Origin of the sequence: Solemya velum gill symbiont (assembly GCF_002020255.1) — a bacterium.
GTDB lineage: Bacteria > Pseudomonadota > Gammaproteobacteria > Chromatiales > Chromatiaceae.
On record NZ_MPQG01000012.1, the window covers coordinates 1 to 83,685 of the forward strand.

Sequence of the window (83,685 nt, forward strand, 5' to 3'; positions counted from 1 at the left end):
GGCTATCGCCCTCCAGCTCCTGAATCCATCATTCCACTGGAGCTGAAACCGGCGATGAACTAACATTCAAACTGGACCACTTGTTGGGGGCAGGTCAGGCCATGAACATCATCGCCATGTTCAACAGGAAACAGGACAATGAAGCATCTCCTTCTGACTGCACATGCAGATATTAACGAATCACTGCGTTCACGCTGGTTCCTGATCTATTCATTGATCTTTGGCGGCATCGTCGTGGCACTCTTTGTCACCGGGCTGACAGAGTCCAGGGTGATGGGGTTTACCGGTCTTTCGCGTTTGCTGGTGACTTACCTGCAGATCACCATGGCTGTACTTCCACTCTTTGTATTGATTACAACGGTGCGTTCAGTCGCAGGTGACAGGGAAGCGGGGATTTTCGAATACCTGTTGTCGCTGCCAGTCGGGCTTGCTGCCTGGTTCTGGGGCAAAATGATCGGACGATTCGTGGTTGTATTCCTGCCGGTTGTTCTGGCTATGCTGCTTGCAGTCGTGTGGGCTGTTGGAAAGGGTGCAGAAGTCCCCTGGGTGCAACTGCTGGTCTATACAGGTCTGCTTGTATCATTGGCATGGTGTTTTCTGGGGCTTGGTATGCTGCTCTCGACTCTCGCGCGTTCAGCAGATGTTGCGCAGGGTTCGGCGTTCATGATCTGGCTGCTGCTGTTGCTTTTTCTGGACCTGATCCTGCTGGGTATCATGACGCGCACAAATCTCCCGGTGGACAATATCGTTGCTATTGCTTTGGCGAATCCACTGCAGGTGTTTCGTACTGCCTCGATGATGCTGTTTGATCCTCAACTGGTCTTGTTGGGACCTTCGGCATACGTCATTCTGGATAATTTTGGAGAGACAGGATTTATTTCCTGGGCACTGATTTATCCCGTTCTGCTGGGTACGGCTTGTGCAGGAATCGGGTATCTGCTCTTCAGACGTGGTGACCTGCCTTAGGAGCAATATATGATGAAGGCTTCGAAATATATTCCACTTACCTTGCTACTTGCCGGCTATGGCACAACAGTCATAGCTGAAGACCAGCGTTATCCCTCCATGCAGGCATTGGGTGAGGTCAACGGGATTGCACTTCATTGCCAATACCTGGGTGAGATACAGCGCATCAAACGGGCGATTGTCGCTACTGTTCCAAAGGAGCGCGTCTATGGGTTGGCTTTTGAAACCTCTACCAACGACGGATTCCTTGCCTTCATCAAGAGCGGGGAGGCTTGTCCGGGGCCGGAGGGTTTCAAACAGGAAATCGATCAACGCATTCAGGATATGCAGAAAGCATTTGCTGCAAAAGCAGGTGAACAACAGTGAGAAAACAGCTGTTGAATATTAATGTGCAACTACTCTTTCTGCTGCTGGTCCTTTTTACAAACAGCAGCCTGGCAGCGAGTCCGCCGCACGTTATCGCAAGTATCAAACCGATCCATTCAATCCTTGCCGGTATCATGCAAGGCGTCGGCAAGCCTGATTTACTCGTCGATGGAGCAACACTTCCGTGGCAATATGAGCCCGGCATGATGCTGCAGTTCGAGATCGACAAGGCCGATCTCGTTGTCTGGACTGGTGAGGAGCTGGAGCCAAAGCTCAACGAGCTGCTTTCACATAAGGAGAACGGGCAGGTTGTGGAAGTGCTTGCACTGCAAGCGCTCAAGGTTTTGCCGTCAAGGGGTGAGCCGGAGAAGCGGGATGCATTTTTTTGGCTCGACACGCGTAACATGCTGATATTACTTGATATCCATGACCAGGGAGTTGATCGCTCTTGATCCTTCGAACTCAAGTAGCTATCAACGTAACCGTGAAAAAATGCTCAAGAGACTGATCCAGGTGGACAGGGAATTGGAGTTCGGTTATCGCGAAGTGAGTGATGTCCCGGTCTTTCTGTACCAGGATACCCAGCAATATTTCGAGCAGGCCTATGCCATGAAGAGTGATGGCAGCGTGGCTAGCCCGCCAGCAGCACCGGGGAATCTTGCTGCTAATATTCTGAAACTCAACAGTTGGCTCTCCAGCAGGAAATCAGATTACTGTCTCTTCAGTGAGGCAGGTATGGAGAAGGCGCATCTTGGTATGTTGACGACTGTCAGTGATGTTGAACCCATCGAGATCGACTCTCTTGGCATGAAAATTCGGCCTGGATCGGATTTGTATATCCAGCTGATCCAGAGCAATTTTGAAACAATCGCATCCTGCGTGCGCAAACTCAAACCTGAAAGCCAGCAAAAGAGTGCTGATCTGCTTCCGGATATTCCCGATGCAAGACGCTTTCCGGAGAAGATATCACCACGTTACTTGCTGATGAATCACTATGGAGAAATGGTTTCAAATCAGGATTTCCTGGGGAAATACCAGCTGGTCTATTTTGGTTACACTTTCTGTCCCGACATCTGTCCGACCAGTATGAATGTCATCAGTGCCGTGCTAAAGCATCTCGGAGAGGAAGGTGCAGCGCATGTACAGCCCATATTTATCAGTGTCGATCCGAAGCGGGATTCAATCGAAAAGCTGAAGGAGTATGTCGCCTACTTTTCGCCACAGATTATTGCGTTGACTGGCAATGCTGAAGCGATCAGGCGTATTGCCGAGAACTTCAAGGCTTTCTACGAGAAAGTTCCATCTCTAAGCGGTGATCCTGCCTATTACACGATGGACCATACATCGAGTATTTACCTGCTTGGGCCCGGGGGGAATTTCATCACCAAGTTCCCATTCGGTATGTCTGCAATAACAATCGCTGAGAAGCTGCAGAACATTATGGGTGAGTGATAGAACGGCACGATGCCGTTTCAGAGAATCAGTTCAATCACGGCCTTGGAGCCGAAATAGGCAAGCAGCAGGACAGCAAATCCTGCCAGCGTCCACTTGAGTGCCTTGCGGCCGCGCCAGCCCCATTTGAAGCGCCCGTAGAGCAGGGTTGCAAAGACACACCAGGCAATCAGTGACAGCAGTGTCTTGTGTACCAGGTGCTGGGCAAACATGTCCTCGAGGAAAATAAAACCGCTCACCAGTGAGAGTGTCAGCAGTACCATTCCTGTGCCGATCATCTCGAAGAGCAGGGACTCCATGGTCTGCAGCGGTGGCAGTGTACGGACAAAGCCACCGGGCTGGCGGTTGTGCAGATGCCTGTCCTGAATTGTCAGCAATATCGCCTGCATACTGGCGATTGCGAGCAGGCTCCATGCAAGTAGTGAGGCGATGACATGAATTCCCAGTGCCCAGCCGCTTGTGCCATCAAGCAGGTGTGCAGAGCCGGAAGCGGCCGAAAAGAGAACGGCAAATGCGATGCCGGGAAACAGGAAAATAGCCAGGTTTTCGACCGGCTTGGTGAGCGCTGAAACCATCAGGACCAGCGCGATAACCATGCCACTGAGACTCAGCGCCTGGAAAAAGGCGAGATTGACGCCATCGCTGACGATAATCGTAGAGTAGAGCAGGATTGCATGCAGGATCACTGCAGCATAGCCCGTGGCAAGTACCAGGCCACGAGGAATGCTCTTGAATTTCTCACTGCCGAAGAGGCGCAGCGCCGTGATGATGGCTGCGGCAATATAGAGAAAATTGACTGTAATTGGCAATATATTTTGCATGTGCGAATCATCGCATATTCGACCATTCTGTGTCATTGCGAAAAATCCGATTTTTTAATCCTGTCCTGATAGATTCGAGGGGCTGGGGTATAATCTCCGGAATAGTTTAATTCGGAAAAAATTATGTTTGAAAACCTGAGTCAACGCCTTGGTAGCACGCTGGATCGTTTACGTGGCCAGGGGCGTCTGAGCGAAGAGAATATCAAGGATACGCTACGCGAGATTCGCATGGCGCTTCTGGAGGCTGACGTTGCCTTGCCTGTTGTGCGCGAGTTTATTGATGCGATTCGTGACAAGGCGACCGGTGAGGCGGTCATCAAGAGCCTGACACCGGGTCAGGTACTGATCAAAATCGTCAACGATGAACTGGTCCGTATCATGGGCGAGGCCAATGAGCGTCTCGACCTTGCGGCACAACCGCCTGCCGTGATCCTGATGGCTGGTCTGCAGGGTTCAGGTAAAACCACTACCACCGGCAAGTTGTCGCGTTACCTGAAGGAGCGTGAGAACAAGAAGGTCATGGTGGTTAGCTGTGACGTCTACCGTCCGGCTGCGATCGAGCAGTTGAAAACAGTTGCCGCTGAAGTCGGGGCAGAATTTTTTCCAAGCTCGACGGCTCAGAAACCGATTGCGATTGCACGTTCAGCGCTCTCAGCCGCACGCAAGGGTTTCTATGATGTTCTGATCGTCGATACCGCGGGTCGCCTGCATGTCGATGACGAGATGATGGGTGAAATCAAGGAGCTGTACGCAGAAATCACCCCTGTTGAAACTCTCTTTGTCGTTGACTCGATGACAGGTCAGGATGCGGCCAACACGGCAAAGGCATTTCATGATGCCCTGCCTCTGACAGGTGTCATTCTTACCAAGACGGATGGTGACTCACGCGGCGGTGCTGCCCTCTCGATTCGTCATATTACCGGTAAGCCGATCAAGTTCCTTGGTGTCGGCGAGAAGAGCGACGCACTAGAGCCGTTCCACCCCGACCGTCTCGCTTCACGCATCCTTGGCATGGGCGATGTTCTTTCGCTGGTTGAGGAGGTCACACGCAAGGTTGACCATCAGAAAGCAGAGAAACTGGCAAAAAAGGTTGCCAAGGGCAAGGGCTTTACTCTTGATGATTTCAAGGAACAGATGGAGCAGATGAGCCAGATGGGTGGCTTGAGCGGTATGCTCGACAAGCTTCCCGGCATGGGAAAGATTCCGGATGCCGTGAAGAACCAGGTGGGTGACAAGGAGGTTGGTCGCACGATTGCCATAATCAACTCGATGACCAAGAAAGAGCGTGAATTTCCCGCCATTATCAAGGGCTCACGCAAAAAGCGTATTGCTGCCGGTTCAGGCACCCAGGTGCAGGAGATCAACCGCCTTCTCAAGCAGTTTGCACAGATGCAAAAGATGATGAAAAAAATGAAGGGCGGTGGTATGGCAAAGATGATGCGTGGCCTTGGTGGCGGTGGTGGATTTCCTCCGGGTGGCGGCGCCGGTGGTGGCATGCCACCAGGAATTGGCGGCGGTGGTGGCGGTTTTCCGTTCAAGTAGGCTGCTGATCATTGGCGTTTGAAATCGAAAGGAAGTTCCTTCTGCGCAACGACAACTGGCGTAGTGAAGTGATACGGACTATCGAAATGCGCCAGGGCTATCTCTCCCGCGGTATAGGGCGCTCGATACGGGTACGCCTCGAAGACCACCAGGCTTTCATCAATATCAAGTCTTCGCGTAACGGAATTCATCGTTACGAATTTGAATATGAAATTCCCTATAGTGATGCCGAGGAGATATTTGAAGAGGTCGCCTTGCGGCCCTTTATCGAGAAAAGGCGCCATATCATCGAACATGGCGACCTCCATTTCGAGGTGGATGAGTTTTTCGGCGACAATGCAGGTCTGATTGTTGCGGAGATCGAGTTGCCTGATATTGAGCACGATTTCGATCACCCCGAGTGGCTTGGCAAGGAGGTCTCAAGTGATCAGCGATACTACAATACCTCGCTTGTCGAAAGCCCCTATAATCAATGGAAAGAATAATTAATAAGTTACTCTATTTATTAATAATATTATCCATTTTCTCCTGCTCTGATCAGACGGGTGACCCTCTTCGTTTCGGTGTCACCGGCTTAACACAGAACTTCGATCCGCGTTTTGCCACTGATGCCGCTTCCGAGCGTACCAACCATCTGCTTCACTGTTCACTGGTCCGCTTCGATCAACAGCGAAAGCCAACTCCCGGTATTGCCAGATGGGAACAGCTGACGCCAACAAGCTACCTTTTTCACATCGATTCGAATGTCACTTTCTGGAATGGTGATGCAGTGACGGCAGCAGATGTCGTCGCAACCTATGCTTCAATCCTTGATGAAAAGAATGCATCGCCTCACAGGTCGACCCTGTCGTTGATTGAAAGTGTCACCGCTCTCGATCAACAGACAGTCGAATTCATTCTCAATCGCAGCGACGCCCTGTTTCCATCCTATCTTGTAATCGGAATCCTGCCTGCACATCTCATTGACTCGCAGCATCCTTTTCACTCACAGCCAGTGGGATGTGGCAATTTCAGCCTTGTGGAATCCGATCAGTCACGCACGATCATCGAACAGCGTTACAGCTCCAGGGAGCTGGAATTAATTCGTGTGCAGGATCCCAGTACACGTGTGCTGAAACTGCTCAAGGGTGAGATCGACATGCTGCAAGGGGATCTCTCTCCGCAACTGGTTGACCATCTCGCAAAACAGGATGGCATCGAGGTGATCCGTGAAAAGGGCAGCAACTTCACCTACCTCGGTTTTAACCTGCAGGACCCCCTGACAGGAGAATTGAATATACGCAGGGCGATTGCACATGCAATCGATCGTAATGCCATCATCAAATACATCTTCCGCCAGCGTGCGCGTCCGGCAAATGGCCTGTTTCCATCTGAGCACTGGATCACTGATGCGTCACTGCCGCAAATTAATTACTCCCCGGAGACAGCCCGGAAGTTTCTCAGGCAGGCGGGTTACGACAACGACAAGCGACTTGCTTTAACTTATAAAACGTCCAGTGATCCGTTTCGTATCCGGGTTGCGACAATTATTCAACAGCAGCTTTCCGAAGTCGGCATAGACCTGACAATCAAGAGCTACGACTGGGGTACCTTCTATGGAGATATCAAGGCAGGCAATTTTCAGCTCTACAGCCTGACCTGGGTTGGTTTGAAAACGCCTGACAGCTACCGTTACCTGTTTCACAGCGGCTCATTGCCTCCAACTGGCGCCAACCGTGGACGCTTTCAATCAGCAGAAGCGAACCGCCTGATTGAGGCGGCTGAGAACGAAATGGAAGCATCCTTGCGTCTTCAGAGCTATCATCAACTTCAGCATCACCTGTTAGAGCAACTACCGTATGTGCCATTATGGTACGAGGACCAGGTTGCAGCTGTGCGTGGCAAGGCAAGCGGTTACCAGGTAGCGGGTGACGGAAACTATGACGGACTGGAAACACATCCATGGCTGATTCAGGCGAAGTGACAGTGGAGAGAGGCATCCACATCGATATCGGCAGGCAGGAACTTGTGCTGATCGTGATGGATGAGATTGTTGAGACATATTCCGTCTCAACGGCACTCAATGGCCCGGGTGAACAGCAAGGCAGTGAATGCACCCCGCGAGGTATGCACAGCGTGCGTCTCAAGATTGGTGATGGTTGTTCGCTGAATAGCGTGTTTGTCGGACGTCGCCACACTGGGGAAATCTACACACCTGTGCTTGGTGAAGACGATCCGCAACGCGACTGGATTCTGACACGCATCATCTGGCTGACTGGAACGGAAAAGGGATTCAACCGCGGTGGTCAATGTGACTCCCTGCGGCGTTTTATTTATATACACGGCACGCCTGATTCCGAACCCATGGGCCAGCCCTGTTCCCACGGCTGCATTCGTATGCGTAACAGTGATCTCGTCAAGCTGTTTGAACAGGTTGAGAACGGTATGCCTGTCCTGATCACGGAGTAGCGTCCGACATGCTTCAGCGCCTTTTCTCACTGTTGCTGACCTTGATTGGCGTTGTCACACTCGTATTTTTCCTTATCCACCTGATTCCGGGCGACCCTGTCGAGGCGATGCTGGGTGATTCAGCAAGAGTCGCCGACAGGGAGGCGCTGCGCCACAAGCTCGGGCTCGATCAGCCTCTTGCAGTTCAGTACAGTGACTACATCAAGTCGATTTTACAACTTGACCTTGGTACATCACTGCGTAACCAGCAGTCTGTCTCCAGCCTGTTGCTGGAACGCTTGCCGGCAACTGCATGGCTCGCATTTGCAGCCCTGCTAATTGCAGTCACTATTGCTGTACCGCTTGGTGTGATTGCAGCAAGAAGGCAGGGGAGTGCATGGGATACAGGCGCGATGATGGTTTCCCTGTTTGGCGTTTCAATGCCCAACTTCTGGCTGGGTCCGATGCTAATCCTGTTGTTTTCACTATGGCTGGGGTGGACGCCGGTCAGTGGCATGGAGAGCTTCTGGTCCATCATACTTCCTGCAGTGACGCTCGGTGCATCACTTGCAGCGGTGCTCGCACGCATGGTGCGCAGTTCGCTGCTTGAAACACTGGGTGAGGATTACGTTCGGACCGCACTGGCCAAGGGGCTTGATGAGTCTACCGTCGTTTGGCGTCATGCATTGCGTAATGCGATGCTGCCGGTGATCACCCTGCTTGGGCTGCAACTCGGCGCACTGCTTGGCGGTGCCGTGATAACTGAGACGGTTTTTTCATGGCCCGGTATCGGCTCCCTGATGGTCGAGGCGATCCAGCAACGTGATTACCCGGTCGTGCAAGGGTGTGTTCTCCTGATTGCACTCATCTATGTGCTGGTCAACGCAGGAACCGACCTGGTTTATCGCATGGTTGATCCCAGGATCGCACTGACAGGAGAAGAGTAATGCGGCTTCTGATCGCAGTCTCGTTTCTGTTGTGCTGGCTGCTTGCAGCGCTATTCGGCAGCAGTTTCTTCGGTGATGCTAATCATATCAATCTTGAACTGATATTAAAGGCACCGTCACTTGATGCGCCGCTCGGTTATGACGAACTTGGCAGGTCGGTTGCCGCACGCCTGATCGATGGTGCAAGAGTCGCGCTGCTGGTTTCCGTTATTACCGTTTTTGTTTCAGCCCTCTTCGGTAGTGTCGTGGGATTGGTCAGTGGCTATTACGGTGGCTGGGTCGACAGGATTGTCTCGCGCATTATCGATATCGTATTGGCCTTTCCTGGTATCTTGCTTGCGATTGCACTGGCAGCTGTTCTAGGTCCCGGAATTGAAAATCTTGTTATTGCTATCTCGGCAGTCGGCTGGGTTGGTTATGCACGCCTTGCGCGTGCCCAGGCAATGAGTCTGCGCAGCCGTGATCATGTCACTGCGGCGATTGCCCTTGGCAGTGGTGAAGGTGTCATCCTGTTTCGACATGTCTTGCCGCTGATGTGGATTCCACTGATGGTTGAGGCGAGCTTCGGACTCGCCTCGGTGATTGTTGCAGAGGCCGGCCTGTCATTTTTGGGACTTGGAGTTCAGCCACCGGATGCCTCGTGGGGCAGTATGATCCGTGAGGGTTCGCGTTTTCTACTGGTTTCACCGCACCTGGCGATATTTCCCGGGCTTGCCATCATGGCGGTCGTCCTTGCGGCCAATTTGCTTGGTGACTGGCTCAGGGACAGGCTCGACGTTAAACGCTTTTAACAGGTGCCTGGCATGTCAATCGTCTTGCTTACTCATGTCCGACTATTGTTGATGGTGGTATTTCCCGGCAACAACACGCAATGTCACGATATGCGTACGCACCAATGCGGCAATCACAAGAAGAACCGGCAAGGCTTCATACATTTCCCTTTTTTCCAGTTCCCAAAATAACGTTCCTTTCCACATTTCTTTCAAATATGCCGATGGCCATGCATGGTTGTCGATAAAGACTTCATATGCCAACCATGCGCCTAGAGAGTCGAACAGAATGATTTGTATAACTGATGATATGGAATAAAGAGAATATTTCCATTTTTTATCAGGCCATACCGGTTTGCGCCTGATGACGAGATAGGAGACGATCAGTAACAGTGATACAGGCAGTAGCAGGACGCCAAAGAACGTGGCAGTAAGGGGAGCACCAATGTGAAACCCGGTTGCATGCGCAGTTGCGGGGAGTAGCAAGAGGGCAGCCATGGCTCTGCTGCACGAGAGATGAGATCCTTTCATTTTAATTCCTTGTGCTGTATCTATTTTTCCATGAGTGCGCAGTTTTCAACTGTAAATACTGATTCACTCATACACACACTAAAGAATCCTGCTCCAGACTACAATACTTCTCTATTCTGATTCGTTATCGGGGACGGGGATTCATCGCGCGGTATCTTTGTGTCACGTGTCGGATCGACATGCCATGCCAAAGCAAGATAATGATGGACACGGCAACGATTGGCAGTACAAGAGTATCGAAACTGGAAGTCGCCAGATATCTGGGATAGGTGGTTACCAGAAAATGGAGACTGAATAGTGCCAGCTTATCGTCCAATCCATTTGAGTGACTGATTCAATCCGGAAGCAGGGTTTCACTCATTCATGTATGTCTGTAAATCAAATAAGTCAGTTCAGGCGAAAGCGATCCTATCTGTAGTCAATCGTGGAAAGAAAGAAGGATTAAAAGGTATTGGTGAAAGTTGAGGGGTTTCGTCGAAAGCAAGAGAATGGATTGCTCTTTATGCAGTTGAACACACGAATCTGCAAGTTAAGGATTCATCAGGCAGTATCTGCGGTATCTCGTGATGACATGATGCATTGAACTGCAATGCAATAAAAACACAACCGCCGTTGTAGAAACAATGAATAACATCAGGGCACACTCAGCTGAGTATGTCGACGTGGGACATACACCGTTATAGAAGAGGAGCATGGCGTAAATTGTTATCAGTACAATCTGAAACATGGTTCCAACGCAGAAGAGCGTGACCTGCCACTGTTTTCGTGGCCAGGAACGTCTACGTATTTTTATCCGGTAAATGAGATGCAGGACGAGTGAGATGGGTATCAGGAATGGGGCAAAGATGATGGCCATGTCGAGTGTGTCGATATGCGCGGTAGCCTGAGCCGAAACTGGAAACAACAAACCGGACAGCAGTAGAGAAAATTGTGACAGTTGAAATCCTTTCATTGCTATTCCTTGCGATTTTTTCATCCCTGGATAAGTGATATGCCATAAAACAAAAGACGGATAAAACTCAAGCGTACATAGAGTAACCTAGACCAAGTAGTACCTTCCTGTAAAGAAAAATTAGTCAGTAGTATACTCAAGGAATAATCATCTTAATTATTGAATAATAAAGGCTTTATAAAAAACTCCATTGCCAGTTAGAGCTGCATATTTATAAAGATTTAAAGTTCATTTTATTTTCAAACTGCAGTGAAATACCCGGGATGATTAAACCGAGGAATAATCTTCATTCCGTATGAGAAGATTGGATATCTGTTACGGCTTCAACATCTGTATAATTTCTTCATCTTCTGAATAAAGTGAGTTGCCCTTCATGACAATTGGCCCCGTGATGCTTGACCTGGTTGGAACCACGCTGCTCGATGAAGATATCGAGCGCCTTGTGCACCCAGCCAGCGGCGGCATCATTCTGTTTTCACGCAATTACGAGTCTCCGGAGCAACTGCACAGGTTGATTTCCCGTGTTCGCAAGGTGGCGGGCAGGGAATATATTATCGCGGTTGACCACGAGGGAGGGCGGGTACAGCGATTTCGTAACGGATTTACAAGAATCCCGCCAATGGCATGGCTGGGTGATCTTTATCAGAAAGAGAAAAGTAAAGCCCTGGAGTATGCGCATGAGCTGGGTTGGCTGATGGCAGCCGAATTGCGCGACTATGATATTGATATCAGTTTTGCTCCAGTCCTTGACCTGGATTTTGGCATTTGTGACGTGATTGGTGATCGTGCTTTTCAGAGTGACCCACTCATAGTGACAAATCTTGCAGGTGCCTTCATTGCAGGAATGCACGAGGTCGGTATGCCGGCAACCGGCAAGCACTTCCCGGGTCACGGTGCAGTCAGCGGGGATTCGCATCTTGAGCTACCAGTCGACTCACGCCTGTTTGTCGAAATCGGTATGGCGGACCTGATACCTTTCGAGCGCCTGGTGCAGAAAGGTCTTGATGCCATCATGCCGGCGCACGTCATCTACGAGAGCTGTGATCCGAACCCGGCCGGTTTCTCACCATACTGGTTACAGCAGGTATTAAGAAAACAGCTTGGTTTCGATGGTGTAATCTTCAGTGATGATCTGACCATGGAGGGCGCAGCTTTTGCAGGCACCTATCCCGAGCGTGCCAATGCCGCATTTACAGCAGGCTGCGATATGGTGTTGGTGTGCAACAACCAGCAGGCAGCTGAACAGGTACTGGAATCAATCAAGCTGCCGCTTGATGAGCAGGTGTCTGCGAGACTGGAGAAAATGCTCGGCGCACATGTCGAAATCGACCTGACGGGACATCGCTGGATGAAAGCGGTCGAAATAGCTGCCGAAGGCGTTAACTGGGCACAGGAGCGCGAGTGTGACGAATCCTGATAGCAGGGCTGAAAAACAACTTACCGAAGAAGCTGCTGTCATCATGGCAGGAGCTGAATGCCTTTTTGCTTCATCCGAGGTTGATGCTGCGATCGACTCACTTGCCGATCAGCTCAACGAGCGCCTTGCCGGAGTCAACCCGGTGGCGTTGTGCGTGATGAATGGCGGTCTTGTGATTTCCGGCCAATTGCTGCCTCGTCTCTCTTTTCAGCTACAGTTCGATTATCTGCATGCCACACGTTACCGCGACAGAACGTCGGGTGGTGAACTGCAGTGGAAACGTCAGCACGAGATCTCGTTGAAGGACAGGGTGGTTCTGGTCATGGATGATATTCTCGATGAAGGTGAAACTCTGAAAAGTGTTCACGATGCCTGCCTCGCAGAGGGTGCGAAAGAGGTGCTGCGCGTGGTGCTGGTAGAGAAAATTCATGACAGGAATATTGGTGTCAGCGCCGAGTATATCGGACTACAGGTGCCGGACAGATATGTATTCGGCTATGGTATGGATTACAAGGGCTACTGGCGCAATGCAAATGGCATTTACGCAGTTGCGGAAAACAAAAGCGGAGAGTGACCAGATGAAACTTGGCGTAATCGGAGGCTCGGGCCTGTCTCACTTTGAGGAACTCGAGGTGATGTCACGTGAGATTGTCCGTACACCTTATGGCGAACCTTCAGCGCCAGTTGTGCATGGCAAAATCAACGGCACCGAATTCTGCTTTATACCAAGACATGGTGCCGGACACCGTTTGCCGCCGCACAGGATCAACTACCGTGCAAATATCTGGGCAATGAAGGAGATTGGTGTCGAGGCTGTCATTGCACTGGCAACCGTGGGAGGCATTACCAAGGGCCCGGAAACACTTATCACTCCAGACCAGGTCATAGACTATACATGGGGCCGGGAACACACCTTTTTTGACGGTCTCAATGGCAATGTCACGCATGCCGACTTTACTTCTCCTTTCTGTGATGAACTGCGCCAGCGCTTGATTGACGCTGCGCGTGGTGCGGGGCTTGATATCGTGGAAACCGGAACATATGCCGCCACACAGGGCCCCAGGCTGGAATCTGCCGCTGAGATTCGCCGCCTGGAGCAGGATGGCAACGATATCGTCGGTATGACGGTGATGCCGGAGGCAGGCCTGGCACGTGAATTGGGGCTCTGTTACGCGGCGATTGCGACTGTGGTTAACTGGGCAGCCGGCAAGAGTGACGAGGAGATCACGCAATCAGTGATCGACAGGCACCTGGGAAAGGGTCTGGCCGATTACATGGCGGTGCTTTCAGCACTCAACGCGTGACTGTTTTGCAGCGCGATGTTCTGGTATAAATAACATATTGAAATGATGATTTTTTCAGAGGACGTATAGAATGAGTGAAGCCACAGAAACAGAGCAGACTGAAGAGCCGGAAAAAAAGAAAAAGAGACGCATTCCACTGTTTGTTTGGGTGATTCTGGCTGTTCTGATATGGGTGGTTGTTTTTGTCTGGTTGACGGACAGGAAGGCAGAACAACAGCAGGAGGCCGCCCAGGCACCTGCAGTTGAAGAGCAACAGGCTGAAACGGCTGCGCCAGTCGAGGCGCCAGCAGCTGAAGCAGTAGCTGAACCTGTCGTAGAGCCAGAAACCAAGGCGCCGGCCGAAGCTGTTGCTGAACAGCCTGCGGCTGCAGAAGAGACAGCAGCAAAAGAGGAAGCAGCGGCACAGGCAGAGACTGCTGAACAGGCGGTTGAGGAAAAAGCTGCTGAAGAGAAGCCGACTCCTGCCGAATCAGCTAAAGAGATGGCGACAGAAGCCGCTGAAGTCCCTGCAGCGGTAATGCAGCAGATGATGGATATCTTTTCACCGAAGTGAGTTTCACGCTTTCAGCTATCAGTTGTCACCCCGGGCTTGACCCGGGGTTTATTTTTTGAAACTACACGCTGATCTGGATGAGTTTCAGAAACCCTAGCCGGTATTGCGCATACCTGCAGCGATTGCGTTAATGCTTCTCAACAGCGGCTGCAGCCACGCATTCTCACTATCAGTTTCCTGGCGATAGCGCCCGATCAGGTTGGCCTGGATCGCATTAAGTGGATCAAGGTAGGGATTTCTGCGTGACAGTCCCAGCCTCAGAACCGGGTTGTCACCAATGAGTTGTTGCTGTTGCGTAACCGCGAGAATCATTTTCAATGTCAGCTCAAATTCTTCGCAGATCATCTCGAAGATGGTATCCGAGGTGCCGCTTTCCTGGCACAGCTCCTCCTTGTACATGCGTGCTATCTGCATATCTGCCTTGAACATGGCCATCTGGATATTCGACAGCATGGCACGAAAAAAAGGCCATTCGCGATACATTGTCTGCAACTGCTGAATTCCGTCCGGCTTTGCAGCTTGCGCCTGTAATGCCTTGCCAAGTCCATACCATGCGGGAAGTGTGTGACGTGACTGTGCCCAGCCAAATACCCACGGTATTGCACGAATCGATCCTTTTGAGCGATCTCCCTGGGTGCGTCTTGCCGGTCTCGATCCGATATTCAGCAGTGCGATTTCAGATACCGGGGTGGCCTCGTAGAAGTAATCGAGGAAGCCATCCGTGTTTTCGGTCAGGTGACGAAATGCCTGTTCACCTGTTTGTGCAAGGGAACGCATCACCTGCGGCCACTCAGGATTTGTTTCTGGCACATCCCTGACGAGGTGAAGGTTTGCCTGTAACAGTCCGGTGACCCCCATCGACAACTCGAAAACTGCCGTATCAGTGTGGCTGTACTTGTAGTAGAGTCAGTAAACTTGATCTCGCCACGCAGTGTGCCGGCAGGCTGTGAAGTGATCGCCTCGCGTGTCGGACCACCACCTCGACCGATGGTGCCTCCACGGCCGTGAAAAAGACGGCACTGAACACCGTGGCTATCGGCAAGCTCGACAATATTCTGCTGTACCTGGTACAGATTCCAGGAGGAGGAGAGTATTCCACCATCCTTGGCCGAATCAGAGTAACCGAGCATGACCTCCTGGCGATGACCACCACTTTTCAGAAGCTCTGCATAAACCCTGTCCTTGAACAGCAGGTCAAGTATTTTTGTGCTGCGTTCGAGGTCATCAATGGTTTCAAACAGGGGCGAGACTTCAAGATGGCAGAAGAGTCCGTTTTCATCGTTGCCTGCAAGCCCGTAAAGGCTTCCCAGCAGAACCACCTCCATGATGTGGCTCGCTTCATGTGTCATCGAGATGACGTATTGCCCGATCGATTGCGGGCTGACAGTGTCGCGTAGTTCCGCAATGACTTCGAAGACCTCGATAACTCCGCGGCTTGCCTCACTGAGTTGCTTGGGGTTAATCGTGATTCCGCTTTCGAGTGCTTTGCCGAGAATTTCCAGGCGCTCTGTTTCCGATGCGGTTTCATAGCTGTCAGTCACTTTTGCCAGTGTGAGTATTTCACTGACAGCAGCTGAATGGATTGCCGACTCCTGACGGATATCCAGGTGAGCGAGATAGAAGCCAAAGCTCTTTACCAGCATGATGAGCTTACGCAGTCCGGCATTAGATGCGGCGACATCTCCATGCTCGATGAGTGACTGGCGCATGATCATCAGGTCATCAAGAAAGAGCTTCTCGTTTGTATAAGGAACTGCACTGGCTGTTCCAATATCGCAGGTGCCATTCAGTCGCCCATTGACCTGGTGCAGTGTGGCCCTGAGGCGAAAATTCATAAGGTAAAGTTTGCGTCGGTAGGGTTCTACCGGAAAGCGCTTCGTCTCTTCGAGCAGTTCACCTGCACAGATTTTTTCATCGCGTTCCAGAGAAACCTCGAATGCATCTGAAGGAAGACAGAAGATACGCGAGTGCGTCAGTTCACCAATCAGTTCGTCGATGTGCTGCATGTACTCGCATAAAACAGTCCGCTGCTGCAATGCCATCGCCTTGCGCGTCACATCGGGTGTGACAAAAGGATTGCCGTCACGATCACCACCGATCCATGAGCCGAAACGGATTAAAGGTGAGGAGTTCATAAAGAGTTCATTTACCTCATCACCATACTGGCGTACGAATGCCTTGCGCATACGATGCAGCATTTCAGGTACGGCATGAAATAGCGTGTGCTCGAAATAGTAGAGGCCGTTAGCAATCTCCATACGCACCTCGGGACGTTCGGCGCGCATCTCCTCAGTTTTCCAAAGCGTCTGAATCAGGCGGCTGAGAGTCTTTTCCACCTGTTCCTGCTGCTCAAGATACTCTGTCGGGCGATCTAGATTCCGTGTGGAAAGATACAGCTTTTCCAGTAATCCCATAATGACGCGCCGCTTGGCTTCTGTCGGGTGTGCTGTGAATACCGGAATGTAGGATGTCCTCGAGATGATATTGGCGAGTTCATCCAGGCTGACATCACGTGATTTGTAGAGTTTGGCGAGATGATCGAAAGAGCCCGTCCACAATTCGCTACCTTCTGCAGCGATCAGGCGGCGCTGTCGATGGTGATAAACCTCTTCGGCGATATTGACGAGTTGGAAGTAGAGAGTAAAGGCGCGAATTGTATGGGTGAGTTCAGCTTCACTCAGCTGGCTGATCAGCTGTAATAGGCGCTGACGTTTATCTCTGTTTTCCTCGTCACGCAGCTGGATGTAGCCCTTGCGCAGACGTTCGACAATGCGATAAACATTCTCACCGGCCTGGGTGCGTACAACGTCCCCGAGCAGATTGCCAAGCAGTCGTACACGACCCCTGAGCTCCTCGTCATTCGCCAGTGAGTAGGACTGAAAAGTATCTTCCATCTTGCCTCCGTTCCTCGGTCAGAAATCTCTTTATAGCATGCATCGCGAAAAAATGTGCGGTTGCACAAAAATACCATTTTCCAGTCACTGCAAAAATAGTCTGTATCAGATAGACTAGTCGATCCTGAATCGCTCACGAACAGCGGAGATCGACCTGGTTTGCCGCAAGTCAAGGAGCAGAGAAAGCCATGAAAAGAAGCCGAATCTGGGTATTTGATGAGAATCGCCTCAACGAGGCACTTGATGGATATGAGCAGGAATCGATCGATGCATACCCACAACATGAAGAGAAAATACGCATAACAATCAAAGCAATGCGAAATTATCTTTATTCAGATTATGCGGATAGATTAACCATGAGAGAAGAGGACGAAAAGTGAGGATAGTCTCATTTAACATCAATGGCGTACGTGCACGTCCACACCAGTTGCAGGCCCTGAAAGATACCATTGACCCGGATATTATCGGCCTGCAGGAGACCAAGGTACAGGATCCGGACTTTCCCCTGGAAATGATGCAGGATCTCGGATATCACACCGAGTTTTTCGGTCAAAAGGCACACTATGGTGTTGCATTGTTATCGAAAAAAGCGCCCTTGCGTGTTACCAGGGGCTATGCCAGTGACGATGACGAGGCACAAAAACGCCTGATTACCGCGACATATGAATCAGCAAGCGGCAATGAGATTACTGTCATCAACGGCTATTTTCCCCAGGGAGAGAGTCGAGACCACGAGACCAAGTTTCCCAACAAGCGCAAGTTTTATGCAGACCTGATGACGCACCTCGAGCAGTTTACTCCGGATGACAATCTTGCTGTCATCGGCGATGTAAATATCGCACGCATCGATGCTGATATCGGAATCGGTGCTGATAATGCCAAGCGTTGGCTGCGTACCGGCAAGTGCAGTTTCCTGCCTGAAGAACGTGAGTGGATGGAACGCCTCATGGCCTGGGGGCTTGATGACACATTCCGCATCAAATATCCGGATGTCGATGATCGTTTCAGCTGGTTCGATTACCGCAGCAAGGGATTCGACCGTGAACCAAGGCGTGGCTTGCGTATTGATCTGATCCTGGCAACACCTGCACTTAACAGTAAACTAACTGATGCCGGTATCTCTTATGACCTTCGTGCCATGGAGAAGCCATCAGACCACTGCCCGATCTGGGCGGATTTTGATATCTGATTAATATCGATAGTCTGTAGGAGGCCCGCCCCCGGGCCGATTTTTGCTCCTGCAAAAACGGCATTTCCGCCATACATGGCGGTTACGTGTACGCCCCTCCTACAAATATTTACAGACTTTTTAGTGTGGGTGCCATAGACTTAACTCGCCTCACGCCACTCAAGGCCCTCATCCACATCATGATGTACAGGTGTGGCTGATTTCATGGTCACCAACTCCTCAGAACTGGTTGGATGAATCGCCATGGTGCTGTCAAAATCAGCCTTGGTAGCGCCCATTTTGACGGCTACCGCAAAGCCCTGATGCATTTCGTCTGCGTTGTCACCGATAATATGAACACCGACAACTTTCTCATCTTTGCCTGCACACACGAGTTTCATCGCAGTGGTTACGCCGTGTGGTGACAGCGCGTGCCGCATGGGTGTGAAGTCTGCCTGGTAAACAGTGACATCATATCCGTGTTCGTCGCGTGCCTCGGCCTCCGTGATGCCGACAGTGCCGATTGGCGGATGTGAAAACACCACGCTGGGGATGTTTGCATAATCTGTCTTGCTCCCCGGCTTCTCTTTGAAAAGGCGCTCGGCGAGCTTGCGGCCGGCATCGATTGCCACAGGGGTCAGTGCTGCTTTTCCGGTAATGTCACCAATTGCATAGATGCCGCCGACATTCGTGTTTTCAAACTCATCGACCGGAATAATGCCCCTCCTTTCGACATGCACGCCTGCTGTATCGAGATTGAGCTGGCGTGTATTGGGTGATCGACCAACAGCCCATATGACCGTGTCAAAACCCTGCAGGCGCTGCCCATCCACAGAGCTGATGGTGATCCCATCACTCCTCTGTGCGAGTTCACTTGCCTGGAAATTGCAGTGGACATGGATACCCTGTTTCTCCATTTCGGTTTGCAACACATCACTGATCATAGGATCGAAACGCTCCATGATGCGATCTTCGAGGGCGATGACTGACACTTGCGAGCCAAGCGCACGTAACACGCCGGCCAGTTCAACGGCGATATAGCCGCCACCGATAACAGCGACATTCTCCGGCTGCTCATCAAGTTCACAGAAACCATCCGAAGTAATGCCGAGTTCAGCACCAGGCAGTGGCGGAACAATCGGTTGTCCACCGGTGGAGATCACAATGTGTTCGGCCGTGTACTCGATACCGTTAACATCAATACGTTTTGCATCGACAAAGCGAGCATAACCATTGATGTGGTCAATACCGCTGTCGGCAACATAACCATCCCAGTAGTTATTAATATTACTGATGTAGTTCTGTCGACCAGTGACAAGCTTATGCCAGTCGGTTTTTCCGCGCGTTGCAGGAATACCGAAGTCATTTGCATCATCGACAGCATGCGCCAGGTTGGCTGCATACCACATCACCTTCTTGGGAACGCAGCCATTGTTGACGCATGTTCCACCCATCTTGCTACCTTCAATGATGGCGACTTTTTTTCCGAAGGATGCTGCCTTTTCTGCGACTGCGAGTCCGCCACTGCCTCCGCCGATGGCGATCAAATCATAATGTTGCGTATTCATAACTGTTTCCTTTGTCAGGGGGTGGCCCGCAGTACGGGCCACCATGATTGTTTCCCTGGGTTCGTATCAGGCTGCTTTCTCTCCAGCGAGATACTCTTCAAGTGCTTCAGATCCGCCGACGCGATATCCGTCGATGAAGACCTGGGGTACAGTTGACTCACCCGAGATAGCGCGAATGGTCGCCTCGGTGAAATCCCTGTTGAGAACCAGTTCCTCGTAGTCCATGCTGGCATCATTCAGCATGCCCTTGGCACGAACACAGAATTCACAGCCTTCGCGAGTGAAGATGGTGACACTCTTCGGCTTGACTGCATTTGGAGCGATGTACTCGAGCATTGTGTCTGCATCTGAAACCTCGAAGGGGTCGCCCGGCTTGTTAGGCTCGATAAACATCTTTTCCACGACACCGTCTTTTACCAGCATCGAGTAGCGCCATGAGCGTTTGCCAAAGCCCAGGTCTTCCTTGTCGACCAGCAGCCCCATACCATCGGTGAAATCACCGTTGCCATCTGGAATGAATGTGACTTTGTCTGCACTTTGCTCTGATTTCCATTCGTTCATAACGAATGCATCATTGACTGACATGCAGATCACCTCGTCTACTCCTGCTTCTTTCAGTGCTGGTGTCAGCTGGTTGTAACGCGGTACGTGCGTTGATGAACAGGTTGGTGTGAATGCGCCTGGCAGTGAGAACACAACCACAGTTTTTCCCTTGAAAACTTCATCAGTAGTGACATCTACCCACTCGTGATTACGACGTGTGCGGAATGTGACCTGTGGTACTTGTTGTCCTTCGCGATTGTTAAACATATTCATATCTCCGTTAATTATCTGAATCGACGTTGAGTTCGATTTGTTGGTACGGGAGTTAGTATGGGGTAGGGAAAGAAATAGGGAAAATCGTTTAATACGATATGAATAAGAGGAATTGACGATAATAGGTGTTATGTCTCTTAAGTCAGCACATAGGCCTGTACAATGACTTTGAGTGTTTTAGTTGTTTGGAATCTTTATGCAATCTGATAATGGTGGGGACGATTTCTCTAAAGTGGTACTGACGGCAGAGGATGGTGCACAAGCTGAAATCTATTTATATGGCGCCCATGTTACCGACTGGTGTCCAGCGGGAGATGACGAACGACTGTTCCTTAGTGAACGAGCGGAGTTTAGTGAAGGCACGGCTATTCGCGGTGGTGTACCTGTCTGTTTCCCACAGTTTGCCGATGAAGGGCCTTTTCTCAAGCATGGTTTTGCACGTCTTGGCCTATGGGAACTAGTGAGCACCAAATAGGAGGGGGATTCGGCGCAAGCCGTTTTCCAACTGGAAGATTCCATTGCTTCGCGTGCCATGTGGCCACATGCATTTCGGGCCACCTTGACTGTCACAGTGGGTGGACCACATTTGAAAGTTGAGTTCAGTATCCAGAATACTGGAACGACTTCATTTCATTTTACCGGTGCCTTGCACACATATTTAGGTGTGCGTGATATCGCAGCGACAGTGGTGGAGAACCTGGGTGGCTGTCATTATCGTGAGTCAGCAAAGGGTATACAGGACGTTATACAGGTCGATCCGGAACTCTCTTTCACAGACGAAGTCGACCGCATCTACATGCGGGCTCCAGGGCAAGTGGCCATGCGCGAACCCGGGCGACGAATGGTCGTGAAATCGTCCGGTTTTCCTGATGTAGTGGTGTGGAACCCTGGTCCGGAGAAGTGTGCAGCGCTTGGAGATATGGATCCTGAAGGTTATCGTCGCATGCTATGTATTGAAGCACCTGTGATCAGTGAGCCGCCGGAGGTTTTGGCAGGTGAATCCTGGTATGGCTCACAAGAGCTAACTGCACAATAATCGATTGGGCATCCGTTCAGTTGCCTGGCAGGCTACCTTTTGATCAACTTCACTGTATTTGGCAGTCTGCTTCGTATGATTTCGGCAAAGGCGCTCAGAGCCGCACGCCGTGGAAAGCTGCTGCGAAACACCAGCGAAATTCGTCGTGACGCATTTTTGATATTGAGCGGGTGGGTGACAATACCGCTTCCGCTCGCCCATGAGCCACCGAGTGCGAGTGCCGGAATCAGCGTGATGCCATAACCTGCCTTGACCAACTGGATCAGGGTTTCCAGGCTGGCAGCACGCAAATCAGCCATTTCTCCTTCACTCTGGCGTTCACTGATATGGCAGACATCCATTGCCTGTTTCGCAAGGCAGTGTCCCTCGGACAGAAGCAGCAAGGTCTCCTTGTCGATATCGGTACGCGTGATTTTCTCCTTGTTATAGAAACCGTGCTTGCGCGGAAAGGCGACCCAAAATGGCTCATCAAAGAGCGGAATTGATTCCAGAGAAGGCTCTTTGGTAGGTGTTGCAAGCAGGGCGACATCGATCTCGTGATTGTGCAACCGGGTTAACAGTGTCTCCGTCATTTCTTCAGAGAGTATCAACTGCATCTGCGGATGCTCTTTTTTGAGTGGTGCGAGGATCAATGGCATCAGGTAGGGGCTGATGGTTGGTATCGCGCCAACACGCAAGGGCCCTGCGAGCGGGTCCTGGTGCGCGCGTGCAACTTGTGCGATAACATCGGCTTGTTCCAGTATCTGTCTCGCATGTGACAGGATTTCGCTTCCGATTGCTGTAATCTCAACAGAGCGGTTGGTGCGTTCGAATAGTGTGACTCCGAGCTCTTCTTCGAGTTTTTTAATCTGTCCGCTCAGGGTTGGCTGGCTTACAAAACAGCGTTCTGCAGCCTTGCTGAAGTTGTTGGTTTCTGCGACTGCAACAAGGTAATTGAGATCCCGGAGATTCATGGTTTAACTATTGGTAGAAACGATAATTAAAGTATATATTAAAGAAATTGCTTATCAAATAAAGATGTGATGAGAGTGAATTTTAAAACAAGCCTGCTTGAAGAGAGCGTCGAGGAACTCAAGCAGTCTCTCAAACGGGAGATAGAGCAGATGGATCATGCTGCATTACCGTTGCAGCAGGGGATGTCTCAAAGCAGCTATGTGAGTGATTCGCCTTTTTCCGTTGTGGTGCTGGAGTTGCACAGATCTGACGAGGAGATCCGCCTTAAAGCGGGTATCTTCTTTGCAGGGATCATTTCCGGCAGCTGTTGCGCGGATGATCCAACACCCTGCGATGAACTGACTGAATATTGTGAGCTCGAGTTTTTGATCAATCCCGACGATGGTGAGGCAGAGATCAGGCTGCTGGAGTGATTTCACCATGCAGCAGGTTGCTGCCACTGTCACTGCCGGTAATCTTGATCATGGTGACAGTCGTTTCGAGGCTGTCACGACTCGCAGTGATTCGTACGCGGTGATAATTTGGCGTGTAGCCCCAGTACCAGTCGCCGTTCTCATCCTGTGAACGTGTCTCAATCAGTACCTCCTGTTGTGTACCAATCATGGTATCGAGACAGCGCTGTTTCATTTCGTCTGCAAGAGCGTGCAGCTGCTGGCTGCGTGAGCGTCTTGTTTCATCATTGACGGCATTCGGAAGACGTGCCGCCTTGGTACCCGGGCGTGGTGAATAGGAAAAGATGTGGATGTGACCGAAATCGAGCCTCTCAAGGTAATCCATTCCCTCTTGCCATTCACTGTCAGTTTCACCGGGAAAGCCGACGATAATGTCAGTGGTAATGTTCAGCCCGGGTATCATTTTCCTGGCCTCGGAGAGCAGGCTGCTGAACTCTGCCGTTTTACAGCGACGTGCCATGCGTCGCAGCACCGTGTCGCAACCACTCTGTAGTGGCAGATGCAGGTGCGGCATCAGGCGCGGATTATCGAACAGCGACCAGAAGTTATCAGGGATATCCCACGGTTCGAGTGAGCCAAGACGTAAACGCGGAATCGATGTCTCCTTCAACAGGCGCTCAACCAGCTGGCCGAGATTGCTGTCACAATCACTGCCATAACCACCAAGATGAACGCCAGTGATAACGGCTTCCTGTACACCTTGTTGATGTAATGCATTAATCTCGTCAATTATCTCCTGTGGCGGGCGGCTGCGTTCTTCGCCACGTGCCTCCGTGACGATGCAGAAGGTGCACTTATAACGGCAGCCGTCCTGCACCTTGATAAAAGCACGTTGCCTGCCACGTGCGAACAGCAGGTTTTCACCCGGCTCTGTCGCTGTGTCCGGCATTGAGAGGGTATCGAGTTTTTCCGCGACAATTTCCGGTAAGCGGTCCTTGTCACGATTTTCGATCAACAGGTCGACTCCGGGAATGCTTTTGATCTCAGCCGGATTCAGCGAGGCGTAACAGCCGGAAACGACCAGTTTTGCCTGTGGATTCGAGCGCTGTACACGACGGATCAGTTTGCGTGATTTGCGTACAGCTTCCTCCGTAACAGCACAGCTGTTGACCACAACCAGGTCCGCCTCGTCAGGTTGAGCAGTAACTGCATGCCCCTGGTGGCGAAATTTACGTGCCCATGTTTCCAGTTCGGCTTCGTTAAGGCGACAGCCTAGGGTTTTTAGATGTACTTGCATGCTGATTTCAGGATGTGGTGATTTGTGTTGATTCAGAGTGTTGATCGAGTGACAGTTCGAGCTGATCACCTGCATTGAGTGAGCCGACGCCTGATGGTGTACCGGTTAGTACCAGGTCGCCCGGTTCAAGCGTGAAATAGCGGCTGATGTAACTGATCAGGGAGATGGCACCACGAATCATCATCCTGGTATTCGCCTGCTGGCGTACTTCACCATTGATGACGAGTTGCAGCTCTGCATTGGCCGGATCGATTGTATCAGCAGGAAGAACTCTGCCCAACGGGCAACTGCCGTCCCAGGATTTTGCCATTTCCCATGGCAGCCCCTTGTTCTTGACCTCTTCCTGTACATCTCGCAGGGTAAGGTCGAGAGCGAGTGCATAACCTCTAATCGCATCTGCAACCGCATCTTCATCGACACAGCTGATCTCTTCTGCAATTAACACGGCGAGTTCGATTTCAAAGTGCACGGCGCCCCGGTCAGTCGGGATGACCACGGGTTCGTGCAATGGCCTGAGTGCCGTGGAGGGCTTCATGAAGATGACCGGCTTGTCAGGAACCGGATTGTTCAGCTCTTCTATATGCGCATGGTAATTGCGTCCAATGGCAACGATCTTTCCCGCATTCAGGTCAATGCGACTGCCATCCTGATCAAGGAATTTGAAACTGTTTGTCATATCTAACTCTTAGATAACCAATGCGGCTGCCAGCAGCGCGGGCGTGACGAGATTGACGACAACGTTCAGCCCCATCGCCTGCGCCAGTTGCGGAATGTCGTCAGCATGACGAAAGCTGTCACGTACTGAAATGAGAGCAGGGACAAGCGGAATGAGCGCCAGCAGTGAGAGTAGCGGGAAATGGCCTGTCGCTATGCCCAGCGGGATTATTGCGAAGGCCAGCAGTGTGAAAGCTGCATAGATCAGGCTGCTTTTACTGCGGCCAATCATAATCGGGTAATTCTTGCGTCCAACCTGTATGTCAGCCTCAACATCCGGATACTGGTTCAACAGTAGCAGGTTGTTGACCAGGAAAAAGGGAATTAACGAAGCGATGATGGCAGTTGTTGAGATGCTTCCACTCAATACATACACGCTGCCGATAATCATCAGCGGGCCAAATGCAATGCCTGGTGCGAGCAGCGAAGAAAAAGGAGAGCGTGTAATCAGGTGTGTGTAAGTGATGATGAGCAACACACCGACAGCACCGATGACCAGAGGAACCATGCCATGGATGGCGGTGAAATAGAGTCCGATTCCGATGCAGGCGGCAAGAGAGACTATCGCCATCAGGAGGACATTATTATCCAGGTCCGGGTGTGTTGGTAGCAGGCCGCTACCGCCACTGAACGGTGTTCTTTCTGTCAACTCATCAAGACCGCTCCTGAAATCGAAATATTCATTGAATGCATTCACACTGATATGCGAGGCGATACCTGCTAAGAGGATCAGAAACACATCGACAAGGTGGACATCAACACCTGGTGTGGAGAGTGCAATAGCGACTCCGAGCGAGATGCAGGAGAGTGTCAGAATCAGGAATGGCGGCCTGGCCGAGCGTGTTGTGAGCAGCAGTGCTTCAGTATTCATTGATTTCCAATATGTTTATAGAGCAGGGGGACAAGTATAAGGCTTATCAGGGTTGAGAACAGTAGTCCTGTTACCAGTACAACAGCCAGAGGCTTGAGCATTTCCGAACCGCTGCCGTATGCAAGAGCAAGCGGCATCATTCCAACCACGGTGGTCAGTGTTGCCATCAGGATCGGTTTCAGGCGTAGGCCTGCCGCTTCAATGATGGCGTCGTCGCGCTGCATGCCTTTGTTGCGCCTGTTTTCTATGGTCGTGACAAGTACGATGGCGTTGTTAACGACGATGCCGGCGAGCATGATCATGCCGATCCATACCGGCATGGTGATGTCGATGCCCCATAGCCACAGGCCAATGACAACACCGATACCTGAGAATGGCACGCCAAACATGATGACAAGCGGGTTACGCAGGGATTCGAACTGGACTGCCATGACAACGAGAACCAGGAACAGGGCCAGGGCTAGAAGAATCGTGCCCAGTGCCTGCCCCTCTTGCAAAGCCTGCAGGCTACCTGCCTCGGCGATTGAGTAGCCTTCCGGCGTTTCGACTTTTTCACTAATGGTTAGTGCCTGGCGTATCGCCTGTTCCAGTGACAGCTCTTCCGAGAGGGAGGCGTTCACTTCAACCGCACGTTGCTGGCGATCACGGCGGATAGAGCCGGGAGCTGCCTCAATGCGAATTGTTGCCACGTCGCCGAGACGAATAATGTTATCTCCTGCGAGTAGCTGGATATTTGCAACATCTGACGGGCTGCGCCATTGCTCTCTGTCCATGCGTACCACGACATCAATTCCACGGTCCCTGTCGTACAGGGTGGTGACGGTTTTTCCGTCCATTGCGATGCGCACGGCATCACCAATCGTGGTGCTGTCGAGCCCGGCTCTTGCTGCCTTGTCACGATCGATGCCAATTAACATCTCACGGGTGGTCTCTTCACCTGAGTGACGGACATTGGTCAGTCCATCGACCTCTTTGAGTTCATCAACAAGGCGATTGCCGATATCGTTGAGTGTGTCGATGTCCGGACCACGTATTTTCAGAGACAGATCATCTTCACCCTGACTGATGCGCAAGCCGCGAATTGCACGTACGAAGGCACGCATCTGTAGTCCGGGGATCTGCTCGCTAGCGAATTTCTTCTTGAACTGTTTAACCCATTCACCGGCTGACAGGTCACGCTGTCCCTTGGGCACCAGTTGTACCTGGATTGACGTTCGGTTGGCATTTTCATAACTGGAGCGTCCGAAAACAAAACCGCCGACGGTGGTGAATATCGACTGTACGCCCGGCATGCTTGCGACAATCTCTTCACTCTGTGATGTCATACGTTCCATTTCGGTAATCGAGGTGCCGCTGTCAGATGTCAGGGAGATGCGTACCAGGCCTTCATCCATGCGCGGCAGCAGGTTGCTTGGCAGTTGACAGAATGGCTGCATCAAGTAGACCAGCAGAACGACCATACCTCCCAGCAACACCAGTTTGAGTGTTGTTGGCAGATGCAGAAGCTTCTTCAGTCCACTACGGTAGAGACCTGTTAGTGCATTGAGAGGGCGCTGTAGCAGGCTGTGATTCTCTTCGGCCTTGGTGAATCGTCCTGCCAGTGCAGGTACAAGGGTCAGTGCAACAACCATTGAGGCAATGACAGCGGCTGTAATAGTGAAGATAAGCTCGCGAAAAATCAGGCCGATGAGCCCGCTGAGGAAAAAGAAAGGCACCACGGCAGCCAGGTTTGTCGATGTTGAAGCGATAATCGCACTGGTTACCTCGGTGGCAGCTTCCGATGCGGTCGACTTCATCATCTGGTGACGATGAATGTTCTCGAGCATGACGATGGTGCTGTCGACCAGCATACCGATGCCAAGGGCCAGCCCACCCAGTGTCATTATGTTCATGTTGAGACCGGCGGCGGACATCAGTGCAAATGTAATCAGGGTAGCAACAGGAATTGCCGTGCCAACGATCAGGGTGCGAAGCAGGCTGCCGAGAAACAGGTAGACCACGAGCATGGCGAGTGTTGCGCCACCAAGTGCTGCTGCTGTTGCATTGTTGATGGCATTCCGGATCGGTCCGGCCTGGTCTGTTACAGGTTCGACACTGATATCATCGGGAAAGAGTGACTGCTGCCTCATCTCCTGAAGCCGTGCTTCAACTGCATCAACCACCTCGATGGTATTCGCGCCCGGCTGCTTCTGTATTGAGAGTTTGACACCTGGGCGGCCGTTACTGCGCACGATCAGGCGTTGCTCCTCGGCGGTATCGAGCACTTTTGCGACATCGGCAAGATGAATTGTCTTGCCGTCACTGGTTGACCCGATCTCCAGTTCGCGGATCTCATCAACTGTCTGGTAACTGCCGACAGTTCTGCCTGCAATCTCCTCGACCCGGGATTGAAGGCGGCCTGCAGGTGTATCCTGGTTGTTCCTGGCAATCTCGTCAGTAAGCTTGATGACATCAAATTTCATCGATTCAAGCTTGTGCGGATCAATAATGATCTGGATTTCCCGTTTCAGTCCGCCGCCGATTTCAGCTGCGGCGATACCGGGAAGATTCAGCAGGGACGGGCCGAGGCTGTAATCGGTCCATTCACGCACCTCGACCGGCGACCGCAACGAGGATGACACAAGGATTTCCATCACCGGCAACTGGAATGGATCACGTTTATAAATTGTTGGCGGGTCGATAGTGTCCGGCAGAAAGCGTTTGGCGCGGTCAAGGCGGGTGCTTGCATCACGCAACGCAATATCGATATCCTTGCTGTAGGCAAAACTCAGATCGACTGATGACCGGCCCTCGGTGGTGGTCGACTGGACATAGATGGCGTCTTCGGTAATTGCCAACTGCTCTTCAAGCTGGCGCGTGACCTGGTCTTCCATGATACTTGCCGGCACGCCCGGATCCATCACGCGTACACGCACTTCCGGATAGATGATGTGCGGTAGCAGGTCAATGCGCAGCTGCAGAAAGGCGACGATGCCGAGAACCACGACGGCAAGCGTCAGCATGATCACCCCGATAGGATGACGGATGGACCATGTGCTTGGAGATGTGTGGTGATCGCTCACTGTTGTGAGTCGTCCTGCGCTTCGACAATTGTCACTTTAGCGCCATTTTTCAGTCCAAGGAAGCCGCGTGTGATGACCTCGTCGCCATCCTCGATTCCATCGATGATGGCAATGCCGTCAGGCCAGTATTCGCCCGGGACTATATCCTGTTCTACAGATTTACCATCTTTAATAAGATAAACCCAGTTGCGCTCCCTGTTCTGTTGCAAGGCAGAGTAGGGGATCAATAATATTTCATCTGAAGTAATCGCCAGACGCAGCGTTGCTCGCTGGCCTGACTTGATGCCGCTCGGCAATTCGTCGAAACCTACCTCGACAGTGCCCTGTCCCGTGAGTGGGTCGATAGTCGGATGGATACGAATGATTTTGGCCGGGTGCCACTGCTGGCCAAGTGCATCGATCTGTACTTCGACGGCATCGCCTTTATTCACTGAAGGAAGCAGGAGTTGTGACAGGGTGACCTCGATAACGAGTGACAGTGGATCAATAACTGTCAGCAGGTGCCGGTTTTTCTCCGCAAAATCCCCGGGTTCAACCAGGCGCTCTGTGATCAGGCCATCAAAGTCTGCATGGATTCGGGTGCGTTGCAGGCGCACCGCGAGTTCATCAATATCTGCCTTGGTGACTGCAACCTCGGTACGTGCTGCAATCAGGGCATCTTCGGAGATGGCATTGGTTTTGATCAGGCGTTCGAGACGCAACAGGTTTTTCTCTGCCTCGTCGAGTTGTGCTGCTGCCTTGCGCTGTGCAGTGAGCAACAGTTCGTCATCGAGCCTGACAAGCATTTCGCCCTGGCTGACTGCATCACCTTCATACCAGGGTATCTCCTTGACCTGGCCTTCTTCGAGGTTATGTACGTGGATAATGCGTCGGACGCGCAGGTTGCCACTGCGTTCGATCTGCTGCTGCTGGGCGCCCCTGACAACTTGCGTGGTTGTCACCAGTTGCTGCTTCTTATTGCGCTGCTGCTGTTTTCCCTGTTCGGCTTTTTCACACGCGCCAAGAACTCCGGTAAGCAGAAGCAGGATAAGTAGTTGCAGGAGCACTCTCAGTGTCATGATTTCAATTCTCAATAGATTTCGTAGTGCTTGATGTCGCGCTTGATGTTCCGTTGCACGATGATTCCCTCAACTTTCCAGTTGAGTCCCTCCAGCGGGATATCCGGATACTCGCTGTTGACCGCGACTAGGCGCTCACCCTTGTCATCATTCATATACTGGCGGAACCACCTTGAGCCCTCGATGTCCGCCATGACATAGGCCTCGTTGCTGCACTTGTCATTGGGTTCGATGATGATGATGCACTTGTCCGGGAACTCGGGCTCCATGCTGTCTCCAAGTACCTGCAGTGCAAAGGGCTCGGAGCTGGAGCAGCTGCTGAGGCTGCTGTCGTCTTGTTGCTCCTGGCCGGGTATTTCAATTTTTACTTCAGGGAATTCACTCATAACGATTTAACAGATTTCAACGTCTCGTAATTGTATAATCGGATATTGTCCGCTCTTTTTCCATTTGTACAACCCCTGAGGGAGTGATCCTATGGGGTTAATCACTGAATAACAGGCTGTCTAAAGACCTCAAATGCACGGCATGAACAGAAACAGCATCGACGACGCTGCTGACCACTTCAGTTGGCGTAGTCTCAATAGCGTAACTCCTTTTCTATGGGAGTACCGCGGGCGAGTACTGATTGCGCTGCTGTCGCTGGTTCTCTCAAAGCTTGCCTTTGTTGGTGTGCCACTGCTGATCAAGGAGATTATTGATCACCTTGAGAAGGTGCAAGCCGATACGCTGCTTGTCGCACCGGTTGCCCTGGTACTGCTTTATGGACTTCTGCGGCTGCTCGCATCACTCTTCAACGAATTGCGTGATGCTGTGTTTGCGCGTGTGCGCTACCACGCCATGCGGCGTCTCTCGACACAGGTTTTGCAGCACCTTCACAAACTCTCCCTCGGCTTTCATCTTGAACGCCAGACCGGCGGTATCAGCCGTGACCTGGATCGTGGTGCACGCTCGGCAAGTACGATTCTCAATTACCTGGTTTTCAATATCATCCCGACCGGGATCGAATTTTTACTGATTGCGGCTATTTTTCTGACACTCTACGACGTCACTTTCTTTCTCGTCGTCGCCGGTGCAATCCTTGTTTACTTCATTTTTACCTTTGCCGTTACCGAGTGGCGCATGGATTTCCGCCACCGCATGAACAGGCTCGATTCTGAAGCGAATAACATGGCTTTTGACAGTCTCATCAATTACGAGACGGTCAAGTATTTCGGCAATGAAGACCTTGAAACCAACCGTTACGACGATACGCTGAAAAAGTGGGAACAGTGGGGAGTCAAGACCCAGACATCCATGTCGCTGCTCAATTTTGGTCAATCAGCGATAATCGGTCTCGCAGTGACCCTGGTGATGTGGTACGCGGTGCAGGGTTTTGTTGAGCAGCGTATGCAGATCAGTGACCTGGTGCTGGTGACAACCCTGATGATCCAGGTATTCATACCTCTCGGGTTTCTCGGTATAGTCTATCGACAGGTGAAATACACACTTGCCGATATGCAGCGCCTGTTTGACCTGTTACAGCAGATTCCAGATGTGCAGGATGTCGCCGATGACAGGGATATCCAACTCGACGGTGGTGAGATTCGTTTTGAAAATGTCGATTTCAGCTATCAGCCGGAGCGTCGCATACTGCAGCAAGTCTCATTTACTGTTGGCGCCGGTGAGAAGGTCGCAATTGTTGGTCACTCGGGTGCGGGTAAATCGACACTGTCACGCCTGCTGTATCGCTTTTATGATGTAACTGCTGGTGACATCCTGATTGATAACCAGTCGATCAGCAAAGTGACCCAGGAGAGCTTGCGCAGGGCAATCGGCATTGTTCCGCAAGACACTGTGCTGTTCAATGACACGATCTATTACAACATCTCATATGGTCGTCCTGACGCGAGCAGGGAAGAGGTGGTCAGGGCGGCTGATATGGCACATATCCGTGGTTTCATTGAATCACTACCCAAGGATTGGGATACGGTTGTCGGCGAGCGGGGCCTGAAACTTTCGGGTGGTGAAAAGCAGCGAGTTGCCATTGCCCGTGCGATTCTCAAGCAGCCCGTTATTCTTATTTTTGACGAGGCGACATCGTCACTGGACAGCAAGACCGAACAGGCAATACAGGAGACATTACGAGAGGTTGCCCAGCATCACACCACCCTGATTATCGCGCACCGACTCTCGACAGTTGTTGATGCAGATCGGATACTGGTTATGGAGCAGGGACGTATCGTCGAGCAGGGAAGACACCAGCAATTGCTTCGTGAAAACGGCATCTATGCTGACATGTGGGAGTTGCAGCAGCGTGAGGAAGAAGAGCAGGAGGCTGAGTCATGAAGGTTTATCTCGTTGGTGGTGCGGTCAGGGATCAACTCCTCGGTTTGCCTGTCAGGGAGCGTGACTGGCTCGTGCTCGGCGCCACCCCTGAAGAGATGCTGGAGCAGGGTTACACACCTGTCGGAAAAGACTTTCCAGTCTTTCTGCATCCGCAAACCAAAGATGAGTATGCTCTCGCACGTACCGAGCGCAAGAGTGGACATGGTTACCAGGGCTTTGCTTTTCATGCTGCACCTGACGTAACCATTGAAGAGGATCTGCTACGTCGTGACCTGACAGTCAATGCGATGGCCATGGATGACGACGGTAACCTGATCGATCCATATGGTGGACAACAGGATCTGCAGCAGCGTCTGCTCAGGCATGTTTCGCAAGCATTCACGGAAGATCCTGTACGTGTACTGCGAATTGCCCGCTTTGCTGCAAGATTTGCCGCACAGGAGTTTTGTGTTGCAGATGAGACAAAGGCATTAATGCGCAGTATGGTCGATTCCGGTGAACTCGACTACCTGGTGTCTGAGCGTACCTGGGCGGAGACCTGTAAGGCCCTGGCAACCGATTCGTCATCGCGCTATTTTGAAACCTTGCGAGAATGCGGTGCATTGCAGTTGCTGTTTCCTGAAATCGAGCGTCTCTACGGAGTGCCACAACCTGCAAGACATCATCCGGAGATAGATACGGGTGTACACACCATGATGGTGCTGGAACAGGCAGCAAGACTTTCAAGCGAGCCGCGTGTACGATTTGCAGCATTGCTGCATGATCTTGGTAAGGGGATGACCGACAGCAGTCAGTGGCCGCGACACCATGGTCACGAAAAGAGCGGCGTCAGGCTGGTCAAGCGGTTGTGTGAACGTTTGCGTGTGTCCAATGACTTTCGTGAACTGGCGGTGATTGTCGCCGAGTATCATGGGCACTACCGGCGCGTAACAGATGAACTGCGTGCCGACACCATCAGCAGAACACTGGGTGCGCTGGATGCATTCCGACGCCCCGAGCGTTTCGAGGAGTTTTTACTCGCCTGTGAGGCCGATCTGCGTGGACGCGCAGGATTTGAAAACCAGGCAACACCGCATGCCGATACTTTCAGACGCTTGTACAAGGTCGCAAGCAAGGTCGATATAGGGGCGATTGTCGATAGTGGGGCAAAGGGAAAAGAGATCGGCGAAGCGATCGAAAAACTTCGTATCAGGGAGATCGAGACAGAACTTGGCAAGATAAGGACAAAAGAGAGCTGATGCAGAGCGAAGGCAAAAAAATCAGGGAGATATTAAAGAGAGCGCGTTTGATCTATCCGTTCGCTTTCAGCCTGCTTGGCCTGGTACTGGTCTACATAGCCGCTTTCGTGCACATCCGTTCAATGGGCATGATGAGCACTGACCTTGGTCTTTTGATACTGGCTGTGAGCATGACTCTGGTCGGTGTTATTACATCCGCAGTGTTGTTAAAAAACCAGTTGTTACGCCCGCTTGCACGACTGCAGGAGTCGGTTTCACAGGTGTGCCAGGGTGAGCCGGGTGCCCAGGTTCTGCATGAAGACCTCGGTGTTCTTGAACATCTTTCTCACGATATAGATTCAGTCTACGGGGAGCTTAGCGAGCTCTACGAGGATATGGATAATCGTGTTGAGCGCCAGACACGCCGGCTGGCACAAAAAACGGCATCACTGAAAATTCTTTATGATGTCGCTGCCAGTATCAATCAGAGTGAAACCCTTGATGCGTTACTGTTGCGTTTTCTACGTATCTTCAAGGAGATGGTTAACGGAAAAACAGCGACAGTTCGCCTTGTCAGTCGTGACGGGCGTATGCGGCTTGTCGGTGCTATCGGACTTGATAACAAGGTTGCCAAGGAACAGGATTTGCTGCCGGTTCAGTTGTGTCAGTGCGGCAAGGCACTTACCAGTGCCGACCTGTTATGCGAACATGACGCCGAGGCCTGTTCCAGGATGAATAACCGGGTGATGTTCAGTGCCGAGCAGGTTGAGGTTATCAGTGTACCGCTTGAGTATCATGATGACACGCTTGGCATCTATACTATCTATGTTGAACAGCCCGGGGTCTCGGGGCGTGAAGATATCATGGAGCTTCTGACTACAATCGGTAGTCACCTGGGTATCGCTATCGCCAAGCAGCGTTCAGACGAGGAGGCACACCGTCTATCGATCGTCGAGGAGCGAACTGCACTGGCGCATGAACTGCACGATTCGCTCGCACAGACACTTGCGGGATTGCGTTTCCAGGTTCGTATGCTTGCTGATACCCTGACACAGAATCAGGATTATGCCGCTGCAAGCCGTGATCTCGAACGTATAAAAAACGGGCTTGATGAGGCCAATCGTGAGCTGCGAGCCCTGCTCGGCAACTTTCGCGCACCGATTGATCAGCGCGGCCTGTTACCTGCATTACGACGCATGACTAACCGCTTCTCAGAGGAGACCGGAATCCAGGTTTTTCTGCAGCTCAACTGCCGCAGTCTGCGTTTGCATCCGAGCGAGGAAATGCAGATGGTGCGTATTGTGCAGGAGTCACTCGCCAATATCCGCAAGCACGCGCAGGCACACATGGTACGCGTGATGTTAAGCTGCCGTGATGAAGAGCTGCAACTGTTGATAGAAGATGATGGTGTCGGCTTTGTACAGGCGCCGATTGGCAGTCCCGGAGAACATATCGGGCTGTCTATCATGGAAGAGCGTGCACGACGCATGGGTGGAGAGTTACGTATTGAGAGTGAGCCCGGCGAAGGTACGCGTGTTGAAATGTTTTACCGTCCGACTCCTGCGATAGCCCAGGCTGAATAAATAAACGATTGAGTAGAATTATGCGAGTCTTGTTGATTGATGATCATGCACTGTTCCGTATTGGCTTGCGAGAGCTGCTGGAACGCCGTGGTATAGAGGTGGTTGCCGCAGTCGGGGATTGTGATGATGGTATGGAGCTGGTTGATACATTAACACCCGATGTTGTGCTGCTCGATATGCGTATGCCACAGATGAGTGGTATCGATGTGCTGCAGAAGATGCGTCAGAGCCATCCTCAGATGCGCATCGCGATGCTGACAACCAGCCAGGACGAGAGTGATGTACTGGCTTCATTTCAGCACGGTGCCGACGGTTATCTTCTCAAGGATATGGAGCCGGATGAATTGATCGACTCACTGGGTCAGATTCTCGATGGTGTAACCGTGGTGTCGCGTGAACTTACCGGAATACTTGCGCGTGCAGCGGTACAGAAAGAGGATGAGCCGGAGCAGGAGAGCGAAACCGGGGGTGATCTGTTTGGTGAACTGACGCCGCGCGAACGCGAGATTCTCTGTCACCTGGCAGAGGGGCAGAGCAACAAGGTGATTGCACGCCATCTCGGTATTTCAGACGGTACCGTCAAACTTCACGTCAAGGCGATCTTGCGTAAACTGGATGTCCATTCGCGCGTCGAAGCTGCTGTTATGGCGGTTGAGGCAGGCTTCTGTCACCGTAACAGCTGACAGATCTCACATCTTATTCCGTAGGCCGCCCGGTTTTTGGCTGAGTTAACCGGCTTCTTCCATCGCTTGAGGGAGCCAGGGTTTCTCGTCAACCTGCTCATCCCAGCGATTAACGATCCGGCAGAAGAGTTCGGCGGTCTGATCAGCGTCATAGATAGCCGAATGCGCCTCACTGTTGCTCCACTCCATACCACTCAATTGTGCTGACACGGCCAATACTGTGTGTCCGACTGCAAGTGCCGCCAGTGAAACAGTATCGAGCGTTGAGAAAGGGTGGAAAGGATTGCGTTTGTAGCTACAGCGATCAACGGCAGCATTGATAAAGCCCAGATCAAAAGGGGCATTGTGACCGACCAGGATGGCGCGATTACAGCCATTTTTCTTGACGGCATGCCTGACAGGCTGAAAACAGAGCTGCAGAGCTTCTCTTTCAGGGAGTGCACCGCGTAGCGGGTTTTCAGGATCGATACCATTGAAAGCGAGAGCCTTGGGATCGAGATTGGCTCCTTCAAATGGCTCAACATGGCACGCAACTCTTTCATCTGCATGGAGTTTTCCATTGTCATCCATGTTGATGGTGACCATCGCCATTTCCAGCAGGGCATCAGTTGCCGCATTGAAACCGGCTGTTTCAACATCAACAATAACGGGCAAAAAACCGCGGAAACGGCTCGCAATAGTGGGCTTGGCTTGTGACATGGGGGCAGAATAACAGAGTTGGACCGGATTTATGCGAAAAACAGGGTGAAAGTCGATTGCTGTTTTCAAAACCTGAGTCTACAATCAGAGTCCTTATTAAAACAAAAAACAGGATTCTTAAAGTGATGAGGAAGCACTACCTCAACATGTTTTTCTCCATGGTGCTCGTTCTGGGGGCTTTTTCTCTCCCGGCAGCTGCACAGGAAGTCACATCACCGCCAGCAGTTACTCAAGAAGTTGTAGTTGATGAAGTCGAGATCAAAGATCCGTGGATGGGATTCAACCGTTCCATGTACAAGTTCAACGATGGGCTGGATAAGGCGATTATCGCACCTGCCGCAAGAGGCTACCGGGCTGTTGTACCCAAGCCAATCAGGCAAGGCGTGAGCAATTTTTTCGAGAATCTTGCTGACATAATCACTGCGATTAACAATCTTCTGCAGGGCAAGCCGAAAGAGGCGCTCTCGGATACTGCCAGGGTGCTTGTCAATACAACACTTGGTGTTGGTGGTCTGTTTGACATCGCTTCGCGAATGAACCTGGAAAAGCATCACGAGGACTTCGGGCAAACCCTGGCTGTGTGGGGAGTCAAGAACGGCCCTTATATCGTACTGCCAATATTTGGCCCTTCAACACTGAGGGATACCACTGGAACAATCGTGGATGTCACTCTTCACCCTTTAAGCGGTGTTGAAGAAACCGAGATTGTTTATAGTACTGTTGGACTTTATGTCGTTGATGAGCGTGCCGAGTTGCTCGAGGCTTCGGATATCATAGAGCAGGCAGCGCTTGATCCATATGTTTTTCAAAGAGACGCGTATTACCAGTCGCGTCAACATGCTATCAAGGATGGTGATTCAAAGCATTTCTCAGACTTTTAGGCATAAAGCACTCCTTAGCTTATGGATGAAATCAGGGAAAGTAATTTGAGTATTTAAGAAAATACTAGCGTTTCTGCCTTAACTGGGGTGTTAGCGTAGTAATGAATACTTCGGATGCCAGTAGGAATTATTTACAACAATAGAGTTTGGAGAGATATTTATGAAAAAAATCATAACCGCCGCTGCGATAGCAGCAATCATGGGCGCTTCATCTGCTGCAGTAGCAGAATGGGATATGCCATTCTTCGATGATAACGACAGCAACTATTACAACGATAACCGTTGGAACAACGACGGTTATGGTTACGGACGTGGTGATGGCCGTGGTTCAGGTCGTGGTCGCGGCAAAGGTCGTGGTAGCTTCAACATGAATTTTGATGCTGATGCTGATACCGATTGGGAAGGCGATGGCTTGAGCGATTATTACGGTCGTGGCTACAACAACTGGGATAACCGTTGGGATAACCGCTATCGCAGTGGCAATCGTTACTACCGTGGTGGACCATATGGTTACGGTCGCGCTCCTTACGGTTATGGCTATGGCCCTGGTCCTGCACCAGCAGCTCCGCGGGTCGCGCCATCTGCACCAGGTAACTGCGCACAGTAATTCCTGCGCTTTCCTGAGAAAAAACCGGGCGGATTATCCGCCCGGTTTTTTTATTGTCTGCCCGAATGTCGCTGCTCATCCATTGAATAAATTTAAACATAAACAAAATTAATTCATCTCATTAGTAATAAAATATTGCAATTTAAGAAAATACTTATATACTAATTCACACTGATATGGATGTCCCGGATCGACAGATTCATCTTCTTTTAAATTTTTTATGGAATTTACAATGAAAAAGATTATTACAGCAGCTGCAATTGCAGCAATCATGGGTGCTTCTTCAGCTGCAGTAGCAGAATGGGACATGCCTTTCTTTGGTGATGACAACGACAGCAGCTACTACAACGACAACCGTTGGAACAACGACGGTTACGGTTACGGACGTGGTGACGGCCGTGGACGTGGCAAGGGTCGTGGTAGCTTCAACTTCAACATGGATGCTGACGCTGATACCGAATTCGACGGTGAGACTGATAACTCTTACTACGGTCGTGGTTACAACAACATGGACAACCGTTGGGACAACCGTTACAACAGCTACAACGGTCGCTACGGCGCTCCTTACGGCTACGGTCCAGCTCCTTACGGACCAGCTCCTGTTGCTCCAGCTGCCCCTCAGGCACCTGCAGCTACTGGTAACTGCCCACAGTAAGTCATACTGGCAGTTAGCTGATAAAAACACCGGGCGGGGTAACCTGTCCGGTGTTTTTTTATGCAATCGATTTACGGCATTATTTCCAGGTGATTAAGGCATATTCAATCAATCAAATCGTTTACATAAGAAAAAATAATTAAAATAAATATTGCAAAATAAGAAAATACTAATAAACTTATCAGTAACGAAAGCGGCACAGCCGTTTAAACAGTTTTTAACAGATTGAGTCTTCTACGGAGATTGAAATGAAAAAGATCATTACTGCAGCTGCTATTGCCGCAATCATGAGTTCTTCTGCTGCCATTGCTGACTGGGACATCCCTTTCTTCAGCGATAACGATGATTGGGATATTCCTTTCTTCAGTGACGATGATGATTACTACAACGATAACCGTTGGTACAACGATGGCTACGGTTATGGACGTGGCGACGGCAATGGTCGTGGACGTGGCCGCGGACGTGGCAGCTTCAACTTCAGCATGGATTTCGACTTTGACGTTGATGCCGATTTCGATGGCGATACAGACAGCTACTACTACGGTAATGGTTATAACAACTGGGATAACCGTTACTACGCAAACAATGGCTACTACGGCGCTCCTTACGGCTATTACGCCCCAGTAGCAGCTCCAGCTCCCCAGGCCGCACCTGTTGCAACTGCAGCAGCTGCCGAGTAATCAAACAATTCATTATGCCGTCACCTTCGGGTGATGGCTTTTTATCAGAAAATACGAAGATATCCGTCTGTTTGTATCAACAGTTGCAGCAGACAGTCATTTTAGGAGAATAGTTATGTTTTCAGTAAAAAAACTCACCGCTGCAATCCTGTTGGCATCAATGGCTGGCACAGCTTCTGCTGACCAGACTGTAGAAGCCACAGCGGCTGATGTGGCTGCCAAGCCTGTTGTTGAAATGCCTGATTTCGAAGCAATTCGCAAGCAGTCAGAAGCTCGCCGTGCAGCTCTGAAGGCTGAAATGGAATCTCGCGTTGCTGCGCACAAGGCCGAGATGGACAAGCTCACCGCCGAGCATGAAACCGTTGTAGCAGTTGATTCTTCAATTGAAGAGTTTCGCAAGCAGATGGATGCTGAACGTGCAGAGATTGAAGCCGAGATGGAAGCACGCCGTGCAGCCCACAAGGCGGAAATGGACCAGCATCGTGAAGAGATCCGCAAGGAAATCGACGCCCGCCGTGCCGAAATGGATAAGCATTTCGAATCACTGCGCGCAGAAGCTGTTACCGGTAAGTAATAACAACAGCTGATCGATTCGCTTTAAGCGATTCTGGAAAAAGCCCCGTAAGGGGCTTTTTTTATGCGTACAGTTTCCAGCCAGGTGACTAATATGGGAGATATTCTCACGCATTTTACACCACTATCGGCTAATTACGCAGTATCAACAGTTTATTCATCGATACCCATGCAAAAACATGGATTAACTGCAACTTCCTGATTGCATTTGTGCAGTGCGTTTTGTTTAAATTTCCCCCCTGTATATAACAGTCTGTGATCAACCGATGCAATAACCTGTTTGCACAGATTCCGGTATTACCGGAGACTGTTGCCGGTTTGCAGGACGGTGACCCCGTCTCCAGATCGTTATTTAAGCGCAGCGTGGAAACTTCACGTATGCATTGGCTAAACACTGTCGAAGGATGAACCCACATGACAGACAATACGAAAGATGTAGACCCACAGGAAACGCAGGAGTGGATTGAGGCGCTTGACGCCGTCATCGAGCACGAAGGAACAGATCGTGCGCATTACCTTCTCGAGAAACTGATCGACAAGGCGCGTCGCCGCGGTGCCTACTTACCTTATTCGGCAAATACTGCCTACCTCAACACCATTCCTGAACATCTGCAGGAACGCTATCCGGGTGACCGGGCAGTTGAACGCCGCATTCGCTCGCTGACACGCTGGAATGCAATGGCGATGGTGGTGCAGGCGAACAGAATTTCTACAGAGCTCGGCGGCCATATCGCCAGTTTTGCTTCCAGTGCCACACTCTATGATGTCGGCATGAACCATTTTTTCCATGCCCGTGATGAGAATCATGGCGGTGACCTGGTTTTTTTCCAGGGACACTCAGCTCCCGGAATCTATTCGCGTGCTTATCTTGAAGGACGCCTGAGCAAAGACCAGATGCACAATTTTCGCCAGGAGGTTGACGGAGAGGGTCTTTCATCCTATCCGCACCCGTGGCTGATGCCAGATTTCTGGCAGTTCCCGACCGTCTCCATGGGACTTGGTCCGATCATGGCGATTTACCAGGCGCGCTTCATGAATTACCTGCATGACCGTGAAATGATCGATGCTGGTAAGCGTAAAGTCTGGGCTTTCCTTGGTGATGGCGAAACAGACGAGCCGGAATCTCTCGGTGCTATCACACTTGCCGGACGTGAAAAACTCGACAACCTGGTGTTCGTGGTCAACTGTAACCTGCAGCGTCTCGACGGGCCTGTGCGTGGTAACGGCAAGATCATCCAGGAGCTCGAAGCGATATTCCGTGGTGCCGGCTGGAATGTTATCAAGGTTGTATGGGGTAGCTTCTGGGATCCACTGCTGGCGCGTGATAAAAGCGGACTGCTGCGCAAGCGCATGGAAGAGTGTGTCGACGGCGACTACCAGGCCTACAAGGCACGCGGTGGTAAGTATACGCGTGAGCATTTCTTTGGTGAGTATCCTGAATTGAAGGAACTCGTCGCCAACATGAGCGATGAAGATATTTTCCGTCTTAATCGTGGCGGACACGATCCGGCGAAAGTTTTCTCTGCCTATTCAGCCGCAATGAACCACAAGGGACAGCCGACTGTCATTCTCGCCAAGACCGTCAAGGGTTACGGCATGGGTGAAGCGGGTGAAGGTCAGAACACCACGCACTCCCAGAAAAAGATGGGTGACAAGTCACTGCGTGCATTCCGCGACCGCTTCAATATTCCGATCCCGGATGATGAACTCAGTTCGACGCCTTTTTACAAGCCGGCTGAAGACAGCACCGAGGCCATCTACCTGAAAGAGCGCCGTGAGGCACTTGGTGGTTCATTCCCTTCACGTCTGGATGATGTCGAGACGCTTGAGATCCCACCTCTGGAGACATTCAAGTCACTGCTCGAAAGCAGTGGTGATCGAGAACTCTCGACCACCATGGTATTCGTGCGTTTCCTGACAACCCTGATTCGTGACAAGCAGGTTGGTAAGCGCGTTGTGCCGATTGTTCCTGACGAGGCACGTACCTTCGGTATGGAAGGCATGTTCCGTCAACTCGGTATCTACTCCTCTTCAGGTCAGCTCTATGAGCCCGAGGATTCAGATCAGCTGATGTGGTACCGCGAGGACTCCAAGGGACAGATTCTGCAGGAAGGTATCAACGAGGCCGGCGCCATGTCAGAGTGGACTGCTGCGGCAACCGCCTACAGCAACCACGGCGTGTCGATGATTCCGTTCTACATCTATTACTCGATGTTCGGTTTTCAGCGTATCGGCGACCTAGCATGGGCTGCTGGCGACATGCAGGCACGCGGCTTCCTGATCGGCGGTACTGCCGGTCGAACCACGCTGGCAGGTGAGGGATTGCAGCACCAGGATGGTCATGGACACCTGGTTGCAAGCACAATTCCGAACTGTGTCTCCTATGATCCCTGTTTTGCATACGAACTGGTCACTATCCTTCACGACGGCATGCGTCGCATGTACGTCGACAAGGACAGGGTGTTCTACTATGTCGCGGTGATGAACGAGAATTATGCCCAGCCCGCAATGCCGGAAGGCAGTGAAGAGGGTATTCTCAAGGGCATGTACCGTTTCAGTGAGGGCGGTAAGGCCAAGCAGCGTGTGCAGTTACTCGGTTCGGGCACCATCCTGCGCGAAGTGATTGCTGCAGCAGAACTGTTACAGAATGACTTTGGCATTGCTGCAGATGTGTGGAGTGTCACCAGTTTCAACGAACTGCGTCGTGACGGTATCGATACGGAACGCTGGAACATGCTACACCCTGATGAGGCCCCCAAGCGCAGCTATGTTGAAGAACAGCTGTCGGGAACAGAAGGGCCTGTCATTGCAGCAACGGATTACATCCGCACCTATGCAGATCAAATCCGTCCTTATATCGATCGCAGTTACTTCACACTGGGCACCGATGGTTTCGGCCGCTCGGATATGCGTGAAGCGTTGCGTCGTTTCTTCGAAGTCAATCGTTACTACATTGTTGTTGCTGCCCTCAAGGCGCTTGCCGATGATGGTGAAATTGCAGCCAGTGCAGTGAAAAAGGCGATTGAGAAATATGACATCAATCCGGAAAAACCTAATCCGGTAACGGTCTGATTGCGGAGAAACTGACAATGACGACAGAAATATTAGTACCCGACATTGGTGACTTCGCGGATGTCGAGATTATCGAGGTGCTGGTTTCACCGGGTGATACGGTCGATGCCGAAGATTCACTTATTACGGTTGAAAGTGACAAGGCATCGATGGAGATTCCCACGCCAAGCGCAGGCGAGATTGTATCGGTTGCCGTCTCTGTTGGAGACAGGGTAAGCGAGGGCAGCCTTCTGGTTACGCTGGAGGAGAGTGGTGACACATCTGCCAGCGTCGAAGAGGAGATAGTCGAAGCAAGGGAGTCTGATGAGGCATTTGCCGTTGCTGATGCAGTAGAAAACGCCCCGGCAGTTACCGAATCACCGCAGGCAGTTGAACTGAACGTACCTGATATCGGAGATTTCAATGATGTTGAAGTGATCGAGGTGCTGGTCTCGACTGGTGATACGGTAGAGAAAGAGCAGTCGCTGATCACGCTTGAAAGCGACAAGGCATCGATGGAGATACCATCGACTCACGCAGGAACAATTGAATCTGTTGCAGTGTCGGTTGGTGATCGTGTCAGTGAAGGTGATGTGTTCGCCATGATGACTGCCACCGGCGCTGCTGCTGCTCCGGCTGCTTCAAAGCCTGCCAGCGTACCTGCTCCACAGGCTGCTGCCAGCGAGCCATTGGCACCTGGTGACACACAGATGAAGCCTTCACCGGTTGAGCCGGCACCACCTGAACGCATAACCGGTGGTAAGGCACATGCCAGTCCTGCGATAAGGCAGTTTGCGCGTGAACTCGGTGTTGATGTCAGCAAGGTAGTCGGTACCGGACTCAAGGGACGCATCACTAAAGAGGATGTTCAGAATCACATCAAGCGTGTGATTGCTGAACATGACAGCGACAAGGCCAAGGGTGGATTTGGCCTGCCTGAAGCGCCCGATATCGATTTTTCCAAGTGGGGTGAAATCGAGGAGGTCGAACTCGGCCGTATCAAGAAGCTCTCTGGTGCGCACTTGCATCGTGCATGGCTGACGATTCCGCATGTCACCCAGTTTGATGATGCAGATATCACCGAGCTGGAGGCGTTCCGCAAAGAGTCGAAGGCGCGTGCAGAGCAGGCGGGTATCAAGCTGACTTTTATGCCATTTCTGCTCAAGGCGTGTGCCACGGCTCTCAAGACAATGCCTGAGTTCAATGCATCGTTGACACCCGATGGCGAACGTCTGATTCTGAAAAAATACGTCAATATCGGCATTGCGGTGGATACGCCAAATGGTCTGGTTGTACCCGTCGTCAAGAATGTCGATAAAAAGGGTATCTTTGAAATTGGTGCTGAGCTGATGGAGATCTCTGCCAACGCACGTGAAGGCAAGCTCAAGCCGAGTGACATGCAGGGCGGCTGTTTCTCCATTTCAAGCCTCGGAGGCATTGGTGGAACCCAGTTTGCACCAATCGTCAATTCACCCGAAGTGGCCATTCTTGGCGTCTCAAAAGCAGAGATGAAGCCGGTTTGGGATGGCAGTGAATTCCAGCCCAGGCTGATCATGCCTTTCTCACTCTCCTATGATCACCGTGTGATTGACGGTGCCCAGGGTGTGCGATTTACAACCTATCTTGGCGATTTGCTGGATGATATTCGTCATTTGCTCTTGTAATCATGCCTGCTTTTCTGCAAAATGCTGCAGCACAGCATAATAAGAAAAGATTATAGTAGACATAAAAACTGGATGGGGTTTTCCTTTAGGGAGATCCCGCCATCTAGAGGAGATGCAGATGCACGCAGAAGTTCTTGTCCTTGGCGCAGGACCCGGAGGCTACACAGCCGCCTTTCGCGCCGCAGACCTTGGAAAGAAAACCGTCCTGGTTGAACGTTATGCCTCGCTTGGCGGCGTCTGCCTGAATGTTGGATGTATTCCATCCAAGGCCCTGCTGCATACCGCAGCGATTATTAATGAAGCAGCAGAACTCACCGAGATGGGTGTTGATTTCGGCGGCACACCAAAAGTGGATCTCGACAAACTGCGTGCTGGAAAGGATAAAGTTGTCGGCCGCCTGACTGGCGGGCTTGCCGGTATGGCCAAGCAGCGCAAGGTCACCACGGTGCAGGGACTTGGCAAATTTACGGGTCCAAATGCTGTTTCTGTCGAAGGTGATGAGGGTACGCAGGAGATCACATTTGATGCCTGTATCATCGCTGTCGGTTCACAGGCTGTACAAATCCCGGTTTTCCCGAATGATGATCCACGCATGATGGATTCCACCGATGCACTTGAGCTGGAAGATGTCCCCGGCAAAATGCTCGTTATTGGCGGCGGCATCATTGGTCTCGAGATGGCAACGGTATACAGCACGCTGGGTTCATCAATTGATATTGTTGAACTGCAGAATCAGTTGATGCCGGGTGCTGATAAAGACCTCGTAAGACCGCTTCAGAAACGTCTTTCAGGCAGTGTCAACAGCATCATGCTCGAAACCAAGGTAACCGAGATCAAGGCGCAGAAAAATGGCCTGAAAGTCAGCTTCGAAGGCAAGAAAGCGCCTGAAAAAGCGCAGATATACGATCGTGTTTTGGTTGCCGTTGGACGTAGTCCGAACGGTGCAAAGATCAATGCCGAGGCTGCAGGCATCAATGTGGATGAGCGCGGTTTCATCGCTGTTGATTCACAAATGCGTACAAACGTGCCAAACATCTATGCGATTGGTGACGTTGTCGGCAACCCGATGCTCGCACACAAGGCGACGCACGAGGCCAAGGTGGCAGCAGAAGTGATCTGTGGCGAGAAGAGCGAATTTGATCCACTGACAATTCCCTCGGTTGCCTACACTGATCCTGAAGTTGCATGGATGGGTCTCACCGAGACCGAGGCAAAGGAACAGGGCATCAAGATCGAAAAAGGTGTTTTCCCATGGGCTGCCAGTGGCCGTGCACTCGGTATCGGACGCGACGAGGGCTTGACCAAGCTTATCTTCGACCCTGAAACAGATCGTATCCTTGGCGCTGGTATTGTCGGTGTCAATGCAGGTGAGCTGATTGGTGAAACCGTGCTGGCTCTCGAGATGGGTGCAGACATGGCTGATATCGGCCTGACCATTCATCCGCACCCAACCCTGATCGAAACCGTCGGTATGGCAGCTGAAATGGCTGAAGGTACCATCACTGACCTAATACCGCCGAAGAAGCGCAAATAACCGGACGGTGACTCTTTTTTACAGGGAATACGGGGAGCCATCTTCTGGCTCCCCGCTTGTTTTTCTACACGGCCTGTTTGGTTCATCGGCCAACTGGGGCGGCATCGTCAAGGCTTTCGCCGAGACACATTACTGTATCGTTCCCGATCTGCGCAATCACGGTCGTTCATTCCATGATGATGGCGTTGGATATGGTGCGCAAAGTGGTGACGTTATTGATCTGCTGGAAGAGCTTGAGATTGAAAAAGCGACCCTGGTAGGACACAGCATGGGCGGTAAAGTTGCGATGATGGTTGCCTTGCACCTACCAGAAATGGTCGACCGACTGGTGGTCGTCGACATGGCACCGAGACGCTATCAACACAGTTTTGCAGCTATTCTTACGGCGTTAAGAAAGATTGAGCTCGAGAGTCTGGAAAACCGCAATGAGGCCGATAACTACCTGGCCAATTTCATCGATGAATCAGGTGTGCGTGCTTACCTGTTGCAGAATCTTGTGCGTACAAGTGATGCCTGGAAGTGGCGTATTAATCTCGAAGCGCTCGCTAATGGCATTGCACAAATTACCGGTTTTCCTGTCAAGGAGAGCAGGCGTTTCAATGGTCCGTCGCTGTTTATTCATGGAAATAACTCGGATTATGTCGATACGGAGGGCAGGGCGGCAATCAGTCACTTTTTCCCCAATGCCGAGGTCAAGGGTATCGACAATGCCGGTCACTGGGTCTATGCAGACCAGCCGCAGGCTTTTATTGACTCCCTGTCGAGATTTCTGAAGTCACACTAGTCAAAGTTCGTTATAATTCAACGCTTCATTTTATTAATTAACTCAGGGTGCAAACGCCATGTCCGACGGCATCAACAAAGTCGTTCTCGCCTATTCAGGTGGTCTAGATACTTCTGTCATTCTCAAGTGGCTGGAAGATACCTACAACTGTGAGGTTGTTACTTTCACTGCAGATATCGGGCAAGGTGAAGAAGTTGAGCCGGCGCGTGCCAAGGCAGAGGCGATGGGGATCAAGGAGATCTACATCGAGGATCTGCGTGAAGAGTTTGCACGCGATTATGTCTTCCCGATGTTCCGTGCCAATGCCATCTATGAAGGCGAGTACCTGCTGGGTACATCGATTGCACGCCCGTTGATTGCCAAGCGCCTGATCGAGATCGCAAGAGAGACAGGTGCAGATGCCATTTCTCATGGTGCAACCGGCAAGGGTAACGACCAGGTGCGTTTCGAACTCGGTGCCTATGCACTGATGCCTGATGTGAAAGTGATTGCACCATGGCGCGAGTGGGACCTGCTGTCACGCGAGAAGCTGATGAACTACGCTGCCGAGCACGGCATCGAAGTCGATTTTGCCAAGCAGAGTGGTAAATCACCTTACTCGATGGATGCTAACCTGCTGCATATCTCCTACGAGGGCGATCTTCTCGAAGATCCATGGAATGAGCCTGAAGAGGAGATGTGGCGTTGGAGTGTCTCACCTGAAGCTGCACCGGATGAGCCAACTTACCTCGAACTGACGTATGAGAAGGGCGACATTGTTGCTATAAACGGCGAAGCGATGTCAGCTGCAACTGTCATGGAGACCCTCAACAGGATTGGCGGTGAGAATGGTGTCGGTCGTGATGACATCGTCGAGAACCGCTATGTCGGCATGAAGTCACGTGGTTGTTATGAAACACCTGCAGGCACCATCATGCTCAAGGCACACCGTGCGATGGAGTCTTTGACACTCGATCGTGAAGCAGCGCATCTGAAAGACGAGATGATGCCTCGCTATGCCAAGATGGTTTACAACGGCTACTGGTGGAGTCCCGAGAGGGAGATGCTGCAGGCTGCAATCGACCAGACTCAGCAAGTGGTGAATGGTGTTGTACGCGTCAAGCTCTACAAGGGCAATGTCATTGTTGCCGGGCGCAAGTCGGAATCAGACAGTCTCTTTGATGAAAGTATTGCGACCTTTGAAGATGATGCAGGTGCTTATGACCAGAAAGATGCGGCAGGCTTCATCAAGTTGAATGCATTGCGTCTGCGAGTGGCTGCCAAGCGCAGGAAGTAACATATTTCGTGGCCCCATCGAGGTGTTGTAGGAGCCTGGTTCCGGGGCTACGCCCCATAACCAGGCTCGCCACATCTTCGCCTGATCACTCCAAACCAGTGCGCGAAAGGAACTCGCTTACTGCGTTCGCTCAGACAGCCTTTCGCTTGCCCACTGATTTTACGCTGGCTTCGTTAACGGCGAGCTTGGCCATGGAGCGTAATGCCAGAACTATATCTTCTACATTTGATTTCGAAGCAGTTCCAGAAGCGCCTTGCGCCTGAACAACAGCTGAAAACGGCTTCCGCCCAGTTGATCCCATAAAATCGCACTGCGAATCCCGGCGAGCAACATCGCCCTGACACGGCTCTGGTTGTCAGGATTCTCCAGGTGTAGCGGATCGCCCTTGACCATGATTCTTGGAGAGAGATCACTGACCTTCTGCTTGTAGATCTCGGCAATTGCTGAAATCGTGTTGACGTGTGTCAGTTCGTACATCTCAAGCTTCTCTTCGATGCGTACGAGTTCATCACGCATTTGTTGCAGTCGGGTTTCTGCCTTGCCGAGTTTTTTTGCCAACTGCATCATCGCCATCACCATGTGAGGTATTTCGATTTGCTCTTTGTCGGCATGTGATAGTTGTTGTTCCAGCTCTTTGAAACCCGGGCTGAGCGGATCAAGTCCGCCATAGACAGCTTCAGTCGATTCTGCCTCAAACTGAAACAGGGAGGAGAGCAGAGGAGTTGCTGTCTCCATGTCGAAACGGCCATTGTGTGCGATCTCGGCAACCAGTCGTGCTGACTGGAACATGGCGGCAAGCGGAATGATCAGTTGAGAATTCATTTAAGTCTGACTGGCCTTTGTGATAATGGCGCCGCCAAGGCAGACGCGCTCATGATAAAAAACGATTGATTGTCCCGGCGTGACAGCACGCTGTGGTTGATCAAAACTGACCTGCAAACCATCTTCATTATTTACGACACGACAGACTTGCAGGGGTTGGCGGTGTCGGCATCTTGCCATGCATGTCAGCGGGTAGTCGGGCAGGGTGCCACTGATCCAGTGAGCATCCTGTGCGATCAATGAACGTGACATCAGAAGTGGATGATCATGTCCCTGTACAGCGACAAGCTGATTGCTCTCGAGGCGCTTTTCGGCAACGAACCAGGGTGATTCATCGCTGCCCCTGACGCCACCGATGCCAAGTCCCTGTCGTTGTCCGATGGTGTAGTAGAAAACACCCTGGTGCTGTCCGATGACTTCACCATCTTCGTTGATAATATCCCCCGGCTTTGCCGGCAGGTAATTAGACAGGAAGTCCCGGAATCGGCGTTCACCAATAAAGCAGATGCCGGTACTGTCCTTCTTGTCATGTGTTTGCAGGTTATGCCGTTTGGCTATCTCGCGTACTTCGCTCTTGTCGATATCGCCAAGAGGAAAGAGTGCGTGTGACAGCTGGTGCTGGTTGAGCAGATGGAGGAAATAGGTTTGATCCTTGTTGCTGTCGCGTGCCTGTAGCAACTGCCAGCTGCCATCCTCAAGCTGATGCGAATCAGCATAGTGGCCGGTTGCAATGCGATTTGCACCAAGTGTCAACGCATGGTCGAGAAACGCCTTGAACTTGATCTCCCGGTTGCACAGTACGTCCGGATTGGGAGTGCGACCTGCTTTGTATTCTTCAAGAAAATGGGCGAAAACACTATCCCAGTAGGTATCGGAAAAGTTGACCGTATGCAGTTTGATACCAAGCTTGTCGGCAACAGCTTCTGCATCGGCAAGGTCGACAGTGGCACTGCAGTACTCCTGGGTGTCATCCTCCTCCCAGTTTTTCATGAAGAGTGCTTCGACCTCGTAGCCTGCCTCCAGCAGGCGCAGGGCGGCAATCGACGAGTCAACGCCACCGGAGAGACCGACAATCACCTTTTCCATGGTCACAAAATTCTTTCCGCTCCGTTGAACCAGGTTTCCAGCGGAATCACTCGTGCTGACGTGCCATTGTCTTCATACCAGCTGTCAACAGCGTAGAGATCACTGTTTTCTTTCTCCTTGATGACCGCTGTCCAGTGTGTGCCGAATATCATGCGATGCCTGACAACCCGATCATCGACGCTGTGCCACTTGAGTAGGCCGAGACGCTCTATCTGCTTCAGATAGGTTGTGGTATTGAGTGATTCCGCAATGCAGTCGAGCTGACCCTCGGGATCGACTCTTCCCGGATTTCGTCCCTTGTCACGCCAGGTTCCGTTCTGGTTACCGACCCGGTACTCGAACCAGCCAATTGCCTGTGCAATTTTCTCGCGTTCAGTTTCCGCATTGACCGTACCGGCAAAAAGTGACTTCAGGGATTCGATTTCATTTTGGGGCATGTAGACTTTTTTCTTGTCACTGCAGCCAAAGTTGATGCAGGTATTCAGGGTCAACAGGCCCGTGGCTCCCGTAGTCGTACAGCCTAGTAAGAGAGTGGCAAGAAGCAGAATTTGAATATTTCTCATGACTGCGTACTGATCAGTTGTTCTCTGGACGCCAACCTGCTTTCCACTTTTTCATTGTGACGATGTCAGGTTTGGTGCCGTTATCGTGGAACCATGAGTCGACTGCCCATCTTTTTCCACTTCCTGTTTCCTGAATTGCTGCGGTTGAATGTGGCCAACCCCCAATGATCAGGAAGCCGCGTTGCCTCTTCTTGTCTACCCGGTGAAATTGGAATAATCCATCTTTCTCCATCATGCGCATATAAGAGGTGCTGTTGGTCGATTCATCTACACAGTCGAGTTGGTTACTGCTGGAGCCAAATCCCTTGAGATTGCCGCCACGGTCGCCCAGGGAGTTAATCTGCTTGCCGACTTCCACTTCCAGGTAGGCTATGGCGTTTGCTATCTGGCTGCGCTCCTGCTCAGGTGTTTCTGCAAGAGGTAGGAAAAACTCCCTGACAGCTTCCCATTGTTGCGGGCTGAGAGAGACATGCTCGACTGTATGGCAGGTATTACCGTAACAGACCGAAAACCGTGAAGGATCCGGGTCGTCGATTTGTGGTTTGCCGCTGCTCTCCGGATTGAGCAGATTAACTGCTGCCGCATTCGACACCAGTACAGAAAACAGCAGTATGCCAAACAGAAGTTTTTGGTAGTTCATACTCTTGGTTTATCGCTGGTTAGATATAGGTCGCAGTGTATCAAAGTTGGCGAAAGTCTGAACTCCCTAGCTCTTTTTTCGTGAATCAACGCTGAACTTGCCTGGCTGCAAGTCGCCCAGTTTCCACTCGCCAATTTGTACTCGAATCAGTCGCAGGGTAGGGAAGCCAACAGCCGCTGTCATGCGCCTGATCTGGCGGTTTTTGCCTTCACGAATGGAAATTTCTACCCAGCTGGTGGGGATGTTTTTTCGCACCCTGATTGGAGGGTCTCGTGGCCAGAGTGATTCTGGTTCAGCAACTTTTTCGACCTTTGCGGGCCTGGTTTTCCCGTCTTTAAGAGTGACACCTGAACGCAACCGGGCCACTGCATCATCCGAAATTTCACCATCGACCTGCACCAGGTAGCGTTTCCAGGTTTTCTTTCCGGGAGCCGTAATCCTGTTTTGCAGTTTGCCATCGTCAGTCAGAAGCAGAAGTCCCTCACTGTCGCGATCGAGACGGCCTGCGGCGTAAACCCCTGGAATATCTATAAAATCAGCCAGTGTCGGACGTCCATCAGAATCCCTGAATTGGCACAGAACACCATAGGGTTTGTTGAAGAGAACCAGTTTTACCATGCAAATTCCATCACTATTTGATTAACAGTTGCAACACTCGGGCTGAGCCTATGATAAGATTTTTCGCCTGAGAATTCTTATCAAATAAAGAGGAGTCAAAATGGCATACGACAAAATCCAGGTGCCTGCCGACGGAGAAAAAATTACAGTCAACAGTGATCATTCACTCAATGTTCCTGACAAGCCGATTGTTCCCTATATCGAGGGTGACGGTATCGGTGTGGATGTGACTCCGCCGATGATGAAAGTTGTTAACACGGCTGTCGAGAAGGCCTATGGTGGCACGCGTCAGATTCAATGGATGGAAGTCTATGCCGGTGAGAAATCAACCAAGGTCTACGGTGACGATGTGTGGTTGCCTGAAGAGACGCTTGAGGCGGTTCAGGAGTTTGTCGTTTCCATCAAGGGTCCGCTGACAACACCTGTCGGTGGTGGTATTCGTTCACTCAACGTCGCCCTGCGCCAGGAACTTGATCTCTACGTCTGCCTGCGTCCTGTGCGCTATTTCCCCGGTTCTCCAAGTCCTGTTCGTGAGCCTGAAAAGACCGATATGGTCATTTTTCGCGAGAACTCCGAGGATATCTATGCAGGTGTCGAGTGGCAGTCGGGCACACCGGAAGCGAAGAAAGTCATCGATTTCCTTATTAAGGAGATGGGTGTCACCAAGATCCGTTTCCCCGAGACCTCGGGTATTGGCGTTAAGCCGGTATCTAAAGAAGGTACAGAACGCCTGGTACGCAAGGCAATGCAGTATGCGATCGATAACGACCGTAAGAGCCTGACACTGGTTCACAAGGGCAACATCATGAAGTTTACCGAGGGTAGCTTCAAAGAGTGGGGCTACGAACTCACCAAGCGTGAATTCGGCGCGACCGAACTCGACGGCGGCCCATGGTGCACCCTGAAAAACCCGAAGACCGGGACAGAAATCACTATCAAGGACGTGATTGCAGATAACTTCCTGCAGCAGATTCTGCTGCGTCCGGAAGAGTATGACGTGATCGCAACCCTGAACCTGAACGGTGACTATGTTTCTGATGCGCTTGCAGCACAGGTTGGTGGAATCGGTCTTGCACCAGGTGCCAACCTTGCCGATGCTGTCGGTATGTTCGAGGCAACCCACGGTACAGCACCAAAATATGCAGGTCTTGATAAGGTCAATCCGAGCTCACTGATTCTCTCTGCAGAGATGATGCTGAGACACATGGGTTGGACCGAGGCGGCAGATCTTGTGATGAAGGGTGTTGAGGGTTCAATAGCAGCTAACACCGTAACCTACGACCTCGCGCGCCTGATTGATGATGCAACTGAACTGAGTTGTAGCGAGTTCGGTGATGCCGTCATTGCGAACATGGACTGATCGCAGTACAGGCAGTAATCAAAAAGGCCCGCATTTGCGGGCCTTTTCTATTACAGAGTTCCTGTCAGGAACCTTTGTGATTAGCCTGCCATCTGGATTGATGTTGCATGCAAGCCTTTGGGGCCCTCGGTTACTTCGTATTCGACTTTTTGCCCCTCTTTGAGGGTTTTGAAGCCCTCCATCTGAATTGATGAGAAGTGGACAAAAATATCCGCATCCCCATCATCAGGTGTAACAAAGCCGTATCCCTTGGTGTTATTGAACCATTTGACGATACCCGTCGACATGAAAATACCTCCTTAGTTGCTACTTTTCTTATGTCGTCCTGTTCACTCAAAAAGTAGAGCGATTACCAGGTTGACCGGCGCCTTGTTTATTTTGATTATCCAGAGCGTCCAGGTCGTATTATTGTTATTCTGGTTTAACCCTCAGATTTACCGGTGCTTACCGGCAGAAGAGTGGGTTAGACTCTGAGTATAGCGATGACGGCAAAAAGTTCAATGCAAAAATAGCACTGCACAAAATGCGAATCGACTTGATTTTTATATGATTAACTACTATCTGAAGTTGTATGCCTGACAAAGAATATGAAGATGACCATGGACTGGCGACGGCCGAGGCTGTGCCAAAGCTCAAACGTCCGCCAATGTACAAGGTTCTATTGCTGAATGATGACTATACTCCTATGGAGTTTGTCGTTGATGTACTGTCACGTTTCTTTCATATGGACCAGGAGCAGGCTACCCGGGTGATGTTGCATGTTCATACCCGGGGGCAGGGGGTTTGCGGTGTTTTTACACGTGAAATCGCCGAAACCAAGGTCTACCAGGTCAACGACTATTCAAGAGAGCACCAGCACCCGCTGTTGTGCACCATGGAGACGGAAAATTAGGTGGCTATGTTAAACGCAGAACTTGAATTTACACTCAACCAGTCGTTCAAATGGGCTGCTGAACAGCGCCACGAGTATATGACGGTTGAACACTTGCTGTTGGCGCTTGCCGACAATCCATCTGCAGCCGGTGTCTTGCGTGCCTGTGGTGCTCAACTTGACGGTCTGCGAGACCAGGTGAGGACCTTTATCAACGAAACCATTCCGTTGATTCCGGAAGACGAAGAGCGCGAGACGCAACCGACGCTGGGCTTTCAGCGAGTACTACAGCGTGCTGTTTACCAGGTGCAGTCATCTGAACAGAAAGAGGTTTCAGGCATCAACGTCCTGGTTGCCCTGTTCGCAGAGCAGGAGTCACAGGCAATCTATATTCTCGCCTCGCAGGGAATCACGCGTCTCGACGTGGTCAACTATATTTCTCACGGAATATCGCGCATAGGTGAACCGGAAGAGGAGCAGCACGACGATTTTTCCGACGAGCCTCTTGACGAGGATCAGTTCGAAGAGAAAAAGAGTTCGGCACTGGAAAAATATGCCGTAAATCTGAACGAAGAAGCGATTCAGGGACGCATTGATCCGCTCATCGGACGTGCCGCCGAGGTTGAACGCTCGGTTCAGATTCTGTGTCGCCGCAGCAAGAACAATCCCCTGCTGGTTGGTGAAGCTGGTGTTGGTAAAACAGCGATTGCCGAGGGTATGGCGAAAATGATCGTTGACGGTGAGGTTCCTGAAATACTCTCGGATGCCCTGATTTATTCTCTCGATCTCGGCGCCCTGGTTGCAGGAACCAAGTACCGTGGTGATTTCGAGAAGCGCCTCAAAGCAGTTCTGTCAGAGCTGAAACAGCAACAGCATGTGATTCTCTTTATCGACGAGATTCACACTATCATAGGTGCAGGTTCTGCATCCGGTGGTGCCATGGACGCATCCAACCTGATCAAGCCGGCACTTGCCTCGGGCGCACTGCGTTGTATCGGTTCCACTACTTACCAGGAGTATCGTGGCATTTTCGAGAAGGACAGGGCGCTGGCGCGTCGTTTCCAGAAGATCGATGTCAATGAACCGAGTGTGAGTGAAACCATTGATATTCTCAAGGGGCTGAAAAGTCGCTACGAGGAGCATCACGGTGTAACTTATACCAGCAAGGCATTGACTGCAGCAGCAGAACTCTCTGACCGTTACATTAATGACCGTCACCTGCCTGACAAGGCGATTGATGTCATCGACGAAGCAGGTTCATTTACCCGTCTGAAACCTGAAGGCAAGCGCAAGAAGCGTATCGGTGTGCATGATATCGAGGCACTGGTAGCGAAAATGGCTCGTATACCGGCACGCAAGGTTTCTGCCAGTGACCATGACACCCTGAAGAACCTCAGAAAGAGCCTTGGTGCAGTGATTTATGGACAGGATAGTGCCATCGAGGGGCTTTCATCAGCAATTATCATGAACCGTTCCGGACTCAGCGCTGAAGAGAAGCCGGTCGGTTCATTCCTGTTTACTGGCCCCACAGGTGTTGGTAAGACCGAGGTGACGCGACAACTGGCTCGCATCATGGGTATCGAGTTGATTCGTTTTGACATGTCCGAGTACATGGAAGCACACACGGTGTCGCGTCTTATCGGCGCACCACCCGGCTATGTTGGTTACGATCAGGGCGGTCTGTTGACCGAGGAGATCAACAAGCATCCGCACTGTGTATTGCTACTCGATGAGATTGAGAAGGCGCACCCTGATGTTTTCAACCTGCTGTTGCAGGTGATGGATCACGGCACCCTGACTGATAATAATGGCCGCAAGGCTGATTTCAGGAACGTTGTGCTGGTCATGACATCCAATGCCGGTGCCAGTGACATGAGTCGTGCTTCAATCGGATTTACCAAGCAGGATCACAGTAGTGACGGCATGGAGGCGATTAAGAAGCAGTTCACCCCGGAATTCCGTAACCGTCTCGATGCTATCGTGCAGTTTAATCCTCTAAACGGGGATGCTGTCGCGCGCGTTGTCGACAAGTTTCTTTTCGAGGTTGAGCAACAGTTATCCGAGAAGGGTGTCGAACTGCTTATCGAGCAACCAGTACGCGAGTGGCTCGCAGAAGAAGGCTATGATCCGAAAATGGGTGCGCGCCCAATGGCCCGCCTGATTCAGGATCAGATCAAGAAGCCGCTCGCTGAAGAGCTGCTATTTGGCAAGCTTGCTGCGTCTGGAGGAGATGTAAAAATCAGCCGCCGGGATGGCGAGCTGAAGATAGATATCAGCGGGCGCGATAAGTAATACGGCCCTTGGTCAGGTCGTATGGGGTCAGCTGTACTGTGACCTTGTCGCCGGTGAGAATGCGAATGTAGTTTTTGCGCATCTTGCCAGAGATGTGTGCGGTAACAACGTGACCATTCTCCAGCTCAACGCGGAAAGTGGTGTTGGGAAGGGTGTCGGTGACCGTGCCTTCCATTTCGATAAAATCTTCTTTTGCCATGCCTTGTATCTGTAAAGTTAACAACAGTTTGTCAGCCCGAGATTATAGCATGATTAAAACGCTTGATTACAAAAATGATCAGGAGCCCCTGGAATGAAACAGAAAATAGAGAAGCCGGACGACGAGTGGCGTGAGCAGCTCAGTAGCGAACAGTTCAAAATCTGTCGCCAGAAGGGGACCGAGGCGCCATTCACGGGTGAATACTACGCAACCAAAACCGATGGTATCTATCGTTGTGCCTGTTGTGGTGAAGCCTTGTTCGATTCTGTTTCCAAGTATGATTCCGGTTCCGGTTGGCCAAGTTTTTTCAAAGCGTTGAATGATGATGCTGTTGAGGAGGATCGGGATACCAGTCATGGCATGGTGCGCACAGAGGTTCATTGTGCAAAGTGCGATTCACATCTCGGCCACCTGTTCCCGGATGGTCCGCAACCAACCGGGCTGCGCTACTGTATCAATTCAGCCTCGCTGGCACTAGATTCCGATGACAAAAAAGAGTCCTGATCGGTTATCATTGCCGATTGCACGAAAGGAAGCATCGATACATGCCCGCGCTACAAATCACAAATCTCAGTAAAACCTACCGGAACGGTCCGCAAGCCCTGAAGGGTATTGACCTGACCGTTGAGAGCGGAGACTTTTTTGCGCTGCTTGGTCCCAATGGCGCCGGGAAATCAACCGCGATCGGGATCATCTGTTCACTGGTTAACAAGAGTGACGGCAAGGTCGAGGTCTTCGGTAATGATCTCGACAATGATCTGCTGGGTGTTAAGCGACACATCGGCCTGGTTCCGCAGGAGTTCAATTTCAACCAGTTTGAACCCGTGATCGAAATTCTGATCAACCAGGCGGGCTACTATGGCATTGAGCGAAGCGATGCTGCTCAACGGGCTGAAAAACGCCTCAAGCAGCTCAACCTGTGGGAAAAACGCAATACCATAGCGCGCAACCTCTCCGGCGGAATGAAACGCCGACTGATGATTGCACGCGCACTGGTTCACGATCCCAGGCTACTGATCCTCGACGAACCGACAGCGGGGGTTGATATCGAGATTCGTATGTCTATGTGGGAGTTCCTGCGCAAAATTAATGAAGAAGGGACAACAATTATCCTTACGACTCACTATCTCGAAGAGGCGGAAAACCTGTGCCGCAATATCGCTATTATCGATAACGGTATGATTATCGAGAATAGTTCGATCAATGTACTGCTTGAACGTCTTCAGCAGGAGATTTTTGTTCTCGATATTGATACGGCCGTCAGCGAGGCACCAGCGATAGAGGGTTACAGTGTCACATTACGCAATGCGCAATCCCTGCAGGTTACTGTCGACAAGGCGAGCGGCCTGACACGCCTTTTCTGCGCTCTTGCCGAGCAAAATATCGAGGTGCTCAGCCTGCGTAACAAGCAGAATCGTCTTGAACAGCTGTTCCTCGAGATGACCAGGGAGAGCCGAAGCCCGGTAGAGGAGTCCGCAGAATGAACTACAGAAGTAATGTCTGGACACCGTTCACAACCCTCGTTATCAAGGAGTTCAACCGTTTTATCCGTATCTGGGTTCAGACTGTCCTTCCGCCCGGTATTATGATGGCGCTCTACTTTGCAATTTTCGGCAAACTGATTGGTGAGCGCATCGGTGAGATGGACGGCTATGCCTACATCGATTTTATCGTTCCTGGTCTGATCTTGATGGCGGTCATTACCAACTCCTATGCCAACGTGGTTTCAAGTTTTTACCAGGCCAAGTTCGGACGCTATATAGAAGAGATACTCGTCTCACCTGTGCCGAACTGGGTCATACTTGCCGGCTACGTCGGTGGAGGAGTAGCGCGTGGAATGGTGGTCGGCGTACTTGTGACCATTGTCGCGATGTTCTTTACCGATCTGCAGGTGCATAACTACTTGGTCACACTGCTGGTCTTTTTTCTGACCTCGGTACTCTTTTCGCTTGGTGGTTTCATTAATGCCGTCTACGCGAAGAATTTTGACGATATCGCTATCGTGCCGACCTTTGTATTGACACCACTGACCTACCTTGGCGGTATTTTCTACTCGATCCAGTTGCTACCCGATTTCTGGCAGACGGCATCACTGGCAAACCCGACTCTCTACATGGTCAATGCTTTCCGCTACGGACTGATTGGTATATCGGATATCAATATCATGTGGGCCTTTGTCATCATCCTGTTTTTTATCACTGTGCTTGCCTCATTTAGCATGCGATTGCTGAACAAGGGTGTCGGACTGCGTTCATAGACAATAGTTGAACATGCGAGCTGCGATACGGGTCATGCTTTTACTTTTGCTCCCTCTAACGGGAGCAGAAGCCTTCTCGGTAGATCAGCTGAGCATCGAAATCATCAAACAATATCCTCATCCGGACACACCATTCACCCAGGGATTTTTCTTCGATGAGGGGCTGGTTGAAAGTTCAGGTGGTTACGGAGAAAGTTACCTGCAACGCTATCAACCCGGTGCATTTGCTCCTCAACAGCGCGAGGCTGTCAGTGCTGACTATTTTGCCGAAGGCATGGCAAAACATGGTGCTTCCTATTACCTGTTGACCTGGAAGTCGCGTGTCATGTTGCAACTTGATCCCGAGACTCTGCAGGAAACGGGGCGCATCGCCTATAGCGGCGAAGGGTGGGGGCTGGCAAGCGACGGTCGTCAGTTGTTGATGAGTAACGGTAGCAACAGAATCCGCTTTTTTGATCCATCCGGCTTGATTCCTGAGCGCCGTATTGTCGTCACCCAGGAAGGAACACCGGTTAACCGCCTGAATGAACTTGAGTGGATTGAAGGTAAGATTTTCGCCAACATCTGGTTAACGGATCGTGCCGTTATCATCGACCCGCAATCCGGCGAGGTGACTGCAACAATCGATTTGTCACCACTTCGCAGAGTGCTGGACAAGAGAGAGAAGGTCAATGTGATCAACGGCTTTGCCTGGGATGCTGATTCAGAAAGACTCTTTGTTACCGGGAAAAACTGGCCGCTGGTTTTTGAGGTCAGGCTGATTAAAATTTCTGACTGATAAATCAGTTACAACACCCTGATCACACTGTCGACCAGACGGGCAGTCACACCCCACAGCAGTTCATTATCGTAACGGCGGTAGTAAAGAACATCTGTCTGTTGCTGCATACCATGAAGCAGGCGAGGGCGTCTTTCAAGGTTGTCTGGATTGGCCAGCCACTCTAGCGGGATGGTGAAGACGCGGTCAACTTCTCTTGGATCCGGGGAAGCCGTGAAAGCAGATGTAACCTGAGCGACGACTCCGGTCACCTCAAAGTTGCTGATGGTTCGATAACTGTTGAGTGAGCCGAGGACATCGACTGCATTCGATTGCAGACCAATCTCTTCATGCGCTTCACGCAGTGCCGTTGCGTGTGAATCCCTGTCGCCGGGATCAACCTGGCCACCCGGAAAGGCAACCTGGCCACTGTGCTTGTCTTTGTCATGCAGGCTGCGACGGATAAAGAGAAAGTGCCAGCCATCATCCTTGCGGACCAGTGGCATTAATACTGCGGCAGCTTTTGGTGGTGAATTGAAAAAATCGCCAGGAAAGTTCTCCTGCAAGGGTGTCACATCGGCCTGGGTCAGCCGATGCGATAACCGTTGCGGAAGATCATCCCTGTCAAACATGGCTCAGGGTAGCTCCACCTTTTGTGGTGCTACCCAGTTTTCATCCCTGTGTTCAGCGGTGACCACCGTATAGATACCACCACGCACCTTGAAATCAGCCGTCAGGCGCATAAAACGTGGATTGGTGGCAGCAACAAGATCCGCCAGCATTTCGTTGGTGACTGCTTCGTGAAAAGCACCCTGTTCACGGAATGCCCAGATATAGAGCTTGAGTGACTTGAGTTCGACGCAGAGTTGATCTGGTACATATTCAAGCAGCAGTTCGGCAAAATCGGGCTGGCCTGTCTTTGGGCACAGGCAGGTAAATTCCGGCATGCGGATGCGGATTGTATAGTCACGTTCCGGATTTGGATTGTCAAAAGTTTCAAGCTCTTTGCTTGGCTTGGTGGACATCGGTTTGTTCCCTGTCAAAAAAATTGCCCTCTATTATATCTATATTCAAAGAACTTATCGAATATCATTTTCAATCAATAGCTTATGGTGCTTTTTTAATATTATACAGATATAGACGACAGGCGCCACTTTCAGTATGCTACCGCTCCATGCGTTTGGAAAAAATAAAACTTGCCGGGTTCAAGTCTTTCGTTGACCCAACCACTGCTGATTTCCCCACAAACCTGGTTGGTGTTGTCGGTCCCAATGGCTGCGGTAAATCGAATATTATCGATGCCGTACGCTGGGTCATGGGCGAAAGTTCGGCCAAAATGTTGCGTGGCGAATCAATGGCTGACGTCATCTTTAACGGTTCGAGTTCACGTAAACCGGTAGGTACAGCGTCAATAGAACTGATATTCGATAACAGTGACGGCGGTGCCGGTGGTCAATACGCCAGCTATTCACAAATCTCGGTTAAACGCCAGGTCTCACGTGATGGCCAGTCAAACTATTATCTGAATAATACCCGTTGTCGTCGCCGTGATATTACGGACCTCTTTCTCGGCACAGGTCTTGGTCCGCGCAGCTATTCAATTATCGAGCAGGGTATGATCTCGCGCGTTATCGAGGCACGCCCTGAAGAGCTGCGCGTCTATCTCGAAGAGGCGGCCGGCATTTCCAAGTACAAGGAACGCCGCCGTGAGACCGAAAACCGCATTCGCCACACGAGGGAAAACCTCGAACGCCTCGATGACCTGATCGAGGAAGTTGGAAAACAGCTCAAGCATCTAGAGCGCCAGGCAGCAACTGCAGAAAAGTACAAGACCTTCAAGGCTGAAGAGCGCCAGTTACGCGGTGAATGTCTCGCCCTGCGCTGGAAATCGATGCACGATGAACTCGGCATTCATGAGCGTGAGATCGCTGCCCAGGAGAACAAGCTTGAAGCGGAGATTTCTACTCAACGCCAGATCGAGTCTGAGATTGAACAGATGCGCAGTGATCATACGGATGCCAATGACAACTTTAACCAGGTGCAGGGCGAGTTTTATGCGCTTGGTGCCGAAATCGCAAGACTTGAGCAGACGATTCAGTATGCGCTCGAATCTCGAGCAAGACAGCAGGCTGACCTGAGCCAGCTGGAGTCATCCCTGCAAGAGCTCAACCGTGAACGCCAGCAGGACAAGGAGCGCCTCGCATCAATCGCCGCGACACTGCTGGCGCAGCAACCGTTACTGGATACAGCCGAGACAGAGGAGCGTACAGCATCTGAGCAGATGGCGGCCTCGGAAACAGCCATGCAACACTGGCAGAGCGAATGGGACAGTTTTAACCAGCAGGCAAACGAGCCGGCACAGCTTGCGCAGGTTGAAAGAACAAAAATCAACCACATCGAATCAGAAGCGCAAAAACTGCAGCAGCGACTTCAACGTAATAGTGAAGAGCGTGAGCGTCTGCAGGCGCCTGATCTTGTCAATGAGATCGACACACTGGAAAACAGGCAACGCGAGGCGCAGGCCAGGCTTGAAGAGAAGCAGTCTGCTCTTGATTCGGCCATCGGGCGTATTGGTAACATGCGCCAGCAGCAGGAGTCGGTTAACAGCAAGTTGAATGATGCACGTGCTGAACTGCAGAGCAGTAAAGGACGTCTTGCATCACTGGAAGCCCTGCAACAGGCGGCGGCAACAGAGGGTAGTGAAGGTGCCAATTGGCTGAAGCAACAGGATCTTGCCGAGGGTAAGCGCCTGGCACAGTCGATTGATGTCAGCAGTGATTGGCGCAAGGCGGTTGAGACCGTGCTTGCTCAGCATTTGCAGGCGATCTGTGTAGATGATTTCAGTCGTTACAGCAGCGCCGTTGTCGATCTCGAAGAAGGACTTGTTGAACTGATAGAGAGCGCAGGTGGTACACAGCAGGTTGCTGATGATTCCCTGTTGAAAAAGGTCAATTCAAAACTGGATCTGTCAGGACTGCTTGGCAGTGTGCGCATGGCTGATAGTCTGCACGATGCGCTGTCACGTCGTAACCAGTTAAACGGCAGCGAATCCTTCATCACCGCAGACGGAATACAGATTGGCAAGAACTGGATGCGATTCGGCCGCGAAGCCGGTGCGCAGAAAGGTATTCTCGAGCGCGAGCAGCAGATTCGTGAGCTGCAGCAGACCCAGTCTGAACTTGAAAAACGGGTCGAGAGCCTGGCCAAAGAGCTTGAACAGCATGGCGAGGAGATTACATCCGCTGAAGCGCAACGTGAACAGCAGCAGCAAGAGTACAACCAGGTCAACCGTGAGCTCGCCGACATCCGTTCACAGCTGAGTGCCAAAAAGGCGCGTGCAGATCACCTCAGGCAACGCCTTGAGACGGTTGAGCAGGAACACCAGGAACTCAATGCCATGATTGCTGAAGGGCATGAGACTATCGAGACTTCAAAAGAGCGTCTCTACGAAGCGCTGGAAGTGATTGAAACCATGAGTTCGAAGCGCGATGCACTGGTTCAGCAGCGTGATCGAATCAGGGAAGAGCTGGAGCAAGCGCGTCAGCAGGTGACAGTGAAAAGAGCAGAGGTTCACAAGCTTTCGGTTGAACTCTCCACAATGCGTTCACAACACAGCAGCCTCGAAGAGAGCAGTCAGCGCAGTAGCAACCAGATAGAACAGATGAGCGGGCGCCGTGAGGCACTGGCCGAGTCGCTCAGCGGTGATGATTCACCGATTGAAGAGCAGAAGCAGAAACTTGAAGAACAGTTGCAGTCACGCCTTAAAGTCGAGGAGCAGTTGGGCGAGGCACGCAAACTGCTCGAAACGCTTGAGGCCGGTTTGCGTCAGAAAGAGCAGGATCGTCACAAGGCTGAAGAGAGTGTACAGAATCAGCGTGAGAAGCTTGAGAAGGCACGTATGAGCCGCCAGGAGACAATGGTTCGTACCAGCACACTTGAGGATCAGTTGCGCGAAGGTAAATATGACCAGAAGGCGCTGCTTGATGGCCTGGACGAAGAGACCGACCTGCAAGAGTGGCAGCAGAAGCACGAACTGGTCAGCAATCGTATCCAGAGACTTGGCCCGATCAATCTTGCTGCAATCGATGAATTCAAGGAACAGTCCGAGCGTATGGAGTATCTGGATACCCAGCGTGCAGACGTTAACAAGTCGCTCGATACACTCGAAGAGGCGATTCGTAAAATCGACCGTGAAACACGTACGCGATTCAAAGAGACCTTCGAGAAGGTTAACACCGGTATCAAGGAGCTGTTTCCCAAGCTATTTGGTGGTGGCCACGCCTATCTTGAGATGACAGGTGAAGACCTGCTCGATACCGGCGTGACTGTCATGGCAAGGCCGCCAGGCAAACGTAACAGTAGTATCCACCTGCTCTCCGGTGGAGAAAAGGCATTGACAGCCGTGGCCCTGGTATTTTCAATATTCAGGCTAAATCCGGCGCCTTTCTGTATGCTTGATGAGGTTGATGCTCCACTTGATGATGCCAACGTCGGACGTTTCTGCCAGATGGTGAAAGAGATGTCTGACCAGGTGCAGTTCATCTTTATTACGCATAATAAGATTACAATGGAGTTGAGTAATCAGCTGCAGGGTGTCACCATGCATGAACCAGGTGTCTCTCGGCTGGTATCTGTTGATATTGAAGAGGCAGCACAAATGGCTGCCATGTAAAGGAACCTCTGATCAAGTCATGAATTTTGACCTTGCCGCCATAATGCGACATTTCTGCGTTGCGAACCTTCGTAAGAGCGCTGCTATTAAGTGCGATTCACGCCTTGAACTGACGCATTCTGATCGGCAATCTCTGCGTACAGACTTAATCAGAGGTTCCTAAGGTTTCGACTTTATGGATCCAGACAAGCTTCGAATAATATTACTTATACTCGGCATACTCTTGATTGCCGGGATCTTCCTGTGGGAGCGCCACAAGGGCAGCTCCGAACGCAAAAGCAGACGTGCTGCGTTAATTGCTGAGCATGATGAAGACAGTTCCATGCCAAGTCACCATGAAGATATCCAGCACGATGATGCACTCTCACGCCACCTGGATGAACTCGCCGGAATCGTTCGCGAGGGAAATGAAGGTGATCAGCCGGATGAGAATGTCGGTGATGAATCAACGCATCCTCACGAGCCGGAAGAGATTCTGATGATGAGCGTCATCTCGCGACGCAAGTATTTCACAGGCGATGCCATCATCAGTGCGATGCGCAGCGTGGGCCTGACTGCAGGTGAAGATAATATATTCTATCGCTGCTCTCATGATGAACAGGAGAGGTTGTACGCTGTAGCCAGCATGGTAGAACCCGGCTTTTTTCCGCTCGAAGACATGCGCCGTTTCACCACCTCCGGCATCACCCTTTTTGGCACCCTGCCTGGTCCCCGGCCAGGTGTCAGGATATTCGAGGATATGTGCGAGACAGCTGACAAGCTGGCGGCTTTTCTTGATGGCACACTGCATGATGCCAATCGCGATCTACTTGATGACGAAGCGCTTGAGAAGATGCGTCTGATAGCTGAAAGGTACCCTGCATAACCTTCATGAAAAAGCAGATCGAGAGGGCAGGAGAGCTGCGCGATAGCCTTCAGTATCACAACTATCGCTATTATGTTCTGGATGATCCAGAGATTCCGGACGCCGAGTATGATCGTCTCTTTAACGAACTCAAGGCGCTTGAAGAGGAATTTCCCCAACTGGTTACACCTGATTCACCAACTCAACGTGTTGGTGGGCGGGCACTTGAGCATTTCAATGAGGTCGAACATCGTGTTCCCATGTTGTCACTCGACAACATCTTCAACGAGGATGGTCTGGCTGATTTTGAACGCCGTTTGAAAGAACGCCTGAATTCTGCTGGCACAATCAGCTTCACAGCTGAACCCAAGCTTGATGGGCTCGCCCTGAGCCTGCGCTACGAAAAGGGCGTATTGGCACAGGCTGCGACTCGTGGTGATGGCCGTGTGGGAGAGGACGTGACAGTCAATGTCCGTACCATCCGTTCGGTTCCCTTGCGATTGAGCGGAAACTTCCCGGAAGTTCTCGAGGTTCGTGGTGAGGTCATTATGACGCGTGACGGATTTGCTGAACTGAACCGCAAGGCAGTGGAAGAGGGCACAAAGAGTTTTGCCAATCCGCGCAACGCAGCTGCCGGCAGTCTGCGCCAGCTTGATTCTAAAGTGACAGCGACAAGACCGCTCTCCTTTTATGCCTATGGATTTGGCGAGGTCAGCGGAGAACTCCCGCAAACGCACTTTGAAATGATGCAGACCTTGCGTGATTACGGTATCCCGGTTTCACCTGAGCTGCGACTTGTTGAAGGAGCGAATGGCTGTTTAAGCGTCTACCAGGATATCGCAGAGAAACGCGACCAGCTCAATTACGATATTGACGGTGTTGTTTACAAGGTTAACTCACTTGCCCTGCAGAAACAGCTCGGATTTGTTAGTCGTGCACCCAGGTGGGCTATTGCACACAAGTTTCCGGCCCAGGAGGAGCTGACCCGGGTCGAGGCGATCGAGTTCCAGGTTGGCAGAACGGGAGCAGTCACACCAGTTGCACGCCTGCAGCCTGTCGAGGTTGCCGGTGTGACTGTCAGTAACGCAACACTTCACAATATGGATGAAATTGAACGCAAGGATGTGCGGGTTGGTGACACAGTTGTCATTCGTCGTGCCGGTGATGTCATTCCCGAAGTCGTTAATGTTGTAACTGCCCTGCGCCCTGTAGACACGAATCCTGTGAATCTGCCGCAACATTGTCCGGTGTGTGGTGCTGATGTGCTGCGCGTCGAAGGTGAAGCTGTGGCTCGCTGCAGCGGCGGGCTTTATTGCGAAGCGCAACGCAAGGAAGCGATCAAGCATTATGCCTCGCGCCGTGCGATGGACATAGAAGGCCTTGGTGACAAGCTTGTTGAGCAGCTGGTAGATGCTGAATTGATTCATGATGTCGCTGATCTCTACAGCCTTGAGGCTGACCAGGTTGCCGGACTTGAACGTATGGGCGAAAAGTCTGCCGCCAACCTGCTTGCAGCAATTGACGCATCTAAACAGACTGAACTACCCAGGTTCCTGTTTGCACTTGGCATTCGCGAGGTTGGTGAAGCAACTGCGCGTAACCTGGCGCTCCATTTTGGCGGTGATCTGCAGGCAATAGAAAAAGCCCCTGAGGATGCATTGCAGGAGGTGCAGGATGTCGGTCCAATTGTGGCTTCACATGTCGTCAGTTTTTTTCAGCAATCACATAACATCGAGGTTATAGACAAGCTTCTCTGTGCCGGAATCGAGTGGCCATCGATTGAGAAACCCGCTGCAGAAGAGCAGAAATTAAGCGGGACGAGTTTCGTCCTGACTGGTACGCTGAGCAAACCAAGGGACGAATTCAAGACACGCCTTCAGCAACTTGGTGCAAAAGTGAGTGGAAGTGTGTCAAAAAAGACTGACTATCTTGTTGCAGGTGACGCAGCAGGATCAAAATTGACCAAGGCTGAGGCGCTCGGAATCCGGGTGCTTAATGAACAACAACTTGAAGAGCTGATAGAAAATGCGATTGAGTGAAGAAGAGCTGATCAACCTGGGCCGCCAGACTGTTCGTAATCAGGCGCAGGCAGTTTCCCAGCTTGAGATGCAGATCGGAGACGCTTTTGCTGAAGCGGTCGCCTGTATCACGAATGCGAGTGGACATACGATCCTCTGCGGTATGGGTAAATCGGGACACATTGCCAGCAAGATCGCGGCAACCTTCGCATCTACCGGCACTCCCTCGTTTTTTGTACATCCTGCAGAAGCGTTTCATGGTGACCTTGGCATGATCACTCGTGATGATGTCATCATTCTCATCAGCTATTCAGGTGAAACAGACGAGGTCAACAAGCTACTCCCGAGTCTCAACGAATTTGGCATCAAAACCATCGCCATCGTCGGAGAAGCGGAATCGACTCTCGGAAGGCACGCAGGCATCACCCTGACCATGAAGGTGGATCGTGAGGTTTGTCCCAACAATCTCGCGCCTACCAATTCCACGCTAACCACGCTGGCACTGGGTGATGCACTAGCCGTAGCCTTGATGGAAGAACGCCAGTTCGAACCTGGTGACTTTGCCCGTTTTCATCCGGGCGGCAGTCTCGGCAGAAGATTACTGACCCGCGTTCGTGATGTCATGCACATTAATAAACTGCCTTTAGTCAAGCCGGGGACACCGGTTCCCGAGACGATTGCGGTTATGAATGAGGGCAGGCTGGGCGTGGCCATTATTGTTGAAGATGGTGATATTCGTGGATTGATAACAGACGGTGACCTGCGACGCGCCCTGATTGAAGGTGCTGATTCCCTGCAAAAAAATTGTGATGAAATCATGACCTCCACGCCAATCACAATCGATGCTGATGAACGTTTTGCCGATGCCGAGAGCATCATGCTGGATCGTAAAATCAACTCCCTGCTGGTCACTGACAGGGATGGCAAGCTTGCAGGTGTGCTCCAGATCTACGATCTCTGATTAAAAACAGTCCCACACAGGAGGCAGTGATGAACCTGGAATTGACCGATCTGATCGGCTGGATAGGCGCTGCCGGTCTCCTCTCTGCCTACCTGTTCCTGTCGATCGGCAAATTGACTGCCGCCATGCGCCGTTATCACTTGCTCAACCTGATTGGCGGCATTGGTCTCGGTATCAATACCTTCGCGAATCACTCTTACCCTGCAACCCTGGTTAACCTGCTTTGGACAGCTGTTGCCATCTATAGCCTGGTGATGATTTACCGAAAAAGCGCCGGAAAAAAATCGACATGAGTGATTTCCTGATCGCAATACCTCTGCTGATGCTCACTGCATTTGCACATGGTGCCTTCGGTTTCGGTTTTCCACTCTTCAGTACACCTCTGCTCACCCTGGGAATCGATATCCGCACTGCCATCCTGATGACGCTGGTACCAACGGTAGTGATCAATACTGTCAGCGTACTCTCGGAAAAAGAGTGGAAGGAGGCGATCAGGCAATTCTGGCTGATTCCACTATTCACCATTATCGGCAGTTATTGCGGCACCCAGATATTGTTTGCTTTTGATCCCGACCTCTCCAGGATTTTGCTGGCATTGATGGTCATTGGTTACCTGTTGAGTGATCACATCAGGGGTGTTGAAAAAGAACGTATTGTTCCACTCTGGGGACTGGCCCTGTTTGGTTTCATCATTGGAGTCTCAGCCGGCGTCGTCAATGTCTTCGCACCGCTGATTATCATTTTTGCCCTTGAGACAAAGATGAAACCGGAACTGATGGTGACGACATTCAACATCAGTTTTCTGACCAGTAAATCAGGACAAATCGCAGGATTTGTTTCACAGGGTGCATTCCACGGACCAGCCCTGTTTTTCTCCTTGTGGATGCTTCCGCTGATCATCATCAGCCTGTGGATCGGAATCCGGTTGCGCAAACGTCTCGACATGGATGCCTATAAAAAGCTGCTGCGTATTGTGCTGTGGGTCGTTGCGATTATGCTGATAGGGCAGAGCAGTCTGGCCATGTTGCTGTAAAGCTTGTAGATACGACCTCTGTTCAGCAGTACATCACTGATTCACCTTCTTCGGAGATGCAATCCAGTCGGAACAATAATAAATAGAAGTCAGCATGTTACGCCGATCTTTTCATTAGTTATCGGTTATATATCAATGAAGATTGAGCCTGAATGAGATAAGCTTATACATAGGTAATGACAAGTCTGTATCAGTTAGATTAAGTGCCGGTGAAATATATGCTCCGGGAAATCATAATCAAACGAAATCAGTGCTGTAATAATGACGATTCTGTCTGTCGGATTTCGTTTATTGACAGTTGAATATCGATGACAAGTAACGATGAAAGCGGCGTCAACCAGGGAGTGGAACTGGCGATCAACGAGGTGCTGGAATCCGAGACCAAGGCACAGCAGAGAGTTGCTGAATGCGAAATGGAAGCAGAGGTAAGGATTGTCAAGGCACACCAGGCTGCACAACGGATTGCACGTCGTACAGACAAGCGAATCACAAGAATACACCTGCGTTTTCAAACTGTAACCAAAGACTTGGAAAGATGGTTAAAGACAGCGGATAAATATCCGGCTGAGTTTCACATGCAACAGGCAATGCAGGATGAAGTTGTCAGCAGGGTTGTCACAGGGCTGGCTGACCAGTTGACTCACCTGGAACAACAGGATGAGTAGCGGGAGTACCTTGTCATGTTGACTTCATCCAGGTTCGCCTACACGCAGGCACGACTGCAAGTACGCCACGGCCTCAGGCTGAATGAACAGCAGTGGCGGCACCTGGAATCACAACAGGGACTGGCCAATTTCCTTCACGTCGCATCTGAATCAGGTATGAGCGATTGGCTTGCCGGATTGCATGCCGATGACTCGATTCATATTCTTGAAAAATCCTTTTCCAAACATTTCAGAGACTATGTAGAACAGGTTTCCCACTGGCAGCCTGCGCAATGGCGCAAGGCAACGCTGTGGATTTCAGTGCTGCCCGACCTTCCACTGCTTGAGAACATACGGAACAGGGGAGAGGTCCCGCAATGGCTTTCAGATGACGAGGAACTCGGCCCTTTGCTTGAAGTTTCCGACGATGCCCTTGTACAGAGGCTTGCCCTGACTCGCTATGCTCCGTTAACTGCAACATGGCATTCAACCACAAGCATGCTGGAAAGCTGGAGGACGCATTGGAAGGAGTGCTGGCCCGATACATCTGCAAAGGCTCTCGCAGGTGTTGAGAGTGTCGAGGCGCTGATATTGCGCCATCGTGGCTCTTTCATGGAATTGAAAACCCATGCAACAGCTGCGGCACGGTCAGAGTTATCAAAACAGCTGGGGCTTCAGTTCAGGCGTCTAAGCCAACAGCCAGCAGCAGTATTCGCTCATCTCGGCCTGGTAGCGCTTGATGTGGAGCGCTTACGTGGCAACGTTTCCTCACGCGCACTTCTGCTCAACTCAGTGGCGGCTAAGCAATGAGCCTTCGTCCAAAACCGGCACGTTGGTTTGAGGTTCTCGTTGATCGAAACGAGATTTCAAATGCAGCAGAGGCGCTTGCACATACGGGCTTAGTAGAGATCGTTGCCAGGCAAGATAGCAAGGAACAAGTTGGCGCACCGGAACTGCAGGAGAAGCTGCAGGAGTTCACACGCCTGTCACAAAGGTACAGCCACTACTGGCCACAACATGATCTGCATGTTTCGGGCACTGCTGGCACAGCTGATGCGCGGCTGGGCCAAGCGATCCAGCGCATCAACTCCTGGCGGTTTGATGCCGATCCACTGATTACTCGTATCGAAAGCCTCCAGAGTGAGTTCAAGGAACTCGAACTGATTACCGAGTGGCTGCAGGAGCTGCAACAGTCACAAATCGATTTTTCCCTGGTTGGCAAGCAGCGGGGAATTATCGCTGAACGACTGTTCATGGTACCTGAAAAGATACCAATGACACACTATCCCCACAGCCTGTTGGTCAAAGAGGTTATGCATGGGGAGAAGCTCTACCTGTACGCATTAGGCCCTCAACGGCAACTCGACCAGTTGAAGAGTAACCTGCAGCCCTTCAAGAGCAAAACGGTTTCACTGCCCACCTGGATGCAGGGAAATTCAAACGATACCTTGTCAGCAGTTCGCAACCGAAGTGACAAAATCACCACGGAGCTTGAGAAGCATACGGCTTCCCTGCACGCACTGTGCGATAGCTGGAACATGTGCGAGGCACTCGGTGACCTGATGCAGTTGCAGTGGTTTATCGGCAATGTCGGCGACCAGGCAGTCAGCCAGAATTTTGCCTGGCTGAGTGGCTGGACATCCGATATTGATGGTCGCAAGTTGGAAGACGCCATGCAGTCGGCCGGAATTAAAGGGCTCGTCAGCTATCCACCTCCTCCTGTGGAGAGGGAGCGTCCGCTGGTAATGGACAATCCTGTCTGGGCGAAACCCTTTGAAGTATTTGCATCACTGCTCGGTACACCAGGTGCAAACGAGGCTGATCCGGCCAAACTGCTGGCCCTAATCGTGCCATTGATTTTCGGTTACATGTTCGGTGATGTCGGACATGGCCTGTTGCTGGCCGCTGCGGGCTGGTATTTTCACAAGCGCTGGCCGGCACTCGGGGTGCTTTTTGCATGCGGCATCTCCGCGATGATTTTCGGTTTCGTGTTTGGCAGTGTGTTCGGTAATGAGCACTTGCTGACTCCATTGTGGACTAACCCTGTTGAACAACCCCTGCCAGTTCTCATGGTGCCTTTGGCAGGCGGAGCCGTGTTGTTATTGCTGGGTATGCTGATGAATAGCATCGAAGCCTGGTGGGCAGGACAATTTAGAAACTGGTTGCTGTGCGAGGCACCGATAGTGTTGATGTACCTTTCCATTATCGCGCTGTTCTTTAACAGTTCAGCCCTGCTGGTCCTAGTACTTGCCTTGGGCTGGTACCTGTTGGGAAACTTCTTTGTTTCGCAAGAGGAGCGCTTGAAGAACATGCTGTTATCGCTCGGAGCATTACTTGAAGTGATGTTCCAGCTGGTGGTTAACACGGTCTCATTTATCAGGGTGGGTGCCTTTGCATTGGCTCATGCAGGGCTTTCTCTTGCATTCGTCACCATGGCAGACAGTATCGATAGCGTCTTCTTCAAGGTGTTTGTCCTGATTTTGGGTAATGCAATCGTTATTCTTTTAGAAGGGCTTGTGGTATCGATTCAGACCACTCGCCTGGTGTTGTTTGAATTTTTCATCCGTTTTCTGAGAGCTGAGGGGCGCACACTACGTCCTCTCAAGGCTCCAGATCATGAATTTCTTAAAAGGAGAAAAGAGTGAAAAGACACAATATATCTCTGCTGACCCTGTCCGGATTCAGCGCAGTCGTCGCCATAGTTGCAACCCTGTTGCTGGTGTTCGGTAATGTGAATGCTGAAGAGTCAGTTCCTGCGGTTGTTGAAGCGTTGCCGCCCGGGGTTGTGCAGTGGGGTTTCCTTGCTGCTGCATTGGCAACTGGTTTGTCTGCACTTGGTGCTGGTATTGCAGTTGCATCTGTTGGTAGTGCTGCAATCGGTGCACTTGCCGAGAAACCTGAACTGCTGGGCCGCTCACTGATTATCATCGGCCTGGCAGAAGGTATTGCCATCTATGGCCTTATCATCTCAATACTGATTCTAAACAAGGTATTGTAAATGCAGTCTGAGGTTCTGTTTATCGGTGATGAAGTGACAGCGGCAGGTTTCAGACTTGCTGGTGTGACTGTGATGACGCCCGAGAAAGAGAAATTGAACGAGGTATTGGCACAAGTGTGTGAGCATGCCTCGCTGATACTTGTCACGGCAGAATTTATAGAGTCACTCGATAGTCAACTGCAACAGGAGTACATGATGAAAGTTTCTCCAATGATCGTGGTCATTGCAGATATAAATAACGGTGTTCCGGTGACAGACCTGGCAGTTCAGGTTCGCCGTACACTGGGGATACTTGAATGAAGCAGGATGAATCAAGAGTTTCACAGCAAGCTGAAGAGTTGCTGGGCCTGACCAGTTCATGGGCTGAAAAACGCTGTGCCGAGATATCGGCAGAGTGCGACAGCAAGGTGCAAGAGCTTCTTGAAACCGCTCACCATGACGCACGTGTGCGTTTACGCAGCCACTTCGAGTCTGACCGTACTGCCAGCAGGCAGCGTCTTGCAGCGCTTGAAGCGGCCCAGGAAAGACATAAACGTGAAGAGTTGCAGCGGCACGAGGTCATGCTTGTTAAAAAGGTGATTGAAGGCTTGAAGGATGAACTGACTACACGCTGGAAGAATGACGAGCAGCGATCGGGCTGGGTTGAAACCATATGGCAGCTGGCTCACCAGAGGCTGATCAAGGCCTGCTGGACAATCAGTCATCCTCAGGATTGGTCAAGTGATGAAGTTGCAGGGTTTGAACAGAAGGTACATGAATATACCGGTATCGCTCCGGTCTTCGTTGTTTCTGATGATATCGAAGCTGGTCTATTGATAGAGGCTGATGGCGCAAAGCTTGATTGCACCCTGAAAGGACTTCTCAGTAGTCGCTATCGTCTCGAGAGCGAGATTATCGCTGCTCTGGAACAAGATGAGAACAACCAGGATGACAGCTAATGAGTGAAGCAAGAATCAACTGGATTAGCGGCCCCGTACTGCGCGCAACGAGTGAACAGCAGTTTCATATACATGAGTCTATCCGGGTAGGGGAAGTCGGGTTGCTGGGTGAAGTGATTCGTATCAATGGTGACGAAATCGTTGCCCAGGTTTACGAAGATACCAGTGGCCTGCGTCCCGGAGAGGCGGTTTTTGGCAGCGGAAGTCCCCTGTCAGTACGACTGGGGCCGGGATTGCTCGGGAACCTGTTTGATGGTCTGTTGAGACCCTTGACGCTCGAGCAGGGAAATTTCGTCAAGCCTGGAATTCAGGCCCGGGTTGAAGAGAAATTCGGATTTACTCCCCGACTCAAGCCTGGCGACCAAGTTGAGGGGGGGGCGATTTTCGGCACGCTGAACTCTGCTAAAGGCAGACCGCAGTATGCACTGGTTCCACCATGGGTGAATGGTGAAGTGACATGGATTGATGAAGCCGGTGAATACCCGGATGACAAGACCATTTGTATCATCAAGGAGAGCGATGGCAAGGAACACCAGCTCAGTATGTGTCACGACTGGCCGGTGCGTGAACCGCGTCCGATCAAGAAGCGCATGAAGATTCAGGGCCCGCTACTGACCGGGCAGAGGATACTGGATTCACTCTTTCCACTCGCATGTGGTGGCCGAGCCGCCATGCCGGGTGGATTTGGTACCGGCAAAACAGTTCTTCAGGAGACACTCGCCAAATGGTGTGACGCTGACGTCATCGTCTATGTGGGCTGCGGTGAGCGTGGTAATGAGATGGCCGGTGTACTTGACGAATTCCCGCAACTTGAAGATCCACACAGTGGGCGTCAGTTGATGGAGAGGACCTTGATTATCGCCAACACTTCCAATATGCCGGTTGCGGCAAGAGAGGCGAGCATCTATACCGCGGTAACAGTAGCAGAGTACCTGAGAGACCAGGGCTTGCGAGTAGCATTGATGGCAGACTCAACCAGTCGCTGGGCAGAAGCTTTGCGCGAAGTCTCCGGCCGGCTTGGTGAACTGCCGGGTGAGTCCGGCTATCCTGCGTACCTGAGTAGCCGCCTGGCAGATTTTTATGAACGGGCTGCGGCAGTACATACGCTTTGCGGCAAGACAGGCTCCGTCACTCTTATCGGGGCGATCAGTCCGCCCGGTGGTGATTTTTCAGAACCGGTAACAACGCATACCAAGCGCTATACAAAAGTCTACTGGACTCTGGACAGTACACGCGCACAGGCGAGATTCTATCCTGCCGTACATCCGCTGCTCTCCTATAGTGAAGATATACAGAGCCTCGTCGATTTCTGGAAACAGAATCATCACCCTGACTGGCTCAAACAGCGACGCAGATTTCTCAGCATGATGGAAGATCAACAGCGCCTGGAACGTATGGCACGTATCATCGGTAAAGATGCCTTGCCGCCACGCCAGCAGCATACCCTGATGTGTGCCGAACTGATCAACGAGGCATTCCTGAGCCAGTCTGCATTTTCCGATATCGACCGTTACTGCTCACCTCAGCGACAAGCTGCAATGATGCGCCTGATTCACCACTTCATCGTTAAGTCGGAAGAGGCGCTGGAGAGGGGAGTCGCAATTGAGGATATCAGCAGTATGCCGCTGTTACGCCGTTTGCAGCGTATGGGTGAAGAGATCGGCGAGGATAACATCAAGGCTTTCACACAGCTGAGCCACAGCCTTGACGAGGCCTTTTCAAAATTGAAAGAAGGAGAGACCGATGCTGCAGGCTGACCTCTCAAGCAGTGGATCAATTACCCGCATCGAGGGACCACTGCTGTTCCTCAAACGGAATGTTAACGTGGGCCTGAACGACTCTGTTGTCGTCATTGATGAGCAACAGCGCAACAGGCCCGGACGTATCACGGCACTGGATGACGAGAGCATGATCGTCGAGGTGCTTGAGACCACCAGTGGCCTTTCACTGTCGAATACCAGGGTGCGCTTTCATGGTGAAGCGCTGCATTTTGGCATTGGTCCCGATATTCTCGGCCGTGTACTGGATGGCGTCGGTCGTCCGATCGATCACGGCCCGCCAATCTCCTCGAAAAAGCGGCTGCGTATCGACGGCATGTCTATCAACCCGGTGGCAAGAGAAACTCCCAGGGATTTTATCGAAACGGGGTTTTCAACAATTGACCTGATGAACAGCCTGGTTCGCGGACAGAAATTACCGATCTTTTCCGGCGGCGGTTTGCCGCATGATCGTATTGCTGCCGAGATTGCTCGCAGTGCAAAATTGCTCGGCGGCGAGGCAAACGATTTTGTCGTGATATTTGTTGCCATCGGTGTTTCCTACGATACAGCTGACTATTTTCGTAACACCATGGAAGAGAGCGGGGCGCTTAACCATACGGTTATGTTCCTTAATCTCGCTTCGGATTCCAGTACCCAGCGCCTGCTCACTCCGCGTTACGCACTGACCGCTGCAGAGTATCTTGCTTTTGAAGAAAACAGGCATGTATTGGTCGTCATGACAGATATGACTAACTACTGTGAAGCCTTGCGCGAGGTGTCGGCAAGTCATGGTGAAATTCCCGGGCGTAAGGGTTATCCAGGTTACATGTACTCGGATCTCGCGACCATTTTTGAACGCGCCGGTTGTATCAAGGGGTGCGGTGGAACCCTGACCCAAGTGCCGATTCTGACGATGCCATCAGATGATATTACACATCCGATACCTGATCTCACCGGTTACATTACCGAGGGTCAGATCGTGCTCGACAGGGAGTTGCATCGCCATGATATCTATCCGCCAGTGAAGGTATTGCCGAGCCTGTCGCGCCTGATGAAAGATGGAACAGGCGAAGGCTTTACGGACGTGGATCACCCCGCGTTATCCAACCAGCTTTATGCGGCCTATTCACGAGCAATTCATGTACGCGTGCTGGCGAGTGTTATGGGAACCGAGGGATTGTCAGAGACAGATCGCCTGTTTCTGCAATTTGGTGAAGAGTTTGAAAGGGAGTTTGTTCAGCAGGGGCAGAGACGCTCTCTTGAAGAGAGTATGACAGCAGGTTGGGAGCTGTTGATGAAACTGCCGATCTCTGAATTAAATCGTCTCAGTGACATGCAGATCGACACGCATATCAGCGACAGGGAGAGGCAACAACGCCGTGGCAGTTGAATTCACACCGAGCCAATCCGCAGTACTTGAGCTTCGTGACGAGAAGAGCATTGTTCTGGAGGCGTATGATTTTCTTGATGAAAAACGCCTGTTACTGGCTGCCGAGTTACTCAAACAGCTCGAGGATTTTGAAAAGCTGAGTGACAGGCTGGAACAGCAACGTCATCTGTGCCGTAGTGCCATGGGATCAGCAGTTTCCCGTCACGGCCTGCATGGAGTCCAACTCTATCCGCCTGCAGAGATCGAGGCACACTTGTCCCGCGAACAGCGCCCCTTCATGGGTGTCACTCTTGCCAAGTCTGAGTTTGATGCTGAAGATGCGCCAGATAATCTTCTGGTGGCGAACCCCTCACCTGAAGCGGTTGACACCGGTAATGAATTCCGGGAACTGTTGTTTCTCGCTGCAGTGCTTGCAGGAATCAGCGGAAATCTCCATCGCCTGATGGATGAGTACCAGAAGACGGAACGTCGCGCGCGCGCACTGGAGAATGTTGTTATTCCAGAGATCGAACAGCTGCTTGTCAACATGACAGCGCAGTTGGAAGAGTTCGACCAGGAAGAGATTATTCGCACACACCGTGGTCACCAGCAAGCCAGCTAACCGGTTACCATGGTGGCCGCAAAGCCTGTTATGACTTATTCTTGATCCATGCGCGGTCTCGCACAAAGTTATTCGATTGATAGTCACTCATCGCCTGGTCAATCTCTTCCCTGGTATTCATGACAAATGGTCCATATTGAACAATTGCTTCGCCGATAGGCTTGCCGCTGACAAGAATAAAACGTGCCGCTTCATCACCAGCGGTGAAATTGAAGCTGGTATCCTCCGACCCAAGCCTGATCAGGCTGTTAATCGGTAGCTGGTGTGAATTCAATTGCCCGCTGCCTTCAAACAGGTAAGCAAAGCTGTTGTTACTTTCGGGCAGGCTTGTTTGAAAAGATCGTCCCGCTTTAACCTGCACATCAAAATAGCTGACACCGGTAATGTCATCAATAATGGGCGCAGCATGATCTGCAAAATTCCCTATCAGGATTCGAACAATATGGTCCTGTGTCTCGACCACTGGAAATGCACCGGAGTCAAACTCCTGGTACCCGGGCTTGTCCATCTTGTTTGCAGCCGGCAGATTGATCCAGAGCTGGAAGCCGCGCATCAGGCCGTTCTCCTGCATTGGCATTTCTGAATGGATGACTCCACTGCCAGCCTTCATCAGTTGGGCACCACCCGGTTCCAGTTTGCCGGTATTACCCATGCTGTCCTTATGTTCGACGTAGCCATCCAGCATATAGGTAAATGTGCAGAAGCCACGATGTGGATGTGAAGGGAAACCGGCAATGTACTCGTCTGGATCATCACTACCGAAATGATCCAGCATGAGGAAAGGATCAAAATTGCGCAGGGCAGGGGTACCGATGGTGCGATTGACACTCACACCGGCACCCTCCGTGATTTCCATGGCTGGAACAATTCTGGTTTGTTTAAGCATGATTGCGGTTATCCAGGCTGTAGGCACCACTGCCGTGAACTGCGATCAATAACAATCCGCCAGTAATAGCGATATTTTTCATGAACATGATCATCTGTGTCTGGTCTGCTAAGTTACTATGAAAAATGATGCCTGCGACAAGCGTAAAACCTGCTAACGCATAGGATGTCAGCCTGGCTTTCCATCCTGTAATGATAGCAAGGCCGCCCAGGATTTCGAGCAAGATGACTGCGGGCAGCAGTGAGCCTGGCACGCCCATCGCATCCATGTAGCCTTGTGTTCCCTCGTACGCACCGATCTTATTGAGACCGGCAAGCAAAAAGATATGCCCGATAAAAATGCGTGCAACAAGTTGAGTGATTTTTTCCATAACTATTCTCCAGTTAATCTCTTTTGAAAGTTGATTCGTAAACTCGATACGGAAAGTATGGTTGCTGATGATTAATGAATAAAGGTGTAATAATGCAAATAATTGTTCTCTAATTAGCAACAATAGGGTCTTTATGGATCGCTTTGACAATATGGATACATTTGTACGTGTCGTTGAAGCCGGTACGATCAGCGGTGCTGCAGAGAGGATGGGAATTGCTAAATCTGCAGTCAGCCGTCGACTCAAGGAACTGGAGGCACATCTGAATGCGCAACTATTTCATCGAACGACGCGTAAGATGAATCTGACTGACACAGGCAGGGCTTACTATCACCAGTGCGTACGCATACTGGATGATGTGCTCGAAGCTGAGATAGCTACTTCAGATGCGCATGGCACTCTCAAGGGAAAGCTGAAAATCGCTTTGCCAACAAGTTTTGGCCTGTTGCACATGGGGCCGGCAATCAACGATTTTGCACGCACGCACCCTGATATTGAATTCGATCTCGATTTTAACGACCGTGAAGTCGATCTGATACAGGAGGGTTTCGACCTTGCTATCCGTATTGCCAATCTACCTGATTCAAGCCTGATTGCACGTCGACTGACACCTATCCGAACCTTACTTTGTGCCAGCCCTGAGTACCTCAAACAGGAGGGCACACCTCAATCACCGCAAGAACTGAGCGGACACCAGTGCCTTGTTTATACGCTGGTTCCCGATTATGACTATTTGCAGTTAACTGGACCTGATGGGAAACTGGTCAGGATCAGGGTGTCTCCCTACATGAAAGCCAGTGCTGGAGAGTATCTCAAGGATGCGGCACTTGCCGGTCTGGGTATCATTCTCGTCCCATCATTTATAGCGCACAAGGAGATCGAGGAGGGAAGGCTGGTGCCCATACTGAGTGACTATGAAAGTAAACAGTTTGACGCCTATGCTATTTACCCCCAGACGCGGCACCTTTCCAAACGTGTCAGGACATTCGTGGATTTTCTCGTCAAACGCTTTGAAGGCATTCCTGCCTGGGATCTATATTTAAATAGAGAGGGCATACAAAATGCGTAAATTGCATAATAATCAGGGATAGTAAGACGTAAATCTGTAGTGAATCCGGACAGGGCAATAACAATGAATGAAGGGCACTTGGCAGAGACAAAGGAGAGAGCAGGCGACAGTAGTGGCTCTGTTGCTCTTGAGACGTTTATTCCGGTCACCCGTTTTGCCATCATCGATACTCTCGCCAATGAGGCCGAGAGTCATGGTGATCGCAAAGAGATCACCTCATTTTTTCGTTTTCTCGGCCAGTGGCGCCATCTCGAATACCAGCAGCGACTGCTTGAGCTCAAGGAGCACTACCTGCCATTCAGCCCTGACAGGGATACGGTCAAGATACTGGAATATAGTGAAGATAAGCTAAATGACTTCAAGAGAGAGTTGATTGAAGCAGTCACGGGGCTGTTAACGCGAGCCAATTATACGCATCTCGATGATGACACACTGGATAAACTGTTATCGACACACTCTGCCCATGGGCTGGAACTCAAGGTCGATCGTTCGGAATTTGAAGAGACTCTGGTCTATTATCGTGGCGCCGGACACGAGGAGTTACAGCAACGTAACTGGCGAAAGAAGTTCAAAAAAGAGACGGTGATCGTACCGACTTTCAAGCGCCTTTTTCTTCTTCTCAAGCTAAAATCCGAAGATGTTCGAATCTCTGAAGTGATGAAGGAAAAGAATGTCAGCAAGAAAAAGGCCACAAAAATCGTCAGGAAACTGCGTAAGCACCTGCCGAAGGTTAACAGTGGTGAACATATCTACCTCAAGCTGTTCAAGAATATCCCCCAGGAAGATCTGGAGATGATGTTTCCCAACAACCAGGTACGTTTCAGCATGTTTGACAAGGTCAAACTTGGCATGACCGCAGGTGGTGGTACAGTCGCCAGTGTTGCGGGTGCTGCCACCAAGGCGATGTCGGCAGCCGCTGCCTCAAATCCAATCACTCTTGCAGGTGCATTTATCGGTGTCATTGCCGTTATTACCAGGCAGGTAATGAACTTTTTCAATACCAGGAACCGCTACATGCTAACCCTCTCGAAGCGGCTTTATTTTCACTCTTTGGCGGATAATCGCGGTGCACTGACGTTGCTATCGGATCGTGGTGAGGAAGAGGACGTCAAAGAGGAGTTTCTGCTCTACTATTTCCTTTTTCGTAAGCCCTTGCCACGCAATGAACTCCACTTGCTTGACGAGGAGATCGAGACGTTTTTGAGCAACAAATTCAACGTGAGGGTTGATTTTGAAATAGAAGATGCTCTGGAGCGCCTGGTCAGGGATGAAATTGTCACCCTTGATGAGCAAGAACAGTTTCAGACTCTATCGCCGAGTGAGGCATGCCTGTTACTGGAAAAGAAATGGCGTAGACAGCTTGCAGATATGAATGGCTGGATACCCGGACATGAGAACGAAGAGGTATAACCACCCTCAAATAGATATCGATGGATACCCTTGATATCTGTGACTAATGTAAGATGGTATTACCTGAAGTAGATTAGATATAGGTAGATACAAGAATGACCGAAGTGATAGAAGATAACGAGGTACAGGAAAAGAGTAAAGGTTTGCGCGGAATCCACATAATGTGGATCGTTCTTGCCACCATACTGGTGACAGTGGCAGTCACTTTCTGGGTTGTTCGGACCTACATTTATGCAAAGGATTTCACACCGGTTGAACTTAGCGAAAAGGAACATCAGACACTCAACATCAAACTGAAGAGCCTGGGATATAATCCTGGCCCGTCGACAAGTGGAAATTCAGGTCAGGCGGCACAGGAAACTGATGAGCAATGGTTAAGAGCAGAACGTTACAGCGAAGAAAGCGGCAAACGCGAAGTAAGCTTTAGTGAACGTGAACTTAATGCCATGCTGGCTAACAATCGTGACCTCGCAAAAAAACTAGCCATTGATATGGGAGATGATCTTGTCAGTGCCAGGCTATTAGTGCCGCTTGATCAGGACTTCCCGATCCTGGGTGGTAAAACGCTGCGAGTTTCTGCAGGTGTTGAAATGGCATTTCGAGATGCAAAACCTGTTGTCATCCTCAAGGGCGTCAGCATTATGGGTGTGCCTATACCAAACGCCTGGCTGGGCGGGCTGAAAAATATTGATTTGATCAGTGAGTTTGGAGACGCCAACGGATTTTGGAAGAGCTTTGCCGATGGAGTGGAAAATATTCAGGTTGAAGAAGGTTATCTCAAGGTCAAGCTGAAACAATAGTAGTGTCGTCATCAGGAGTACAGAATATGAAAGAACTATCTTGGAGTAATACCTTAAGCGTCGAGGTTGATGAGATCGATGATGATCACCGTAAACTTGTAGGCCTGTTTAATATGCTCAATCACTCTGTAGAGGATGGTGATGATCCGAAATATATAGAAGCTGTGTTGGAAGAGTTAATCACATGCACTGCCTGGCACTTCAGGCATGAAGAGCGATTAATGGTGAAGTATGGATACAAGGACTATGAGGAGCATTATTCCGAGCACAGCAAGCTGATTGAAAGCGCCAGGGAGCTACAACAGACACTCAAGCAGGAAGGTCATCAGATCTCCAATGAGAATATCGAATTCCTGGATAATTGGTTAACAGAACATATTCTTGTTGATGATATGAGACTGGGTTCATTTCTTGCCCAAGTTATGTAGAAGCTGTGGTGGGTATGAAAGAAAGCGGTCATTGCTTTAGCTATTCAAACATTGTTGATACGGCAATTAATCTTAAGAAACCAGGATGTCAGAGTCAGAAAGCAACAGTTTAAGTAATTCTGTTTGTTTGCAAACACCAGTTTTCAGAAAAATTGACTTCAACTGCGATTTTGCAGTGTTGCGAGTGATGTTCAGTTTGCCAGCTGCTTCTTGAAGATCTCGCGACCTTATAATCTCCATTACCAATGCTGATTCAGCGTTTGTAAGCTGAAAGCTTTCACGTAAACATGTCTCGGTAAGTTTTATAGGGAGTGAAGGAGGTGCAAGGATAATTAACGCAAGTTTACTATTGTCACTAGATGACAACACTGAAACCGTTAGTGAAAGCGGAAGGTCATATGAGAGATTTTGTATGCATACTGGAGTAGATTCTATTGTCGTATTGGAATGTTGCTGAAAGACAGCTTTCAGTTCGGTATTGAATTGCTCTTGTGTCGTCTTATCCGTAAAAACAAGGCTATCATTCAATAAAGAAATACTTGATTGCACCTCAAAAATCTCACGCGCTTGTTCGTTGAAGTATATTACCCGTCCTTCCTGAGTAAGAACAACGACTCCATTTGGTATTCGGTTCAGTATTTCTTGAAATTGGCTTGCAGAATCTTCCATTGTTTACATCTACCCATAGTTACATAGCTTCTCTCAGTTCAAGTAAAACAAGTTTTTGGCAGTTCTTGTATCACCCTTATGGGGGATGACCTGATGTTTTTGATTGATTATTATCAATAATCCTATCAGTTGCTCCTCAAGAAAAACTGGTTGGCTTATTAGTAAAAGACTTCATTTCATTGATGGCCGGGCTTAACCGCCCGGTACTTTTTTATAGCATCTATAAATTTATTCAATGATAGTGGCTTGGAGTATCAAAGATAAAGCACCAAGTAATAATAGAAATATCCACTAATAAGATTGAGATGAGGGTAGAAGAAGTCTGATATTGAGTTGATAACTATTTGTAAAGTAACATTGAGTATTATCAATTACTCCAAACGCGCCAATCCACAATAAGTAACTTTTAGTTTTTGAAAGCTGGCATCTAGAAAGGCATATATGACCTCGGAAGATAAAGCACAAAATAAGGTTATCGAGAACATCCCTGCGGTGTCCTATGTCTGCAAAGCTAATGGCGATTTCGGTGCAACTTATATTCGTGAATTCAATTTCCAAGTGCAACTCAACAGAGTTGGTTAGAGGGCAAGCTGCGGTAGCATAGGTAGCTTCTCTCACCGACCAAAGTTAGAGGAG

Annotated in this window: 83 protein-coding genes and 1 pseudogene; 58 read left to right on the forward strand and 26 right to left on the reverse strand. The window is 50.9% G+C overall.

The window, feature by feature from the left end:
* The first annotated feature begins 138 nt into the window (after nt 1–138).
* The 4 genes from BOW06_RS08895 to BOW06_RS08910 are packed head-to-tail and all read left to right on the forward strand — an operon-like array spanning nt 139 to nt 2,784.
* Nucleotides 139–966: an ABC transporter permease gene (locus BOW06_RS08895; protein ID WP_078453674.1), complete on the forward strand. Its 828-nt coding sequence runs from the start codon at nt 139–141 to the stop codon at nt 964–966.
* A gap of 9 nt (nt 967–975) precedes the next feature.
* Nucleotides 976–1,332: a hypothetical protein gene (locus BOW06_RS08900; protein WP_052132112.1), complete on the forward strand. Its 357-nt coding sequence runs from the start codon at nt 976–978 to the stop codon at nt 1,330–1,332.
* Nucleotides 1,329–1,784, forward strand: coding sequence for a metal ABC transporter solute-binding protein, Zn/Mn family (locus tag BOW06_RS08905; RefSeq protein ID WP_078462850.1), 456 nt, complete (start codon nt 1,329–1,331; stop codon nt 1,782–1,784). Before BOW06_RS08900 ends, BOW06_RS08905 begins: the two co-directional genes overlap by 4 nt.
* A complete protein-coding gene (locus tag BOW06_RS08910; RefSeq protein ID WP_078454693.1) occupies nt 1,759–2,784 on the forward strand; it encodes a metal ABC transporter solute-binding protein, Zn/Mn family in 1,026 nt (341 codons plus the stop codon). The genes BOW06_RS08905 and BOW06_RS08910 overlap by 26 nt, the downstream gene beginning before the upstream one ends.
* A 20-nt stretch (nt 2,785–2,804) precedes the next feature.
* On the opposite strand, the gene BOW06_RS08915 is transcribed toward BOW06_RS08910, so the two are convergent.
* Nucleotides 2,805–3,605: a cytochrome C assembly family protein gene (locus tag BOW06_RS08915; protein ID WP_043117740.1), complete on the reverse strand. Its 801-nt coding sequence runs from the start codon at nt 3,603–3,605 to the stop codon at nt 2,805–2,807.
* A gap of 123 nt (nt 3,606–3,728) precedes the next feature.
* Between BOW06_RS08915 and ffh the strand changes: the two genes are divergently transcribed.
* Genes ffh through BOW06_RS08945 form a run of 6 tightly spaced genes read left to right on the forward strand, consistent with a single transcriptional unit; the run spans nt 3,729 to nt 9,312 of the window.
* The gene (gene ffh / locus BOW06_RS08920; protein WP_043116848.1) at nt 3,729–5,147 is read left to right on the forward strand and encodes a signal recognition particle protein; all 1,419 of its coding nucleotides are present in this window, start codon (nt 3,729–3,731) and stop codon (nt 5,145–5,147) included.
* Between the two features lie 11 nt (nt 5,148–5,158).
* Entirely contained in the window at nt 5,159–5,632 is a 474-nt protein-coding gene (locus tag BOW06_RS08925; protein ID WP_078454692.1) for a CYTH domain-containing protein, read from the forward strand.
* Nucleotides 5,620–7,110 carry an ABC transporter substrate-binding protein gene (locus tag BOW06_RS08930; RefSeq protein WP_043116846.1) on the forward strand — a complete coding sequence of 497 codons (1,491 nt, stop codon included), beginning with the start codon at nt 5,620–5,622 and terminating at the stop codon, nt 7,108–7,110. The genes BOW06_RS08925 and BOW06_RS08930 overlap by 13 nt, the downstream gene beginning before the upstream one ends.
* Complete coding sequence (locus tag BOW06_RS08935) at nt 7,089–7,595, forward strand: L,D-transpeptidase (RefSeq protein WP_043116844.1); 507 nt, start codon at nt 7,089–7,091, stop codon at nt 7,593–7,595. The genes BOW06_RS08930 and BOW06_RS08935 overlap by 22 nt, the downstream gene beginning before the upstream one ends.
* A gap of 8 nt (nt 7,596–7,603) precedes the next feature.
* Nucleotides 7,604–8,521 carry a nickel ABC transporter permease gene (nikB, locus tag BOW06_RS08940; RefSeq protein WP_078453676.1) on the forward strand — a complete coding sequence of 306 codons (918 nt, stop codon included), beginning with the start codon at nt 7,604–7,606 and terminating at the stop codon, nt 8,519–8,521.
* Entirely contained in the window at nt 8,521–9,312 is a 792-nt protein-coding gene (locus BOW06_RS08945) for an ABC transporter permease (protein WP_043116842.1), read from the forward strand. The genes nikB and BOW06_RS08945 overlap by 1 nt, the downstream gene beginning before the upstream one ends.
* Nucleotides 9,313–9,354: 42 nt before the next feature.
* Here BOW06_RS08945 and BOW06_RS08950 read toward each other — a convergent pair whose 3' ends face one another.
* Nucleotides 9,355–9,789 (reverse strand): hypothetical protein, encoded by a 435-nt coding sequence (locus BOW06_RS08950; RefSeq protein WP_078454691.1) that lies wholly within the window; start codon nt 9,787–9,789, stop codon nt 9,355–9,357.
* Between the two features lie 1,358 nt (nt 9,790–11,147).
* Here BOW06_RS08950 and nagZ point away from each other — a divergent pair.
* From nagZ to BOW06_RS08975, 4 genes are all read left to right on the forward strand, one after another.
* Nucleotides 11,148–12,191 carry a beta-N-acetylhexosaminidase gene (nagZ, locus tag BOW06_RS08960; protein WP_078453118.1) on the forward strand — a complete coding sequence of 348 codons (1,044 nt, stop codon included), beginning with the start codon at nt 11,148–11,150 and terminating at the stop codon, nt 12,189–12,191.
* Entirely contained in the window at nt 12,178–12,765 is a 588-nt protein-coding gene (locus tag BOW06_RS08965) for a hypoxanthine-guanine phosphoribosyltransferase (RefSeq protein ID WP_256857548.1), read from the forward strand. Before nagZ ends, BOW06_RS08965 begins: the two co-directional genes overlap by 14 nt.
* A 4-nt stretch (nt 12,766–12,769) precedes the next feature.
* On the forward strand, nt 12,770–13,495 hold the full coding sequence (locus tag BOW06_RS08970; protein ID WP_043116837.1) for an S-methyl-5'-thioinosine phosphorylase: 726 nt from the start codon (nt 12,770–12,772) through the stop codon (nt 13,493–13,495).
* A 70-nt stretch (nt 13,496–13,565) separates the two neighbouring features.
* Nucleotides 13,566–14,048 (forward strand): hypothetical protein, encoded by a 483-nt coding sequence (locus tag BOW06_RS08975; RefSeq protein ID WP_052132110.1) that lies wholly within the window; start codon nt 13,566–13,568, stop codon nt 14,046–14,048.
* A 93-nt stretch (nt 14,049–14,141) separates the two neighbouring features.
* Here BOW06_RS08975 and BOW06_RS13260 read toward each other — a convergent pair whose 3' ends face one another.
* Both BOW06_RS13260 and BOW06_RS08980 read right to left on the reverse strand, forming a co-directional pair.
* Nucleotides 14,142–14,906: a phosphoenolpyruvate carboxylase gene (locus BOW06_RS13260; protein WP_256857988.1), complete on the reverse strand. Its 765-nt coding sequence runs from the start codon at nt 14,904–14,906 to the stop codon at nt 14,142–14,144.
* Complete coding sequence (locus BOW06_RS08980; protein WP_078459587.1) at nt 14,825–16,942, reverse strand: phosphoenolpyruvate carboxylase; 2,118 nt, start codon at nt 16,940–16,942, stop codon at nt 14,825–14,827. The genes BOW06_RS13260 and BOW06_RS08980 overlap by 82 nt, the downstream gene beginning before the upstream one ends.
* A gap of 188 nt (nt 16,943–17,130) precedes the next feature.
* On the opposite strand from BOW06_RS08980, the gene BOW06_RS08985 reads away from it, so the two are divergent.
* Both BOW06_RS08985 and xthA read left to right on the forward strand, forming a co-directional pair.
* Nucleotides 17,131–17,322 (forward strand): hypothetical protein, encoded by a 192-nt coding sequence (locus BOW06_RS08985; protein ID WP_078454690.1) that lies wholly within the window; start codon nt 17,131–17,133, stop codon nt 17,320–17,322.
* Nucleotides 17,319–18,131 (forward strand): exodeoxyribonuclease III, encoded by an 813-nt coding sequence (xthA, locus tag BOW06_RS08990; protein WP_043116835.1) that lies wholly within the window; start codon nt 17,319–17,321, stop codon nt 18,129–18,131. Before BOW06_RS08985 ends, xthA begins: the two co-directional genes overlap by 4 nt.
* 140 nt (nt 18,132–18,271) lie before the next feature.
* Here the strand turns inward: xthA and gorA are convergent, their stop codons facing one another.
* Both gorA and BOW06_RS09000 read right to left on the reverse strand, forming a co-directional pair.
* Nucleotides 18,272–19,678 (reverse strand): glutathione-disulfide reductase, encoded by a 1,407-nt coding sequence (gorA, locus tag BOW06_RS08995; protein WP_078454698.1) that lies wholly within the window; start codon nt 19,676–19,678, stop codon nt 18,272–18,274.
* Nucleotides 19,679–19,744: 66 nt separating this feature from the next.
* Nucleotides 19,745–20,488: a glutathione peroxidase gene (locus BOW06_RS09000; RefSeq protein ID WP_078454689.1), complete on the reverse strand. Its 744-nt coding sequence runs from the start codon at nt 20,486–20,488 to the stop codon at nt 19,745–19,747.
* 202 nt (nt 20,489–20,690) lie between these two features.
* Between BOW06_RS09000 and BOW06_RS13265 the strand changes: the two are divergent.
* Nucleotides 20,691–21,530 (forward strand): annotated as a pseudogene (locus BOW06_RS13265) (D-hexose-6-phosphate mutarotase).
* Between the two features lie 32 nt (nt 21,531–21,562).
* On the opposite strand, the gene BOW06_RS09015 reads toward BOW06_RS13265, so the two are convergent.
* Nucleotides 21,563–22,483 (reverse strand): LysR substrate-binding domain-containing protein, encoded by a 921-nt coding sequence (locus BOW06_RS09015; protein WP_078454688.1) that lies wholly within the window; start codon nt 22,481–22,483, stop codon nt 21,563–21,565.
* Between the two features lie 75 nt (nt 22,484–22,558).
* On the opposite strand from BOW06_RS09015, the gene BOW06_RS09020 reads away from it, so the two are divergent.
* Nucleotides 22,559–22,897 (forward strand): hypothetical protein, encoded by a 339-nt coding sequence (locus BOW06_RS09020; protein WP_230209607.1) that lies wholly within the window; start codon nt 22,559–22,561, stop codon nt 22,895–22,897.
* Here BOW06_RS09020 and mtaB read toward each other — a convergent pair.
* The 6 genes from mtaB to BOW06_RS09050 are packed head-to-tail and all read right to left on the reverse strand — an operon-like array spanning nt 22,881 to nt 30,264.
* Nucleotides 22,881–24,173 carry a tRNA (N(6)-L-threonylcarbamoyladenosine(37)-C(2))-methylthiotransferase MtaB gene (gene mtaB / locus BOW06_RS09025; protein ID WP_043116831.1) on the reverse strand — a complete coding sequence of 431 codons (1,293 nt, stop codon included), beginning with the start codon at nt 24,171–24,173 and terminating at the stop codon, nt 22,881–22,883. The genes BOW06_RS09020 and mtaB overlap by 17 nt on opposite strands.
* A gap of 7 nt (nt 24,174–24,180) precedes the next feature.
* Complete coding sequence (locus tag BOW06_RS09030) at nt 24,181–24,849, reverse strand: fumarylacetoacetate hydrolase family protein (protein WP_078454686.1); 669 nt, start codon at nt 24,847–24,849, stop codon at nt 24,181–24,183.
* Between the two features lie 9 nt (nt 24,850–24,858).
* Nucleotides 24,859–25,758, reverse strand: coding sequence for a prenyltransferase (locus BOW06_RS09035; RefSeq protein WP_043116829.1), 900 nt, complete (start codon nt 25,756–25,758; stop codon nt 24,859–24,861).
* Nucleotides 25,755–28,820 carry an efflux RND transporter permease subunit gene (locus BOW06_RS09040; protein ID WP_230209683.1) on the reverse strand — a complete coding sequence of 1,022 codons (3,066 nt, stop codon included), beginning with the start codon at nt 28,818–28,820 and terminating at the stop codon, nt 25,755–25,757. Before BOW06_RS09040 ends, BOW06_RS09035 begins: the two co-directional genes overlap by 4 nt.
* Nucleotides 28,817–29,878 (reverse strand): efflux RND transporter periplasmic adaptor subunit, encoded by a 1,062-nt coding sequence (locus BOW06_RS09045; protein WP_078453125.1) that lies wholly within the window; start codon nt 29,876–29,878, stop codon nt 28,817–28,819. The genes BOW06_RS09040 and BOW06_RS09045 overlap by 4 nt, the downstream gene beginning before the upstream one ends.
* Nucleotides 29,879–29,889: 11 nt before the next feature.
* On the reverse strand, nt 29,890–30,264 hold the full coding sequence (locus tag BOW06_RS09050) for a S24 family peptidase (protein WP_052132104.1): 375 nt from the start codon (nt 30,262–30,264) through the stop codon (nt 29,890–29,892).
* A 142-nt stretch (nt 30,265–30,406) separates the two neighbouring features.
* Between BOW06_RS09050 and BOW06_RS09055 the strand changes: the two genes are divergently transcribed.
* Genes BOW06_RS09055 through BOW06_RS09070 form a run of 4 tightly spaced genes read left to right on the forward strand, consistent with a single transcriptional unit; the run spans nt 30,407 to nt 35,689 of the window.
* Nucleotides 30,407–32,206: an ABCB family ABC transporter ATP-binding protein/permease gene (locus BOW06_RS09055; protein WP_078454697.1), complete on the forward strand. Its 1,800-nt coding sequence runs from the start codon at nt 30,407–30,409 to the stop codon at nt 32,204–32,206.
* On the forward strand, nt 32,203–33,444 hold the full coding sequence (locus BOW06_RS09060; RefSeq protein WP_078454684.1) for a multifunctional CCA addition/repair protein: 1,242 nt from the start codon (nt 32,203–32,205) through the stop codon (nt 33,442–33,444). The genes BOW06_RS09055 and BOW06_RS09060 overlap by 4 nt, the downstream gene beginning before the upstream one ends.
* Complete coding sequence (locus tag BOW06_RS09065) at nt 33,444–35,006, forward strand: ATP-binding protein (protein ID WP_043116826.1); 1,563 nt, start codon at nt 33,444–33,446, stop codon at nt 35,004–35,006. Before BOW06_RS09060 ends, BOW06_RS09065 begins: the two co-directional genes overlap by 1 nt.
* 20 nt (nt 35,007–35,026) lie before the next feature.
* A complete protein-coding gene (locus BOW06_RS09070) occupies nt 35,027–35,689 on the forward strand; it encodes a response regulator (protein ID WP_043116825.1) in 663 nt (220 codons plus the stop codon).
* Between the two features lie 45 nt (nt 35,690–35,734).
* Here BOW06_RS09070 and rnt read toward each other — a convergent pair whose 3' ends face one another.
* Nucleotides 35,735–36,388 (reverse strand): ribonuclease T, encoded by a 654-nt coding sequence (gene rnt / locus BOW06_RS09075; protein ID WP_078454683.1) that lies wholly within the window; start codon nt 36,386–36,388, stop codon nt 35,735–35,737.
* 125 nt (nt 36,389–36,513) lie between these two features.
* On the opposite strand from rnt, the gene BOW06_RS09080 reads away from it, so the two are divergent.
* From BOW06_RS09080 to BOW06_RS09125, 10 genes are all read left to right on the forward strand, one after another.
* The gene (locus tag BOW06_RS09080; RefSeq protein WP_052132103.1) at nt 36,514–37,269 is read left to right on the forward strand and encodes an MlaA family lipoprotein; all 756 of its coding nucleotides are present in this window, start codon (nt 36,514–36,516) and stop codon (nt 37,267–37,269) included.
* Between the two features lie 160 nt (nt 37,270–37,429).
* Nucleotides 37,430–37,876, forward strand: a complete 447-nt coding sequence (locus BOW06_RS09085) for a sulfur globule family protein (RefSeq protein WP_078454682.1) — start codon at nt 37,430–37,432, stop codon at nt 37,874–37,876.
* A 232-nt stretch (nt 37,877–38,108) separates the two neighbouring features.
* Nucleotides 38,109–38,531, forward strand: coding sequence for a sulfur globule family protein (locus tag BOW06_RS09090; RefSeq protein WP_078454696.1), 423 nt, complete (start codon nt 38,109–38,111; stop codon nt 38,529–38,531).
* A gap of 248 nt (nt 38,532–38,779) precedes the next feature.
* Nucleotides 38,780–39,211, forward strand: coding sequence for a sulfur globule family protein (locus tag BOW06_RS09095; RefSeq protein WP_078454681.1), 432 nt, complete (start codon nt 38,780–38,782; stop codon nt 39,209–39,211).
* Between the two features lie 115 nt (nt 39,212–39,326).
* Nucleotides 39,327–39,785 (forward strand): hypothetical protein, encoded by a 459-nt coding sequence (locus BOW06_RS09100; RefSeq protein WP_078454680.1) that lies wholly within the window; start codon nt 39,327–39,329, stop codon nt 39,783–39,785.
* Between the two features lie 413 nt (nt 39,786–40,198).
* Nucleotides 40,199–42,856 (forward strand): pyruvate dehydrogenase (acetyl-transferring), homodimeric type, encoded by a 2,658-nt coding sequence (gene aceE, locus BOW06_RS09105; RefSeq protein ID WP_043115826.1) that lies wholly within the window; start codon nt 40,199–40,201, stop codon nt 42,854–42,856.
* 17 nt (nt 42,857–42,873) lie between these two features.
* Entirely contained in the window at nt 42,874–44,499 is a 1,626-nt protein-coding gene (gene aceF / locus BOW06_RS09110) for a dihydrolipoyllysine-residue acetyltransferase (protein ID WP_179115160.1), read from the forward strand.
* Nucleotides 44,500–44,617: 118 nt separating this feature from the next.
* Nucleotides 44,618–46,033, forward strand: a complete 1,416-nt coding sequence (gene lpdA, locus BOW06_RS09115; RefSeq protein ID WP_230209609.1) for a dihydrolipoyl dehydrogenase — start codon at nt 44,618–44,620, stop codon at nt 46,031–46,033.
* Between the two features lie 7 nt (nt 46,034–46,040).
* Nucleotides 46,041–46,817: an alpha/beta fold hydrolase gene (locus tag BOW06_RS09120; RefSeq protein ID WP_043115820.1), complete on the forward strand. Its 777-nt coding sequence runs from the start codon at nt 46,041–46,043 to the stop codon at nt 46,815–46,817.
* A 58-nt stretch (nt 46,818–46,875) separates the two neighbouring features.
* Entirely contained in the window at nt 46,876–48,093 is a 1,218-nt protein-coding gene (locus BOW06_RS09125; protein ID WP_043115819.1) for an argininosuccinate synthase, read from the forward strand.
* 219 nt (nt 48,094–48,312) lie between these two features.
* On the opposite strand, the gene hflD is transcribed toward BOW06_RS09125, so the two are convergent.
* The 5 genes from hflD to BOW06_RS09150 all read right to left on the reverse strand — a co-directional run bounded on the left by hflD (nt 48,313) and on the right by BOW06_RS09150 (nt 51,822).
* Nucleotides 48,313–48,915 carry a high frequency lysogenization protein HflD gene (gene hflD, locus BOW06_RS09130; protein ID WP_043115818.1) on the reverse strand — a complete coding sequence of 201 codons (603 nt, stop codon included), beginning with the start codon at nt 48,913–48,915 and terminating at the stop codon, nt 48,313–48,315.
* Entirely contained in the window at nt 48,916–50,001 is a 1,086-nt protein-coding gene (gene mnmA, locus BOW06_RS09135) for a tRNA 2-thiouridine(34) synthase MnmA (protein WP_043115817.1), read from the reverse strand.
* Nucleotides 50,002–50,003: 2 nt separating this feature from the next.
* Nucleotides 50,004–50,564, reverse strand: a complete 561-nt coding sequence (locus BOW06_RS09140; RefSeq protein ID WP_052131997.1) for a hypothetical protein — start codon at nt 50,562–50,564, stop codon at nt 50,004–50,006.
* Between the two features lie 13 nt (nt 50,565–50,577).
* Entirely contained in the window at nt 50,578–51,204 is a 627-nt protein-coding gene (locus BOW06_RS09145) for a hypothetical protein (protein ID WP_078453134.1), read from the reverse strand.
* Between the two features lie 66 nt (nt 51,205–51,270).
* Nucleotides 51,271–51,822 carry an rRNA large subunit pseudouridine synthase E gene (locus tag BOW06_RS09150; RefSeq protein WP_078453135.1) on the reverse strand — a complete coding sequence of 184 codons (552 nt, stop codon included), beginning with the start codon at nt 51,820–51,822 and terminating at the stop codon, nt 51,271–51,273.
* A 100-nt stretch (nt 51,823–51,922) separates the two neighbouring features.
* Between BOW06_RS09150 and icd the strand changes: the two genes are divergently transcribed.
* Nucleotides 51,923–53,182 carry an NADP-dependent isocitrate dehydrogenase gene (icd, locus tag BOW06_RS09155; RefSeq protein ID WP_043115815.1) on the forward strand — a complete coding sequence of 420 codons (1,260 nt, stop codon included), beginning with the start codon at nt 51,923–51,925 and terminating at the stop codon, nt 53,180–53,182.
* A gap of 80 nt (nt 53,183–53,262) precedes the next feature.
* Here icd and BOW06_RS09160 read toward each other — a convergent pair whose 3' ends face one another.
* Nucleotides 53,263–53,469 (reverse strand): cold-shock protein, encoded by a 207-nt coding sequence (locus BOW06_RS09160; protein WP_043115814.1) that lies wholly within the window; start codon nt 53,467–53,469, stop codon nt 53,263–53,265.
* A 284-nt stretch (nt 53,470–53,753) separates the two neighbouring features.
* Here BOW06_RS09160 and clpS point away from each other — a divergent pair, with 284 nt between their 5' ends.
* Both clpS and clpA read left to right on the forward strand, forming a co-directional pair.
* Entirely contained in the window at nt 53,754–54,074 is a 321-nt protein-coding gene (clpS, locus tag BOW06_RS09165; RefSeq protein WP_043115812.1) for an ATP-dependent Clp protease adapter ClpS, read from the forward strand.
* Between the two features lie 6 nt (nt 54,075–54,080).
* Nucleotides 54,081–56,345, forward strand: a complete 2,265-nt coding sequence (gene clpA / locus BOW06_RS09170) for an ATP-dependent Clp protease ATP-binding subunit ClpA (RefSeq protein WP_078454678.1) — start codon at nt 54,081–54,083, stop codon at nt 56,343–56,345.
* On the opposite strand, the gene infA is transcribed toward clpA, so the two are convergent.
* Entirely contained in the window at nt 56,326–56,544 is a 219-nt protein-coding gene (gene infA, locus BOW06_RS09175) for a translation initiation factor IF-1 (protein WP_043115807.1), read from the reverse strand. The genes clpA and infA overlap by 20 nt on opposite strands.
* 93 nt (nt 56,545–56,637) lie before the next feature.
* Here infA and msrB point away from each other — a divergent pair, with 93 nt between their 5' ends.
* From msrB to BOW06_RS09195, 4 genes are read left to right on the forward strand one after another with little or no spacing between them, the layout of a single operon-like run.
* Nucleotides 56,638–57,048 carry a peptide-methionine (R)-S-oxide reductase MsrB gene (msrB, locus tag BOW06_RS09180; protein ID WP_043115806.1) on the forward strand — a complete coding sequence of 137 codons (411 nt, stop codon included), beginning with the start codon at nt 56,638–56,640 and terminating at the stop codon, nt 57,046–57,048.
* Nucleotides 57,049–57,089: 41 nt separating this feature from the next.
* Nucleotides 57,090–58,028 carry an ABC transporter ATP-binding protein gene (locus BOW06_RS09185; RefSeq protein ID WP_078453136.1) on the forward strand — a complete coding sequence of 313 codons (939 nt, stop codon included), beginning with the start codon at nt 57,090–57,092 and terminating at the stop codon, nt 58,026–58,028.
* On the forward strand, nt 58,025–58,801 hold the full coding sequence (locus BOW06_RS09190) for an ABC transporter permease (protein WP_078454677.1): 777 nt from the start codon (nt 58,025–58,027) through the stop codon (nt 58,799–58,801). The genes BOW06_RS09185 and BOW06_RS09190 overlap by 4 nt, the downstream gene beginning before the upstream one ends.
* Before the next feature lie 34 nt (nt 58,802–58,835).
* The gene (locus tag BOW06_RS09195) at nt 58,836–59,579 is read left to right on the forward strand and encodes a glutaminyl-peptide cyclotransferase (protein ID WP_052131995.1); all 744 of its coding nucleotides are present in this window, start codon (nt 58,836–58,838) and stop codon (nt 59,577–59,579) included.
* An 8-nt stretch (nt 59,580–59,587) separates the two neighbouring features.
* On the opposite strand, the gene BOW06_RS09200 is transcribed toward BOW06_RS09195, so the two are convergent.
* Nucleotides 59,588–60,190: an NUDIX hydrolase gene (locus BOW06_RS09200; RefSeq protein ID WP_078454676.1), complete on the reverse strand. Its 603-nt coding sequence runs from the start codon at nt 60,188–60,190 to the stop codon at nt 59,588–59,590.
* 3 nt (nt 60,191–60,193) lie between these two features.
* Nucleotides 60,194–60,583: a preQ(1) synthase gene (queF, locus tag BOW06_RS09205; protein ID WP_043115801.1), complete on the reverse strand. Its 390-nt coding sequence runs from the start codon at nt 60,581–60,583 to the stop codon at nt 60,194–60,196.
* 149 nt (nt 60,584–60,732) lie between these two features.
* On the opposite strand from queF, the gene smc reads away from it, so the two are divergent.
* The 15 genes from smc to BOW06_RS09280 all read left to right on the forward strand — a co-directional run bounded on the left by smc (nt 60,733) and on the right by BOW06_RS09280 (nt 77,417).
* Nucleotides 60,733–64,230 carry a chromosome segregation protein SMC gene (gene smc / locus BOW06_RS09210; protein WP_043115800.1) on the forward strand — a complete coding sequence of 1,166 codons (3,498 nt, stop codon included), beginning with the start codon at nt 60,733–60,735 and terminating at the stop codon, nt 64,228–64,230.
* Nucleotides 64,231–64,405: 175 nt separating this feature from the next.
* Nucleotides 64,406–65,095, forward strand: a complete 690-nt coding sequence (locus tag BOW06_RS09215; RefSeq protein WP_043115799.1) for a cell division protein ZipA — start codon at nt 64,406–64,408, stop codon at nt 65,093–65,095.
* Nucleotides 65,096–65,100: 5 nt separating this feature from the next.
* Nucleotides 65,101–67,113 carry an NAD-dependent DNA ligase LigA gene (gene ligA / locus BOW06_RS09220; RefSeq protein WP_043115798.1) on the forward strand — a complete coding sequence of 671 codons (2,013 nt, stop codon included), beginning with the start codon at nt 65,101–65,103 and terminating at the stop codon, nt 67,111–67,113.
* Complete coding sequence (locus BOW06_RS09225; protein WP_043115796.1) at nt 67,100–68,053, forward strand: KpsF/GutQ family sugar-phosphate isomerase; 954 nt, start codon at nt 67,100–67,102, stop codon at nt 68,051–68,053. Before ligA ends, BOW06_RS09225 begins: the two co-directional genes overlap by 14 nt.
* A gap of 29 nt (nt 68,054–68,082) precedes the next feature.
* Nucleotides 68,083–68,346, forward strand: a complete 264-nt coding sequence (locus BOW06_RS09230) for a CBU_0592 family membrane protein (RefSeq protein ID WP_043115794.1) — start codon at nt 68,083–68,085, stop codon at nt 68,344–68,346.
* On the forward strand, nt 68,343–69,086 hold the full coding sequence (locus BOW06_RS09235) for a sulfite exporter TauE/SafE family protein (protein ID WP_078453138.1): 744 nt from the start codon (nt 68,343–68,345) through the stop codon (nt 69,084–69,086). Before BOW06_RS09230 ends, BOW06_RS09235 begins: the two co-directional genes overlap by 4 nt.
* 308 nt (nt 69,087–69,394) lie before the next feature.
* Nucleotides 69,395–69,751, forward strand: coding sequence for a hypothetical protein (locus BOW06_RS09240; protein WP_043115792.1), 357 nt, complete (start codon nt 69,395–69,397; stop codon nt 69,749–69,751).
* 15 nt (nt 69,752–69,766) lie between these two features.
* Nucleotides 69,767–70,540 carry a hypothetical protein gene (locus BOW06_RS09245; protein WP_078454675.1) on the forward strand — a complete coding sequence of 258 codons (774 nt, stop codon included), beginning with the start codon at nt 69,767–69,769 and terminating at the stop codon, nt 70,538–70,540.
* Nucleotides 70,537–72,375 carry a V-type ATP synthase subunit I gene (locus BOW06_RS09250; RefSeq protein ID WP_078454674.1) on the forward strand — a complete coding sequence of 613 codons (1,839 nt, stop codon included), beginning with the start codon at nt 70,537–70,539 and terminating at the stop codon, nt 72,373–72,375. Before BOW06_RS09245 ends, BOW06_RS09250 begins: the two co-directional genes overlap by 4 nt.
* Nucleotides 72,372–72,728, forward strand: a complete 357-nt coding sequence (locus BOW06_RS09255) for an ATP synthase subunit C (RefSeq protein WP_052131993.1) — start codon at nt 72,372–72,374, stop codon at nt 72,726–72,728. Before BOW06_RS09250 ends, BOW06_RS09255 begins: the two co-directional genes overlap by 4 nt.
* Nucleotides 72,729–73,028 carry a V-type ATP synthase subunit F gene (locus BOW06_RS09260; RefSeq protein ID WP_043115788.1) on the forward strand — a complete coding sequence of 100 codons (300 nt, stop codon included), beginning with the start codon at nt 72,729–72,731 and terminating at the stop codon, nt 73,026–73,028.
* Nucleotides 73,025–73,666, forward strand: coding sequence for a hypothetical protein (locus BOW06_RS09265; RefSeq protein ID WP_043115787.1), 642 nt, complete (start codon nt 73,025–73,027; stop codon nt 73,664–73,666). Before BOW06_RS09260 ends, BOW06_RS09265 begins: the two co-directional genes overlap by 4 nt.
* Entirely contained in the window at nt 73,666–75,423 is a 1,758-nt protein-coding gene (locus BOW06_RS09270) for a V-type ATP synthase subunit A (protein WP_043115785.1), read from the forward strand. Before BOW06_RS09265 ends, BOW06_RS09270 begins: the two co-directional genes overlap by 1 nt.
* A complete protein-coding gene (locus tag BOW06_RS09275; protein WP_043115784.1) occupies nt 75,410–76,816 on the forward strand; it encodes a V-type ATP synthase subunit B in 1,407 nt (468 codons plus the stop codon). Before BOW06_RS09270 ends, BOW06_RS09275 begins: the two co-directional genes overlap by 14 nt.
* The gene (locus tag BOW06_RS09280) at nt 76,806–77,417 is read left to right on the forward strand and encodes a V-type ATP synthase subunit D (RefSeq protein ID WP_179115161.1); all 612 of its coding nucleotides are present in this window, start codon (nt 76,806–76,808) and stop codon (nt 77,415–77,417) included. Before BOW06_RS09275 ends, BOW06_RS09280 begins: the two co-directional genes overlap by 11 nt.
* 28 nt (nt 77,418–77,445) lie before the next feature.
* Here BOW06_RS09280 and BOW06_RS09285 read toward each other — a convergent pair whose 3' ends face one another.
* Nucleotides 77,446–78,303 carry a pirin family protein gene (locus tag BOW06_RS09285; RefSeq protein ID WP_230209681.1) on the reverse strand — a complete coding sequence of 286 codons (858 nt, stop codon included), beginning with the start codon at nt 78,301–78,303 and terminating at the stop codon, nt 77,446–77,448.
* Nucleotides 78,296–78,673: a DoxX family protein gene (locus BOW06_RS09290; protein WP_043115781.1), complete on the reverse strand. Its 378-nt coding sequence runs from the start codon at nt 78,671–78,673 to the stop codon at nt 78,296–78,298. The genes BOW06_RS09285 and BOW06_RS09290 overlap by 8 nt, the downstream gene beginning before the upstream one ends.
* A 133-nt stretch (nt 78,674–78,806) precedes the next feature.
* Here BOW06_RS09290 and BOW06_RS09295 point away from each other — a divergent pair, with 133 nt between their 5' ends.
* The 4 genes from BOW06_RS09295 (at nt 78,807) to BOW06_RS09310 (ending at nt 82,380) form a co-directional block, all read left to right on the forward strand.
* Nucleotides 78,807–79,742, forward strand: a complete 936-nt coding sequence (locus BOW06_RS09295; RefSeq protein ID WP_043115780.1) for a LysR family transcriptional regulator — start codon at nt 78,807–78,809, stop codon at nt 79,740–79,742.
* Nucleotides 79,743–79,805: 63 nt separating this feature from the next.
* Complete coding sequence (locus tag BOW06_RS09300) at nt 79,806–81,152, forward strand: TMEM143 family protein (protein ID WP_078453859.1); 1,347 nt, start codon at nt 79,806–79,808, stop codon at nt 81,150–81,152.
* 95 nt (nt 81,153–81,247) lie between these two features.
* Nucleotides 81,248–81,952: an arginine N-succinyltransferase gene (locus BOW06_RS09305; protein WP_078453143.1), complete on the forward strand. Its 705-nt coding sequence runs from the start codon at nt 81,248–81,250 to the stop codon at nt 81,950–81,952.
* Between the two features lie 26 nt (nt 81,953–81,978).
* Nucleotides 81,979–82,380, forward strand: a complete 402-nt coding sequence (locus BOW06_RS09310) for a bacteriohemerythrin (RefSeq protein ID WP_078459500.1) — start codon at nt 81,979–81,981, stop codon at nt 82,378–82,380.
* Nucleotides 82,381–82,452: 72 nt separating this feature from the next.
* On the opposite strand, the gene BOW06_RS09315 is transcribed toward BOW06_RS09310, so the two are convergent.
* Nucleotides 82,453–83,049, reverse strand: coding sequence for a helix-turn-helix transcriptional regulator (locus BOW06_RS09315; protein ID WP_043115777.1), 597 nt, complete (start codon nt 83,047–83,049; stop codon nt 82,453–82,455).
* Nucleotides 83,050–83,685 lie beyond the last annotated feature (636 nt).

Coding starts and splice junctions, on each gene's coding strand:
- BOW06_RS09055 (WP_078454697.1), top strand. CDS start 30,407: ATGAACAGAAACAGCATCGACGACGCTGCTGACCACTTCAGTTGGCGT.
- BOW06_RS09215 (WP_043115799.1), top strand. CDS start 64,406: ATGGATCCAGACAAGCTTCGAATAATATTACTTATACTCGGCATACTC.
- BOW06_RS08930 (WP_043116846.1), top strand. CDS start 5,620: ATGGAAAGAATAATTAATAAGTTACTCTATTTATTAATAATATTATCC.
- BOW06_RS09090 (WP_078454696.1), top strand. CDS start 38,109: ATGAAAAAGATTATTACAGCAGCTGCAATTGCAGCAATCATGGGTGCT.
- BOW06_RS09140 (WP_052131997.1), bottom strand. CDS start 50,564: ATGAGAAATATTCAAATTCTGCTTCTTGCCACTCTCTTACTAGGCTGT.
- BOW06_RS09245 (WP_078454675.1), top strand. CDS start 69,767: ATGTTGACTTCATCCAGGTTCGCCTACACGCAGGCACGACTGCAAGTA.
- BOW06_RS09045 (WP_078453125.1), bottom strand. CDS start 29,878: ATGACACTGAGAGTGCTCCTGCAACTACTTATCCTGCTTCTGCTTACC.
- BOW06_RS09065 (WP_043116826.1), top strand. CDS start 33,444: ATGCAGAGCGAAGGCAAAAAAATCAGGGAGATATTAAAGAGAGCGCGT.
- BOW06_RS09285 (WP_230209681.1), bottom strand. CDS start 78,303: ATGCTTAAACAAACCAGAATTGTTCCAGCCATGGAAATCACGGAGGGT.
- BOW06_RS09145 (WP_078453134.1), bottom strand. CDS start 51,204: ATGAACTACCAAAAACTTCTGTTTGGCATACTGCTGTTTTCTGTACTG.
- BOW06_RS09230 (WP_043115794.1), top strand. CDS start 68,083: ATGAACCTGGAATTGACCGATCTGATCGGCTGGATAGGCGCTGCCGGT.
- BOW06_RS08970 (WP_043116837.1), top strand. CDS start 12,770: ATGAAACTTGGCGTAATCGGAGGCTCGGGCCTGTCTCACTTTGAGGAA.
- BOW06_RS09030 (WP_078454686.1), bottom strand. CDS start 24,849: ATGACAAACAGTTTCAAATTCCTTGATCAGGATGGCAGTCGCATTGAC.
- BOW06_RS09305 (WP_078453143.1), top strand. CDS start 81,248: ATGACCGAAGTGATAGAAGATAACGAGGTACAGGAAAAGAGTAAAGGT.
- BOW06_RS08915 (WP_043117740.1), bottom strand. CDS start 3,605: ATGCAAAATATATTGCCAATTACAGTCAATTTTCTCTATATTGCCGCA.
- mtaB (WP_043116831.1), bottom strand. CDS start 24,173: ATGCAAGTACATCTAAAAACCCTAGGCTGTCGCCTTAACGAAGCCGAA.
- mnmA (WP_043115817.1), bottom strand. CDS start 50,001: ATGGAAAAGGTGATTGTCGGTCTCTCCGGTGGCGTTGACTCGTCGATT.
- BOW06_RS09190 (WP_078454677.1), top strand. CDS start 58,025: ATGAACTACAGAAGTAATGTCTGGACACCGTTCACAACCCTCGTTATC.
- clpA (WP_078454678.1), top strand. CDS start 54,081: ATGTTAAACGCAGAACTTGAATTTACACTCAACCAGTCGTTCAAATGG.
- infA (WP_043115807.1), bottom strand. CDS start 56,544: ATGGCAAAAGAAGATTTTATCGAAATGGAAGGCACGGTCACCGACACC.
- msrB (WP_043115806.1), top strand. CDS start 56,638: ATGAAACAGAAAATAGAGAAGCCGGACGACGAGTGGCGTGAGCAGCTC.
- ligA (WP_043115798.1), top strand. CDS start 65,101: ATGAAAAAGCAGATCGAGAGGGCAGGAGAGCTGCGCGATAGCCTTCAG.
- BOW06_RS09000 (WP_078454689.1), bottom strand. CDS start 20,488: ATGTTTAACAATCGCGAAGGACAACAAGTACCACAGGTCACATTCCGC.
- BOW06_RS08900 (WP_052132112.1), top strand. CDS start 976: ATGATGAAGGCTTCGAAATATATTCCACTTACCTTGCTACTTGCCGGC.
- BOW06_RS09125 (WP_043115819.1), top strand. CDS start 46,876: ATGTCCGACGGCATCAACAAAGTCGTTCTCGCCTATTCAGGTGGTCTA.
- BOW06_RS09080 (WP_052132103.1), top strand. CDS start 36,514: ATGAGGAAGCACTACCTCAACATGTTTTTCTCCATGGTGCTCGTTCTG.
- BOW06_RS09295 (WP_043115780.1), top strand. CDS start 78,807: ATGGATCGCTTTGACAATATGGATACATTTGTACGTGTCGTTGAAGCC.
- BOW06_RS09100 (WP_078454680.1), top strand. CDS start 39,327: ATGTTTTCAGTAAAAAAACTCACCGCTGCAATCCTGTTGGCATCAATG.
- BOW06_RS09260 (WP_043115788.1), top strand. CDS start 72,729: ATGCAGTCTGAGGTTCTGTTTATCGGTGATGAAGTGACAGCGGCAGGT.
- BOW06_RS08910 (WP_078454693.1), top strand. CDS start 1,759: ATGACCAGGGAGTTGATCGCTCTTGATCCTTCGAACTCAAGTAGCTAT.
- nagZ (WP_078453118.1), top strand. CDS start 11,148: ATGACAATTGGCCCCGTGATGCTTGACCTGGTTGGAACCACGCTGCTC.
- queF (WP_043115801.1), bottom strand. CDS start 60,583: ATGTCCACCAAGCCAAGCAAAGAGCTTGAAACTTTTGACAATCCAAAT.
- nikB (WP_078453676.1), top strand. CDS start 7,604: ATGCTTCAGCGCCTTTTCTCACTGTTGCTGACCTTGATTGGCGTTGTC.
- BOW06_RS09150 (WP_078453135.1), bottom strand. CDS start 51,822: ATGGTAAAACTGGTTCTCTTCAACAAACCCTATGGTGTTCTGTGCCAA.
- aceF (WP_179115160.1), top strand. CDS start 42,874: ATGACGACAGAAATATTAGTACCCGACATTGGTGACTTCGCGGATGTC.
- BOW06_RS09225 (WP_043115796.1), top strand. CDS start 67,100: ATGCGATTGAGTGAAGAAGAGCTGATCAACCTGGGCCGCCAGACTGTT.
- BOW06_RS08975 (WP_052132110.1), top strand. CDS start 13,566: ATGAGTGAAGCCACAGAAACAGAGCAGACTGAAGAGCCGGAAAAAAAG.
- BOW06_RS09240 (WP_043115792.1), top strand. CDS start 69,395: ATGACAAGTAACGATGAAAGCGGCGTCAACCAGGGAGTGGAACTGGCG.
- BOW06_RS09235 (WP_078453138.1), top strand. CDS start 68,343: ATGAGTGATTTCCTGATCGCAATACCTCTGCTGATGCTCACTGCATTT.
- BOW06_RS09185 (WP_078453136.1), top strand. CDS start 57,090: ATGCCCGCGCTACAAATCACAAATCTCAGTAAAACCTACCGGAACGGT.
- BOW06_RS09095 (WP_078454681.1), top strand. CDS start 38,780: ATGAAAAAGATCATTACTGCAGCTGCTATTGCCGCAATCATGAGTTCT.
- BOW06_RS09250 (WP_078454674.1), top strand. CDS start 70,537: ATGAGCCTTCGTCCAAAACCGGCACGTTGGTTTGAGGTTCTCGTTGAT.
- gorA (WP_078454698.1), bottom strand. CDS start 19,678: ATGAATACGCAACATTATGATTTGATCGCCATCGGCGGAGGCAGTGGC.
- lpdA (WP_230209609.1), top strand. CDS start 44,618: ATGCACGCAGAAGTTCTTGTCCTTGGCGCAGGACCCGGAGGCTACACA.
- BOW06_RS09315 (WP_043115777.1), bottom strand. CDS start 83,049: ATGGAAGATTCTGCAAGCCAATTTCAAGAAATACTGAACCGAATACCA.
- BOW06_RS08895 (WP_078453674.1), top strand. CDS start 139: ATGAAGCATCTCCTTCTGACTGCACATGCAGATATTAACGAATCACTG.
- BOW06_RS09195 (WP_052131995.1), top strand. CDS start 58,836: ATGCTTTTACTTTTGCTCCCTCTAACGGGAGCAGAAGCCTTCTCGGTA.
- rnt (WP_078454683.1), bottom strand. CDS start 36,388: ATGTCACAAGCCAAGCCCACTATTGCGAGCCGTTTCCGCGGTTTTTTG.
- BOW06_RS09085 (WP_078454682.1), top strand. CDS start 37,430: ATGAAAAAAATCATAACCGCCGCTGCGATAGCAGCAATCATGGGCGCT.
- BOW06_RS09275 (WP_043115784.1), top strand. CDS start 75,410: ATGCTGCAGGCTGACCTCTCAAGCAGTGGATCAATTACCCGCATCGAG.
- BOW06_RS08945 (WP_043116842.1), top strand. CDS start 8,521: ATGCGGCTTCTGATCGCAGTCTCGTTTCTGTTGTGCTGGCTGCTTGCA.
- smc (WP_043115800.1), top strand. CDS start 60,733: ATGCGTTTGGAAAAAATAAAACTTGCCGGGTTCAAGTCTTTCGTTGAC.
- BOW06_RS09270 (WP_043115785.1), top strand. CDS start 73,666: ATGAGTGAAGCAAGAATCAACTGGATTAGCGGCCCCGTACTGCGCGCA.
- BOW06_RS08985 (WP_078454690.1), top strand. CDS start 17,131: ATGAAAAGAAGCCGAATCTGGGTATTTGATGAGAATCGCCTCAACGAG.
- aceE (WP_043115826.1), top strand. CDS start 40,199: ATGACAGACAATACGAAAGATGTAGACCCACAGGAAACGCAGGAGTGG.
- ffh (WP_043116848.1), top strand. CDS start 3,729: ATGTTTGAAAACCTGAGTCAACGCCTTGGTAGCACGCTGGATCGTTTA.
- BOW06_RS09070 (WP_043116825.1), top strand. CDS start 35,027: ATGCGAGTCTTGTTGATTGATGATCATGCACTGTTCCGTATTGGCTTG.
- BOW06_RS09290 (WP_043115781.1), bottom strand. CDS start 78,673: ATGGAAAAAATCACTCAACTTGTTGCACGCATTTTTATCGGGCATATC.
- BOW06_RS09160 (WP_043115814.1), bottom strand. CDS start 53,469: ATGTCGACGGGTATCGTCAAATGGTTCAATAACACCAAGGGATACGGC.
- BOW06_RS09300 (WP_078453859.1), top strand. CDS start 79,806: ATGAATGAAGGGCACTTGGCAGAGACAAAGGAGAGAGCAGGCGACAGT.
- BOW06_RS09200 (WP_078454676.1), bottom strand. CDS start 60,190: ATGTTTGACAGGGATGATCTTCCGCAACGGTTATCGCATCGGCTGACC.
- BOW06_RS09310 (WP_078459500.1), top strand. CDS start 81,979: ATGAAAGAACTATCTTGGAGTAATACCTTAAGCGTCGAGGTTGATGAG.
- BOW06_RS09015 (WP_078454688.1), bottom strand. CDS start 22,483: ATGAATCTCCGGGATCTCAATTACCTTGTTGCAGTCGCAGAAACCAAC.
- BOW06_RS08980 (WP_078459587.1), bottom strand. CDS start 16,942: ATGGAAGATACTTTTCAGTCCTACTCACTGGCGAATGACGAGGAGCTC.
- BOW06_RS09050 (WP_052132104.1), bottom strand. CDS start 30,264: ATGAGTGAATTCCCTGAAGTAAAAATTGAAATACCCGGCCAGGAGCAA.
- BOW06_RS09060 (WP_078454684.1), top strand. CDS start 32,203: ATGAAGGTTTATCTCGTTGGTGGTGCGGTCAGGGATCAACTCCTCGGT.
- icd (WP_043115815.1), top strand. CDS start 51,923: ATGGCATACGACAAAATCCAGGTGCCTGCCGACGGAGAAAAAATTACA.
- BOW06_RS09265 (WP_043115787.1), top strand. CDS start 73,025: ATGAAGCAGGATGAATCAAGAGTTTCACAGCAAGCTGAAGAGTTGCTG.
- BOW06_RS13260 (WP_256857988.1), bottom strand. CDS start 14,906: ATGGGGGTCACCGGACTGTTACAGGCAAACCTTCACCTCGTCAGGGAT.
- BOW06_RS08950 (WP_078454691.1), bottom strand. CDS start 9,789: ATGGCTGCCCTCTTGCTACTCCCCGCAACTGCGCATGCAACCGGGTTT.
- hflD (WP_043115818.1), bottom strand. CDS start 48,915: ATGAATTCTCAACTGATCATTCCGCTTGCCGCCATGTTCCAGTCAGCA.
- BOW06_RS09035 (WP_043116829.1), bottom strand. CDS start 25,758: ATGAATACTGAAGCACTGCTGCTCACAACACGCTCGGCCAGGCCGCCA.
- clpS (WP_043115812.1), top strand. CDS start 53,754: ATGCCTGACAAAGAATATGAAGATGACCATGGACTGGCGACGGCCGAG.
- BOW06_RS08935 (WP_043116844.1), top strand. CDS start 7,089: ATGGCTGATTCAGGCGAAGTGACAGTGGAGAGAGGCATCCACATCGAT.